This window comes from Clostridium sp. MD294 (assembly GCF_000364165.2).
Taxonomy (GTDB): Bacteria; Bacillota; Clostridia; order Lachnospirales; family Anaerotignaceae; genus Coprocola.
The window spans coordinates 2,652,886-2,767,808 of sequence record NZ_CP097810.1 but is presented as its reverse complement, the minus strand read 5'-3'; the positions used below and the strand labels follow the sequence as shown (position 1 = coordinate 2,767,808).

Below are 114,923 nucleotides of genomic sequence, written 5' to 3'. Positions count from 1 at the left end.
GTATCATCATCCCGTCCCCCACATAGATGCCACAGTGGGAGACTCCCGGCGTGTCATAGGTTCCTTTGAAGAAAACAAGGTCGCCGGGGCGGGGGGAGCTGGTTCTGGTGCAGATGTTGTAGAGCCCCTGGGCCCCCAGCCGCCCCACGTTCCAGCCGGAATGATTGACTACCCACGAGACAAAGCCGGAGCAGTCAAAGGACGTGGCCGGGGAGCTCCCGCCCCATACATAGGGGTAGCCCAAAAATTTCTCCGCCTCGGAGAGCATCACCGCGAATGTCTCATCGTCCAGATATTCCCCCGGCACTTCGTAGCCCTCTGGCGGGTTGGTGTATTTCCCCACATAGGACGAGCCGGGAAAGAGGTCGGGGCGGTTCCCCAGCGTTGCCATGTAGAGGGAATACCGGGAAACCTTGTCCTCCCCCATGATATAGATAGGAAGATGGGAAAGGTTGAAGTTATCCAGTGTCACAGTGCAGATATAATAATCGTAATACACCCGGTAGCTGTCGGTGTGGGTGTTGCCCTCCTCGTCCGTCCATGTATCCGTTTCGATGTAGTACCGTCGCTCCTTTACCACGTTCTCGGTCAGCGTGTACTGGCGGTCAAAGAGCATCTGCAACGTAGGCCAGACATCCGCCAGCGTCCACTCCCCCTCATGCCATGCGCTCAGAATGGAAACCAGCACATAGGGGTCGTGTTCGATAGCGTCTAAATCAAAATGGTACTCGTCATAGTCGTGGGTGCTTTCGTAGGTATCCAGATAATGCCGGAGCTCCGCTTCCAGTGAACAGTAGGCGGCCTCGGCCCCCAGCATATCCCCGTCCTCGGCGGGGTAGGTGGTGGCCCCCACAGCTCCTGCGGCGGCGTTCCCCAATGAGACAAGGGAGGACGCGCAGGACTGGAGGGAAAAGAGAAGCACCGCGCAGGCCAGCGCAAGCAGCACCCCCACGGGATGCCGTTTCACAAAGCCCACAGCCTGCTCCGCCAGCTTTTCCGTGGCGGCGGCGGTTTTCCCAGCGGCCTTTGCCCCCTGCTTTGCGGTCTGTTTCGCCGCCTGCCGCGCTTGTTTGGCGTACTGCTTTTTCAGCTTTTGCTTGTGCCAGTAGCGGGTGACAACATTCCTTGCAAGCTCCGGGTTCTCCTGGGCGGCCATGCGGAACTGGTAGTCCGCCCGGGCCTTGATGTACTGCGTCTCGGCCTTGTGGACGGCCCGGGCCGGGTGCTCCCGGATGCGCTTTTTTACGGTATGCACCGCCGCCCGGCCCACGGCCTCGCCCAGAAGCTCGGAGCGGTGGGCCCCTTCGGTTCCCACGTTTTCATGCTCCACCTCGTAAACCTTGCCATGCACAAAGCCGTGGACGTTCCACCCGGCGGCCCCCAGCACCCGGCGCACCGGGCCCCGGGGTTTGGGGGGCTTTTTCCCCTCCAGCTTTTTCCGGGCCCGGTTCAGCTTGTCCTCCCGCGTCTCCATGCGGAGCTTGGACTTGCTGATTTTCTCTTGTTCGCTTTCCATGCGGAATTTCGATTTTCTGGTTTTGGGGCCCTTGGGGGACTTTGGGACATTTTGTCCCGAAGTGCCTTTGTCCCCGGCGCTATTCGTTCCTCTGGTCATTGGCTATGTCCTCCGGGCGGGTGGTGAGCAGGTTGTAAATCTTCCCCTTGGGGAAACGGTCAACAAAGGGTATCGTCACATTCCCATAAAACAGCAGGCCCTCGCCGCTGTTGCTGTGGGTGATATAGGAAAGCTGGTGCTCGGAAATGCCGAGCTGTTTTGCGATGATGGCCCGGTCGCTCTGGGCCTGGGAGAGCAGGACGAGGAAGTCGGTGTTATCCAGTATGTTCTCAATCTCCCGGCTGGCCAAAAGGTCTTTCACGTTCTGGGTGAGGGCCGAGGGCACACAGCCCTTTTTGCGGAGCATCTTCCACACCGCCACGAAATAGCTGGCGGTCAGCGGGTCGCGCAGGAGGATGTGGAACTCGTCAAAGTAGCACCATGTCGCCGCCCCGTTCTGGTAGTTGGTATGCACCGCCGAGGTGACAAACTCGTTGGTGACGTGCATCGCAATCTTGCGGAGGTTCTCCCCCAGCCCTTTCAGCACGATGCACACCACGCGGGAGCTCAAGTCCACGTTGGTCGGGTGGTTGAACAGATTGAGGGAGCCCGTACAGTAGAGCTCAAGGGCCGTTGCCACGCGCTTTGCCTCCGGCTCCGGCTGTTTCAAGAGCTCCTCATACAAGTCTTGGAGCAGGGGCATTTTTGCGCCCTCCAGCCCCAGCGCAAGCTCCCGGTACACCAGCCGCACACAGCGGTCGATGACGGTTTTCTCTATGGGTTGCAGGCCGTCCTTGCCGCCCACCACCAGCTCACACAGCGAAAGAAGAAAATCCGCTTTCATGGAAAGGGGGCTGTCCTCGTCATTAAGCCCCATCTGAATATCCATCGGATTGATATGGTGGGGGCTGTCCGGGGCGATTTCGATGACCTGCCCGCCCAGCCGCCGCACCAGCGGGGAATATTCCCCCATCGGGTCAACGATAACGATGCGGTCTTGGGTCGCCAGAAAGACGTTTATCAATTCCCGCTTGGCGGCAAAGCTCTTGCCGGAGCCCGTGGAGCCCAGATACATCCCGTTAGCGGATTTCAGTTTTTTCCGGTCAGCCATGATGACGTTATGGGAAAGTGCGTTCATGCCGTAGTAGAGGGCCTGCCCGCCCATGCGGAGCTCCCTCGTCATAAAGGGAATGAAAATCGCGGTGGAGCTGGTGGTCATGCCCCGCTGTATCTGCACGTCATTGTAGCCGAGGGCCAGCGAGGACATAAAGCCCTGCTCCTGCTGCCAGTCCAGCCGCTTTAAGGCGCAGTTGTATTTCTGCGCGATGCCGGAGACGGTGAACACGTCATTCTCCAGCCGCTGGCGGGTGGGGGCGAGGTTGATGACGGTGAACGTCAAAAGGAACATCCGCTCATTCCTTGACTGCAAATCCCCCAAAAGCTCCGCCGCGTCCTTGCTGAACGTGATAAGGTCGGGGGGAAGAATATCCATGTCATACCCGGCGCGGACGGCCTTTTTCTGCTCCTCCACTTTCATCTTGTCGATGTCCGAGATTTTCCCCTTGATGGTCTTTATCGCCTTTAACTGGTCAACGGTCTGGATGTGCATGGTGACGGTGAGCTCCGCGTCCAGCTCCAGAACCTCCCGCAAAAGGCGGTCAGAGAGCTCGGACGCCAAAATCTGGAGATAGGACGCCGCGCCCCAGAAGCCGCCCACCTTAAAGAACCGGGAGCCCCTAAAGTCAAAGCCGCCGCTGGGGGTGATGAAGTCCTTTGTCCCCATGCCCGTTTTGGAAATATCGCCCCATGAAAAACGGAACGGCTCCCGCCGTCCGGGGTGCATCTGCCCATGTAAGAGGGCCAGCCGCTCCCGCCCGTCCAGCGGGGACGAGGGCACGCCCAGCCGGTGGAGGTTGCCCATCACGTCCGCCTCCACCCGGTCAAGCCGGGGCCGGGCGGCGGCAATCCCCCCGGCGGGCACGCCAAAGGTGATATATTTGGAGCGTTCAATCCCGTTGTTGCTCCGGGCAATCTGGCGTTTCAGCATCCCCACGAACTCGCCCCGGATGCTGTCAAAATCGTCCACCTGGGCGGGGATGTTCACATGGTAGCGGCTGGTGGAGTGGGAGCGGCGGTTGATAAAGGAGAGCTGGACGGGGAGCGCGCTGTCGAAGTAGTTGAGGAACGAGCTCCACCCGCTGAATATCGCGGACTGATCCTCGGTGGATGCCACGGAATAATTGATGTCCTCATATTCCACGGTCTTTGTGTAGAGCCCGCCGGGGAGCTGGCACACGCCGTCCGGGTGCATCGCCACATAGGGGATGGACTGCTGGGCGGACAACGCAGCCTTATTCTTTCGCCTGCTTGTTCGGTTTTCCATTCACTGCCTCCTTTCCCGCCTGCCCGGTAAAGGGCGCATAGATATTCCCGGTCTTGTAGGGCCTCACCCCGGGCCGCAGATACCGGGCCCGTATGATGTTCTTTACCACCTTTTCCAGCGGCAGGCCGTCCTTTTCATACATCGCCAGCAGGAACGCCGGGAGCATGATGCCCAGCATCAGAAACAGCGCCGCCGTGTTCCCAAAGGTATTCCGGGCCAGCAGGTAGGAGGGGACTCCCACAAGGGCCGCGCCGCCAAAGCACACAAGCTGGCGTTTCGTCAGATTGAAAGCAATCTTTGTCTTGATTTTGGATAAGTCGTTAGGTACATTCACATAGGGCATTTCAAGCCTCCTTTCTTTGGGACAAAATGTCCCGAAGTTTTGATATAATCACAATCCCTTTCCGCCAGCGGCCACAGCCGCCCGCGCCTGCATGATACGCTCCGTGGCCGGGCCGTAAAAGGCCGGGGCCGTCTCAAAGCAGATAAACTTCCGGCCCGTGTTCAGCGCGGCGATGGCCATTGTGCCGGAGCCCGCGCAGATGTCCGCCACCACCTCGCCGGGGCTGGTGTAGGTCTTTATCAGATACTCGCACAGCTCCACGGGTTTCTGGGTGGGGTGTACGGTATGGGCCACGGTCTGGAATGAAAGCAGGTTCCCCGGGAACCGCCGCCCGTCCTCCGAGCCGCTGCCGGAGCGGACAAATTTTCCATAGTTGGGGCTCTGGTCGCGGTGGGACGCGATTTTCTTATAGGGCTTGCCCTGCTCAAACTGCGGGTTATATAAGGGGAGTTTTTGGTAAAATACCAGAATGTTCTCCGTCTTTTTCAGCGGGGCGCGGCGGGCGTTGAGAAATCCCGTACAGCGGCTCTTATACCACACCCACTCATAGCGGAGCATGGAGAGGTTGGACGCGCCGAGGATTTTGTCATAGGGGCACTGCGCGAAGAACAGCACCGCCCCGGAGGGCTTGACGGCCCAGCGCACCGCCTCCCACAGCTCCGGGAGGGGCAGGGGCACGTCCCAATAGTTGCGGGTCGTGCCGTAGGGCGGGTCGGTCAGAAGCATATCAACTGAGTGCTCCGGCAGGGAGCGCAGGCCCGCGATACCGTCCATGAGGTAGAGCCCGGAGGGTTCCGGGTTAAGGTTTGGGACATTTTGTCCCAAAGCCGGGCTATCTGCCATCCCGTCCCTCCTTTCCCTTTGCCGGGGCAGAACGGGCGGCATTTTTCTGCGCGGCCTCCTTTCCCGCCTTGTCCATCTGCTCCCGGATGGGCGCGGGGCGCACCGCCTCGGCCCGGGCAATCAGCTTTTCAACCGCCGAATGGTACGCCTCCACCCCAGCCGCGTTCAGCCGCTCCTGGGTTCCCCGGTCATTGATACGCACCGTGGCCCGGTAGCCGGATCTGCTGGTGGGGTCGGGTTTTGAGGGCGCGCCTAAAAAGATGCCGTTCTGCCCGTTCACCACCTTGAAGTCGTCCACCACCACGCCGCCGAAATTGACGCTGGCAAAGCCTATCAGTTTGTTCTGGGGCTCAATGGGGCGCACCGTCACCTCGATGGGGATGGTGGCGGCGGCAAGGTTCTGCTCCACCCGCAGGGCCACGGCCTCGTCAATGGTGATGCCCTGGTGCTCGGCCAGCTCCGCGATGGGGGCCTCGAAAATCAGACGACGCATTTCCTCCTGGGCGGCCTCCGCCATTTCAGCGGTCTGCACCGCCGTCTGTGTGTTTGCCATAGATAAATCCTCCTTTCCGGGCCGGGGGATGACCGCCCCGCCCGTATAGTCGTAGCCTGCCGCGTGTATCGCGGACAGTGTTTCCGCTGATACCGCCCCATGCAGTTGCAGGTCGGTTTCAGCCATAAACGCCAGCATATCCCGCTGGTCAAATTCCTCCAGGAGCTTTCCGCCCCATGCCCGGCGCATCTCACCCTCCGGGCCCAGCTTGTACCGTCTCGGCATATCCGGCCTCCTTTCCCGGACTTTGGGACAAAATGTCCCGAAGTGCCGCTAAATCAGTGGGCCCCGAAGATGCTCCGGGCGATTGTCCCGGTCTTGAACAGCATGAAGCAGAGGAGCACCGTATAGCCCACGGTTCCCCATATCGCGCCGATGGGGTCGCCCCCGGTAGCGATGCCCTGCACCAGCACCGCATAGATGCCGACACAGACTAAAATCAGCATCCCTTGAAAGCCCACGGCAAAAAGGGATTTTAAGTAGTTCTGGCCCATGCCGCCCACCTCCCGGTTGGAGAGGGTGGCAACGGGGATGGGCGCAAGGCTGGTCAGCAGATATATTTCTATCATTCTTCCGTACACCAGCACGAAAATGATGATGCCCAGCGCCTGCATGGTAAGGCCGACAACGGAGGACTGGAGCCACAGCCCTAAAAGCGGGCCCAAATCCATCCCCTCCAGCGTGGTCTGGAGATTGTTTAACATATCCGGGGAAACCGCCGTGGAGCCCTGTATCAGCCCGGCAGAGCGGGAAATCACGCTCTGCGACACGTCAAAGACGGCCATCACGATATTGAATGTGTTGGAAAGTATCAGCACCGCGCACGCGGTCTTGAACATCCATTTGTAGAAGTTCGCCACGTCAACCTCGTGCATATTGTTTTTTTCAAGAAGCATCTGGATGAGCTCATAGGTAGCTACAAAGGTCAGCACCAGCCCGGCGATGGGTAAAATCACCGTCTCGGAAAGCTAGCGGATGAGGGAGAAAACCCCGGCGTTCCATGCCGCCGGGGTCGTCCCTACCTGCGCCGCAATCTCTCCGACTCTGGCATTGACGGTATCAAAGAGCCCCTCAAGGTTCCCCATGATGCCGCCGATCAGCAGCTCCCGCAGCCAGTCCTCAAGCCAGTCGGTGAGAAAGTCCATAAGCCGCCGCCCTTAAAACAGCCCCGACAGCAGGGGGATGAGGGTCGTGCCGATGACGATGATGCCGCCCCCGGCCATGAGCTGCTTCATGCCTTGACTTTTTGAGCCAGGATTGTCCGAGCCGTAGCCCTCCAGCAGATTGACAACGCCCCAAACGCCAAGGCCCGCGCTCAGCGCGATAACAAGGGTCTGCAAAGTGGTGATAGCGGATGCGAAAAATGCCATATAGTCCTCCATTTCTCCGGGATGTTCCCGGGTACAAGAAAAGCCGCCATATTCGGCGGCAGGTTGCTCCTTGGGACAAAATGTCCCAAAGCTATACAAAAGCGTCCGGGTCGTCCAAATCGTCATAGTTGAGGATGTCCTCGTCCTCGTCTATGGGCGTTTCGTCCGGCACGTCCGCCTCGTACACGGTGTACTGCTCGTTGGGATTGAGCTTTTTTATACGGCGGCAGATAAGCCGCTCCAGCGAAAAGGTGTTTTTCTTCTTGTCCGCCTCCGCCGTGTATCGGTAGTTGGGATGCTGTTTCAAATCATATTTCCGGGAATAGAACGGCGGCAGGCCACGCAGTTGCAGGATGCACCTGTCGCCGGGCATGGTGGCGAGCTCGGCGGGGGTCATAAGCTCCCGGCCCAGCCGTTGCGTGTTCTGGTTGTAGCTTTCCGACTGCCCACGGGAGCGGCCCTCGGTCTGTATGGAGATGGTGGCCTTGCCCAGCCAGTTCTCCGATATTTCCTTGATGGTGCTGGCCTCCCGGCCCCGAGGAACACCACGCTGTCCATGTTGCCTAAAATGGTTTCCGCGTTTTTATCATAGATGGCTTTACATTGGGCCAACTGCTGGTAGAACAGCGTCAGGCTCACCTCCCGGGAGCGGATGACCGCCACCAGCTTTTCGAGGTTGGGCACTTGCCCGGTGTTGGCGGCCTCGTCCCACAGCACCCGCACATGATGGGGCAGGCGGCCCCCGTGTACGTTGTCCGCCCTTTCACAAAGCAGGTTGAACATCTGCGAAAACGCCAGAGCTACAATAAAGTTGTAGGTGGTATCGGTATCGCTGATGATGAAGAACGCCGCCGTCCGTCTGTCCCCCAGCTTGTCAAGCTCCATCTCGTCATAGCTCATAATCTCCCTAAGCTGGGGGATGTCAAATGGAGCCAGCCGCGCACCGCATGAAATCAGTATGGAGCGGGCAGTCTTGCCGCTGGCCAGCTTGTACTTTTTGTACTGCTTGACCGCGAAACAGTCCGGCTTTCTCTTTTCCAGCCCGGCGAACATATAGTCCACCGCGTTCATAAAATCGTCATCGTCTTCCTTGACCTCCATGCCGGAAATCATGTCAACGAGGGTGTTCATGTTTTTATCCTCGTCCGGGCCCTCGAAGATGATATAGGCGATAAGGGCGCAGTATAGGAGCGTTTCTGATTTTGTCCAGAACGGGTCGCCCTCCTTGCCCTCGCCTTTGGTGTTAGCTATTAAGGTATTGACGAATTTCAAAATGTCGGTCTCGTTGCGGATATACGCTAACGGGTTGTAGTGCATGGAGCGGGAAAAATCAATGCTGTTAAAAACCTTGATTTTATATCCCTTTTTCTTTTGCAGGAAATACCCGGCCTGCTCCAGCACCCCGCCTTTTGGGTCTACCACCACATAGGAGGAATGGGCCTGCAGAAGCTGGGGCGTGAGCCAGAACCGGGTCTTGCCGGAGCCGGAGGAACCGACAACACAGCAATTCAAATTCCGGGCGTTGGCGGGGACGGCGGGCCGGGTGTTGGTGGTGAGAAATTCCGTCCCAGTCAGAATGATGTTGTTTTCAAACCTGGGGTCGGTGAACGGCTTGATGTCTTTTTCCGTTCCCCAGCGGGCCGAACCATACTCTTCATCCCGGCGATATTTTTGGGCTTTTTTGCTCTTCTGGTAGATAATCAGCCGGATCGCCACGGCCCCCACGATGCCCGCCAGCCAGTCAAAAGGATTGAGCCCCGGCGCGAAGTCGGCAAAGGCCGGGCCGAGGGCCGCCACCATCCCCACCAGCTTGTGGGCCAAATCCGCCCCCGCCGCCAGACGGTAGGCCGTCCCCACCTTTAGGCAGGCCCAGCCGATGAACAGATAGGGGAGGTTGGGCAAAAGGTACTTTTTCAGCTTATCTGTCCTCATGGGCGGCCTCCTTTACGCGGTCTTTCCTTTGGGGCGCGGGCTGGCGCAGTATCTCGGCGGCGGCCCGTCTGAGCTGTTCCCGGATGGGTATGCGGTTGTTCTTTGCCTTATCCAGCACCCTGCGGGAGTATTCCGAAAAACAAGCGGTGATTGCGTCCGCCTGCCCGCTCTTGAAGAACAGCAGATACTTGTCCGGCCCGGTCTTGTAAAAGGCATAGTCAACATTCCATTTCCGGGCCACCCGGTCAAATTCCTTTGGGGCCCCGGTGAGCTCGATGCTGTTTGTGGCCGCGCCGTGGGCCATGAGCTTTTTACGGACTGCCTGCCGTGAGGCGTCTGGTGGGCCCGGCGTTCCTTTTGTATCTTCCGGCCAGCCGCCCGGAGCGCATAGGCCAGCACCCGGGCCGTCAGCTTTCCCGTCCGTATGGATAACGCGATAGTGCGCCAGGAAACATCCTCGTCAATCAATCAAAACCGCCTCCTTTCATGGGGGATAGGCCCTCCGGCCTTTGGGACATTTTGTCTCGAAGTCACCGCTCCTCCCGGTTTGTTTCCGGGTGCTTGCGTTCAGCCGCCAGAGAGGAACGGTCAATCACTTCCTTGTAGGCGGCCATCTGTTCCCGGATGGAGAGCCGGGGGAGGGAAAAGACCTTGTGCTCCTTGGGAATATCCTCTATCCCGTGATAAACTTCTTTAATATCGCCCGTCTGGACGATATAGCCGCTGGGGGCAAGGTGGCCGTCCTCGTTGATGGATATGTCCCGCCCGTATGCCTCATAGTCAAAGTAGTCTTTCAGCTCGGCGGGGATCGGCAAGTCCTCCGCAAAATAACGGCCCAAATCCTCCTCGTTTTCAATCTCCGGGTAAAACTCAAAGCTGTCCAGATTTTCCGCAAGGTTGATGATGTCCGCCACGCTGGAGGTATGCGCCCCCATATGGAGCGCGGCCTCGAATTTTTCGATCTCACTTTGGGGGAGCTCCGAGAGCAGGCAGGCCAGATGGTTCAGCTCGTCCAGATTTTCATACTCGCCCAGATAGTCATAGAGCCCCAGCACATCGCCGTCAAAGCTGGTGATGAAAAATTCCTCGTAGCGTATGCCGTCCACGCCGATATTCTTTAACAGCGCCTCCACCGCCTGGGGGCTGGTGGGGAATTTCAGCGTTTCCCCCACCAGCTCGCCCTCGTTGTATTTCCCCAGATTGGTGATGTACGCCTCGAACAGCGCGGCCACGTCAGCGGCGGCCCTGGCCCTTGACGGTCAGGATGCCCTCAAGGGTGGTGGCGGTGATGCCCAGCCGCTGGGCCACGGCGATGTCGTTCTTCATGGACTCGGTGACGGTATGCCCGCACACTACCAGCACCCGGGAGCGGCGGAGCAGGTCGCGGCCAATGTCAATGCTGCTCTTGTGCTCCTCGGGAACCGCGTCATTGAGGAAAAGGGGCAGGAACAAGGCCGGACAGATAGGGGCAAAGCCCGCATCGTAGACCGCCCAGCAATACTGCGCGGCCAGCTCCGCATTTTCCGTATCGCCGCCATACCAAGCGGCGGTGATGTAAGCAAGGGGTCGTTTCATAGTCGTTTACCTCCGATATTTTAATAGTTGTCGTTCAGCCCTATCCCCCGCCCTTTCCCATTCATGGGAAAGGGGGCGGCTCTGGAGGATATATCCCCCGCCACCCCTCCCGGCGCGACGGGGGATATACCACCAGAGCCCCTCTCTAAAAGAACGCCATGCAAGGCGCGGGGGAGGGGCGCGGGAAAGAGAAAAGCCTCGGGACAAAATGTCTCAAGGCTTACTTTTCCCGGTCGGTCTTTTTCTCCGGCGCGGTGCGCTCCGGGGGCTGCTTCTCTTTCCACGCATCCAGCAGGGAAATGATCTGGTCTTTCATTTCCCGGGGCGTGGCGTCCTTGCCGAAATACTTGTTCAGCTCTGCGGCGGAAATAATCACTTTGTCTACCTCCTTTTTCTCACGGCTCAAAATGCCGTCAATGACATCGCCGTTCAGTTTCCCGTCCTTATCCAGCTTGCGGAGCTCCTGCGCCTGGGAGAGCGAGGGGGATGCCTGCTCGCCCTCAATGGAAACGGCGATAAACCTCTGGTTTTTGGGCTTGATGAACGAGATTTCCACGGCAGGGGTGAAAGACAGCTTTTTCTCGTTCACCATAGACTGGAGCTCCGGCACAAGCTCGGTCAGCCGGATATACCGCTGTACCTGCTTGTAATTCATGCCGTTTCGTTCCCCCACGATTTCCGTGGAGCGTTTCCCCACGTCCTTCGCGTCATCGCCCGCCAGCTTTGCCCCCTGGTGGCTGATGGCCTCCACCTGCATTTTCAGCGACTGCGCCTTTTCCATCGGCAAAATCTTTTCCCGGTGGCGCAGGTTGTCGTCCGTCATCGCAAGGACAGCCTCATCGTCCGTCATGTTGCGGACGATACACGGCATATTTGCGAACCCAGCCAGCTCACTGGCCCGCGATGATTTCATAGCCCCCGCCCTCGCGGGGACGCACCAGCGCGGGCTGGTGTACGCCGTTGTCCTTGACAGATGCTACAAGCCCTTTCATTTCCGCATCGTCCCGCACACCGAAAGGATGGTCTTTGAACGGGAACAGCTCCGAAAGTTTGAGATAGACGATCTCTTCCTTTTCAGCGCGGGTCGCGTCACGGGGCTGGGGCGGCGGCTCCGGCGCAGGCTGGGGAGCGGCGGGCCCCCGTCCCTCCCAGTTCGCTGGGCCCCGCCTTTTCTTCCTTGGGCTTGCGGCCCCGCCTGCCCTTGGGCTTATCCTCCGGGGCGGGCTCTTTTTCTTTGGCGGCCTTGCCCTTTTTATCGGGCCCCTTTTCCCCGGCGGCCTTATCCTCCGTGGTCGGGGTGGGCGGCTGTTCCGGTTCGGGCGGCTCGTTCTTTTCCACCTCCGCACGTTCCGCCGCCCGCCGCTCCGCCATCAGCTTTTCAATCTGGTCAGCGGATACACTCACCTCGCCGGGAGCACCAGCCGGGGCATCCTGGGCGGGCGCATCCACGGCGGCCTGCTCGGGAATGTTCTCCGGGGCCGGGGGCTCCGGCGCGGGTGTTTCCTGGGCAGGAGCATCCTCCGGGCCGGCATCGAACAAGCTGGGCTGGGGATTTTCCTCCGGGCTCACGTTTAATTTTTCGTCTGCCATTCGTTACCTCCTTTTTTAATTTCGTGAATGTTGCACAAATCTTGCACTAAAACTTTGTTGCTATTTTTTCGCCTCCCTCCCGGCTATCCACGCAAAAAAGCCGCCCGTTTTTTCATGCCGGACGGCTTTCTGCGTAATGTGATAGCTCAAATAATATTTTTTTGTGGTTGCTGGCTCCGAAAAGCCTTGATATTACAGTGTTCCTATTAAAACACAAGCATATGCTTGCTCCGTAACTTGTTTTTTCTTTTGCAGCTTATCCGTTCACTTCCATTCCGGGGATTGTACTGCTTTCCCGTCAAAGGGAGAGTGGTTCGGGGAACGGATAGGAAGGGAAAGGAATGGGTATTTTGTATATCTGTATTTCTTTTCTCTTTACTTAATAAATCAGTCTTTAGTATATCTTTATTTAATTGCATTGGATTTTCCGACGTCGGATTACCCAGTATCGGAAAATCCAATATCGGGTTGCCCGGTGTCGGGTTTTCCAATATCGGACAGGTTCGGTTGTGGTTCACTTGAAAAGCTGGCGTAGCTTCAGCACTCCTTTTGCTGTGGGTATGTTACGCAATAGAACGCCATTTTGCCGGAGGTATGTATAAATCCTTATCTCCAGCAGAAACACGCCCGCAAAGCCGCTTGTAGCAAGGCTCTTTTTACTTCTATTGCGTAACATGAGGGTATAAAAAGCGGCGTCCCCATTCTCCCTGCTATGGGATAGAGAAACGCCTTGTCTGTGCCATATTCAGATTCCATTTATTCTTTCAATGCTGTACTGATATTGGGGCTTGTAGGATTCCGGGCGGCATATCAAGGCTCTTTCCCTCAAAAGTAGTAAATTGGTAGTAAATTCAGCTTGAAATCCTGCTTGTATGCCCATAAATCAAGGCTTTTTTGAGATAATCAACCATTTTATTTTAAATAATTTTTATTTTTTTGTCAGAAATCTCTTGACAATTTATAATTTAAGTATTATTATATACATATACGTGTTATTGTATTAAAGTTTGGAGAGAATGTTATGAAAAAATGTATAGAAAGTGAAAACGAAAAATTGCACCATAGAATGAAAAGAATTATAGGACAGGTACAGGCAGTTGATAGAATGATTGAAGAAGATGTAGCTTGTGAAGATGTTTTGTCACAAATTAATGCAGCAAAATCTGCTTTGCATAAGGCAGGACAAGCTATTTTAGAAAGTCATTTGAAGTATTGTATTTCTAAAGGTATAGAAAATGGTGATGTAGAAGAAATAATGAAAAGTTTCTCAAAGGCTATGGAAAGATTTGCGAATATGAAATAAAAGAATAGCGTGATAACACTTTATTGATAGCAATTTGATAACATTATTTGGAATAGACTATAAATATAGAATAATAGAAAACAAATGAAGTCAAATAAAACCAGATACTCCATACAAAACTGTATAGAACTAAGTTTTAATTTGAGAGTGGGAGTAGTACCTAAAACTTCAGAAAGCCTTGAAATAGAAGGGTTTTTTGAACTGCTTTATCCTCTCTGATATTAAAATGATATTAAATTTTAGATAGACCTTTTCGTTGATTTGTATAAAGCGAAAGGGTCTATTTTTGTTTTAGGAATTTCTCCATTGTACAGATGGTGTAAATTTTCCACCACCATCACAAGTATAAGGAAAGTTTAACTTCCATTCAAAATATTCCTTTTTGGTAATTTGTCCATTTTTCAGCTCTGTTTTTCGAGTGAGCCATTCTGTTAAAAATTGGTTTACAAGGTTGTAATTGAGAAAAATACCTACTGGTGCAAGAGTAGTCCAATTATCAGAATTTTTGTATTCTACTTCTGTACTGAGTTCTGAGTTTTCGGTCATTTGAAATAGGTTGACTGTGTTAGGATTTAGTTCGTCCATCCAGAAAAAGGTCTGCATAATATCTTCAGCACTTCCAGAAACTTCCACATAGAAATTCAAGGAATTTACATGAAGTGCTTCGGCAATCTGGTTTAAAAGTTCTTTTTTAGGAGTTCGATAGTTTGTTTCATATTGAGCAATGCTGTTTTCAGTCAAACCAACTGCAAGACCTAATTCTTTTTGCGTCATACCCCTAAAAATACGAATTCGCTTTATTTTTTCACCAACAGTCATAGTATTTACCACCTTTTACAAATATTTTTGTATTTATTATAACTGATATTTTAGAAATAGTAAATATATAATAGGTATAGAAATTTTAACAAATAAGCGAATAGTAAAAGGTGATTGGTAAGTATGAATAAAAATTTATTTATAAAAGCAGAAGAAATAGCGAAGGAATTAGGAGTGTCAAAGCCATACGCGTATAAACTGATACGAAAGCTAAATGAAGAATTGAAAAATAGAGGTTTTATTACAATTTCTGGAAAGGTTATCAGACAATTTTTTGAAGAAAAAGTTTATGGGCTTAGGAAGGAGGAAAGTTATGTCGGCTTACAAAGATAAAAAGACTGGAAAATGGTTTGTGTTTTTCTATTATCGTGATTGGCAAGGTAAGAACAAAGGAAAAACAAAAAGAGGATTTCAAACCAAACGAGAAGCGTTGGAATGGGAAAGAGAATTTAAACAAAAACAAGAAACAAATCTTGATATGAGTTTTAAAAGTTTTGTTGAAATTTATAGCAAGGATATGAAAGCAAGAGTAAAGCTAAACACTTGTTTGACTAAGGAAAACATTATTCAAACAAAGTTAATTCCTGTTTTTGGTAGCAAAAAAATGAATGAAATCCGTCCTGCTGATGTAATTGCTTGGCAGAACAAAATGCTTGCTTACAAAGATGAAAAAGGCAATTCCTATTCAGAAACTTATTTGAAAACAGTATATAATCAGTTGAGTGCAATTTTTAATCATGCAGTAAGATATTATGAGTTGAAATCCAATCCTGCTGCAAAAGCTGGAAATATAGGCAAAGCTCAAACAAAAGAAATTGAGTTTTGGACAAAGGAGGAATATTTAAAATTTTCAGAAGCAATGATGGACAAACCACTTTCTTTTTACGCTTTTGAAATGCTTTACTGGTGTGGTATTCGTTTAGGAGAACTACTTGCCTTGACACCAGCCGATTTCGATTTTGAAAAAGGTGTAGTGACTATCAATAAATCTTATCAAAGGCTTCAATGTGAAGATGTTATCACTGAACCAAAGACTGCAAAAAGCAATCGTATAATACAAATGCCTGATTTTTTGGTTGAAGAAATGCAAGACTATTTAAAACTGCTTTATGGCTGTAAATCCACAGACAGAATTTTTCCAGTTACAAAAAGCTACCTCCATCATGAAATGGATAGAGGAGCAAAGACAGAAGGTGTAAAACATATTAAATTGCACAGTTTAAGACACAGTCATATTTCACATTTAATAGATTTAGGGTTTTCAGCAGTTGCAATTGCTGACAGAGTATGACATGAAAGCATTGACATCACTTATCAGTATGCCCACCTATTTCCTACCAAACAAATAGAAATGGCACAAAAATTAAATGTTGAAAGAGATGAGGAACTTGGAGAAAAATTTGGACAAGCAAGGTAGATGGCGAAATAAAACAGTTTCATTCAGAATGTAAAAGGAAGAAGTAACATTATTAAATAACCTAGTTGATTTATCAGGATTAACCAAGCAAGACTACATTATAAAACGACTTTTGTGTAAAGACGTTGTTGTAGTAGGCAACACAAAACTATACAAGGCTCTAAAAAAACACATAGAACAACTTTGTATAGAATTAAAAAATTTATCAACTATGCAAGAAATTAACGATGTATCACTGTCGACAATTCAATTTATTAATCAAATTTTAAAGGATATGAAGGAGGAAAAACAATGAATAAAGAAAAAAAGATTGTCCCTATTTCATCTGTTGGCACAGATAAAGGACAATCAATGTACACTAACAAAAGTATATCAGAAAGCCAGAAAAAAAGCAATTTACAAGCCACAGAAAATTTAAAAAATTTTGAACAGGGGGTGTTGGAAACGATTACAATGGAAGAATTGTATGACACAGTTTATCCACTAAAGGCTGCTGTTGTTGATAAATTAATTTATAATGGTACATACCTTTTTGTAGGTGCTCCAAAAATCGGAAAGTCGTTTTTGATGGCACAACTAGGCTATCATGTCAGTATGGGTTTACCTTTGTGGAATTATCAAGTCAGTCAAGGAAGTGTTTTATACTTAGCATTGGAGGACGATTACAGCAGAATACAAAAAAGATTGTCAAGAATGTTTGGTATGGAAAGTACGCCTAATTTTCATTTTGCAACAAAATCAAAAGCATTAAATGAAGGATTAGAAGAACAGCTTACTCATTTTATCAATGAGCATCCAGATACAAAGTTAATTATGATTGATACTTTGCAAAAAGTAAGAGAAATCAATGGTGAAAGATATAACTACTCCAATGACTACGATATTGTAATGAAATTGAAACAGTTTAGCGAGAAACACAACATTTGTATGCTTATTGTTCATCATACCAGAAAATTGCAATCAGAGGATTGTTTTGATATGATTTCTGGCACGAATGGTTTGCTGGGTGCCGCCGATGGAGCCTTTATACTTCAGAAGACGAAACGCATTGATAACAAGGGTATACTTGATATTGTTGGACGTGACCAATAAGACCAAAAAATTTATTTGGAGTTTGATAGAGAAAAATGCCTGTGGAAATTTATTAAAATGGAAACAGAGTTGTGTAAAGAACCACTTGACCCAATTGTAAAAATGGTTGGCGAAATGGTAATAAAAAATAAATCAGATTGGATTGGAACTGCTTCAGAATTAGCTGCACTGCTACCAAAGGAAATATCACCAAACGCTTTGACAAGACGTTTAAATGTTAATGCAGAGCGATTGCTTGAGGAGTTTAACATTTATTACGAAACAAACCGAAATAGGACAGGCAGACAAATCAAGTTGACATTGATAAAAAAATAAAAAGTGTGACGATATTTTGTTTGAATATCGTCACATAAAAAGAAAAATATCAAATAGCTAAAAACATTAAATTTACAAGGTTTTTAAGACATAAAAGTGGTAAAAAAATGATAAATGTGACGATGTGACGGTATTTTAGACAGCAGGGAAAATATAAAAAATATCGTCAATATCGTCACAGATACAAAAAATATAAAATAAGGCAGCAAGAAAACCTTGATTTTACAGCATTTTTTGAATGTGGAGTTTGAAAAAAAGTATGACGATATTTTTAAATTTAACAGATAAAATATCGTCACAAAATTAAAAAATAAAGGTGTAAAATATGAAGCAAGTACAAATTAGTGAGGATTTATTTTTATCACTAATAAAATACCATATTTTGGAATATTGCAGTGATGAGGAAAAAATTGTAAAAGGATTACAAGAAAAATTTGATAGAGTAGTCAATAGAAGTTTGTATACAAAATATAAAACAGCTCCATCAGAAAAGGAGAAAGAAAAAGCAAGACAAGAATATTTAAATAAAAAGGAAATACACTCCAGCTTTCGCTAGTAGGATTTTTCCATTGATTACTAATGACAGAAACGTGTCACGTTTCTGTTTTTTAGTTGACAAGGAGAATTGCTTTTTTAAGTGCAAAAAGCAGTAATTTGGAATAAGTGTATAGTTCGGAATATTGTATGTACAATGTTTTTAGGAATGAGTATGAGCGGAAGTATATAAAGTCAATAAAATAAAAACAGCCTTCAGAAGTGTTGTATCTACAACGCTCTGAAAACAAATATAAGGTATTCATATTATTTTATAAATTATAGGGTGTATATATAATGTATGTATATATATATTATATATAGAGGGTAGTATTGTTATTATCAATAATTTTCTTTCCTAATAGCAAAAAAAGTAGAAAGAATTTTTCTTTTCAGCTATTAAGAAAGATTTTTTTTGCAAAATTTACATAAAAGTAGCTTTATTTTTTGATAGCAATATTATTTTATAGTATAAAAAGGGAAAAAAGAAATTTTCTATTTTAAACTGCTAAAGGGAAATTTTTTGATTAAAGATTTTGTTTAAAATCATTTTATTTTTGATGGTAAAATTCATATATAGTACAATAAAAGTGATGTTCTAAAAAAGGAAAAGCCACGCCGAAGGCGTTTTGCAAATTTCAAAAAAATTTGCATTTGGGGTTTGGGGGTGCTGAATGTCCAGTGGACATTCGTTTAGCACCGACCGGAGCAAAGCGTAGACACGCCCCAACAAGCATGGAAAGGGATATCCCTTTCCACTGCTTGCACTCGATGCAGCTCTACCTTTGTATACAGTTTTTAGAATTACCAATTATTTTCTAAATTATTCGAAAGCTTAAAAAAATAGTCAAAAAAACTTTGATTATTTTATTAGCAATAGAGTTTTTGCTTATCGAAATAATTTCTGCTTGTATTCATTTATAAGCCTTACTATTCTATTTTTTTATAATTTTGAAATATATAAATTTAATATACTGATTGTTGATATATGAAATTAGTAGAGTAATATTTTTGAAAATTATCTATCTACATATAATATTAATAATACTTTTTGATGATTAATCTTTTTCTATTCATTGATTTAATCATATATTGATTTTATATTTTGCAAGAATTTATTAAAAGGATATAAGTTTTCTTTCTTTATTTTATATATAAATAATAAATTTTAAAAATACAATATAATATTTATATAAAAATGATAGTATAAAAATGTTAAAAAAGTAAAATATAGAAAATATGTCTATTTTTTATTGACAAAAGTATAGATTAGATATATATTATATACATCCTACATTGAACGTTATACATATGGTGAATAATACATACTATTTAGGAGGGGAATGCTATGAAGAAAAAAATATTATCGACATTAGTGGTTGTTAGTTTAGCTATCACAACATTAATGGGATGTGGAAACGATAATATTTCACAGAAGAACGCAGAGGGGTATCAAAAAATAGAATTGATTATGGCAGTGAATGGTACAGACATACAAATTGATACACTTGTTGCGAAAAAGTTTTCAGAACTTGTTGCAGAAGAATCAAATGGCAATATCGAAATTATTGTATTTCCAAATGACCAGCTTGCTGGAGGAAATGCTACAAAAGGAATTGAAATGATAGCAGATGGTTCTGTTGATTTAGCGGCATATGCGAGCAGTGTAATATCTGTATTAGACGAAAGGTTTTTAGTTGGAACAATTCCATGGAGTTACAACAATTATCAAGAAGCAAGAAAAGCGATTGATGAAAGCGGCGGAGAATATTATGCAAATCTATTAAAAGAATATGATATCACATTTTTAGGTTCTTTTCATAACGGTTTTAGACAACTTACAAATAGCAAACATGCTGTCAAAACTCCAGAAGATGTAAAAGGATTAAAAATAAGAGTACCAGGTGGAGAGGTATATATGGGAGTATTTAATACTTTTCGTGCAGACCCAGTTGCTATGAGTTGGAGTGAAGTATTTACAGCAATACAACAGGGAACAATAGATGGACAGGAAAACGGTGTCAGTATCACAGATACATCAAAAATGTATGAAGTACAGGATTATTTAACACTTTGGAACTATACATATGAAAATGATTTATTTGTAGCAAATTCAACAATATGGAATGAATATTTACAGCCAAAAACAAGAGAATTATTACAAGAAAAGGCAAAAGAGGCTTGTGAATGGGGCAGAGATTATTTAGAGGAACAAGAAGAAGTTATTATCAATAAATTTGAGCAAAACGGTATGGAAGTAACCAGACTAACGGAACAAGAATTACTTCCTTTTAAAGAAACGGTAACCGATTTAAGAAAAAATCTTATGGATAAATATGGCGAAGATGCTTGTGAAGCATTTCAAATTAAATAAATGAAAAAGGAGGAATAAAAATATGATAGCATTAGGTTGTGACCATGGCGGATATTATTTAATGCAAGAAGTAATTGCATATTTAGAAAAAGAAAATATTGTTTATCAAAATTTTGGTACAAATTCAGAAAGCTCTTGTGACTATGCAGTTTATGCTAAAAAAGTAGCTCATGCAGTAGCAAATGGAGAATGTGAAAAAGGAATATTGATATGTGGTACAGGTATTGGTATCTCTATTGCAGCAAATAAAGTCAAGGGTATTCGTGCAGCACTCTGTGGAGATTGTTTTTCTGCAAAGGCGACAAGAGAACATAATGATGCCAATATATTAGCAATGGGAGCAAGAGTTGTAGGCGTTGGGCTTGCATTAGAAATTGTAAAAGTATTTTTAAATACACCTTTTTCAAATGAAGAAAGACATATCAGAAGGATTTCACAGATAGAGGAAGAAAAGGGGTGAGAAAATGAATTTTAAAAAGTTTTTAAACAACATAGAGGAAATATTATGTGCTATTTGTTTGAGCGTTATGACAATTATAGCATTTATGAATGTTGTTTCTAGGTTTTTATTGTCTGCGTCTCTATCATTTACAGATGAAATTACAACATATTTGTTTGTACTATTAAGTCTTATGGGTTCTGCTGTAGCAGCAAAAAGAGGGGCACATTTGGGGTTAACTGTTTTGACAGATATTGTAAGCCCAAGTGTCAAAAAAATATTAAAAATCATAGGTTTTGTGTTTGCCATAATATTTAGCAGTTCTATATTTTATTACGGTATATTTATGGTACAAAGTCAAATGCAAAGAGGACAGGTAACAGCAAATATGCAATGGGCAGAGTGGATATTTGGTTCTTTTGTACCAATTGGAGCTTTCTTTCTTACGTTACGATTTATACAGGTTTTGATTGCTGAAATCAAAACAAAACCAGAAACGGAAAAGGAGGAAGTGTAAATGGTTGCATCGTTTTTATTTATTACATTTGCAGTATTACTTTTTATTGGAACACCTATTGCAGTCTGTCTTGGTATTTCTAGTATGGGAGCAATGATACTACAAGGAGCAGGTAGACCACTTGATATTGTACTTGGCACATTGCCGCAGCTTGTATCTGCTGCAACAAGTAAATTTGTTTTATTAGCAATTCCATTTTTTATACTTGGCGGAAATATTATGGAAAAGGCAGGTATTTCTCAAAAGTTAATAGCACTAGCACAGGCGTGTGTAGGGCATTTAAGAGGCGGCGTTGCTATGGTATGCGTTATTGTTGCTTGTTTCTTTGCAGCAATATCTGGTTCTGGACCAGCAACAGTTGCAGCATTAGGATTGATATTGATACCAGCTATGATTAAAGTAGGATATTCTCCTGCATTTTCAGCAGCGCTAATGGCAACAGCGGGAGCAATAGGTGTTGTCATTCCTCCATCCATTACATTAGTTGTATATGGTTCTATATCGGATACTTCTATCGGAACACTTTTTATAGCAAGTGTTTTGCCAGGACTTTTAATGGGGTTAGCGCTTGTAATTACAGCATTGATTGTTGGTAGAAAATCAGATCTTGAAGTATTACCAAAGGCAACACCTCAAGAAAGATGGAAGGCTTTAAAAGAAGCATTTTGGGGGCTTTTGATGCCGATCATCATATTGGGCGGTATTTATGGAGGTGTGTTTACACCTACAGAAGCCGCAGCAGTTTCAGCAGTATATGGGTTATTTGTTGGCGTATTTATATATAAAACAGTAAAATGGAAAGAATTTTATAAAATATTAGTAGATTCTGCATCTACTACCGCAACAGTTATGTTAATTACAGCAGCAGCAAGTATTTTTGCATACATATTAACAAGGTCGAGAATAGATGTTGCTATCAATGAGGCATTGATTAATATAACAGGCGGAAATAAAATCATATTCTTTATGATTGTAAATGTAATACTTTTAATTGCAGGTTGCTTCTTAGATTCTACATCAGCATTATATATATTTGTACCACTTTTTGTTCCAGTAGCAAATAGTTTAGGAATTGATTTGGTACATTTGGGTGTTGTTATGATAGTCAATCTTGCCATTGGATTGGTAACACCGCCAGTAGGCGTTAATTTATATGTTGCTTGTGGTATTGCAAAATGTAGCTTAAAAGAAATATCGGTTGCTGTACTTCCTTTGATTGCTGCATCGCTCATTGTACTTCTTTTAATTACGTATGTACCAGCAATATCATTACTATTTATATAATATTATTTTAATGAGGTGAATGAATATGAAAGAAATCAGTGTAAAAGAGTTAAAAAATATTGCAACAGATTTAAGAAAAAAAGCAGTTAGTATGATTTATGAAGCACAATCAGGACATCCAGGTGGTTCTTTATCCGCAGCAGATTTTGTAGCAGCTTGCTATTTTAGAGAAATGAACATTGACCCTAAAAATCCAAAATGGGAAGATAGAGATAGATTTGTACTTTCAAAAGGTCATGTTTGCCCAATACAATATGCAGCATTGGCAACATTGGGATATTTTCCATTGGATGTATTACATACATTAAGAAAAGAAGGTTCTATATTACAAGGACATCCAGATATGAAAAAATGTCCAGGTATTGACATTTCTACAGGTTCATTAGGACAAGGACTTGCTTGTGGTGTTGGTATGGCGTTATGTGCAAAATTAGATGAAAAAGATTATAGAGTGTTTGTTGTAGTAGGAGATGGAGAGGCACAAGAAGGCGAAATTTGGGAAGCGGCACAAACAGCAAACAAATATAAACTAGATAATTTGATTGTATTTGTAGACAATAACAATTTACAATTAGATGGTACTTGTGATGAAGTTATGCCCAATATTGATTTAGGAAAGAAATTTGAAGCATTTGGATTTGAGAATTACGAAATTGATGGACATGATATGCAACAAATTGTAGATACATTGGATAAAATCAAAGCATCTAAAAATGGAAAGCCAAAATGTATATTTGCTCATACGATAAAAGGAAAAGGTGTTTCTTATATGGAAAATGAATGTGGTTGGCATGGTGTTGCACCAAATGAACAGGAATACAAACAAGCAATGGAAGAATTAGATGCGCAAATGCTGTAATATAAAGGAGGATAAGAATATGAGTGAAGTAAAAAAAGCAACAAGAGAAGGTTTCGGAGAAGAAATTGTAACACTTGGTAAAAAAAATAAAGACATATTTGTAGTAGATATTGACATTGGAAAATCATGTAAAACAGGAGCATTTTTAAAAGAACTGCCAAAACAACATATCAATGTAGGAATTGCAGAGCAAAATGGTGCTGGCGTTGCGGCTGGTATGGCAACTTGTGGAAAAATTCCTTTTGTTGTAACATATGCTGTATTTGGTTCATTGAGAATATGCGAAATGATACGTCAAGAAATTTGTTACCCTAATTTGAACGTAAAAATTGCCTGCTCTCATGGTGGTGTAACTCCTGCAAATGATGGTGCAAGTCATCAAAGTATTGAAGATATGGGCGTTTTAAGAACAATTCCTAATATGACAGTAATTATGCCTGCTGATTATGTTGCAGCAAAAAAATTAACAAATGCAGCAGCAGAAATGTATGGTCCTTGCTATTTGAGATTTACAAGAGATGCTATACCAGTTATTTATGATGAAAATGCAGAGTTTGTCATTGGAAAAGCAAATGTATTAAAAGAGGGAAAAGACATTGCTATTATTGCAAATGGTGATACCGTTATTATTGCATTAAAAGCAGCAGCAGAACTTGCAAAACAAGGTATTGCTGCAAAAGTGGTAGATATGCACACCATTAAGCCCCTTGATGTTGATGTAGTAAACCAATGTATTGATGAAATTGGAAAAATCATTACCATAGAAGACCATAATATATTAAATGGTTTGGGTAGTGCAGTAAGCGAAGTGGTAGCAGAAAGAGGAAAAGGTATTGTGAAACGTATTGGTATACAAGACCAATTCGGACAGTCTGCACCTTATGAAAGATTACTTGAAATGAATGGTATTACAGTAGAAAACGTTGTGGAGATTACAAAAAAATTGACAAAATAACTTTTATAAAATAATATCCTATGTTTATCAAAGTATGTTATATATAGAATTTAAGGAGGAAATCAATTATGTTAGATTTTAAGGAACAAGTTATCATTGTAACAGGAAGCGGCTCACCAAAAGGCATTGGAAAAACAATCGCGAAAACATTTGCAAAACAAGGCGGAACAGTTGTTATTGCAGATATGAATACAGAAGGAATTGCAAATACAGTAAAAGAAATTGAGCAAGAAGGTGGTAAAGCATTTGGCATCGAATTAAATGTAACAGATAAAGAATCTGTTGATAATATGGTAAAAACCATTATGGATAAATTTGGTAGAATTGATGTACTTGTAAATAATGCAGGTATTTCACAAAAAGTAACTGTGGAAGATATGACATTAGAAGATATAAAAAGAATATTTAATGTAAATATGTTTGGTTTATTCCTTTGTACACAGGCTTGTATGAAACCAATGAGACAAGCAAAATATGGTAGAATTGTCAACCTTTCTTCTGTATCTGGAAAAAGAGGTGGAGGTGTATTTGGTGGAGCACATTATTCTGCATCAAAAGCAGCAGTATTAGCATTTTCAAAAAACCTTTCCAGAGAAATCTCTGCAGATGGTGTCACAATTAACAGTGTTTGTCCTGGTTTAATCAATACAGAAATATGGAAGTCACTTCCAAAAGAAGATACGCAAAAAGTAATTGATGGTATTCCTATGGGACGTCCTGGTGAAACACAAGAAGTTGCAAATGCCATTGTTTTCCTTGCTTCAAAAGAAGCATCTTACATAACAGGAGAAGAAATTGACATCAATGGCGGTTCTCATATGGACTAATGAAATAGCATAAAAAAAATTTACTGCGGATATTTTTTAAATACTTAAATAACCATAATATTACTTTATAAAATACCTTCAATGATATATCCGCAGTAATCTTTTTATGGAGGGATAGTATGAAAACAATCGCAATATTAACAAGTGGCGGTGATGCTCCTGGTATGAATTCCGCTATTCGTTCTGCTGTTAGAACTGCATTAAATTATGGTATGAATGTAATAGGAGTCAACAGAGGATATAATGGGCTTTTAAATGGCGATATTGTAGAACTGAATAGTAATTCTGTTACTGGTATTGTGCAAAGAGGCGGAACAATGCTTTATACTGCAAGATGTAAAGAATTTTTTCAACCAGAAGGAATACAAAAGGCAGTTCAAAAAGCAAAAGAGGTTGGCATTGATGGATTAATTGTGATAGGAGGAGATGGCTCTTTTCATGGTGCAATAAAACTTTGTCAACAAGGACTTCCAACAGTAGGCATACCAGCAACCATTGACAATGATATTGAATGTACAGATTATACTATAGGATTTGATACAGCGTGCAATATTGCAGTAGAGGCAATAGACAGATTAAGGGATACTGCAAGAAGTCATGAAAAATGCAGTATTATAGAAGTAATGGGAAGAAATGCAGGATTTTTAGCATTAAATGTAGGTCTTGCCGTAGGAGCAGCAGATGTACTTGTTCCAGAAAGAAATATAAAAAATGATGTTTGTTGTAATATTTTAGAAAGAAAAAAACAAGGAAAAACACATCATATTATTGTTGTTTCAGAAGGTTGTAATATTGATTTAAAACAAATGGCTGAAACAATAGAAAAGGAAACTTCTATTTCTTCAAGAATTACCATTTTAGGACATATACAAAGAGGTGGTTCTCCTACTATGCTTGACAGAGTTTATGCAGCAAAAATGGGAAATTATGCAGTAAGACTTCTTGAAAATGGAAAATATAACAGAGTGGTAGCAATACAAAGAGATGCTGTTGTGGACTTTGATATACAGCAAGCCCTTGATATGAAAAAAACAATAGACTGTAATGCTTTAGAAATCTGTAAGATGATTTCAAAATAAACAAACATTTTTGTTCAACTGATTTTTTTGTTGTGAATATAACAAAATAACAGTATAATATTTAGTATATTATGTTATATGAAAAAGGTAGGTTGGATAATAATGGTAAATAAATCGAAAGACATAGTGTTAAAACCTATTAATAAAGAATCAGTGGTACAACAAGTGATTGATAGACTGACAGAAGCAATGATTTCAGGAGCATTAAAACCTGGTGACAAAATACCGACAGAAATGGAAATGTCGGAAACATTTGGCGTAGGAAGAAATTCTATACGTGAAGCAATAAAAATACTTGTTTATCTTGGGGTGTTAGAAATAAAACGAGCTGATGGTACATTTGTTAGAAATGGATTTACGGATTCTATGATTGACCCAATGATATATGGCATTATATTGAATGCTGATGAATCCTATGTAGAATTAAAAGAGTTTAGAGAGCTGATGGAGCAGAGTATAGTTCGTTCTGCTATAAAAAAAAGTACAAAAAAGGATATTGAATTATTGCATGAAAAATATAAAGTTTTGGAATCTGTCATTATGGAAGAAAATACAGATATTGCTCATATTTTTCAAGCGGACAATGATTTTCATGATACCATATCTGCAATGATGCATAATTCTCTTATGATAAAAATAAATTCTGTTGTAAGAACACTTACATACAGCTTAAGATTAAAAACAGTTACATTTATGATAGAGAATGGCAGTAAACAGGAACTTTTAGATGCACATAAAGATATCTATGAAGTCATAAAAAATAAAGATTTTGATAGAATAGAATCCGTTATACATGCAAGTTATTTTTATGACAGAATATAAATATCATACCCTTATCTTTTTGATAAGATAGGGGTATTTGATTTTTCTCTTATCTTTTTTCTCGTTTTATTTCACACTTTTTATAAGCAATAAAGAAAGATAGGAGAGAAAAATTATGAGAAAATATATAGTAGCACCTTCTTTACTCGCTGCTGATTTTGCACATTTAGCACAAGAAATACAAAAAGTTGAAGGTGTTGGAATAAACTATTTGCATTTGGATATTATGGATGGCACTTTTGTACCAAGCTATTCTTTTGGATTTCCAGTTTTAGAGAGTATTCGTAAAATTAGCAATTCTTTTTTTGATGTGCATTTGATGATAGAAAATCCAGATAGATATTTGAATGATTTTGTGAAAGCAGGTGCAAACGGTATTACTGTTCATACAGAAACATGCAAACATTTAGACCGAACGATACAGAAAATTCATGCATTAGGGGTAAAAGCAGGTGTTGCTTTAAATCCAGCTACACCACTGTCGGTATTGGATTGGGTATTACATGAGGTAGATATGGTGTTACTTATGACTGTTAATCCTGGTTTTGGAGGACAAAAATTTATTCCGTGTATGCTTGAAAAAATTACAGAATTACACAATAGAATCATAAAAAATAATTTGAATATAGATATTCAGGTAGATGGAGGCATATCAGAAAAGAATATAGAACAGGTAATAAAAGCAGGTGCAAATATATTTGTGGCAGGCTCTGCAATTTTTGGACAAGATGTAGAGAAAAATGCAAATATATTTTTACAAAAAATAGGACAGTTAATTTAAAAATAGTATTGCTTCATAAACTAGTTTTGCTGTAATAAATATATGGCAACAATTTGGCAACAAAAAATCAGTAAGTCAGAATAAAATATGGAATTGATATAAAATATCGGCAAAAATAATACAGAAATGAAACATATGTATTTAAGTTCTGTTTGAGCTTGCCGAGTGGGAGTAGTACCTAAAACTTCAGGAAGCCTTGAAATAACAGCATTTCTGAAACTGCTTTATCCTCTCTGATATTACTTTGATATTAAAAACTTACATAGACCTTTTCGTTGATTTGTATAAAACGAAAGGGTCTATTTTTATTTTAGGAATTTCTCCATTGTATAGATGGTGTGAATTTTCCACCGCCATCACAAGTATTAAGGAAAATTTAACTTCCATTCAAAATATTCCTGTTTGGTAATTTGTCCATTTTTCAGCTCTGTTTTTCGAGTGAACCATTCTGCTAAAAATTGGTTGACTAAATTATAGTTGAGAAAAATGCCTACAGGTGCAGGAGTAGTCCAAGCGTCAGAATTTTTATATTCTACTTCTGTGCTGAGTTCTGGGTTTTCGGTCATTTGAAATAGGTTGACTGTATTGGGATTTAACTCGTCCATCCAGAAAAAGGTTTGCATAATGTCCTCTGCACTTCCAGAAACTTCTACATAGAAATTTAAGGAACTTACATGAAGTGCTTCGGAAATTTGGTTTAAAAGTTCTTTTTTAGGAGTTCGATAGTTTGTTTCATATTGAGCAATGCGGTTTTCAGTCAAACCAACTGCAAGACCTAATTCTTTTTGCGTCATACCCCTAAAAATACGAATTCGCTTTATTTTTTCACCAACAGTCATAGTATTTACCACCTTTTACAAATGTTTTTGTATTTATTATAACTGATATTTGTAAAATAGTAAATAAAAAATTAACAAATATGTGAAATAAATACTTGTATTAACAAAAAAGATAATGTATAATAGACATAGAAATTTTAACAAATAAGCGAATGGTAAAAGGTGGTTGGTAAGTATGAATAAAAATTTATTTATAAAAGCAGAAGAAATTGCGATAGAATTGGGTGTATCAAAGCCATACGCTTATAAACTCATACGAAAACTAAATGAAGAATTAAAAAACAGAGATTTTATTACAATTTCTGGAAAGGTTAATAGGCAATTTTTTGAAGAAAAAATTTATGGACTGAGAAAGGAGGAAAGTTATGTCAGCTTACAAAGATAAAAAAACTGGAAAATGGTTTGTATTTTTCTACTATCGTGATTGGCAAGGTAAAAACAAAGGAAAAACAAAAAGAGGATTTCAGACGAAACGAGAGGCACTGGAATAGGAAAGAGAATTCAAGCAAAAACAAGAAACAAACCTTGACATGAATTTTAAAAGTTTTATTGAAATCTACAGTAAAGACATGAAGGCAAAATTGAAATTAAACACATGGCTTACAAAAGAAAACATCATTCAAACAAAGTTAGTTCCTGCCTTTTGAAACAAAAAGATGAATGAAATCCGTCCTGCTGCAAAAGTTGGAAATATGGGAAAGGCTCAAACAAAAGAAATTGAATTTTGGACAAAAGAAGAATATTTGAAATTTTCAGAAGCAATTATAGATAAACCATTGTCGTTTTATGCTTTTGAAATACTTTACTGGTGTGGTATTCGTTTGGGAGAGCTACTTGCGTTGACACCAGCCGATTTCGATTTTGAAAAAGGCGTTGTAACGATTAACGAGTCTTATCAGTGAATTTAAGGAGAAGATGTTGTTACAGAACCGAAAACAACAAAAAACAATCGAACAATACAAATGCCTGATTTCTTGGTGGAAGAAATAAAAGACTATATAAAATTACTTTATGGCTGTCAATCTACAGATAGAGTTTTTCCTGTTACAAAAAGTTACCTCCATCATGAAATGGATAGAGGAGCAAAGACAGAAGGTGTAAAACATATTAAATTGCACAGTTTAAGACACAGTCATATTTCACATTTAATAAATTTAGGGTTTTCAGCAGTTGCGATTGCTGACAGAGTAGGACATGAAAGCATTGATATTACATACCAATATGCACATCTTTTTCCTACGAAACAAATAGAAATGGCACAAAAATTAAATGAAGAAAGGGGTGAGTGACTTGGAGAAAAATTTAGATAAACAAGGCAGATGGCGAAACAAAACGGTTTCATTCAGAATGTCAAAGGAAGAAGTAAGACTATTAGATAACCTAGTAGCTTTATCTGGTTTAACTAAACAAGACTATATTATCAAAAGATTACTTTGTAAAGATATTGTAGTAGTAGGCAATACAAGAGCATACAAGGCTCTAAAAAATCATATAGAGCAGATTTGTATAGAACTGCAAAAACTAACAAATGGAAATGAAATTGATGATGTGACAACATCAACAATTCAATTTATAAGTCAAATTTTAAAGCATATGAAGGAGGAAAACAAATAAGTAAAGAAAAAAAAGATTGTTCCTATTACATCTGGTAGCACAGACAAGGAACAATCAATAAATATTAAAAAAAGTATAACAGAAAAACAACAAAAAATCAATTTACAAGCCACAGAAAATTTAAAAAATTTAGAACAGGAGGTGTTGGAAACGATTACAATGGAAGAATTGTACGACACAGTTTATCCGCCAAAAGCAGCAGTTGTTGATAAACTGATTTACAACGGCACATATCTTTTTGCTGGTGTTCCTAAAATTGGAAAATCATTTTTAATGGCACAGTTAGGCTATCATGTCAGTATGGGTTTACCTTTGTGGAATTATCAAGTCAATCAAGGTTCTGCATTATATTTAGCATTAGAAGACGATTTCAGCAGAATACAAAAAAGATTGTCAAGAATGTTTGGTATGGAAAGCACACCTAATTTTCATTTTACAACAAAATCAAAAGCATTGAATGAGGAGTTAGAAGAACAGCTTACTAATTTTATGAAAGAGCATCCAAATACAAAATTGATTATGATTGACACTTTGCAGAAGGTAAGAGAAATCAATGGTGAAAGATATAATTACTCAAACGATTATGATATTGTAATGAAGTTGAAACAGTTTAGTGAAAAACATAACATTTGTATGATGATTGTTCATCATACCAGAAAATTGCAATCAGAGGATTGTTTTGATATGATTTCTGGTACGAATGGTCTGTTGGGTGCTGCCAATGGAGCTTTTATACTTCAGAAGACGAAACGCATTGATAACAAGGGAATTTTAGATATTGCTGGACGTGACCAACAAGACCAAAAAATTTATTTGGAATTTGACAGAGAAAAATGCTTGTAGAAGTTTATCAAAATGGAAACAGAATTGTGCAAATAACCGCTTGACCCAATCGTAAAAATAGTTGGAGAAATGGTAACAAAAAATAAATCTGATTGGAGCGGAACGGCTTCAGAATTGACCGCTTTATTGCCAAAAGAAATATCACCAAATGCACTAACAAGACGTTTAAATGTCAATGCAGAAAGGCTACTTGAAGAATTTGGTATTTTATATGAAACAAACCGAAACAGAACAGGAAGACAAATCAAGTTGAGATTGACGAAAAAATAAAAAATGTCAAATCGCTAAAAACATTGAATTTGCAAGGTTTTTAAGACATAAAAGTAGTAAAAAATGATAAGTGTGACAATGTGACGGTATTTTAAACAGCAGGGAAAATATAAAAAATATCGTCACAAATATCCTGAAAAAATAAATTCAAATGTATGAAAAGTATTGATTTTACTGGATTTTATGATAATTGATTTAAAAAATAAAAAGAAAACAGTGTGACGATATTTTAAAATTTAACAGACAAAATATCGTCACAAAATTAAAAAGTAAAGGTGTAAAATATGAAACAAGTACAAATTAGTGAGGATTTATTTCTATCGCTGATTAAATACCATATTTTGGAATGTTATAATGATGAGGAAAAAATTGTAAAAATGCTAAAGGAAAAATATGACAGCATAATCAATCGAAATTTGTATATAAAATATAAAACAGCTCCAACACAAAGAAGAAAAAGAAAAGGCTAGACAAGAGTATTTAGATAGAAAAGGAATATACTTCAGTTTTCGATGGTAGAGTCTTTCTTTGTTTACTGAAAACAAAAATGTGTTTTTAGTTGACAAGAAGGAATTGCTTCTTTAAATACAAAAAGCAATAATTTGAAATAGATGTATATAATTGACATTTAGAAACCTTGTACATACAACGTTTTTAGAAATAAGCATAAATAGAAGCATTAAAGTCAATAAAATAGAAATAGCCTTCAAAAATGTTCTAGCTACAACATTCTGAAAGAAAATACAGAGATTCAGATTATTTTATAAATAATAGGAGGTATATAGTGTGTAGTGTGTATATACTACAATAAAAATGATATTCTAAAAAAAGGAAAAACCACGCCGAAGGCGTTTTGCAAATTTTAAAAAAATTTGCATTTGGGGTTTGGGGGTGCTGAATGTCCAGTGGACATTCGTTTAGCACCGACCGGAGCGAAGCGTAGACACACCCCAACAAGCGTGGAATGCGATATCCCTTTCCACTGTTTGCAATTGTTGTAATCCTGAATTGTATACATATTTTCCAATCTCTAATTATTTCTAATATGCTTATTAGCTTGATAGAAACATCTATATTAATTTTTATAATTTTATGAAATAGAATTTAATTTTTTTTGATAAGGAATTTAATGATAAATATTTTTTTAAAATAAAAATTTTTCTGATATATGATTTAATATCAATAATATTAAAAATAATATTGACTTTTAATATTAGTTGAAATATAATTAGTATACTAATTATTATAATACTAACTAAAAAGGAGTTATTATGAATTTTACATTTCACTATTTACTTATGGCAAATCATTTAATGCTACAAAAACAGCTTTTTAACAATATAAAAGATTTAAAATTAACATTGGGGCAGCCAAAAGTATTAGATTATTTACGGGAAAATAATGGAGCTATGCAAAAGGATATTGCAAAAGGCTGTCACATAGAGCCTGCTTCTCTTTCTACTATTTTAAATGGTATGGAAAAAAACGGTTTTATTACAAGGAATACAGACAAACAAAGTAGAAGAAATATCAATATTTTTATGACAGAAAAAGGAAAAAAGATTTGTGAACAAATTAAACAAGAATTTATAGAAATTGAAAGCAAAGCATTGCTTCATTTTTCGAAAGAGGAAATAGAACAATTAACAGAATATATGATGAAAATTTATAATAATTTGGAGGAGCGATCATGAACAAAAAAGAAACAATAAAACGATATATTTTATTTATCATTAGTTTATTTTTTTCAGCATTCGGCGTTGCTGTTACAAAACATGGAGCATTAGGGGTATCTCCTATTTCATCTGTTGCAAATGTTTTCAGCATAAAATTTATTAATATTTCATTAGGTATGTGGCTGATATTATGGAATTGTATATTGATAATTGGGCAAATGATTATATTGAGAAAAGATTTTAAAATCATACAACTTCTGCAAATACCACTTTCATTTTTATTTGGATATTTTACAGATTTTGGTATATGGTGTGTATCTTCTATTACTGTAAACAGCTATGTGGTTCAAATACTATTTGTATTGACTGGTGTTATCATACTTGGTTTTGGTGTATCATTATCAGTAATAGCAAATGTCATTATGAATTCTGGAGAGGCATTTGTAAAAGCAATTTCAGACAAAAGCGGTAAAAATTTTGGCAATATTAAAATTGGTTTTGATGTATGTAATGTGATATTGTCTCTTATATTGTCTATGCTGTTTTTCAATGGTGCGATAATTGGCACAAGAGAAGGCACAATTATTACAGCAATATTTACAGGAATGGTTGTCAAATTTTTTATAAAAATATTAAATACTCCTTTTCAAAGAGTTCTATCTGTAAAAACAGCTTGTTGCTGAAATAAAAAAGAACAAGAAATAAAAAATATTTCTTGTTCTCAATCATATCATTTAATTTTCCATGCAAATTTTGCCGTTTGTTTCAATCACTTTTTTGTACCAGAAAAAAGAATCTTTACGCAGTCGTGCATTTGTTCCATTCCCAAAGTCATCACGGTCTACATAAACAAAGCCATATCTTTTTTTCATTTCTCCTGTTGTAAAAGATACTGGGTCAATACAGCCCCATACTGTATAACCTATCACATCAACACCATCTTCTTTAATCGCTTTTATCATTTTATTGATATGTTCTTTTAAATAATCTATTCTATAACTGTCATGTACTGTATTGTCTTCTAATTTGTCAATCGCTCCGAAACCATTTTCAACAATAAAAAGAGGTATTTGATATCTATCATACATATCATTGAGATAATAGCGTAAACCTTCTGGGTCTATTGTCCAGCCCCAGTCGCTTGTTTTTAAATAAGGATTTTCTACAGTATCTGTACCAGCAGCATTACCACTTCCTACACATTTCATATCTGTATTTGCACTCACTGTACTAGACAAATAATAGCTAAATCCTATATAATGCACTTTCCCCTTTTGTAATATTTCTAAATCTTGCTCTGTTATATCAAATTGATAGCCTTTTTGTTCCCATTCTTTTAATATATAGCTAGGATAGTAACCTCTTACATGCACATCTGTAAAAAATAATTGTTTTTGATTGCATTTTTGTGCTTTTAAAATATCCTTTGGATTGCAGGAATAAGCATAATAAGGCAATGCTGCTACCATACAACCTATTTTTAATGTGTTATCTAATTTCTGAGCAAAATCAACTACCATTGCAGAAGCAACAAACTGATAATGTGCTGCCTGATACATCACTTTTTCTCTATTTTCATTTTGCTGATAAAGTATTCCAGAATTTGTAAAGCCATATATCGGATTTTCAGTTAATAACTGATTATTGATTTCATTAAATGTTAGCCAATACTTTACTTTATTTTTATATCTTTTAATACAAGTCGTAGCAAACTGATAAAAGAAATCAATACATTTTCTATTTCTCCACCCACCATATTGTTTTACCAAATGATATGGCATTTCAAAATGAGATAATGTAATCACAGGCTGTATATTTTTAGAAAGCATATAATCAAACAAATTATCATAAAATTTTAATCCTTTTTCGTTAGGTGTGCTATCATCACCATTTGGAAAAATTCTTGTCCATGCAATACTTGTTCTTAAACATTTAAAACCCATTTCTGCAAATAAATCAATATCTTGTTTATAACTATGGTAAAAGTCAATACCATTATGATTTGGATAGTATTTTCCTTCTATTATGCCATCTGTAATTTCACGAGGTTTTGAAACAGAACCAGATGTCATCACATCAGCAATACTTAATCCTTTTCCATCTTCTAAATAAGCACCTTCTACTTGATGTGCCGCAATTGCTCCGCCCCATAAAAAATTTTTATTTAACATATATGTTCTCCTTCCCTTTTTTAATTAATATCCATTACTTTATCTCCTGCCTGTACAGCATCGTTTTCATTGACAACTACTTTTAAATCCACATCATCAAAATTTGTAACCAATACTGGTGTCACAACAGAATATCCATCTTTTTTGATATTTTCTATGTCAAACTCTAATAATGTATCTCCTTTTTTCACAGTAGCATCTTGTTCTGTTTTTAATGTAAAGTATTTTCCATTTAACATAACTGTATTTAATCCTACATGAATTAACATTTCTACACCATCTATAGAACGTAATCCTACAGCATGTTTAGAAGGAAATACTGCAACAACTTCCCCATCAAATGGAGCATAAACTTTTCCTTCATTTGGAAGTATGGCAAGCCCCTGTCCAGTTGCACCACTTGCAAATACTTCATCTTCTACATGTTCCAATGCAATGACTCTTCCATTTGCAGGTGCAAATATTTCAGAATGTTTTTTCTCTGTTGCTACAGTATTTACAACTTCTTTTACAGTTGCATTTATTGTTTCACTTTCCAATACAGCTTCAAAATCAGCTTTGTCATCATTTGTAATGCCCCAGAAATAGGTTAATACAATACCTGTTGCTAATGCTGCTGCAACACCTAACAAAAATGGTAAAAATGGACTATAAGTAAGCATTGCCATAGAAAAAACATTGTGAAAAACAAAAGCATCTAATGTTACACCAAAAAGACCATTAATTGCACCACCAACACCTCCAGCAATTGCTACAACTATCATCAATCTTTTATATCGCATAATAATACCATATAATATCGGTTCTGTAACACCTGCTAAAAATCCTGTTAAAAGTGTTGGTCCTGCAATTTCTTTGATTTTAGAATGTTTTTTACCTTTTAAATAAGCACCGATTGCAATGCCAATTTCAGCATAAACACAGCAGGCTGCTGCTCCTTCTACAACATCTCCACCAAATTCTGTAATATTTTGTAATGTGATTGGTGTAAATCCCCAATGAAGCCCCAGCATTGTTAAAAATGGATAAGTTGCCCCAAGTATTACACCTGCAACAATACCACTAAAATCAAACAATTTCATAACAACCAAAGATATTACATTACCTATTGTTGTGCCAAAAGGTCCAAATACAAGTACTGCTAGTGGTACCAACACAATAATACAAATCATAGATACTAAAAACATTTGTAATTCTTGTTTAATTACCTTTTTTAAGAATTTATCTAAATAAGCATAGATTAAAGAAATAATAAATATAGGAAATATCGTTGTTGCATAATCCACAGCGGTTAAAGGAATTCCGAAAAAGTTTGTTCCCTGCTGTCCTATCAGTGCTGTAAAAGATGGCTCTAACAATGCTGCACCAAGTGCTCCACCAACATAAGCATTTGCACCAAATTGTTTTGACAATGTAATACCTAAAAATATAGGCATAAAATAAAATACGGCATTGCCAGCAGCGGATAATACAGCATAGGTAGCACTTGCATCTGACATAATACCAAATTCAGCAAGTACAGTCAGCAGAGCTTTTACCATACCAGCACCAGCCATAATAGGAATTAAAGGCGAAAAAGCACCAGAAATAATTTTTAATATAGACATATTACTGCTTTTTTCAGTATCCTTTTTTAAATTTGCAATTTTTAAAATTTCCTCATAATAAGAGCTTACTTTTGGACCAATAACAACTTGAAATTGTCCTCCACTTACTACAACAGATAATACATAAGAAAGTTCTTCTAATGCTGCTTTGTCTGCTTTTTGATTGTCTTTTAATTCAAATCTTAAACGTGTTGCACAATGTACTAAACTATTTACATTACTGCTTCCACCAACCAATGTTAAAATTTCTTTCGCCTCTTTTTCAAACATAATATTTCCCCCTTTTTGCAAAATAAAAACCTAAGCAATATGAGGTAATCATACAGCTTAGGTTACGCCTTCATCATTCAGTAACGCCCTGCTATCAGAATATAAACAATTCAAATGTAATGATAAATATAATAACTCGTCATTTCCAATTTTCCAATGATATTTTTTTTCTAAAAATTCTTTTATTTTTTTAGCACATTTGTAGTCATTTGGATATTTTAAAGCAATTACATTGATAAGAGAAGAATCGTTGTTCGTTTTTTCATTATGTAACTGCCTCATTACAAAATAACGAATATGTGTGATAAATCTTGAAAAATTAAATGATGTTTCTACAAATTCTACTTTATAATGATACTTTGCAATATCAATTACATTTTGAATGATTTTGGAACTTAATATTGTTTCTTGCATATCTTTTCCTTCATAATGTGCATTGATAAAGTGTAGTGCAATAAAAGCAGCTTCTTGTTCTGGAATATCTAAACCTGTTTGCTTTCTTATTTTCTCTACAGCAGAGCAAGCATATTTAAATTCATTTGGATAAATCATTTTAATGTCCCATTCTAAAGGAGTAAGAAACAATATTTTTTCTCTTGCCCTTTTGAGCATAAAACTGATGTGGTCTGATAATGTTAATAATATAGAATTATTACAAATATATCCAAGTTGCTGCTCTCCGCATTGAATAATGTCACTTGCTAATTCAATATCTTCAATGTCAATTCTACCTAACAATTCTTGAAATGCTTTGACTGAAGTTTTATCTTCTAATATAAAACGATTTTCAATTTTGTTTTGGTCAATGGTGTCATGTTCTCTTTTTCCAAATCCAACTCCTTTCCCCATAATAATTTCCTCGTGGTTAGAGTCGTTTAAAACAAGGGCAACATTATTATTAAAAACTTTAACAACCTTCATACTCTCCTCCTGTTTCAATATAAAAAGGCGTAACCACGAAAAAGACACCTTTTTATGTCCTTACTGGTCACGCCTGAATTATCAGTAACGATCCTTATGTTAGCATTATAACAAGTGTTATGAATCTTGTCAATTCAGTTTTTTGAAAAATAGTGCATAAATATGAAAATGAAATTTTATAAATAATTGATATATTTTTGTATCCGTAAAATTATTTGTAAATGACATTGAAAAATATATGATATGAATTTTATATATTCTTAAAAATATCTAAATAATAAATGTTTATTATTTTTATCTATAAATAAAGAAACTTATATCTTACAATAAGTGCGAGATATAGGCTTCTTTATTTATTGATTTGCTTGTTTATAAGTGAATAAGAATTAAATAAGTTTACAAATAGAAAAAGCATGTTGTAAATCTAAAATAATATCTTCTGCTGCTTCTAATCCCACACTAAAACGGAAAAATCCCTGCTGATAAATTTTAGGATAATGAGGAAGTTTATCACTATATTTATCGTAATATACAATCAAACTTTCAATATCGCCTAATGAAACCGCATGAGTTATTAAATTTAATGAGTTCAAAAAAAGTTGATGTATTTTTTCATCTCCTTTAATATCAAAAGAAATCATACCAGAATACTGATAATTCATTGTTTCTTTTGCTCTGTCATGTTGTGGGTGAGATGAAAGTCCAGGATACCATACAAAACGAACCGCAGGGCTTTTTTCTAAAAATTCTGCAACTTTCATAGCTGTTTTACTGTGTTGTTCCATTCTTAATGGTAATGTTGTTAATCCACGTGAAATTAGCCATGCATTAAATGGACTTAATATACCTCCAAAGTTTACCATTGCAATTTCTTTTATTTTCTTTAAAAGTTTTTTAGAGCCTAACACACAGCCTCCTAAAGAATCGCCATGACCATTAATATACTTTGTCATACTATGAATTTCAAAATCGGCTCCTTGTTTCAGAGGATACATACAAATTGGACCTGCAAAAGTAGCATCTACTGAAAGCAAGGCATTTGCTTTATGAGCAATATCAGCAATTTTTTTAATGTCACTAATACCAGTAGTAGGATTTCCTGGTGTTTCAACATGAATTAATTTTGTATTTGGTTTGATTGCCGCTTTTACTGCTTCTGTGTCTGTTGTGTCAACAAAAGTAACATCAATATGATATTTTTGAGGAAGTATTTCACGGAATAATAAATTAGTTGCACTATAACAGACTTCTGAAACAATAATATGGTCATTACTATTTAGATAAGTTACAAAAACAGAAGCTAAAGCTGCTACTCCGCTTGCAAAAACAGCACAATCTTCTGCACGTGTCAAAGCACAAAGTTTATCTTGTAAAGTCATCTGGTTGATATTGCGATTGCGTGCATAGATATTGCTATCAATTCCACTCCAATCTATGGGTGTTCCATCTGTTGGAATACGATAATTAGAAGTCATATAAATTGGTACATTAATTGCACCGAATGTATCATCTTTTCTGGAACCTCCATGAATTGCAACTGTATTTATGCTCATTTCTTTTTTCATTTTTATTCCTCCTAAAAATTAAATTTTTTAAATCTAAAGTAAGTATAATACAATACTGTCCATTTGTAAAACAAATGATTTTTATTAAAATAATCAAAAAAATCGATTGTAAAAATAAAATGGATTTTATATAATGGATAAAAGGAGGATTAAAATGGAAATAAATTACTTGAATACTTTTTTACAAGTAGCAGCTACAAAAAATTTTACAAAAACTGCACAAATTTTAGGTTATTCTCAATCCAGTATTAGTTTTCAAATACAACAATTAGAAAATACAGTAGGAGCAAAATTATTTGATAGAATAGGTAAAAAAGTAGCATTAACACAGTATGGAGAAGAATTGATACCTTATGCACAACAAATTGTTTCAGCAGCTTCTCAAATAGAACATTTTACGCGTTCTGAAAATGATATGAAGGGAACAATACGATTTGGTATGGTAGAATCTTTATTTGAAATATTTTTTGAAGAAATATTTTTTCATTATCATAAACGATTTCCAAATGTAAAATTAGAATTGACTGTTGATGCAACTGCTACACTACAAGAAGAACTGAAAAAAAATCAAATGGATGTTGCTTTTTTGATTGATGAAGTATTGCCACAAACAGAATGGATATGTTGGCATAGCAGTCAAGTGCAAATTTTGGTGATTGCAAATGTTAATAATCCATTATGCAACTGTAAGGAATTAGTATTAAAAGATTTGTCTTTACAGGAATTTATTTTAATGGAAGATACAGCACCCTATATAAAATATTTTCAAAATGAAATGGCAAAGCAAAATATAGAAATCAATTCTTTTATCAAAATGCAAAATGCTGGAATGGCAAGACGATTAGTAGAACAGGGTAACTTTTTAGCGGTCTTACCAGAATATACTGTAAAAGTATCAACTCATCAAAAAACAATAAAAATACTTCCTGTTTCAGATTTTATACAAAGCCAGTTTATACAAATTATACTTCATAAAAATAAAGTAATTACCCCTCAAATAAAAGGTCTTTTAGAAGAAATAAAAAAAGTATTAACAACCTAATTTTTCGCTGTTATTGTATTTTAGATAAGTGTCAGTTATAATAAAAACAATATTTTTTGATAGGGGGATTTCAGTGGAAATAAGAACACTTCGATATTTTCTTACTGTTGCTAGAGAAGAAGGAATTAATCGTGCAGCAGAAATTTTACATATTACACAGCCCACATTGAGCAGACAATTATTGCAATTAGAAAAAGAAATTGGTGTTAAATTATTTTATAGAGGTGCTAGAAAAATCACTTTAACAAATGAAGGAATATTACTCCGAAGGAGAGCAGAAGAAATTTTAGATTTAGTTGACCGCACAGAAAAAGAATTAATTGAGCAAGAGGAATTTATAGAAGGTAGAATTATCATTGGCTGCGGAGAATTAGCAGCTATGCAAATATTGTCCGAAGTGGTTGCATCTTTTCACCAAAAATATCCTTTTGTGGTTTATGATATTTTTACAGCAAATGCTGATTTAGTAAAAGAACAAATGGAAAAAGGACTAATTGATATTGGTGTATTATTAGAGCCTATTGATATTGAAAAATTTGATTTTATTCGTTTATCAAAAAAAGAACGATGGATAGTTTTAATGTGTCCTGATGATATACTAGCAAAAAAAGAAATAGTAAGTGCAAAGGATTTAGAAAATTTACCTATTATTCTTCCAAGAAGAACAAACCTACAAAATGAATTATCAAATTGGTTTGGTGATTTCTTTCAAAATATACAAGTTTTATTTACGAGCAATTTTAGTACAAATGCTGCAATTATGGTACAAAAGGGATTGGCATATGCTATTGTTATTGAGGGTTCTGTACCTTTTTGGGATAAGCAAAAAATGACTTATAGACCATTATATCCAGAATTAACAGCAAATAGTGTATTGGCATGGAAAAAACATCAGCCATTCAATTTAGCAACAAATAAATTAATAGAACATATAAAATGCTTTTCAGGCATAAGTATGATATAAAAACTAAGTATTTGATATAATATAATAGAAATATTATAATATAGATATAGAAAAAAGTATCCTATCTTTTTATTCTATATCTATTTTTTTATGAAAAACAAGTGATAAAAAGGAAAGTGAGGCGTATAGCAATGAAAAAAATAGTTTCTTTATTACTTTCTACAGCTATTCTGTTTTCTCCTTCTGCTTGTAGTGAAGGAAAAGCAGAACAAAATGATTTTATAAAAAATACCCAAATAGAAAGTACATTACAAAAAAGTGATAATGAAGAATTAAATCATGTTGCAGTAACAGATAAAAAGAATTTAATTGTTTATTTTTCTCGTATGGGAAACACAGAATATCCACAAGAAATAGATGCTTCTACTTCTGCAAGCATTGTAATTGATAAAGATACTTTTGGTACAACAGAATATGTAGCTCGTATAATACAGGAAAGTGTCGGCGGTGATATTCATATGATACAAACACAAAGTACTTATTCCTATGATTTTAACGAACTAAGAAATATCAATCATAAGGAAATGGATACAAATTTTTTACCTCCTATTGTAGAAAGTGATTTAAACATAGAACAATACGATACAATATTTATTGGTTATCCTGTTTGGGCATCGGATGTGCCACAAGCAGTATTATCTTTTTTAAACGAATATGATTTGACAGGAAAAACGGTTGTTCCATTTTGCACACATGATGGATATGGTGCTGGCAGAAGTTATGATACAATAAAAGAAGTTAGTCACGCAACAATTTTTAAAGATGGTATTGCCATTCAATCAGAAGATATTCTTTCATCTAAAAATAGTGTTATAGAATGGCTTACAGATATTAATATGATAGAACAAAAAAATAAACAAACTGCTATTACTATAAAAGTTGGTGACAATATTTTAAATGGTGTGATATATGATACTGCACTTGCACAAGAAATTAAAAATAAATTTCCTCTCACAATTTCTATGGTTGGTTATGGTAATAGAGAATATTATGGTAGCGTAGATTTTTATCCCGAAAATGTAGAAGGTGGTCAAAAAACATTTGAAAATGGTGACATTACTTACTGTGAAGCACACCACAATATGGCTATATTTTATTCTCAAACAGATAACCCTATACTTTCTGTAGATGTAATACCAATTGGTAAAGTGACATCTGATTTATCTATTTTTGAAAATATAGGAAATAAAGAAGAAATTACGTTTTCATTAGCAGAATAATGATATAGGAGGAAATATAGAGTGAGAAAATTTACAGTTATTTTATTTACTATCTTAATGCTTGTATCTCTTGCAGCTTGTACTAAAAATACAGCTATACCAGAAAGTGATACTGTCACAAAAACAAGCGAACAAAGTACAGCAATAAACAATACTGAAGAAAATAAAAGTATTGATACTAAAAAAACAGAAGATTTAAAAATTCTTGTTGCTTATTTTTCTGCTACTCATACAACAGAAGGCATTGCAGAATATATTGCGGAAGAACTTTCCTCAGACATTTATGAAATAGTACCAAAAGAACAATATACAGAAGAAGACTTGAATTATAGTAATAGCAATAGCCGTTCTACTGTTGAAATGAATGACGCACAAGCACGTCCTGTTATAACTGGCTCTGTAGAAAATATGGAACAGTATGATGTTGTGTTTCTAGGTTATCCGATATGGTGGGGAGAAGCTCCACGAATTATTAGTACATTTGTGGAAAGTTATGATTTTTCAAGTAAAACAATTATACCTTTTTGTACTTCTGGTAGTAGTGGTATAGGCTCTAGTGCAACAAATTTACAAGCTTTAACAAATAATGCTAACTGGCTTTCTGGACAACGTTTTAGCGGAGAAAGTTCAAAAGATACTATAGCATATTGGATTGAAGAATTAAATATTAATTAAAATGATAAAAAGCAATATAAATATAGGAGATGTTTTATAATAATGAAAAAAGCACTATCATTTATAGTATCTGTTATTACAATGTTAAGTTTTAGTTTAACAGCTTGTACTGCAACAAATACAAAAACAGAAGTCAAAACAAACACAAGTACTGCAAAACAAATAAATGATAATTTTATATTAATAAATGATGGAACATTTCAAATGGGAAGCCCCACAAATGAGTCTGAAAGAGAGTCAGATGAAATACAGCACAAAGTTATGGTAAATAGTTTTTATATGTCAAAAACAGAATTGTCACAAAAAGAATATAAAGATGTCATGGAAAATAATCCAAGTGAAAGCAAAGGAGATACTCTGTCTGTTGAAAATGTGACATGGTATGATGCGATATAATATTGTAATATATTAAGTGAAAAGGAAGGATTAACACTATGTTATACTGTTTCTGGTAATACAGTGACATGGGATAAAAGTGCAAATTGTTATAATGCCTATGGCTATAACAATAATGCAAGTGGAAGCTGGATAAATGGTTATTTAGAACATACTGTTGATGTTAATAACTATGTAGCAAATGCTTATGGACTTTATAATATGCACGGAAATGTTGCAGAATGGGTATGGGATTGGTATAGCAATTATAATACAAGTGTTTCATCAAATCCTACTGGTGTTGCTTCTGGTAATTATAAAGTTGTGAAAGGAGGAGGCTGGAATGATTTTCCAAAACATATCCGCTCTGCATATCGTAGTGCCTTTCCTGCAAATGTTCCTTTGTATAATATAGGTATTCGTTTAGTTCGAAATGTAGAAAATGTTTCTGGAACTGTTGTAAGCATAGATAATACAATATCAAGTGTTTCTCCTGCAAAAACTTTGATTGTGTATTTCTCTCAAACAGGTAATACAGATGGATTTGCAAAAATAATACAAAAAGTAGCAGGAGCGGATATTTTCCGTATTGAAAGAGTTATACCCTATTCTGCTACTCATAATTCACAAGGACTATATGCAGAAGCATTGACAGAACAAAGACAAAACACAATTCCAGAATTAAAATTATATGTTGAAGATGTAGGCTTAAATATCAATGAATATGATACTATTTTGCTAGGTTATTGTAATTGGTGGGCATCTATACCAGCACCTGTTAGGACTTTTTTGACACATTAGTGGTAGGCGTTTTGGGCAAACAATCAGTGCTGTTGCAAAATTTGCTACAAATAGTAATATAAAGCAAAGTTTAGATGTTACTTATTCTTCTTATAATAAAGAAAAAATAGTAAAATGGTTACAAGAAAATAAAGTGAAAACTGTAAATAATTAAATATCATTATGTTACTATAAAGTATACTGATAGTATTTTATTTAATATTAGTATACTTTATATTTTTAATAGCAAATATGATAAAATTAACAATAATTTAATTTGAATAGCAGTGAATTATTATTCAAAAATTTGAATAATAAAACTAAGCACTGATATTATTTTGATATTAAAAAATTTTTAAAGCAGAAATATATGGACAAATAAAGTGAATTTTGATATAATATAAATAATAAATACTATATGAAACACTACAAATCTAAAAAGGTCTGTTGAGTGGGAATGATAAGTTAATGAGAAGAAAGCTAGTGTTTAAGCGGATTGCAAGCAATTTTGTTTAGTGATTGGCAACGAAATGGCAACATTTTCTGAAATTACCCACAGAATAATTATTTCAAATTCATAAAACCTTACTGATTTTCAAAAAGAATTGGAAGTCAGTAAGGTTTTTTTATTTTCTTACTCATTACTTTTATTATCCAATTCTGTTGTAAAAATATTATTGATTGTCTGCGATGGAACTTTTGCCCAACGTTGGGAGGTGTCAAATTTAGGGTAGTTGTATCTCCATTGGTCATACTGCTCGAAACTTTATGACAGTCGATGAAGTGGCAAAAGAATTGAAAGTATCAAAATCTTATGCTTATAAAATTGTAAAGCAACTGAATGAGGAACTAAGCAAACTTGGTTATTTGACATTTTCGGGCAGGGTAAACGCAAACTATTTTTATAAAAAAGTTTGTTACATAGAACAGTAGTCAAATGTAAAAACAAAAGGAGTTGACAATATGGCTGTATACAAAGATGGTAACAAGTGGAGAGTGCTTTATCACTATACTAACTGGAAAGGAGAGAAAAAGCAGACATAAAAACGAGGTTTTGCAACGAAAAAAGAGGCTCAAGCGTGAAAAAGAGAAATTATGCTGAAACAACAAACAAAGTTAGATATGACTTTTGCAAGTTTTTTTGAAATTTACGAGCAAGATAAGAAAAAACGACTCAAAGAAAATACTTGGGAATCTAAAAGTCATATCATTCGTACAAAAATATTACCTTATTTTGGTGATAGAAAAATTGCAGAGATTGAAGCGAAAGACGTGATAGCCTGGCAAAACAAATTGATGGCAGAAGAAAAATATTCTCCAACTTATTTAAAAACGATACATAGTCAGTTAAGTGCGATATTCAATCATGCTGTACGCTTTTATCACTTACCATACAATCCAGCACAGAGGGCAGGAACGATAGGGAGTGAAGAACACAAAGAAATGTTGTTTTGGACAAAAGAGGAATATGTTAAATTTTCTGACGCAATTATGGATAAACCACTTTCATTTTATGCTTTTGAATTGCTTTATTGGTGCGGTATTCGAGTGGGAAAACTGCTTGCATTAACACCAGCAGATTTTGATTTTGAAAAAAAGACATTGACAATTAATAAGTCTTATCAGTGATTAAAAGGCAGAGATTTGGTAACCAGTCCAAAAACTGTAAAAAGTAATCGAACAATTAAAATGCCTCGGTTTCTTTGTGATGAGGTACAAGAATACATTAGTATGCTATATGAAGTAAAAGACAATGAAAGACTGTTTCCGGTTACAAAGTCGTATTTACATCATGAAATGGATAGAGGAGCGAAAGCAGCAGGTGTAAAACGTATCAGAATACATGATATTCGTCAACAAAAAATCAATAGCAAGGCAAAAATTTTATTGTCTTTTTTGCAAAAAATCTTCTATTTTCCATTTGACCTTTATCTGATTTTCTTTAAAAATATAGATTTTATCAATAAAGAAGTCTACTAGCTCTTTATTTAAAAGGAGTGGTGTATCTTTGATTATGCCTTTTACTTGATTTTGCAAAGTATTTTTATTTTTAGAATGTTTTAATTGAAAATCTATTTCTTCCAGTTTATTTTGTATAGGTTCCAGTTCTTTTGTAAGTTCTAAATTTAATTTAGTAAACTGTTCTTCTGTCAACTTTCCTTTTACATATTGCTCATAAAGTATTTCCTTTTTCTTGTGATAGAGCTGTATTTGATTTTGTAGTTCTAATTTTTGGTTTGTTTGTATATCAATATTATTTATTTGCTTTGTATCTTTTATAATTTCAATTTGTTTTAAAATCATTTGAAACACAATTTCTTCTATTTCTTTTTCTGCTATTGTTAAACGATAACAGGGAAAAGAAGTATCTACTTCAGAGTGCCTACATAAAAAATATAGGATTTTTGTTAACTTGTTTATTCATAGCATGATGACAGTAACCACAAAAAATTTTTCCTTTAAAAATGTGTTTTCTTTCTTTTTTATTTTCTATTTTGAAATGAAGTAATTTCTCTTGTACTTGTTCAAAAGTTTCTTTCTCAATAATTGCTTCATGATGATTGGGAATTTTTATCCAATCTTTTTCTTCTCTTTTGATACTTTTTTCACCACATTCTTTTATCACGGATTTTCTCATAATATACATTCCAATATATTGTTTGTCAGAAAATATTCTATGAACTGTTGTAATGTTCCAAATACAAGGATGATATAAATTTGATGTTTTATATTTTCTTTTATATCCTTTATATTTTTCTGGTGCAATTATTTTTTTATTGTACAATTCTTTTACGATTTGTGTACAGTTATAAGCTTGTAATGCAAGTTGAAATATTAATCTAACTGTATTTGCTGCTGGTTCATCAATTTTTAATGTATTATTTTCTTTTTTGTAACCATAACAGCAATTTTTTTGAATATATTCTCCTTTCTCCATTTTAGAATACTTTGCACTTTTTGATTTTTGTGATAAATCTCTGCTGTAATATTCATTTTTTAAAAATTGTATGGTAACTGGTATGCCTCCAGTATTGTTTTTGGTTTTGTCACTATCATAATTTTCAGTAACAGAAATAAATCTAATATGATATAGTGGAAAAACTTGCTCTAAAAAATATCCTGTTTGAATGAGATTTCTACCAAATCTTGAGAAATCTTTTACGATAATACAATTTATTTGATATGCTCTAACAAGTTCCAAAAGTTCTTGCATTGCAGGTCTTTCAAAATTTGTACCACTATAACCATTATCTACAAATTCCAATACTTTTATATTTTGTATTTCCATATTTTCTGCATATTTTGTCAGTAATAGTCTTTGATTTTCAATGCTATTACTCTCTACTCTTTTATCATTTACAGAAAGGCGAATGTAAAGGGCAATTGTATAATCACTCAATGTCATTCACCTCTATTTCATTTAATAATTCATCAAAATAAAATATGACATCTACAGCACCATTTGGAGAAACTTCCACTCTTTTAATGAATTTATCTGCAAACAGTTTTGTGATTTCTGAAATTTGTTCTGATTGAAAGACTTCTTTTAATTTCAAAATATGTTCTATTTTTTGGTTGTTATATTGATGTATTTCTTCTAAACAAGTGATTTCAGATAATAAATTTTCTATTTCATTCTGGTAATTCTCTCTTAATTCTTTGTATTCTGATTGTGTAATCACTTTATGGATAAGGCTTTCATATAAAGTTTGTAAATACAATCTTTTTTCATTCCTCTGTATTTCTAATGCAGATTGCTGTTGTTTCCACAATGCTATATTTTTTTGCATAGATTGTATTTGCTGTTGTAAAAAATGTTTCTTTTCTAAAAATAAATTTCTTTTTTCGTAAAATAGAGAAAGTATATCTTGAAACAGTTTTTGCTCATTGATACGAACTCCTTCACAATTTCCTTTTTTAATACGCCAGTTTGTAAGGCAGAAAAAATAATATTTTTCACCCTCTTTTTTTCTTATTACTCTATGACGATTCAAATTTTTTCCACAACATTTACAAAATATTTTCCCTTTTAAAATATTTTCTGTATAAGGTACTTTATTTTGAGATTTACTTTTTTTGGCTATTTCAGCACGATATTGTTGTACTTTTTCAAATGTTTCTTTTGATATAATCGCTTCATGGGTATTTTTTACAACAATCCAATCTTTTTTATCTGTTTTTATTTTTTTGTGTTGAATGGTAATAGATTTTCCTTGTACCATATTGCCTGTATAAATTTCACTTCTTACAATTTTAGCAATTGTAAATGTATTCCAATAACCTTGTCCAATTAACTTTTTACTTGAAATTAACCCTTTCTCTTTGCCATAAAAACCAGGTGTTAAAATATTTGCTTCATTTAATAAAACAGCTATTTTATCATAAGAAATTCCTTCCAATACCCACTGAAAAATTTGTTTTACAACATTTGCTGCTTCTTCATCAACAATTAGTTTGTGACAATCATTAGGAGATTTTTATAACCATAAGGTGCTTTATCTCCTATAAATTTGCCTGCTCTCATATCTCTTACAGTTTGTTCTCTTATTTTTTTACTAGTATCTAGTGCGTAAGACTCATTTATCATATTCAACACAGGAAGCAATATATTGCTACTGTCTTCTTTTTCCGTATCAAAATTTTCATTTAAAGCAATAAAACGTACTTTATAAGCTGGAAAATAACTTTGTATGTAATAACCAGTATCAATGTAATTTCTTCCCAAACGGGAAAGGTCTTTTACAATAACACATTGTATTTTGCCTATTTCTATGTCATGCAGCATTTCTTGAAACGCTGGTCTTTCAAAAGATGAGGTTAGATAACGTAACTTGCAAGAAACCCGATAAAATCAAGGTTTAGGAACAGCAGACAAAAAGGTAATGTACGCTTAAAACTGAAAATTGAATAAAAACCCATGCAGGACAACCATTCCTGCAAAATCAGACGTTCAGAAATGAGCGTCTTTTTTTATCCCAATTACAGACGAAAGGGGCTGATAACATGGCAGTATTCCGAGTGGAAAAAAACAGGGACTACACCGTTATGTCAAACCACCACCTGCGCAATACTGACCTTTCCCTAAAATCAAAGGGACTGCTTTCACAAATGCTATCCCTGCCCGAAGAATGGGACTACACCTTAAAGGAGCTTTCCAAAATCAACCGGGAGGGCATAGACGCTATCCGGGAAGCAATACGGGAACTGGAACGGGCAGGATATGTGACCCGTACCAGAGTACGGAACGAAAAAGGACAGTTGGGGGCGGCTGATTATGTGATACATGAATTTCCAGTGCTGCCAAAGCCTATATTGGAAAATCCAACATTGGAAAACCCTATGCAGGAAAATCCAACGCAATTAAATAAAGAACTATCAAGTAAAGAATTATCAAATACGGATTTATTAAATAACCATTCCATTCCTATCCTTTCCACCCTTTCCAGACAGGAAGCGGCACAGCCGCAGGAACGGAAAGGAAACGGGTACACCAACATGGACGCAGTACGGGCTTATGAGGAAGTCATAAAGGACAATATCGAATACGCCTATCTGGTACAGGACAAGAACATTGACCGGGGTATGCTTGACGAGATTGTTTCCCTCATGCTTGAAACCGTCTGCACCCGCCGCAAGGTAATACGCATTGCCGGGGACGATTACCCCGCCGAGCTTGTGAAGTCTAAGTTTATGAAGCTGAACAGCAGCCATATCCAATTTGTGATTAACTGTATGCACCAGAACACCACCAAGATACGTAACATCAAGAAGTATCTGCTTGCGGTTCTTTTCAACGCACCAAACACCATTGACAGCTATTACACCGCCCTTGTCGCTCACGATATGGCAAGCGGCGTATTCTTATCACAGGACAGGGAGGACGACACCTTATGAAACAGGGAGCTTTGATTTTTGACAAAGAAAGCGGACGTTATAATATCCGCTTTGGGCTGAATGATTACTACGGCGGCTTGCATTGCGGCGAATGTTTTGACGTATTCGCAGGCGGCAAATGGAAGCCGACACGCATTGAAATGAGTACCGGGCAGGAATGGTATCTTATCGGTTTCAAGACGGACGTACTGGACGGCTTGCGTGTGCATAACAGATAACCGGGGCAGTTATTATGCGGCTTGCCGTCTACCTAAAAGGCAAAAACGCCAAGAAGTACCGCAAAGGCGTTGAGTACGGTTCTGCAAGGTGGGGCAACGCAAAAGATATTGAACCCTACATTGACCCGGACTTTTACAACAACGTCCTGCTGACGCAGACGGAACGGCTTACCATGAACAGCCGCTCCAAAAGCCCCAAGTATGCGAGGAATAAAAACGTGCTTGTGATAGGCGGTTCGGGCAGCGGCAAGACCCGCTTTTTTGTCAAGCCTAACTCAATGCAAATGCACAGTTCGTACTGCGTGACAGACTCCAAAGGTACAATATTATTAGAGTGTGGGAAGCTCTTAGACAAGGGCGGCTATAAGATAAAAGTGCTGAACACTATCAATTTCAAGAAGTCCATGCACTACAACCCTTTTGCCTGCCTGCACAGCGAGAAAGATATATTAAAACTTGTCAACACAATCATGGTAAACACCAAAGGCGAGGGCGAAAAGTCGTCCGAGGACTTCTGGACGAAAGCGGAAAAGCTCTATTACACCGCACTAATCGGCTACATCTACTACGAAGTCCCGGAGGAAGAAAAGAATTTTACGACCCTGCTTGACATGATAAACGCAAGCGAAGCAAGGGAGGACGACGAGGACTTTAAGAACCCCGTGGATTTGATGTTTGACCGATTGGAAGAAAAAGACCTAGAACACTTTGCCGTGAAGCAGTACCGCAAATATAAATTAGCTGCGGGCAAAACGGCGAAGTCGATTTTAATTAGCTGCGGCGCAAGGCTTTCTCCCTTTGACATTAAGGAGCTGCGGGAGCTTATGGAAACGGACGATTTGGAGCTTGACACGTTGAGGGACAGGAAAACCGCCCTCTTTGTCATTATCTCCGACACGGACGACACATTCAATTTCATTGTCGCCATGATGTATACGCAGCTTTTCAACCTCTTGTGCGACAAGGCAGATGATGTGTACGGCGGCAGGCTTCCCGTACACGTCCGCTGCCTGTTTGATGAAGTGGCGAATATCGGGCAGATACCCAAACTGGAAAAACTGATTGCCACCATACGAAGCCGGGAAATATCCGCCTGCCTTATCTTGCAGGCGCAGAGCCAGTTAAAAGCCATTTACAAGGACAACGCCGACACGATTGTAGGGAATTGCGACACGACTCTTTTCTTAGGCGGCAAGGAGAAAACCACGCTCAAAGAAATGTCGGAGCTTTTAGGGAAAGAAACCATAGATTTATACAACACTTCCGAGAACAGAGGAAAGGAAAAGACCTACGGGCTGAATTATCAGAAATTAGGCAAGGAGCTTATGACACAAGACGAGCTTTCCGTCATGGACGGCGGCAAATGTATCTTGCAGGTAAGGGGCGCACGCCCCTTTTTCAGTGACAAGTTCGACATTACCAAGCACCCAAGATATAAATTCCTTTCCGATTTTGACAAGAAAAATGTATTTGACATTGAGAAGTATCTAAAACGCCGCCCGGCAGCTATCAAGCCGGAAGAACCCTTTGACCTCTACGAGATTGACGGGGCAGATTTGCAGGAGGACACAGACCATGAAAAAACGTAACGCTGAAACAAAAGAAAAGCAGCTTGAAAGATTTCTGATGAATGTTGCGGAAACCGCAGAAAACGCATTGCGGGAATACTGGCAGGAACGGGACGCAGAAAACCGTATGTATGCAACGGAGTATGTCACACGCCGGGGGCTTATCCCGCAGCAGTAACAATATTGAAACCGACAGGACAGGGGAAGCTACACTTCCTCTACGCAGCCTTGCGGCAGCTACCCCTTTGTGTACTTGCCGGAAGCGGACACCCTGTAAGCAGGCTGCCCGCTTCCGGCAAGTCTAAGAAAAAGCACCGCCCGCAACGGAAAGGAGGGGAAAAGCCTATCAGAAACGTAAACACCGGGTACATGGTTCGTGCGCCCACCAGAGGGCGCACCACCCTTTACAACTGAATACCGCCACGCCGCAGCACCTACGCAGCGTGGGGACAGCCGCCAAAACAGGGCGGCTTTTTTCATACCCAAAAACCATTTTCCAAGCCGCAGGAAGCGGCAGAAAGCGAGGGCTATATGGCATTTTTTAATTCCGCAGTAGGCGTTTTGCAGACACTTGTTATCGCATTGGGCGCAGGTCTGGGCGTATGGGGCGTTATCAATCTCTTAGAGGGCTACGGAAATGATAATCCGGGGGCGAAAAGTCAAGGCATGAAACAGCTTATGGCGGGCGGCGGCGTTGCCCTTATCGGCACGACCTTAATCCCGCTGCTTTCCGGGCTGTTCGGATAATCCGGGAGGCCGCCGCTTATGGAGAGCATATTTGAAGCCATTAACGAATGGCTAAAGGAGCTTTTAATCGGGGCGATTAACGGAAACCTGTCAAATATGTTCGGGGACGTGAACGAGAAAGTCGGCACGATAGCGGCGCAGGCAGGGCAGACCCCGCAGGGGTGGAATGGCGGCGTGTTTTCCATGATACAGAACCTTTCACAGACCGTCATTCTCCCCATTGCGGGGCTTGTCATTACTTATGTGCTATGCGTGGAACTAATCAGCATGGTTACGGACAAGAACAGCCTGCATGACATTGACACTTTCATGTTCTTTAAGTATGTATTCAAAGCGTGGGTAGCCGTCTACCTTGTTACCCACGTTTTTGACATTACTATGGCGGTCTTTGACGTGGGGCAGCATTTAGTCAACAGTGCGGCGGGCGTGATAAGCTCCGACACCGCTATTGACGTGGAAAGCACCCTTGCCGCAATGACCGCCACAATGGAAACAATGGAAGTCCCCGAACTGCTTTTGCTTGTAATGGAAACCGCCCTTGTTAGTATGTGCATGAAGATTATGTCCGTGCTGATTACGGTTATCCTCTACGGAAGAATGATAGAGATATATCTGACCTGCTCCGTTGCCCCTATCCCCTTTGCCACCATGACTAACAGGGAATGGGGAAGCATTGGGAACAACTACCTAAAAGGCTTGTTCGCATTGGGCGTACAGGGCTTTTTCATCATGGTATGCGTTGGTATCTACGCCGTGCTTGTAAATGAAATGGTAATCGCCGCAAACCTGCACAGTGCCATTTTCAGCATAGCCGCCTACACCGTGATACTCTGCTTCTCCCTCTTTAAGACGGGAAGCCTTGCAAAGAGCATTTTCCACGCACATTAGATTTCAGACAACGCCCCATGCGGGCAGAAAGGAGGACAACAAATGGCGTATGTCACAGTACCCAAAGACCTTACGAAAGTAAAGACCAAAGTTGCGCTGAACCTTACCAAGCGGCAGCTTGTGTGTTTCAGCATGGCGGCAGCCGTGGGCGTTCCCCTGTTCTTTCTCTTGAAAGGCAGCGTCCCGCAGACAGCAGCGACCTTTCTCATGGTTCTTGCCATGCTCCCGTTTTTCCTGTTCGCCATATACGAAAAGCACGGACAGCCCCTTGAAAAAGTGTTAGGCAACATCATAAAAGTGTTTTTCCTCACGCCAAAGGAACGACCCTACCAGACGGAAAACTATTACGCCGTCTTAGCGAAGCAACGGAAATTGGAAAAGGAGGTAACAGCCATTGCAAAAAAAAGCTATCAAAGACAGACCGCAAAACCAGCAGGCAAAAGAGAAAATCTGGCTCACACGGGCAGAAAAAAAGCAGATAGCCGCCCTCATGCGACAGGCAAAGGGGGACGGGAAAAAGCGCACCGCACAGCAGACAATCCCCTACTTGCAGATGTACCCGGACGGGATATGCCGGGTAAAGGACAATCTTTTCTCAAAGAGCGTTGAGTTTTCCGACATCAACTATCAGCTTGCACAGCCGGACGACAAGACAGCCACCTTTGAAGCCCTTTGCGACTTCTACAACTCCCTTGACAGCTCCGTAGGCTTGCAGCTTACCTTTGTGAACCGCATAGCCAGGCAGGGGAACTTCTCAAAGAGTATCGCCATACCGCCGCAGCAGGACGGCTTTGATGATGTGCAGGAGGAATACGCCGCCATGCTCAAAGAACAGCTTGCAAAGGGCAACAACGGGCTTGTGAAGCACAAATACCTCACATTCACACTGGAAGCCGACAGCCTTAAAAATGCAAAGTCCCGGCTTTCCCGACTGGAAACGGATATATTAAACCACCTCAAAATCTTAGGGGCGGCGAACCGACCCCTTGACGGGAAAGAACGGCTTGAAGTGCTGCACGGCATTTTCCACCCGGACGGGGACAGGAAATTTTTATTCAACTGGAAATGGCTTGTACCGTCCGGGCTTTCCACGAAAGATTTCATTGCGCCGCCCTCATTCGCTTTCAAGAACGGGCGGCTTTTCAGCATGGGCTACAAGACCGGGGCGGTATCGTTCTTACAGATACTTGCACCGGAACTCAATGACCGCCTGCTTGCCGACCTTTTGAACGTAGACGGGCATTTATTGGTAAACCTGCATATCCGCAGTATCGACCAGAGCGAAGCCATAAAGACCATAAAACGCAAGATAACAGACCTTGATGCAATGAAGATAGCCGAGCAGAAAAAGGCGGTATGCAGCGGGTGTGACATGGATATAATACCGTCCGACCTTGCCACCTACGGCGGGGACGCAAAAGACCTGCTGCGGGACTTGCAGAGCCGCAACGAGCGAATGTTTCTCCTTACGCTGCTTGTGGTAAACCTTGCAGACAACAAACAGCAGCTTGACAACCAGATATTCCAGACGGCAGGCGTGGCGCAGAAAGCCAACTGTTCCCTTGTGCGCCTTGACTATCAGCAGGAAGCCGGGCTTATGTCGTCCCTGCCTTTGGGACTGAACGAAATCCCCATACAGCGGGGGCTTACCACGTCAAGCACGGCTATCTTCGTGCCGTTTACCACGCAGGAGCTTTTCCAGAACGGGGAAGCCCTCTACTACGGCTTGAACGCACTTTCCAACAACATGATACTTGCAGACCGCAAGAAACTGAAAAACCCCAACGGGCTTATCTTAGGGACACCGGGAAGCGGCAAGAGCTTTTCCGCAAAGCGGGAAATCACAAACGTATTCCTTGTTGCGGACAAAAAGGACTGTATCTTGATATGCGACCCCGAAGCCGAGTACGCACCCCTTGTCAACCGTTTAGGCGGGCAGGTAGTGAAAATCTCCCCCACAAGCAAAGACTTTGTGAACCCTATGGACTTGAACCTCAATTATTCCGAGGACGAAAGCCCCCTGTCACTGAAAAGCGATTTTATCCTTTCCCTTTGTGAGCTTGTCGTTGGCGGCAAAAGCGGCTTAGAGCCTGTCGAAAAGACCATGATTGACCGAGCCGTGCGTGAGGTGTACCAGGCGTACCTTGCAGACCCCAACCGTCCAAAATGCCGATTTTAGAGGACTTGTATAACGCACTAAAGGCGCAGCCGAAAGCGGAAGCCGCACGGGTAGCCGCAGCCCTTGAATTATATGTGCATGGAAGCCTTAACGTGTTCAACCACCGCACCAACATAGACATACATAACCGTCTTGTCTGCTTTGACATTAAGGAATTGGGAAAGCAGCTCAAAAAGTTAGGTATGCTCATCATACAAGACCAAGTTTGGGGGCGAGTGACCGAGAACCGGGAACGCCACGCTAACACATGGTACTATTCAGACGAATTTCATTTGCTGTTAAAGGAGGAACAGACGGCGGCTTATTCCGTGGAGATTTGGAAGCGTTTCAGAAAATGGGGCGGCATACCCACGGGCATAACGCAGAATGTAAAAGACCTTTTAGCGTCACGGGAAATTGAAAATATTTTTGAAAACAGCGACTTCATCTATATGCTGAACCAAGCGGGCGGCGACAGACAGATTTTAGCGAAGCAGTTAGGCATTTCCAATAAGCAGCTTTCCTATGTGACCCACTCCGAAGCCGGGCAGGGGCTTATCTTCTACGGCAACGTGATACTCCCCTTTGTAGACCGCTTCCCGGCAGATACCGAGCTTTACCGTATCATGACGACCCGCCCGGAGGAACTTGCACAGCCATAACCCGCAGAAATACGGGGACAGAAAGGAGGAATGAAGCATAAAACCATTGACACATTTAAGCCTGTTTACAGGGATAGGCGGCATTGACCTTGCCGCCGAAGCCGCAGGCTTTACAACCGTCTGCCAGTGCGAATGGGCAGACTACCCCGCCGTCGTGCTTGAAAAGCACTGGCCGGACGTGCCACGTTTCAAAGACATTCAATCACTGACAAAGGAGGCTTTCTATGAAAAAACAGGGCAGAAAGAACTCACGCTCCTATCCGGGGGCTTCCCCTGCCAGCCCTTTTCCTCAATCGGCCCAAGAAAAGGGTTTGCAGACACCCGCTACCTCTGGCCGGAAATGTGCCGCGTCATTAACGAACTGCGGCCCCGTTTCGTGCTTGGCGAAAATGTTGCTAACTTCATCAATATGGGTGTAATGGGGTAGAAAGAATGGCAAAAAAAAGAGTGTGGAAAAAATATTAAAAAAGCGGGAGATGTAGGAATAGCAAGGGATTGCGAGAAAAAAGAAAAATTGATTGCCATTCTTTATGAACGGGGGAAAAAGGGAAAACAGGGGCAAAAGGGAGGAGTTAAAAAAATGAGAAGGATTTTTTAACTTTTTTTTTAACTTTTTTAAAAGCTAGTAAAATCAAGGTTTAACAGTTTTTCAAAAGGGAAAAAAACAAAAAAAGAGCTGGAAGAAGAAGGAAAATATTGACGAACTAATATTGACGAACTAGGCATTTTGTTCGCCAATCAGAAAAGCTAGTAAAATCAAGGGTTTGAGAGAGGAGAAAGAGGAAAAGCAAAAAAATGGTTCAAAAAGAATGGCAAAGTGTAAAAAAGCAAATGAATGAAAAATAGTTCAGTGTAATATAAAAATTTAAGAAATAAAGAATAGGTATAAATGATACGTGTTAGACAAAACAAAAAATTTTGAAAAATCTGGTACTAAAAAAACATAAAAAACAGGGTAAAAAATAAAACAAAAAAATGCAAAACACGGTTTAAAAAAACATATAATCATATTTCTATATAAAGTGTAGTAGAAAAGAGAAGCACAAGATTGATGCAGAAAAAAGCAGGAGAGAAACAATATGAAAAAGGAAAAAAGAAAAGATTACTTAGAAAATCATAAAAAGGATAGTGATTTTGTATGGGTGAGAAAGTATTTTAAATTACCCAATGGTGTGCTCCTTGAGGTAAGATACCCACATTACTTTTACAAAGAAGAAGATAGTAAGACAGATGTAATTAAAAAATTTAATATGGTTATTGATAGAGAGATTAGGTGTGCATCAACAAGCAGGAAAAATAAAAATTTAAAAAATGGTAGCAAAAAAAGAATGATAATGACTATATAAAGATAAGAGCAAAAGAAAAAAGGGAAAGTGTTAATCAATCCCTTCTTCATCAGAATATTCTAAACATTCTTTTATAAGTTTTTTTAGTTTATTCCATGCAGTTTTAGGTAATGTTTTTTGTTCGGGAAGTCGAATTTTTTCCATTTCAGTTAAAAAAATTTGTTCGTATTGTTCTAAAGTTTGAGGATAATTTTCAACAGCTTCTGCTACCCAATCTGATACAGCAGGAGCAATAAAGGTATCTTGTTTAAATGCTGGGCAAGAAGTTGAGCTATGTACGTTATTAGGACCAGAAAAATCTAAGTAATAAAGTTCAAAGCATTTTACAAGCATTCCATAAGGAGAAAATTTATGCTGTGCATAGCCTGTTTCTAACAGATGATATTTTGCATTACGATATAAACCAAAATCTCTACGTTTTAGATGAAATTCTGCTTCTGCTGTATATTCGTCCCAATCAAAAGAAAGACGTTCTTGCTGTAATGGTTTCCATTCCTCTTCAGACAACAACATATATTCTTCAGAATGAAAATTTTGTTTTACATAAAACCGTTTTTTGCAATGAGGACAAACACGGCTGCGAGTAGACAGTTTTTCTATCATATTTTGACAGTAAGGACATTGTTTTGACTGAAAACGAGCAGAAAAACGAGTGTACTCTTTTTCTAATATACCATATTCTTCATGGTTGGCATAATACATTTCTTCAAAAGGAGAAGGTGTTTGATTTTCGCTATCTGGAAAAACAGTGAACATTGTTATTTCTGTATTGAATTTTGATTGATTTTTTTTAGCTATTTTTTCAGCATTTTTTGCATTAAAATTGTCAATTAGTTCATTTTGTTTATTCATTTTTTTTACAAATTTTTTTAGTTCCTTTTTTTGTTTTTGAAATTGTTTTTCTTTAAATACCTTTTTTTGTTCTTCATTCCATTCTTCTATTTTATTAAAAAATGCTGTGGTTTTTTCAAAAAAACTCATAAAAAAGCTCCTTTCTATTTAGAAATATGTCATATGTTGTAAAAAAGTATAGCAGAAATAAATATAAAATGTCTATATAAAAAAGAAAAATAATAAATATAAAGCAGAAAAGTGACAAAAAAGGCAAAAAATTAGATAAAGAAAATAGACATAGAAATATATCTATGCAAAAAGGAAGATAAAAAGATTGGGAAGCTAGTAAGTATTTTTATAACTTATAATAGAAATTAAAAATTTACAAGGAAAGTTAAAAAAATTATGAGAAGGGTTCAACATAGAATGGGGGAAAATATATGAATTATAAAAAAATGATTATAGAGGCAATAGAAAAAGTGAAAGATGAGAGAATTTTAAAAAAGATATATTACTTTGTTACAAAAATATTGGACTAGGATTTCCTAGTCCTTTTTAGACTCCAGCATAAAATTACACATTTTTTCTAATACTTCCCAATCTGGTTCTTCTAATTTAGAGAGAGCAGAAATCAGCCTTTTTTTGAAAGTATCATCATCTTTTTTAAGTAATGTACCTATAAAAGAGGCAATTTCTTCATCTCTTGTTTTAATTAAAAACATTTCCCCTTCACCAGTACGAAGCCATTGTTCATTTACATCAAATTCTCGAATAATAGCAAGCGTCATTTGTTCTGTAACATTTCTATTTCCACTTTCTATTTTAGAAATAGCAGCTCCTGTTATTCCTAGTTTTTTTCCAAATTCTTCTTGACTTAATAATACAGATTTTCTGATAGCTTTTAGCCTTGTATTTAAACAATTACACATATATAAAGTCCTCCTTTTTATAATAAAAGTTTAACATTAAAATTTGTCATAGTCAAGAAAAAATACTTGACAAACTTAACTTTGTCATATAAAATAATGTCAAAGTTAAGAAATGAGGTGTGATTGATATGACAGAAAAAGAAAAAAGATTATTTTTGTTTTTATTAAAGCATTTCCTTTGTTAAGTGATTTACAGCAAGAAAAATTATTAGCATTTGCAGAAGGTATGGCTTTTATGGCTGAAAGAAACAAAGAAAAAGAAATAAAAAAGATAATTGAAAATCAATAATTATAAGTAATATATGTCCAAACGGTGTAACAAAAAATAAAAAAGTGAAAGGAAGATAAAAAATGAATGTATTGCAAGTAATTGAACAAAGAGAAATTTTAGGAAAACAATTGACAATGTATGGAGATTTTGAAGACCCCTTGTTTTTAGCAAAGGAAGTTGCAGAATGGATAGAAAATAAGCAACCTACACAAATGGTTGAATTGGTAGATGAAGATGAAAAGCTGAAGTGTATAATAAACACCTCAGGTCAAAACAGAGAAATGTGGTTTTTAACAGAAGATGGACTATATGAGGTGTTGATGCAGAGCAGGAAGCCTATTGCAAAGCAATTCAAAAAAGAAGTAAAAACATTATTAAAAAATATTAGAAAAAGAATGTTTTCACCAAATTACATAAGTGGGACAAGCCCATATAGCATAGAGGACATTGTAAGAGAAACGATATGTCAAGTAGTTCCCATTATTATAAAGGAGTTAGAGGATAGGACAGAAAGAGAAAAACAAGCAGAAAAAGAAATGGAAAAACTAGAGATAAAAGCAAAACGAAAAATTGAAAGGCTTATTTGTGCTGGAAATCACAGTTATTCTAGCATAGCAAGAATATTAACAATGGACGGAATTGAAATCTCTCCTGCAACGGTATGCTTTTATGCGGAAAGTATGGGGATTATGGATTGAGAAGGAAAAGGCAGAAGAAAAAACTTTCTGCCTTTTATACTAATTTTTTTTTGATAAAGAATTAATCATTTTTTTGATTAATTCTTTATCATCATCGCTTAGTAAACTATATTCTTTTACAAGCTGTTTTATTTCATTATCAACATTTAATTCATTAATTATATTTTCAGGCATTGGCTTAGCGCTAACTAGAGAGTTATCAGATAATACTTGATTACTAACTAAAGTATCTAATGAAATTCTAAAAGCATCTGCAATAGCGATAGCATTTTTTATAGTAGGACTTTTTTTACCCTTAACATATTCAGACATTAAAGATGTTTGAATTCCAGTCAATCTACATAAATCAGCTTGTTTTAAATTTTGTTTATCTAATAGTATTTTAAGATTTTCACTAAAGTTCAATATAATCACCTCATAATAGCATTAACTTTATTGAGTAATTTTTTCTGATAAAGAATTAATCATCTTTTTGACTAATTCTCTATCATTATCGCTTAGTAAACTGTATTGTTTTGCAAGTTGTCTTACTTCATCATCAATGTTTAATCCAGCAGTTACATCTTCAAACATTGGTTCAGTACCGTTTATGAGCCAATCTGAATTTATATTATATTCACGACATATATCGCGAATAGTACGTTCAGTAATATTTCTGGTTCCTTTTTCCATATTAGTGATTGCGCCACCAGACATATTGATAGTAGCTCCAAAAGCACGAGTAGTTAAATTAAGCTGTGTTCTTAAATATTTTAATCGCTCATGAATGTTCATTATTTACACCTCCGTGAAATCATTATAGCATATTTTGATTTCAAAGTAAACAAAAAAACAAAAAAGTATTGACAAAAATTTCAAAGAATGTTATTATGTTTTCAATGAAAACAAAGGAAGGAGATTTTTAAATGAATGAAAAAAAAGTAACAGATGTAAAAGATACTGCTTTAAAATTAAATGAAATTCGTTTACATTATCCAGAAGATTATTTTTATTTAAAAGGGTGGATACATTGCCTTTTACAAAAAGGAAAGGAGGAAAGAATGATATGCAACAAGTAATGTTATTTGAAAACCAAGAATTTGGACAGCTTAGAATGATTTTTATTGAAGGAAAACAGTATTTTATGGCAAATGATGTAGCTAAGGCATTAGGTTATTCTGAACCTAAAAATGCAGTTGCAAGACATTGTAAGGGGGCACTGAAACAGTCCTACCTTACAAATGGCGGAAAACAAGAGGTTAATTTTATACCAGAAGGTGATGTTTACAGGCTAATTATTCGTTCTAAACTACCAAAAGCAGAGGAATTTGAAAAATGGGTATTTGATGAGATATTACCTTCTATCAGACAGACAGGCAATTACATAAGTGGGACAAGCCCATACAGCATAGAGGACATTGTGAGGGAAACAATCTGTCAAGTAGTACCAATTATTATAAAAGAGTTAAAGGACAGAACAGAAAGAGAAAAACAGGCAGAAAAAGAGATTGAAAAATTAGAGATAAAAGTAAGAAGAAAAATTGAAAGGCTTATTTGTGCTGGAAATCACAGTTATTCTAGCATAGCAAGAATATTGACAATGGACGGAATTGAAATCTCTCCTGCAACAGTGTGCTTTTATGCGGAAAGTATGGGGATTGCTGATTAAAAGTGGAAAAGGAAAATATAAAAATATCTGATGCTGCACTATTTGAAACAGAAGAACATTATTTCAATATATATAGCAAAGTAGTAACAGATGAAAGAACAACGATAAAAAATAAAATAAAAGAAATAGAAAAATCGCTAGAAGAATGTGCAAAATGGGTGTTATTTTTGACAGTATCTGTAATTGCTATATTAATGATTGAATTATTGTAACAATATCAAATTGATGTAGTAAAGAGAAATGGAGCAGTAAAAAATGAAAAAATGTTATTTTTATGAGGACGAACTAATACAAGAAATACAAAAAATTGTAGAAAAAAACAACAGAAACAGCAAAGAACGTAACCTGATTGTAATTGTAGAAAATCAAAACAAAAATGGGACGGTTCTTATCAATAAACATATTAGCAGAGATGCTGCAATGTCTTTGTTAACATCAGCGATTTGCAATATTTTATATCATGAAAAAGCAGATTTTGTTACGCTTGAAATGATTGCAGAACATTGTAAAAAAAATATTCTTTATGTTTTGAAAGAAATAGAAAGAATAAAAGAAAATAAATAAAGTGGTATGAAAAGGCGGCTGTTGGAGAAAGGAGCTCCGTTCAGCCGCTCATAAAATATCTGAATTGGATAGAGTATACCACAAAAAATATATTTTTGCAAACAAATTTTTAAAAATGATTTTTTTATAATATATATGAAAAATCGTACTAAAAGGTGGTAGTTGGTATGAGTGTAAAAGAAACTTATTTAACAGTAAAACAACTGGCAGAAATAAAAGGCTGCACAGAAAGATATATACAATCTTGTGTTAACAAAGGAAAAATCATTGCAGAAGTAACGATTGGGCAAGTTGGTGGAAATGCTGGAACACATTACAGTATACCCCTTTCCAAGCTAGACGAAAAAGTACAACTCAAATACAAAAGATATTTGAAAAAGCTACAGAAGGAAGCAGAAAAGCAAGTTCAAGAGCAAGAAATAGAAGAACAACAAAGAAAGATAACAGCAGATTTGACAGAAAGAGAAAAAGAAAAGGCGATGTTTTGGCGGAAGTTACTGAAAAGTTGGCAAAGCTACAGAGGAAAAGAAGCAGACAAAGAAAAGGCTGACAATGAATTTATAAAAGTAATGAATGTGCAAAATGAAGGTATGAATTTGAGCAGAAGAACGCTTTACAGAAAGTGGAACAGTTTTGTAATGGAAGGAGAGGCAGCACTTGCTGATGGACGTGGCAAGCATAGCAATCACAACAGAAAAATGACAAAAGAGATATTTGACGTGTTTGAATATTATTATCTAAACGAGAACAAGCCCAGCATAAAGCAATGTATGAGAGAAACAGAACTTTATTTTGAGGGGAAAGAAATGGAAATGCCTTGTTATACCACGTTTAAAAGAAGTGTTCAAAAAATACCAAAAGCTATCAAAATGTATTTTAGAGAAAGAGAAAAGGTATTCATAGACAAATGTGCACCATATATCAAAAGAATGTATGAAGATTTGGAAAGTAATGATATTTGGGTAGCAGACAACCATACATTTGATGTTATGGTGGAAAAAGAAGGAAAACCAGTAAGGGTATATTTAACGGCTTTTATGGACGTAAGAAGCCGAAAAATGACAGGCTGGTGCGTGACAGATGCACCAAGTTCTGATGCAACAATATATGCGTTAAAAAAAGGCTGTGAAAAGTTCGGTGTACCAAAAAGTATATACACTGACAACGGACGTGAATTTTTATTCCATGATTTAGGTGGAAATGGTTTCAGAAAAAAAAGAAAAAACGGAGAAGAATTAAAACTTCCCTCTATACTGGACGATTTAGGAATAGAATTTCGCACTGCATTACCTAGAAATGCAAGGGGAAAAGGCATAGAAAGAGCATTTTGCACGGTAAAAGAACATTTTAGCAAGCTATTTGAAAGCTACACAGGTGGTACGATATTAGAAAGACCTGACAGGTTGAAAGAGATGGTAAAAACAAGGAAGGGACTACCTAATATAGAGGAATTTATACAGTATGTAGATATTTACATAGAAGGTTGGTACAACAAACAGCCTCATGAAGGTACAGGAATGAAAGGAAAATGTCCTGATGAAGTGTTTGCAGAAAATATGATAACAAAAAGAGTATTGCCAAAAGAAAAATCAGATTTGATGTTTATGAGATATGCAAAAAGTAATACAGGTATGTTAAAAGTAGGAAAAAATGGTATTACATTAACATTTTATGGTAAGCAACTGCAATACTGGAATGAAGAATTATGGAAGGAACATTTCGGACAAAATGTATATGTAAGATACAATCCAGAAGATTTAAACAATGTAAGAATATATGATGAACAAAAAAGATTTTTGTGTATTGCAGCATTGAAAGAAGAATTGAGTTATACGGCAAGCAAACAAGAAGTGAAAAAACAGCAACAGCAAAATAAAAATGCAATAAAAGAAGTGGCAAATTATAAAGCCAAAAAAGAAATGGAACAAAAAGACGCACTTACAATGCTACTAGAAAAGGCATTAAAAGAAGAAAGCCAAAACAAACCAGTGATACCAAAAATCGCGCAGCCAGTGTTTTACAGTGAAAATCAAATAAAAAATACTGGTGATACAACAGAAGTAGTTGCACTACCAAATGTAGCAGGAGGAGAAGGCATAGACTGGACCAAGGGAATAGAAAGACTAAAAAAAGTAAAAGAATTGGAAAATAATTTATTTTAAAAAGTCTTTAAAATGCTTTTAAAAGGCGTTTAAAAAGGTTTTAATCGTTAAAAAAATAAAAAGTTAGGAGGCTGTAAAAATGATAGAACAAGAACAAGCAATACAAAAGCTATTAACATATAAAGAAACAACAGGAAAAACACAATCAGAAATTGCGAAAGAATTGGATATTTCAGACCCACAGCTTAGCCAGTTTTTAAAGGGAGTATATAAATCTCCTCATATTATTATACCTAAAATAGAGCAGTTTTTTGAACTGAAGGCACAAAAGGAAATCGCACCCAAAGCACCAGAATATAAAGGAACAAGTATTAGCAACAAAGTGTATAAACTCATAGAATACTGCCATATACAAGGCAAAATTGCAGTTGCGTATGGTGATGCAGGAGTAGGAAAAACAATGGCAATAAAGCAATATGCTAAAAAACACCCTGAAGGAGCAATTGTAATTACAGTGTCCCCTTGTTTTGCAAGTATTACAGGGGTAAATGAATTGATAGCAGAACAATTAAGAATAAGAGAAAAAATAGCAAGGAAAATATACAGTGAAGCCGTAGCAAAATTAAAAAGAAGTAACAAAGTACTTATTATAGATGAAGCACAACATTTAACTGTACGAGTAATAAATCATTTAAGATGTATGAGTGATGAAAGTGGTATAGGCATTGCATTTATAGGAAATGATGAAATTTATTTAAAAATGAGAGGAAGCGGACAAGCTTCTTATGCACAGCTTTACAGCAGAATAGCATACAAAGAACACATTACAACAAACAGCATTACAAAAGAAGATATTGCATTACTTTTTGAAGAGAATGAATTAGAAGAAAATGTCATTGAATTATTACTCGCTATTAGCAGAACAAATTACGGTGTTAGAGGAGCAGTAAATGTATTTGTGAATACAGCAGCAGTATTTGGACAAATAAACAGTAAAAATATTGCAGAGATAGCAATAGAAATGAATATTAGACCATAAGGAAGTGTTAAAAATGATAACAATAAAAATGAAAGACGAATATTGCAGCGTAACAGTAGAAGGAAGTGCTACAGAAGCATTAGAAGAATTATCGGAAATTACAAAAATAATGCTACAGAAAACATTGATGGAATTAAATATCAGACCGCAATATTATGCAGGTTGTGTTAGATATTTTATAGATGCGTTAGAAAGAGAGTTTTTGTAAAAATAAGGAGTGAAGGGCGTGAGAAAAAGAGTAAACTGCAATGAAAATTGTTTCGAGTGCATTTATGATGATTGTATTATGGATATTTTGCCAAGTGAAAGAGAAAAGCAAAGAGAAAGACAAAAACTTTATTATCAAAGGCATAGAGAAGAAAAAAAGCTTATTATAGAGCATATTATCAAAAACAAAAAGGAGTAATCAAAAATGCAGAATGAAATATTTATCGCTTTTATGGTAGGTTGGGCAGCAGCAATAGTATTTAGTATGGTAGGAGGTATAATATTGTGGCTTTATATAGAATGGGAAAAAACAAAGATAAAAAAGTTAGAGTTAGAAAAAATTGTGTGTATTACAAAATGCAAATTAAAAGAATTAGAAAATGAAAATCATAAGGAAATAGAAAAACTAAAGGAAATCAATGAAAAATTATGACAGAAAAACAAAGAAAGTTATTATTTGTATTGGCAAAACAAAGAGGTATGGATAATGAATTATTACATAGTTATGTAGAAACACAAACAGGAAAACAAAGTATTACAGAAGTAACAACACAAGAAGCAAAAACATTGATAGATGGATTGCAGGAAAAGAAACAAACAGTAAAAGGATATATTACGGAAAAACAATTAAAATATGTAAAAGGGCTTTGTCAATGTTTAAGTTGGGAAGAAAAAGCACTTAGGCAATTTATAGAAAAGCAGTATGGTATTTCTAATGTAAATTGGCTGACAAGCAAACAAGCAGCAAAACTGATTGAAGGATTAAAAAATATATGGGAAAAAGATAAAAGAGGGTAGTAAAAAACCCTCTTTTATTGTTTGTGTTTTATTCTGTTTGTTCTGATGCAGAGGCAAGAAGTTCTATTCTTGTTTTCATGAGTTGTTTTAATTCTTCTATATCTTCTAACGTTGCTTGATTTTTAATAAAACTTCTTGAAGTGGAACGGTTACGCAAATATTTTGCTTTTTCTCTATTTTTTTCTTGCCATTTTTTGTTAGCTTCTGTTTGTGGGTTTATTTGTTTTGTTTCTGTTTGCAAATAAATCAACTCCTATTTATGAAATATGATAAGGTAAAGACCTACAACAACTACAATTAATTTGGCAATTTCAAAAGCAAGTTCTAAAAGTGCAATGATTAAAGATTTTGTAGAATTTTTCATTGTATTTAAGAGTGGTTTTATGATATAATATATTAGTAGATGGGAGGGTTTCCCCTCCCGTGGGTATTAGAATATGCTGTCTATAACCATTTTAATAACGGCTATGAGAGTGCTTAATTCTAACATGAGCTCAATAAGTGCTGCTATCACTTTTTTGAGCTCTTTTATTTTTTCTACTAATTTCTCCACCCTTTTTCCCTCCTTTCTTTTTGTATTTTTTTACTTCATTCCCCCTTTCTGAACACTATTATACTATCAATAGTATAGTTTGTCAATAGAAAAATGAAAATTTTTTTAAAAACTGTAAAAAAATTTATTTTTCGTATTCTGATTGGATTTTATAATAATATGATATAATAGTATAAAAGACAAAAAAGGGAGGTATTCTATGAAACAAAAATACAAAGAATATGCAGAACTAATAGGAATGGAGAATTTAACAATGTTATCTCATGTATTTGGAGGGAGTAATATTTATATTCCAAAAGAGAAAGAATTACAAAAAAGAGAAAAATATAAAAAGATATTAGAAGAATTTACAGGAGAGAATACAAAAGAATTAGCAGAAAAATATTGTATTTCTGAAAGAACAATATACAGAATGATAAAAAAGTACAAAGAAAAAAAGTTTTGACAGTTTTTGAAGGACTTGTCACAAAAAATATGTTATAGTAAAAATAGAGAAAAACGAAGGGAAGGAGGAGGCTGTAATATCGACAGAAAAAAATAGAAGTCATGGAAAAGTGGATAAACTGCCAGAAGTGATAAGAAAAGAAGTGGAAAACAGGCTTCTTGAGGGGCACACTTATGAAGAAATTGCAAAATATTTAAAAGAAATGGGACACAACATATCCAAAACAAGCATACACAGATATGGAAAACCTTTTTTGCAAAAATTTGAAAGTGTGAGATTAGCAAAGGAATATGCACAGTTATTGGCAGAAGATAATGCAGAAAGACCTACTACAGAACTACACGAAGCCAACAATGCACTTATCAGTCAAATGATTATGCAAGTATTGATAAATGAAAATATAAAACAAAAGGAAAAAATAGAAGCCGCACGCTCTATTGCAACATTACAAAGGGCACAAGTACAGAATGAAAGATTAAAGCTTCATGCAAGAAAAGAAGCAGGAGCAGTACATACAGCATTAAAAAAATTAAAACAACAAGTATATGAGGAAATAGGAAAAAACCACCCAGAAGTAGCAAAAGAGATTATCAAAATAGCAGACGATATAGAAAAAGAAACAGAAAAATAATTATTTATAGAAAGACTTTCAATGTCTTATGTCAGTAACATTACTACGTCCAAAATAATCCGACAAAAAATGGACAAAAAAGAAAAAGGTATCATATTCATCAAATATATTCACTAATGAGGAAGTGATAAAATGTGGCAGGAGCGAGCGAAGGCTCTTTTTTTTATGGAGAAAAAAAGTATTAGAGAAATTAGCATAATGCTATTAAAAAGTGAGAAAAGCATATATCGTTATTTAAAAAAATTGCCTGAGTACAAGCAAGAAAAAGAAAAAAGAAAAAAAGAAAACAGACAAAAGCGAAAGGCATATCAAAAGCAATGGGACAGACAAAACAGAGTAGAAGGATACACAAATATCAATGGAGAAAGTCTAAAAAGAGAACATGATTTAGCAGCAATTATATTAAGCAGGGAGAAATATGCATGAGCTTTTTAGAAGAATTTAGGAGCATTTCTACAGGGGAAAAAACACAAAGAGAAGCAGAAATTGAAAAAGGCAAAAACAGTTTCAGGCAATATTGCAATATGATAAACAGTGATTTTTTTAAAAAGGAAAGAAGCTATCAAGATATTGTTTGTGATACATTACAAAAAATGTATGAAAGAAAAATGATAAATGAGAAAACAAAAAAGCCTTATGACATACTGATATTAAATTTACCTCCCGGTTTTGGAAAAAGTTATACAGCGAGTTTATTTGCAACATGGGTATTAGGTAAAAATCATAAAAACCAAGTCATTACCGTAAGTTATGGGCAGGATTTGGCAATATCGTTTTCTAAAACAGTAAGAAATACTATACAATTAGAGGAATATCATGACTTTGTGCCTACCAGTTTTTTCCCTGAATTAAAAATAAAAGAAGGCGATGGTGCAGCGGATAAATGGGCATTAAAAAATGCTTATATGAGTTATTTAGGTACTTCATTTACTGGAAAGCTAACAGGTATGAGAGGAAATCTGATTATTATAGATGACCCTATTAAAAATGCAGAAGAAGCGATAAACGAAAAAGTAAAACAAGGGCATTTTGATTTTTATAAAAACACACTCACTTCCAGAATGCTGCCAAACAGTTTACAGATTATCATACAAACTAGATGGGCTACAGATGATTTAGCTGGAAAGATAATGACAGAATATACAGAAAGATGTTATGTATTGCAGTTAGCAGCATTGGATAAAAATGATAAAAGTATTTGCGAAAGTTTATATCCTACAGAAGATTTAATTCGAAAAAGAGAAACACTTGATGAACATATTTGGTTAGCGAATTATATGCAGCAACCTATTGATATAAAAGGGGTATTGTATGGAAAATTTAAAACTTATGATGTAATAGATAGTGATTTGTTTGAAAGACAGATTGCTTATATTGATACAGCAGATGAAGGAAAAGATTACTTGTGTGCTGTAATAGGCGGTGTGATAGGAAGATATGGTTATATTACAGGAATTTATTATACAGACAAGCCTATGGAGATAACAGAACCAGAAACAGCAAGACTTTTATCATTATTACAAACAAGAGATTGTTTGATAGAAAGTAACAACGGAGGTAGAGGATTTGCTAGAAATGTAGAAAGAGAACTGAAAAAATTAAAATGCAGAAAATGTAATGTAACATGGTTTCATCAAAGCAAAAATAAAAATACCAGAATACTTGTTAATGCAACAAATGTAATGGAACAAATAATATTTCCAGAAGGCTGGGAGAAAAAATACAAAGAATTTTACAAAGCAATAAGCAATTATCAAAGAAAAGGCAAAAATGCACATGATGATGCTGCTGATGCACTGACAGGATTTGTAGAAATGATAAATGGAGATGTCAAAGGTAGAATGAAACCAATAGCAAGCCCTATCAGAGCATTCAAGTTATTTTAAATGAATTCTAAGGAGAAATGATAAATATGGAAATTGCAAAAGGATATGAAAAAAATGCTATCATGGGACAAATGATATACCCTTGTGAGATATATCAAACACCAACAGAAACAGAAGAAAATACAGAAAAAGAAAAAGAAGAACTGCAAACAGAACAAAAGTCAGATAATGAGGAAGAAGAATGAAAAATTTTATAGAGGGATTTCGAGAATACAGTAAGGACAATCAAGAGCCTTATTTTTTTACAGAAAAAGAAATACAAAACAATGTTGAGGTTGCTTTAAAATTATATTCTAAAAAAAAGCCAATATTACGAGAAGGCAATATTACTATTTTAGAAGGACAAAAAATATATGCCTTGCCTGAAGATTATCAAACATGGTACAAAGGATTAGAAAAGTATGCTATCGTAGGAAATTGTATTGTTTTAAAAAATAGTTTTTGTGGAAAAATTTCCTTTTTGTATTATGCAGACAGAACCATTACAGAAATACCAGAAAAGGAACTATATTTATTTTACAATTATTGTCTGGGAGAAATGATGTATAAAAAAGTGATAAATATAACAGAAGATAATATAGCAGAAGGAATTGTAAAAGAAATGAAATTAGGACGTGGATTAGATTTGACATTTGAAGAAAATAAAAATGCAAAAGAGATATTACTGGATTATGTACAAAACAAAAGACTAGAATTTTTAAATGCTATCAAAGCAAAAGCAACAGGGAGTTGGTGCTAATGCAGGTAGATTTAGCAAAAGTAGTATTAAAAAAGTTGCAAACAGTTCAAAAAATGAATTGTGAAACAGAAATGACATTGCTACAGAAAACAGGAAATGTAGAACAGCTTGGCATTTGTGACATAGGAGAAAATGACAATATAGTAGAAAGCACTATAAAAGTGATACCTATGACATTGGCTTCTGAAAAGGGGGCAACTGGAAAAATTGCAAACAATATGGAGTTAGGCAACAACGAAGAAAGCTATATTGAATTTGCAGAAATAGAAGAACAAAGCAGAATACATACAGGTGACAGAGTAATATACCAAAAAGAAGAATACATTGTATTTGAAATATTGCCTATCGTTATGGGTGAAACGTTACTTTGCAGACAATATAAAGCGAAGAAGGCGATGTAATGAGTGATTTTGAAAAACTGATAAAAACGATTACAAGTATAGAGGAAGTCATACAGCAAGGTGCTCAAAATGGTTTAAAACAAGCGGGAGCCAGAGTAATGGGAACTGCAAAGGAAAAGTTAGGCACCTATCAGCCTAGTGTAGGAGAATATCCTGCATGGCAAACATTAAAGCCACAGACTGTAAAAAGAAAATATACAACAAAAAAAGGAAATTTAAAAAAGTCTGGAAAAGAATATTTCAAAAAATACGGAAGTTTTGAGCCAAGCGGTACAGCAGATGACAGCCCTTTAGTAAATACAGGACATTTAAGAGCAGCAATTACAACAGATGAAAGCCAAATAGCACAAGGAAATATTTATATTGGCGTAGCAAAAGGAAAAGCAAATAAAAAAGGGGAAAAAGCAAGTGCTATTGCGACATATGGTGCAGCACAAGAATACGGTTCGGCAAAAAGAAATATACCACCAAGACCGTATTTAAGACCTTCTGTAGTAGAAAATAAGGAAGAAATTGCGGAAGATATTAAAAATGGTATTGCAGAAAATATAGCAAATTTTGGTCAAGGAGGATTTTAATGGAGAAAATAAGGGACCCTCTTGTATTGGTGTATGAAACACTAAAACAAGCAATCAAAACAGTACATGGACAAGATTTTTTAGTATTTGATGATTTCCCTACCGCAGACAGCTACAGAAAACAAAATAAAAATGCAGCGAATATTTCTTTTGTATCAGCAAGTTCTGAAAAGGGATTGATGAGGGAGTTTATACCACATAAAGTAGTAAAAAACGATAACAACAATCAATTTACAGTGGCAACAGAAACATTAAGAATAGAATATGTCATACAGATTAGTTTTTTTGCAAATAAAAAAGGCATTGCACAAATGTTATCTACAAAGTTTATCAATTACTTGGAGAGAGAAAATACATTAAAATTAGAAGGGGACAAATGGCTGGAAAATATGGATATATTTTTAATGTACCCTCCTGCACCGCCAGAAGGTGATACAGATTTATGGCAGGTTAATCAAACATGGCAATGCAGTGCAAAATTATTGACAGAAGAAGTTGTTGACACAGTGAAACAAATGCATTTTACAGGAAAAATTAAAAATAGTTAAAATTTAGTTTATTAAAAAAGTTGTTTTATTAGAAATTTAATAAAAGTTATAAGTATTTGGGGAAACTTTTTTCACTTGTGAAAAGTTTCCCCAAGCCCTTTCAAAAACACGCTTGGAAGCGGAAAAAGCTTAAAACCTTGAGGCTTTGCCTCAAACTCCACAAGCTTTTTGAAAAAAGCTTGAACAAAAACTTTGTTTTGTTATCTACAAACAGAATTTTAAAAAAGCATTTAAAAGATATTTAAAAATATTTTAAAAGTATTTTAAAGGAGGTTTACAATATGCCAATATTAAGAGGATTTACAGGGGACATCAGGACAATGCCACCTGATATCTATGTCAATGAAATGCCAGTACCGCAACAAGAAAATTTTACTATGCCTGATTTTGTACTGGGATTTGTAGGAGAATTTGACAGAGGGCCAGTCAATGAATACATTTATTGCAGTGAAACACCTACAAAAAGAATGACAGAAATATTGCGTCCCGTATTGGGAGAAAGAAGCGATACTGGTTGTAAAGGCAATCAGCTTTTGACTCATTTACATATGGCAAGAGCAAAAAAAGCGGTGTTTGTTAGAATATTAGGCAAAGGCTATGCTACAGCAAGTTTAACACTGACAGACAGCCAACAAACACCTACACCAACATTAAAAATTAGTGCAAAATATCCAGGAGAATATGCCAATGTATTTACAGCAGAAACGATTGCAGAAAATGAGGAAACATTTACATTAAAATTGTATTCTGATTTAGATGGATATGAAACATATAAAGGTTTGACAATGGACGAACAAAGTGAAAATTATGCCATAAAGGTAGTAAACAAAAAAAGTTATCACTTTGTGTTAGAAGATTTAAAAAGTACAGCAGAAACATTGGAGGAAAAGAAACCTTCTGTAATAGAGCAAACACAACTTTTAGGAGGTTCTAACGGTATAAAAGTAGAAGAACCAGATTATATTGGTACATTTGATACAGGTACTGGAAAAAGAACAGGATTAAAATTATTAGAACTTGCTGGAAAACAAATTACAGATAGTAGTTATATTGGCTTTAGCAGTGCAGCGGCAGATAAAGCATTATGTGCTTTTGCAGAAAAGTATAACAGCATTGCTTATTGTGGTACAAATGAATTGAAATTTGGACAAACAGGAGAAGAAACCATAGCATATAGAAAAACATATGATACTGATTTTTGCCAAATGGTAGAGGGAAATTATAAAGCAAATACAGGTGCAAGTATAAGCGGAGCGTGTTTGTCTGCGATAGTACACGTAATAGGAAATGTAGAAGACAGTGGAATTGCAACAGAATGTACTTGGATAAGTGGGAGCGAGCAAGAATATGATTTTGACCAACTTTCTTTATTATATCAAAATCAAATAGGCTGTTTTACATTAAAGCCTTCTGAAACAGGGGCAGGTAATTTAGGCTGGAGAATGGGAAATGATTATACACTTGCAATAAAAGATGTTTCTGGGGAAATCATAACAGACAATGAAAACAGAAAAGTAAATAAAAGGAGATTAAATAATTGGATAGAAAATTCTTTGTTTTTTGTAGCAGCAAAGTGGCAGGGAAAAGCAATGACAACAAAAATGAAAAGAGATGCAGAAGTTAGAATTAGGACATTTTTTGACCAGTTAAAACAACCGCTTAATCCTTTAGACAGTGCAAAAATAGAGGACTATAGTATAACATTTGATGAAAGTGCAAACAACATTGATGTGTTTGTACAGAATATCAATGTCAAACACTTTAATACTGCAGAATGGGTACTTTTGAATTTTGCTGGTGGGACAAATGCAGAAATAGAATAAGATTTATCCGCTTTCTTGAAAGAAAGTTTGACAAAGAACTTTAAAGCAAAAACTAGCGTTTTTGCAAAGAAAAATAACAAAACATATAAAATTGAGTAAGAGTTTCCGTTAAAAAGTTTAGGGTCAAGCCCTTTTCAAAGGGCTTGCAGGGGTTTGGGGGCGGAGCCTCCAAAAGGGGAGGTGAGTATAACGAAAATAAAAAACAAAATGTTAGAAAACTTTTTAGCAAAATTTAAAAAGAAAGACAACAAGCAAAGTATCAGTTTTGTAGAAGTACCTACACAATATGAAACGGAATTATTTCGCATTGCACAAGACAGATACCACATTATAAAAGAAGTGAACGAATTGTGTGGGGAAAATGGAGATATACGCTTTCAAAGAGCAAATGCTTTAATAGCAGAAGATGCTACAAAAGGCGGTTTTAGTATTATTGTAAATGCTTCTGAAAAAGATAAAAAGAGAAAACAGAAGCAATTAAAACAAACAACAGAAGTTTCTACAGAAAGCGAAAAGGTGCAAAAAATAGTAGATAATTTTTTAGAAAGAACGAGATTACATATACTTTGTACAGAACACGCAAGAGCATTGTTGAGAGAGGGAGATTTATTTTTAAATGTGATAGTAGACAAAAAAAGCGGTTTGATTACAGAAATCAAAAGAGCACCTGCATTAACAATGAAAAGAAATGTGGACGAATATGGCGATTTTATAGATAACAAAAAAGCATTTTCTCAAATAGATACTTCACAAATATACCAAATGGCTGGAGAAAGTGCACCAGAAGCAAGCAGAAAAGATTTTGCACTTTATCAAGTAAACCATATTCGATGGTTATGTGATGAAACTAAAATTTATGGTACAAGTCAATATGCAGTAGCAAGAAAGTGTTATAAAATGCTTTCAAAAATGGAAGAAGCATTAGCCTACAGAAGAATATATCGTTCTGTTAGTAAGCGTTCCCATAAGCTAGAAACAACAGATATTGCAGAAATAGAAGACTACAAAAGGGCAAATGCTATGGTAGATGAAAATGGTATTCCTACACAAAATGCACATATGCTAACAGACTATATTGGTAATGTAGAGGTAAGTGCATTACATGATGAAGCAAATCTTGACGAAATAAAAGATGTAGAAATGATAGAAAATATGTTATGGATAAATTTATTAGTACCAAAGGCAATTATTACAGGGGGACAAGGTATTAACAGAGATGTATTAAAAGTGCAGTATCCTCACTATTTGCAGACATTAGAAAATATTACTGACAGGCTGGAATATGGAGATAACAGCATTTATTCTGGATATAGAGCAATAATAGATTTACAGCTTTTATTACAAGGAATTAACCCAGAAAATATTTACTATGACATTGTGTGGAGCAGAAAAACGGAAGAAAGTACCGCAGAAAGAGTAGAAAGCATACAAAATGCACTAGCAAAAGGCGGAGGAAAACAGCTTATTAGTCATGAAAAAGCGATACAGCTTGTGGCAGATGATTTTGATATAGAAGACCCTAGTGTAATGTATCAAAAAATATTAGAAGAAAATGGATTACAGCAAAACAAAATAGAAAAAGAAAAGCAGCAAAAACAAGAACTTCTACCAGAAAAAGAAAAGCAACAGCAAAAAGAAATAAAAAAAAAGAATATTATTTCTGAACAAGAAGCACTTACAGATGAACACGAAAAAGATTTTGAAGAAATAGAAAGACTTTCTCATGAATTTACGAAAAAGTGGGAGTCTTTTTTTAATGGAATTTGGGAAGAAATCAAAGAGAGTACAGAGGAAAATATAGAAAATAACATCAAAAAGGCGTGGAAGAAACAAAACAAGGATTTTTATATCCACTATATCAAAAAGGCTTATGATATAGGGGAAAAAAGAGCACAAAATGTAGTAGAGCAAGTTTTTACTGATGAGGAAAATAATGTAAATATTCGTATTGGTATTGAAAGAGAAGATATTCAAAAAGAATTATTAAACAATGCCCTTTTGAGAGTATCTAAAATGGAACAAACAACAATAGAGGAAATACGAAAAATATTGGCGAAAGGATATGAGCAAGGAGAAAGCTGGAAAGAGCAAAAAAAGAAAATAGAAAATAAAATTAAAAATCCTGTGAGGGCAGAAATGATAGCCATTACAGAATTAGGGTTTGCTTATAATACAAGTACAAAAAATACTTACAGAGGAGCAGGAGCGAATAAAGTGATGTGGCACGCTTCACTGGATTTAAAGACTTGTGATGGCTGCCGTGCCTTGCATGGAAAAGTGTTTGATGTTGACAAAGCACCAGATAATCCCCTGCATCCACGTTGCAGATGTACATGGCTGCCAGTATTTTCAGAAAGAAAAGTTGGAAATTTTGACAATTCTAGTAATATACAGTATAATAATAATGAAAAACAAAATACCTTTAAAGGGAAAAAACGAGAGCAAAACAATGAAGTTTATAATATTCGTATCCATAAAAATGTAAGTGAAAAAGAAATTGAGAAAGAAATTGAAATAGTCAAAGAAACATTTGCTGAAATGCCTGAAAAAGTGCAAAGGGCATTGAAAAGTACAATTGTTGAAATAGGACAAGAAGGAACGAGCCAATATGACTATAATAATGATGTAATGTATATTGCAAAAGGTGCAAATAAAAAACAAGTAAGACATGAAACGGGTCATATGGTGGATAATAAATTGATGAGCCAAGAAAGAGTGGAACAATTAAAAAGAGAAATTTTAGGAGAAATTGTAAGTGATGATATTTATATTGATGAAACAACCTATATTGATAATTTAGGTAGACCAGTAAAGGTTTGTTTTTTAAAAAATGAGGCACTCCTTACAGAATATCAAGGCAGAATTTATAAATGTGATGACCCTATAAAAGCGTTTGGCTGGGATAGTGGAGAGTTTAAATATGAAAGGTTGTGGGATTTTATTTCAGAACCTTATGAATTATATATGAGGGATAAAAAAGAATTGCAAAGAAAATGTCCTAAATTATACGACTACATAAAGGAAGTGGTAGAATGACACAAGAAGAAAAAAAGAAACAAAAAGAAAAATTTTTAGCAATACAAACTTATGAAGAATATTATAAAAGGATGGACGAATTTAACGGAATTGATGTAAAGGATAAAGAAATAAGAGATCATTATTACAAAAAATTAGAGCCTACTGCTCCTAAAAGGGAATATTATATAGGAGAAGCTTATACAATTTTTCCAGATGGTTCCAGAATGATAGGCGGACCTGGTATGATAGCTGTAAAAGAAAAAGGATATAAAAGTGTTGAGGATTACGAAAAAAGAAGTCACGAGGAATGGCTAAAAAAACAAGAACAGAATAAAAAATAATATTTTGACCTGAACAAGTCGTTAAACGGTTCTTTTTTTGTACAAAAATTTAAAAGTGTTTTAAAAGGCATTTAAAAGCGTTTTAAGACGCTTTTTTCATTAGACATAAAAAGTATCAGTGAAAAAAAGTTAAACGAATAGAAAAAAAGTTAAACGGGTTTTAAACGTGGTCTGAATATAAAGGAGTAACAAAAATGGAAAAAGAAGCTGATTTTTATATAGAAAAGGCGGAGGCAATATTAGACGCACAGGGGCAAAAAAGTGGTTGGTACAAACAGATAGTAGCAAGAGTAGATTTTTTAAATGGGAATGACAGATTATATCCCAAACAAGTTTATCAGGACGCACTGGAAAAACTGAAAGAAAAAGGATTTCCCTATGCAGGAGAACACCCTCACCCTAAACCTTACAGAGGAACAGACGGCAATATTTATTTTAGCACATCTATTCCTCACAGTGCTGTGAAATTTAGAGATGCTTATATTGATGAACAAAATAATGTATGGGCAGAATATACCCCTCTTGATACAGAAATGGGAAGGCAAGTCAAAACATTTTTGGACAATGGTTTGCCTATAGGATTTTCAAATAGAATGAGAGGAAGCTCCAAAAAAGAAAAAAGAAATGGAAAAACAGTGCAGATAGCAAAAAAATTAAAATTGTATACTTGGGACGTGGTACTAAATCCAGCAGAAAAAAGTGCTTTACAGTTGCCCATTGTATTAGATGATATAGAGGAGGAAAATATGAATTTTTTTGATATGAGTTTGAAAGAACTTGAAAAATGGAAAGAACAAAATAAAAGTGCAGAAGAAAGCGAAATAATGCTTTGTGATAGTGTGATAGCACTCAAAAAGCAAACAGAAGAAGCAAAAAAACAAATGCAGGCAATTACAGATGAAATAGAAGCAAAAAAACAAAAAGAAAAAGCACAGCAATATCTTTTTGATGAAATAGAAAAATGGAATTATGCTAAAAATGTAAAAGATGCTGTATTGAAAAAAGGAGAACATATTGATAGCAAAGAAAGTGTTACTGATTTTTTGAAAAGAGAAAAAGCATTTATAGATGAATTAGAAATTGGCAAAAAATTGAAGGAATTAGGCATAACAAAAGAAGAAGGCAAAACAAAAGCGATAGTAACACAAGGAAAAGAATATTCCATATTAGATGGCATTATGGAAGAAATGGACAAAGAGTTGCAGAAAAAAGACAATAGTTTTTGTATTGATAAAGAATTGAGAAAAGCAAACAATGCCATTGTAGATAGTGTATTGAAAAATATGGAAAGAAAAAAAGACAAAGATGTGAAGTCATTTTTAGATGCACTGAAAAAAGAAAGAAGTGTATTTTTAGATGAAACAACACCTGCAATAGCAGATACAGGAGCATTTGCACAGTCAGCAAATATTTCACTTGCCATATTAAAACAAGCATGGCAGGATATACAATTTTTACAATTATGTATGGTAGAAGGATTTAGCGGAAGTACATACAAAATGCCTGTAGAATTTCAAAGCCACGATTTATACAGTGAAGAGGATTTTGCTGTAGGAGAATTAGACAGTATCCCAACGGAAAACGTACAGACATTTTTATTAGAATTTGGTGCACAGTGGCTAAAAAAAGGCTTTGTTGTAACAAAAGAAGCACAAAAGGAACTATTAAGCGGCCCTATGAGATATGACGTGATAGCAGCAAATGCAGCAAGTATTGCCAACAGATTTCAAAGGATCATTGATAGAATGATTTCTACAGAAATGCTTGCTAGAGCAGATGAATATGGAGCAAAAGAAGTAAAAGAAGAAACGGTTGCAGTAAGTGAAGTAGAAGAATTGACAGAAGGGGAAAATATAACTGAAGGCAGTAATGCAAAATGGAAAGTAAATTTGTTGTGCGGAAATACTTCTCCCCTTAGTGCATTGTGTGTTGCTCCTATTGTAAGACCTAGAAAAACAGTATGGTTAGACCAATATGGAAGAAAACAAGAGGATTTTATTAATCCGATTATCGTAAAAAATAGCAGCGGAAAAGTATTGACAGAAGGTATTTTCATACGCTCTAAAGGATTAATTGCAGATAAGAATGGAAAAGAAGCAGATTATGCAGTAGATTTTGAAAATGCTTGTATTTATTTTAAAAAAGACGCAATGAGTAAAACAGCACTGCCAAAAGTAAGCTACAGTTATGCAACAAATATTGTATATTTCAATTTAGCAGTACCAAAAACATTAGAAAACTATACAGCCAGATATTACAACAGTTTATTAGAAATGATAGATACACAAAAGGCTTATATGGGAAGTGCTCCCAGATATGTTACACCAGATTTTTGCATAGGCAGTTTAAACGCTATGACAATGCTCAAACAGGCGGAATTGTTTTATCAGAAATGTTCCCCTAACGGTACCAGTCTAGGAGGAGAAGGCTATTTTGCCAAAAGAAATGGTATTGATTTGGTAGAGCATAATATACCGTGGGCAGCAGGAGACAGCAGAATACTGTTAGGCAAAAAAAATGCAGTAAGGGTAGGTATGGGTAGCCCTTATGATTTGGAAGGCCCTTATCCTCATATGGCGGCAGATGGTAAGGGCTACAGCAGCGCAAAAGAGTATATTGCAACACAACAAATCGCAATCAATACCCCTTTAGTTATTGATGAAAAACACGTGCAATATCATCCGCCTTTTAGAACCATAAAATTTTATAATAAGCAACATTGAGAAAATGGGGGATTTATCTATGGCTGAAGATGGATTATTAGGAAAAAAACTACAAATCGTTATAACAGACGCAAATGGTACAGTTTTAGAAAAAATGCCTGAAATGCTCAAATGGAGCGTTGAAGAAATTACAGAAGAAGACAAAAAATATCCTCTAAATGAAGAAGATGAATACAGAACAGTGCATCAACAAGGATTTAAAGGAAGTATTGAAGGACAGGAAATTAACGAAGCATATGACAAAATTGTAGATATGAAAATTGAACATCAAAGGAAAACAGGGGGTACATTAAAATTTATTATATTTACTACTAAAATATACAAAGATGGTACCATACAAAAATATAAATATCCGAGTGTTACATTTGATGGATATAGTCAGACGGCAGACGGCAACAACAAACCTATGACAAATAAAATAAATTGGCAAAGTATCAACAGAGAAAGAATATAGTAAGACCTTAAGGGCGTTGCCCCTAAAACCCTACTTCTTTCTTTCAAGAAAGAAGCAAAGAACTTTTAAGCAAAAACTAGCGTTTTTGCAAAACAAAAAAGAAAATTTTTGGCTAAAAACTACTTAAAATAAAAATTTTGATGTATTAAAAAAAGGAGAAGAAGAAATATGAGTATTGAAAAAAATGTAGTTGTGGAAAATGAAGTAGTAGAAACAGAAATCAAAAATCCAAATGAAATTGTATTATCTACAGGGAAAAAAGTAATAAAAAGAGAAAGACGAGGACAACATCATATTGTGGAAAGTAGGTTACTTTCTGCCTGCTCTATCAAAGGAGATGGAACAGGTGTAACGGTAGGAGATTTGATATTAGCAAGTGATATTAAAGTAGCAGTAGCAATAGGAGAAATTGATGGTACAAAACAAAAAATACCTGCTTCTTTGTCAGAGGTATATGAACTTGCAGGAGAATTTACATATGAAGAATGGGAAGAATTGAAAATAGAATTGCAAAAGGACAAAAAAGAAATGGAGGAAAAAGCAAAAAACTTGCAAGCCAGCATTGGTTCAGACAGCGAATTAATGTAGCCTATTGTTCTGGTGCAGGAATTAGTTATACGGAAACGCTTGCTATGATGGACGAGGAAGTATTAGCAGCTATTTTGGTTATCAATGAAATAGAAGAAAAACAAAAAGAACAGACACAATAAAGAAGTAAACCAAATGGTTTACTTCTTTACAAAGTCAATAGATAAATCATATTCCATAGCATTTAATATTTTTTTAGCATCTTCAAAACTAAAATTTTTTTTACCAAGAAGTTTTGTAAATGCTTGAGGCACCATATCTAATGATGCCGCTAATTCTTTTTGAGAAAGATTATTGTCAAGCAATAATTTTTTGATTTCTACAATAAGTTGTGTATTGTCTTGATATATAAATGACATTGTTATCACCTCTTTCGATAAGAGTATAACATAAAAAAAGTGATTTATCAACTATAAAATATGATAAAAAATATAAAATATTAAAAAAAACATAAAAAAAGATAAAAAATTACTTGACATATTATGTAAACTATATTATAATAGAAACATAGAAAGGAGGTGCAAGCAATGAAAAATATAAAAGAAGGGAGGGAAAAAAAGATATGGATTTAGAAAAAATTTGTGCTATCATATGTGCAGTATTCGCAGTACTAAGCTACATAGATAGCGACAAAAAATAATCATATAAGGCTAAGAGGGTAAAACCTCTTAGCATCTAAATCCATTATAACATAATATGAACAAAAAGCAAATATATATTTTTTCATTGACAGCAACAGCATTTGTACTTTATATGTTGTACAAAATGACAACAGCATTTGTATTTTTAGTTTTGCTGGTGTTAGTGACAATAATAGAAACATTTGTATTTTTTAAAAAAACAATATATAAAACAAAAACTTAGAATAAAAAATGAATATTGAAAAAAGCGTCTATATGGCGCTTTTTTTAGTAGAAAAAATAAAGAAAGGAGGGAGCAAATTTGAGTACATTTATGGATTTTGCCATAGGATTATCATTGGTAAATGGTATTAGTGGACAAATCAATCAGATTGTAGGAGATTTTAAACGCTTAGATGGCGTAACAGATGAAGTGATGAAACAGCTTTCTGAGTTTAAAAATATCAGTATTGTAGGTGGTTTATTGGCTGGTGCAGGAGTAAAAGGATTGCAAGCAACGGCGGATATATTGGGAGATTGTATTAGTGAAGCAGAAAAATTACAGAGCACCTCTTTAAATTTAGAAATAAAAACATTTGGTACAGATTTATTAGACCAGACAAAATTGCCTCAAATAAAAGCAGAAATGGAAGCATTAGACGGCAAAGCAATGGATATTTCGTTAAACACTGTATTTAATGCACAAGAAATTGAACAAAGTATGATAAGTATGGTAAAAGGTGGAATGTCTAAAGAAATGGTAGAGGGATATGGAGCAGAAGCAAATGCGAATTTTGCACAAATAAATGGTGTGAAAGCCACTTCTACAGCAGATGCCACTGTAAAATTTGCAGCAGGATTTCAATTAGAAGAAGGTCAAATAAAAGATAGTTTGGATTTGATAACAAAATATGCAGATGCTTCTATTTCTGACGCTTTGGCAATACAACAAAATATAGGAAATACAGCAGGAAGTGCTATGAGTGTATGGAAAAATAGAGATAATATGGACATTGCAGAGGAAACCATACAGCTTGTTGCTGCAACAAAATATACCGCTGGAGATGAAGCAAGTGCAGCAACTTATGTTAGAAATTTCCTTGACCAAGCAGCAAAAACATCATTTACAGACCCTCAAATAGAAATGATGGAAAAAGCAGGCTGGTTATTAGAAGGAGATAGAAGTATATTTATTGATTATAATACAGGAATGTTAAAAAGTGCAGCAGAAATAGAGAAAATATTAGAAGATACTGCAGAAAGTATGCAGGCTGTAGATTTTAATAACTTAGTAGATACTTTTTTTGGAGATAGAGGAAAGAAAACAGCACAAGCATTGGCACAAAAAGGCGGTGCAACAGATTTAGCGGTGTTGAAGGCAGGAGCAGGCAAACAATTAGGGATTGATGAACAGGTAGCAATGCAAATGGAAACCGCAGCAGCACAAGCAGGAATATTTCAAGAAGCAGTTAGTACATTAAAAGCAACAATAGGAAAACCGTTTTTAGAGCCTTTTGCAAAAACATTGCAAAATGTTGTTAATCCAGCATTAAAAACTGCTACTGACTTTTTTAAAACACACCCAGAAGTTGCAAAATATATGGCAATGATAGTGGCAGGTGGTTCTGCATTTTTGATTTTGGCAGGAAGTATTATGATGGTGATAGGATTGGTGGGAAGTTTTAAATTGATATGGGCAAAGGCTGGAGCACAGATAATAGCACATTTTGTGCCGATATTGTCCACATTAGGAGTAGTAACCGCAGTCATTGTAGTCATAGCAGGGCTTGCATTTGTAGTATATAAAAATTGGAATACATTAAAACCAAAATTTGCAAGTATTTTAAATCATATAGTACAAATATTTGGTGCTATGAAAGGAATATTTATTCGCTTTGCTCAAATTGTGTCTCCTGTTATAACAACAGTATTTCAACTTTTTGAAAAAGGGATATTGATGATATTAAATACTGTATTGCCAGCAATAGATGGTGCATTGATGATATTAGCAGGAATATTAAATATGAATGTAGCAGGAGCGTTTCAAAATGCTTGGAATAACTGTAACACACTTGGAAAAATATTACTTGCAGTTCTTTTGCCTACAATAGCGATATTAACAGGAAAATTTGCCATTATGACAGCGACAATGCTAGTAAATGCGACACAAACACTTGTAGTTTCTGCTGCTATGACAATTTATAAAGGAGTAATTATTGCAGTTTCTATTGCCACAAAAATATGGAGTGTTGCACAAGGAATATTAAATGCCATAATGACAGCAAATCCTATAGGAATTGTTATTGTAGCGATTGGGGCATTAATAGCAGTAGTAGCGGTAATAATAACACATTTTAAAGAGTTTACAGAATGGGTGCAAAAAGGCTGGGACAAATTAAAAAACTTTTTGGGATTTAAAAGAGAACACAAAGACGAATTAGAAGCACCTATTCAAGTGGGAGTAGAGCAAACAGAACAAATAAACAAAGTGACAAATATTAGTACTATAGCAGATACTTCAGCAATGAATGATATTACAAAATATGGTGCTGATACGGGTGGCATAATCAATCCTGAAATTACTGTCAGTCCTAGTTACCAAATAGATTACAGCAATACAGAAGAAATAGAACAAATACTGAAAAATACAGGTATAGAAGGTATAGAACTCAATCCAGAAATGCTTATCAATCCTAACTATGAAACGGATTTAAGTGGTATGGAAAATGTAAAAGAGCAATTAAAGGGAATAGAAGGGACATTTGATTTTCAAAATGTGAATTGTGCTATGCCAGATATGACGGGAAATTTGGAAGAAATGACAAATGTAATGCAGATAGGTGGAACAGATGCAGGAAATGCTTTTGCAGATGCACTGCAAGGTACAAGCGAAACGATAGCAGCAGCAGTACAAAGCATTAATAATATTATTCAAAATACACTTATCAAAAAAGAAGATATGTTTTTATGGGGCGGTAATTTAATGCAAAGCTTTATCAATGGTATGAATAGCCAAAAAGGTGCATTGATGATGGCAGCTTCTTCACTTGCAACAGTCATTGGAGATTATTTGAAAGTGCAATCTCCTAGCAGAAAGGGAGAATTAAAAACAAACCATTTGTGGGGAGGAAATTTGATACAAAGTTTTGCAGATGGTATGAAAGACAAAAAGGGAATATTGAAAGATACCACAGCGTTTATTGCCGCACAAACAGGTGCGTTAAATGGTATTGAAATAGAAAATTGGAGAAAAAAAGACGAGAAATTTTTTATTAAAAATAGAGCAGAAAAAACAGAAGAAAACCAAAAAGAACAAAGACCAATTTATATTGTGATACAGGGAGCAGAAAAAAGAGAAAATGAAATCGCAAAAGAAGTAGCAAGGGAATTGGACAAAAGAGGATATGGTAAAAAGAAAAGAGAAAAAAGCCCATCGCTTACGATGAGCCCTTACGGATTTATGGGAGGATATTAAAACCTTTTTGTGGACGCTGTCCACACCTGCAAACTTTTTTGAAAAAAAAGTTTGACAAAAAACTTTACTGGAAAAACTAGCGTTTTTCCTTATAAAATCAATGTTTTTTGATAAGTTGAGAAAGAAGGAAATATTATGCAGATAATGTTAGGTAATATGGTGCTTCGGACAACAGAAAAACCAGACAGTGTACAGCACGGTGGTGGGCAAATGCTTGCAATCAATACTTTTCCAGGTGGAAATGTCAGTATACAAAATTTTGGTTCTACTTATAGAGAAATTAGTTGGGAAGGTTGGTTCGAAGGTACTGACGCACTGGAAAGAATGGTTCAAATAGGAAATATGAGACAAAAGGGAGAACCGATTGATTTTGTAACAGAGGCATACACACAAAAAGTTGTGATACAGGAATTTCAGCCAGAACACAGAACCAATTTTTTTATCCCCTTTAGTATTACACTGCAAAGAGTGGTACAGATAACAAAGCAAGTGCCTAAAGAAGCAGTAGACAAAACAGCAGAAGATATAAAAACAGAACAACAAAAAGAAAAACAAAATACAGAAAGTAAAAACTATACTGTAAAAGCAGGAGATACCCTTTCTAAAATAGCAAAAAATCAATATGGCAATGCAAATGAATGGGATAAAATTTATCAAGCAAATAAAGAAAAATTGACAAGTCCACATAAAATACAGATAGGACAGGAGTTGATATTACCTTGAGTGAGGAATGTAAAAAATATGAATTACTCCCCTCTCCTATTACAGTAAATGGCTGTACTGCTTATAAAATAAAGGCATTGCAAAGTTTTGGAAATGTGGTAAAGGGACAAACAGGCGGAGCAGTAAGCAGTGAAGCAAATTTGTCACATTTGGGCTGTTGTTGGATATATGATAGTGCTGCAGCAGTAGGAAATGCAAAGGTATACGGCAATGCAAAAATATATGATAATGCAGTAATAGCAGAAAATGCAGAAATTTATGATTGTGCCAAAATAGGAGGAAATAGCGTAGTAAAGGGAAATGCTCAAGTGTATGATTGTGCTAGAGTATTAGAAAATGCAGTGATAGATGGTAATAGTAAAATACGTGGATTGATGAGAGTTTACGGAGATAGTAAAGTGAACGAAGAAAACTGGGAATAAAAAAGTAGGGGCAATAATGCCCCTGAAATTTATAATTGAGTATTTAAAAAATCAATTCTTTGTTGTATGAGTTGCTGCAATTCTTTTAAATCTTCTGATGTAGCATGATTTTTTATAAAACTTCTTGCAACAGAACGACTATGCAAATATTTTGCTTTTTCTTTATTTTTTTGCTGCCACCTTTTGTTTGCTTCTGTTTGTGGATTTATTTGTTTTGTTTCTGTTTGCATTACACTCAACTCCTTTTATGATTAACTATTTAGATAATATAAGGTATAAACCATAAAGAACAACAATTAATTTAGCAACTTCAAAAGCAAGTTCTAAAAGTGCAATGATAAGATTTTTTATACTTTTTGTCATTGTATTTAGGGTAGATATATGGTATAGTATGTTAGTAGGTGGGAGAGTTTTCTCTCCCTTGAATACTAGAATATACTTTCTATAACCATTTTTATAACGGCTATGAGAGTACTAACTTCTAACATGAGCTCAATAAGTGCTGATACCACTTTTCTGAGCTCTTTTATTTTGCCTACTAATTTATCCACCCTTTTCTCCTCCTTTCTTTGTTATTATTTTTGCTGTTTGTTTGACCTCCTTTCTGATATTATTATACTATGAATAGTATATATTGTCAATATAAAAATGTAAAAATTTATAAAAAAATGAAAAATATAGTAAAAATTTAGTGAGGATTAGGTGGAGATGTAAAAATGTTTCAAGGAATAAACAGGGGTAATTTTAGAGCTTTTGGAAAGCCTATTGTTAATATTACTGTGAATGATAAAAAAATGAAAGACTGGATTTCATTTCAAGTAAATTGGAATGGTATGGGTGAGATTGACGATTTTGAAGTAGAGTTTCAATGGGACATTAGTGACAAACCAAGACACGAATTTTTTTATAGTGGTTCAAAACAATCTTCTGTAGTGGTAAAAGGAAAAGTAGTTGTAAAAATAGAAGCTGGATTTGAAGGAGAAGAAATTGTTCCACTCATAGAGGGGGAAATGGACTATCCAGAATGGGACTTTTCAGACGGAGAAAGTGTCAAAATAGTAGGTAGAAGTTATGCAGCAAAGCCTTATGATTTTGTAGAAACGGTAAAGTATCAAAATATGACAGCAACAGAAGCGTTTCAAAAAATATGCCAAAAACATGGATTGACACCTATTGCACCCGTTGCGACAAAGGATATGATAGGAGAATATGTCAATGATGACCATACAAGTGTTGCAGAAGAAATGAGTCACTGGGATTATGTGCTATATTTGGCAGAACAAGAAGGATTTATTAGTAGAATAAAAGGAAAAGAGTGGTATCTTTGTCCTTTAAATGAATTAGAGGAGTATCAAAAAGAACCTTTAGCTTTTTCTTATGGGCATAACATTAGAAATTTAAAAATGAAAAAAGCACCCAATGAAGCAAGAAATTTTGTAGTAGAGGTAGTTTCATGGCAATCTGGACAGAAAAAGAAAAAAGGCAATAAAATAGTAGAAAAAGCAGTGATAGGAAATGCAGAGGCAGACAATGTTTATACCATTAGAAGAAATGTTCCTAATATTACAAGAGCACAAGCACAAAAACACTTAAAAAATATATGCAGTGAATTGACAAAACAACAGTTTAGTGGAAGTTTTGAAACAGATTTTTTTCAGGAATTGACACAAGACAGAAGAATTGTGTTGTATGGTGTAGGTATGGAATTAAGTCAGATTTATCATGTAGAAAGTGTAACAATTAGTGGGGATAAAGAGAGCGGTATAGAATGTAGTATTAAATTTACCAATGACATTAGTAAATAACAATAAGGAAGTGCAGGCAATGAACAAAACAGATTATACAGAAACAGTAAAATTGATACAAAAAATGGCTGGAATGAGTGCTTTTGTATATGCTACAGTAACTGCTTTTCAAAGAGATAACAGAACCATAAAAGCAGAAATACAACCAAGTGGTATTGAAACAGGCTGGTGCAGATGTTTGCAGGGAGCGTTTGCTGATAAAGTAGGACTTGAGGTATTGTTGGGGAGAATTGCTGACGGAAAAACACAGAGATATGTTGTTTTAGGAATATTGGAATAACTTACTTTCTTGAAAGAAAGTAAGCAAAGAACTTTTGTGCAAAACTTCGTTTTGCTGTAAGCAAATTGAAAGAAGGGATAATATTGCAGGATATATTGGTAGTAAATGGGGAAGTGATTTGGACAGGTGACGATATTTTTGTTGCAGAAGGTGAAGACGCCATTGATCAACAGGCTTATTTGAGGGCTACTTGTGATTTAGGAGAAAGTATATTTTATGATGGTTATGGTTCTAGACTTTTTGAGTATTTGGGAAAACCAGATACACAAACAAATAAGGCATTGATAGAAGCAGAATGTAGAGAAGTGTTGAGAAAAACAGAAGGAATTTCAAATGTAGAAAGTGTTGCTTTTGAGTGGGTGAAAATAGAAGGAGAAAAAAAGCCTAGTTTAAGAGCAAAATATTGTTATGAAAATACAGATAATAAAGTAGAAACTGTTTTTAAATTTGCTGTATAGGGGGAATAGTATGTTTCCAACAAAAGACGAATTAACAGAAATATTAGTCAAAAATATTATGGGAGAAGGAAAAACATTTTCTGATTTGCAAGAAAGCTGGTTTACAAAACATTTGATAATTGCATTGAGAGAAACTATGTGGGTACTGCTATTGCTGATAAAAACAGTGTATGAAAATTTAACAGTGATTAGAGCAACTGGACAAAACTTAGATGATAAAGGTTATGATTTTGGAGTAGACAGAAAAGGAGCAGTAAAAGCAATACATAGTGTTACATTACATAAAGCAACTCCTGCAACAGTGGATACTTTTGTACCAGATGGATTTTTATTGACAACAACAGCAATAGGCAATAAACCGCCTATCAAATTTGAAGTAATTGCAGGACAACAAAAATATATTAAAACAGGAGAAAAAACAGTTTCAGATGTTTTGGTAGAGTGTAGCGAATATGGAGAAATGGGAAATGTGGCAGATAATGCAATTAATTTAATTGCACAAGCTGGATTTGATAGTGTAAGTAATTCTCATGTGTATTTAAAAGGGGTGGAAGTAGAAAAAGATGACAGCTACAGACAAAGAATATTAGAAAGAAAAAGAAGACCAGCAAGGGCAGGTGTTCCAGCAGATTGGGAAAGATGGGCATTGGAAGTAAAAGGCGTCACAAAAGCAAAGTGTTTTAGATGTGCAAGAGGGGCAGGAACAGCAGATGTTGTAATATGGGGAAGTAATGGAGAAGTACCAGAACAAGGGTTGATTACAGAATGTCAAAATTATTTGGAAAAAAACTATGTACCCGCTGATTTGTATAATGGGGGAATATTGGTAGTAGCACCAGAATTGATTACTGTTAATATTCAGATACAAAAAGCAGTGTTAAAAAAAGGTTATACGATAGAAATGGCAAAAGAAATATTACAAAAGGCATTTTTAGAATATTTTAAAAGTGAAAAAACGATTGAAATGGTTTCTGTAGTAGATTGCATTGTGTGCATCAGAACAGCTTATGATGAAAAGGATACAGAAAAAACAGCTATTATAGAGGATTTTGTGTTAAATAGTCCTTGCGAAAATATTGTATTAAATGCAAAACAATCCCCAGTAATAGGAAATTTGGAAGTGATAGAATATGAATGATTTTTTGGAATTTTTATATGCTCATATACCACATAGATGGCTGAATAAAAAAGCAAAGGGTACAAAAAAGCTGTTTGAGGGATTAGCAAAAAATGTGAACTATATTTATGACTTTGTAACAATGATTGATAGAAATAATCATACAACAAAAGCAGAAGAAATATTGACAGATTTGGAAAATGAATATGGTATTACGGTAAATCCTTCTTATGATTTGGAATTTAGAAGAGAAAGAATACTAGCTAAAATTCGTATGCAGGACAGCCCTATTACAGAAAGACAACTTGTTTCTATATTGGAAATGATGGGATTTTATGATATAGAAATAGTGCCAGATATCGGAAAATTTCAAATTGATATTTCTATAAAAGTTCCAGAAGAATATCGCTACAAAGTATATGAAATAAGACAAATTTTGGAAGAAAGTATTAGAGCACATATAGGAATTTATTGGAAAACAATTTCAGAATTATTTTTTGAAAATAATTATTGTTATATAGGTGGTGCAGTATTTAGACCGATAGCAGAAACCACACTAGCAGAAATAGAATACAACTATCAATTTAAAACAACAGTATATATAGGTGGCACATTTCAGAATATATTGGAAACGACATTGCCAGATTGGAATTTAAAACAAGTGCAGTAATGAATGTGGTGGCAGATTGGTGTGATATAGAACAAACAACATTGTCTGAAATGTAATTGAGGTAATTTTTTTCATACTTCGTATGAAAAACCGTTCGTATTTTGACATTACAGTTGCTCCTGTGTTACTTCGTCAACACTTGGTCGCAACTTTCATAAACGTCAAATATACTCACTAATTAAGAAAGGAGTGTTAAATATTGTCAAGGGGATTTATAATCACACAAGCAGGTAAAAAATTACTTGCAGAGTTGGTAATAACAGGAGAATTAAATATTACGAGGGTAATGGTGGGAAAGGGAGAATTGCAACAAGGATTTTGGCTGAAAGAATTTGGTGTGTTTGCCAAAGACGGAGAAAATGAAATATTGTTGTATTATGCTTCATTAGGAGAATATCCGCAATATATAGAAGCCTATGAAAATGGAAAAGTGAATATCAAAAAATATCCTGTAAGTATTTTGGTGACAGATGACATAAAAGTAAATATCGCATATGCTGCATTGGCATTTGTAACAGAACAAAGAATGAAAGAGTTTGTAGAAATAGAGGCTTTGCCTTATTTGGAAAGTGTTTTAGCAGAAAGTGAAAGTAGCATACTTTCAGAATTAGATAAAAAAGCGGATAAACAAACAGTACAACAAGCACTTGATACAAAGGCAGACGCTGAAATAATGCAGATAGCATTAGACCAAAAAGCCAATGCTCAAGAGGTGCAGATAGCGTTGGACAAAAAAGCAGACAAAGAAACCGTTACAGAGGAATTAACAAAAAAGGCAAATGCCGAAACAGTAGAACAAGCACTAAATCAAAAAGCAGACATTGAAACAATGCAGCAGGCATTAGACCAAAAAGCCAATGAAATGGAAATGCTTCAAAAGCTATCAGAAAAAGCGGACAAAGAAACTGTAATACAACAATTAGCAGTTAAGGCAGACAAAGAAGATGTAAAAACAGAACTAGATAAAAAAGTAGATAAGGAAGAAATAGAAGAACTATTACAGCAGCAAATAGATGGTGCTAATATTGCTTTGGAATTAGATAAAAAGGCAGATAAAGAAACTGTTGCGGAAGAACTAGCTAAAAAAGCTGACGCTGAAACCATGCAGGAGGAATTGAATAAAAAAGCCGACATGGAAACAATGCAGGTAGAATTAGACCAAAAAGCAGATAATGAAACCATGCAAGTAGAATTAGCAAAAAAAGCAGATAATGAAACCATGCAGGTAGCATTAGACCAAAAGGCAGATAATGAAACCATGCAAGAAGAATTGAACAAAAAAGCCGACACTGAAACCATTACAACAGAATTAGCAAAAAAGGCAAATGTGTCACATAGTCATAATTATGCAGGTAGCTCTTCTGCTGGTGGAGTAGCTAATTCAGCTACTAAATTAAATACTGCTAGAACAATAGACGGTGTACCATTTGATGGTAGTGCAAATATTGTGCATTTTGGAGTGTGTGAAACAGCAGCAGATGTTGCTGCAAAGGTAGTTACTGTTCCTAGTTTTTCCTATGTTGATGGTGCTCGCATTATGGTGTTGTTTACAAAAGGAACAACTTTAAAACAGAGTACAACTTTGAATGTAAATAACTTAGGTGCAAAAAATATTATTGGAGCATATAATAGGTGGCCATCAAATATTATTTTTGAACAGGGAAATATAGTTGAATTGGTATATTATAAAGGACTTTTTATCATTGTTACAGCAAATGCTATTAGTTTGGCAAATGCTAGAAGTATTAGAGTGAATTTAGCTAGTACAAGCAGTACAAATTTTGATGGCAGTGCAAATATAACACCAGGAGTTACTGGTACATTGCCTATTGCAAATGGTGGTACAGGTGCAACGACAGCAGAGAATGCGAGAACGAATTTGGGGGCTTTTTCTAGTTCAGGTGGTACGATAAGTGGTAATGTAATAATAAATGGTACAGTTGCAGAAGGTAATAGTAATACAGCTGCAACTGGTGACTACTCCCATGCGGAAGGTTATGCTACAAAGGCAAATGGAAATTATTCTCATACAGAAGGAGTTCATTCAACGGCAACTGGTTATAGTTCTCATGCAGAAGGTGGAAACACACTAGCAAGTGGTTCTCAATCTCATGCTGAAGGCTATAATACAATAGCAAATGGTACTTACTCTCATGTAGAAGGAAGTAGTTGCTATACTGATGGACGATATGGCGATCATGCTAGTGGTAGTGCTAGTGTTGCAGCTTCTAATGATACTGTATTGTTTGTTTTAAGTGCAACAGAAACTACAATTATATTGGATAATACAATGATATATGATGCTAATAATACATTAAGTAATATTTTAAAAAGATTTGCAGCAAATCAAGAAATATTGTTGTTGAACAGTTATTATGCAAATGGCAGTTTTATAAAAAAGAAAATAGTAAGTGTTGATATGACAAATTATAAAATAGTCATTGATTCGGCAGTGCCAACTTCTAATTTTGAGTGTAGTTTAATTATTAATCCAAGTGCAAAAAGTACTTCTCGTTATTATCCTTGTTATGCTGAAGGTACAAAATGTGTTAGCATTGGTAGTCATAGTTCTCATGCAGAAGGATATGAAACAAAAGCAACGGGTTCTTCTTCCCATACAGAAGGGTATAGAACTATAGCTAATAATTATTCCCACGCTGAAGGTTACCAAACAAAAGCTGAAGGCTATTATGCTCATGCAGAAGGATACTATACAACAGCTGTTGATTACTCTCATGCAGCTAATTATCATACAAAAGCAAGTGCACTTTATCAAACAGCAATAGGAAAATATAACAAAGAAAGCAAAGTAGAAACAGATAAGTTTATCATAGGAAATGGTACAAGCGATACCGCAAGAAGCAACTGTTTGAGAGTAACAAATACAAGTGGTGTATATTCCAACAGTACATTCAAATCCAGCGGTGCAGACTATGCAGAAATGTTTGAATGGCTAGATGGAAACACGGATAAAAAAGAAAGAACAGGATTATTTGTAACGCTAGAGAAAGATAAAATACGTGTAGCTACACCAGAAGATGATTACATATTAGGTATTGTTTCAGCTTGTCCATCTGTTTGTGGAGATGTACATGATGATACTTGGGCAAATATGCACTTAACAACTGTATTTGGAGAACCTGTATTAGAAGAAGTAGAAATTCCAGAAAGAACAGAAGAATTTATGACAAGAAATGAAGAGGGAGAAGAAGTAAAAGAAGTTATAGTAATAGAACAAGCACATACTGAAATAAGGCAAAAACTTAATACAGAATATGATAACACAAAAGAATATATACCACGTTCAGAGCGTACAGAATGGGACGCTGTAGGAATATTGGGCAAATTGGTTGCAATAGACGACGGCAGTTGTGAAGAAAATGGCTGGTGTAAAGTGGGAGAAGGCGGTATTGCTACCATATCAGAACAGAAAACACGTTTTAGAGTAATGAAAAGATTAGACCAAAACCACATTAAACTATTGATATTGTAAAGAGGTGATAATATGGAAAAGGAAGAATTAGAACAAAATCAAGGCATACAGCCGGGATTTATGATAACAGTAAAGGGCAGGAGATTGCTTGCGAAACTGGTAGCGGGAGAGCAGTTGGAGATTACGAGGGTAATGGTAGGGAGTGGAAATTTAGGAGAAGAAAGTCCTGCTTATTTTGATGACTTGATACAGCCAGTGGCACAAGCGACTTCTACAGAACCTGTTGCAGAAGATGGTGTTGTTTCATTTGTAGTAGAATATAGAAGTGACTTAAATGGGGGATTGCAAGAAGGATTTTGGATAAGTGAGTTTGGTGTGTTTGCCAGAGATGGAGAGGAAGAAATATTATTATATTATGCAACATTGGGAGATTTTCCACAGCATGTAATGGCTTATAAACAAAATGGTGCAATAGATGTCAGAAGGTATCCTGTAAGTATTGCAATATCTGATGAAGTAGAAGTAGTAATTGCTTATCCAACACTTTCTTTTATGACAGCAGAAGAAGTAAGAAGATTTTTGACTATCAATTTATTGCCAGAGTTTTTATTAGACATGGAAGATTTGATTAAAAAACACAATGAAGATGAAAATGCCCACCCTAAGTTAAAAACATTGTTAGATGCAGATTTAAAGGCAAGAATAGAAAGGCTTGAAAATGCACTGTTTTATGATATTAAAGAAAATCCATTTCTGGTAACATTTGAAACGTTGAATGGTATTACATTGACAAAAGGTGTGTGGAATAAAAATAAAAAACGTCTGGAGTGTTAAAAAAACAGGAGTAAAAACTCCTGTTTATTTTGTTTGTATTTTTGTCAAAAGAGCTTCTTGTAGTACTTGAGAAAAATTGATATTCATTGCTAATGCTCTTTCATTTAGCCAAGCAGGAATAGTCAATGTTTTTTTCACTGCTTTTGTATCTTTATATTGATTTATGTCACAAGTCACAAGTGTAGCAAAACTATCTGAACTATGTGATATAGAAGAAATATCAGATGGTTGTGCTAAAGTTAAATTTTGCTCTAACAATGTCAATAAATAGGCAGCTAATGCCTCTTGAGCATATTCCATAGTTTCATTTAAAGTATCACCATATGTTTGGCAACCTTCAAGGTCTGGAAATTCTACCCAATAGGAATTATTTTCTTTATGAAAAATAGCAGGATAAATAAATAACATAATGTACCTCCTTATATATATAAATGGGAGAGGGCTTATTTTAGCCCTGTCTCCTTTAATATTTTTTCCAGCAAGCCTATAGGAACATCTTTGTTGTGTACTGCAACGATTTGTATTTTGTCACCTTTTTGCATAACATGATGGCTTCCTCTTACTCGCTTTACTACCCAACCGTTTTTTTTGAGTAGTTTTAATAAATCTTTGTCCCTCATACCTCACCTCCAAGAGTATGTATTGATTATTACAAGTATATTATAACACGTGTTACACGTGCTGTCAATAAAATATTTAAAAGAAAATAAAATGCTAAAAAATTTAGAAAGAAGGTATAAATATGGCAAGTATAGGAACACCAACTGTAACAGGAGAAAGTAGTTATAGTGTTAGTTGTAGTGGTTTAGAGGATGGAAAAAATTATAGATTATATGGATTAAAAGCAGGACAAACTGTTTCAAATGGTTATTCTTCTTTTTCTGCAAATGCAACTGCAAGTGGTTCTGCTAAATTTAGTTGCTGGGTAAGTGAAGGAGATACTGTAGCTGTTATATCTAAATTAGTGCTTACAGATATGAATAAAAAGGTTTTAGCAGAAAGAAGCGTCAGTATGAGTTATACACCAGCTGTAACAGCACCTTCTACACCATCATCTATCAGCTATAGTACTTCTATCAATTCCTATAACTCTACCCGCATATCTTGGGGGAGTGTATCAGGAGCAACAAGTTATGTGTTAGAAAGAGCAATAAATGGTGGTTCATTTAGTCAAGTATATTCTGGGGCATCTACCAGTTATACGGATTATGGTTTGAACTCTAGCACAACAAGAGTTCAGTATAGAGTAAAAGCGGTAAATAGTGGAGGTAGTAGCAGTTATAAAACAGGTTCTAGTGCAACAGTATATTATAGTAAGCCAAATGTCGCACCAACAGTACCATCAAGTATTACTGTACCTGCTACTGTTTATGGAGGTAGAGCATTTACAGTAAGTTGGGGAAAATCTACAGATAGTGATGGGAATTTATCAGGGTATAAATTAGAAAAGTCAATCAATGGCGGAAGTACTTGGACACAAATATATCAAGGAAGTAGCACAAGTACATCTATAACACTTGCATTTGGAGAAGCCACACAAGTTATGTTTAGAGTAAGAGCCTATGATAGCAGTGGTGCTCACAGTGGATACAAAGCAAGCGGTACAAGCACTGTAGTAAATAATAAAGCTCCTACTGCACCGCAAAGTATTACCGTTCCACTGAATATTTATGGGGGAAAAACGGCAGTAGTGACTTGGACAGCAGCCACAGACAGCGATGGGAATTTATCAGGGTACATATTAGAACGTTCTGTAAATAGTGGTACTTACACACAAATTTACAAAGGTGCGAATAAAAGTTATAGTGATAGCATTACAAAAGGCTGGAATACAGTACAATATAGGGTTTGTGCTTATGATAGCTATAATGAAAAAGGTGCTTACAAAACAGCACAAGTTAGAAATATTATAAACAATGAACTGCCAGTGATTACCACAAACAGTACAAACTTAGGATTAAAAACAGGTGCTTTTTCTTTTAATTACACTGTTTCAGACCAAGAAAGCAACAAATTAACTGTAGTAGAAAAAATAAATGGTGTACAGAAAAAGAGTTTTACAGCAACTTCTGGTGCAACATATACATTTCAGATAACACAACAAGAGTTTATTTGTATATTAAATGGTACAAATACACTTTCTATTACAGCAACAGATACAGATGGTGGTGTTACAACAAAAAATGTTACATTTCAAAAACAGGAAAATGAAATTGCTTTTACATTAAAAACACCTTTTGAAACAGATGCTGCTGCAAGCGTAGGTATTATGAATGTGGTTAGGCAGATACCAGAAGGAGCAGATTTTGTAATAGAGGCTTGCAATAATGCCTATGATACTAGCCCTACATGGGAAGATGTAACACGATTTGTAAAAGAAGGCAGAAATTTTATATTGTTAAATGAACAAAAAACCGCTTCAAAGTGGGGATTTAGTTTTAAAGTGACAGTGAGAAGAAATACGGCAACAGGTGAAATTTATATCAGTTCTGTAGGAGGGAATTTTAAATGATAGAGTGGAGAAAAGATAGCATATTAGAAGCAAAAGAAAGGGACAGAAAAAAGAAAGAAACGGAGAATGTAGTAGAAACACTTTTACAACTAGAACAACAAGCACAACAAGAAAGACAAATGTTAGCACAACAAATGGCAGATTTGGAATTAGCTATGTTAGAAGGAGGAAATACAAATGTTTGAGATATTAAAACAAAGATATAAAAAGAATTTTGTGAGAAAAGACCAGTTACAGAAATATGTAATATTGGGGAAAATTACACAAGAACAGTATTTTGATATTACAGGGGAAAAACAAAAATCAGAACAAACTGAAGAAGAATTTTAAAAGAGTTTTAAAAAGCATTAAAACGTTTTTTAACTCTTTTTTTGTTGAGATTTTTTGATACTTAGATTTTTTTAGTATAAAGGGAGAAGGGGGGAATAGTATGGAATGGGAAATCGTAACAGTAATGATTGCATTATTAGGGCTGATTGCTACAGTCACAAAGCCTATTATGAATTTGACAAACACCATTACAAAATTAAATGATACTTGTGAGCATTTGGAGTCAAAAATGGAGAAATTCGAAAATCACAATCATGATAGCCATGTAAGACTGTGGAACCATAATAATGAGCAAGACGAACAGTTAGCAGACCACGAGAATAGAATAAGTATATTAGAAGAAAGGAAGGTATAGCATGAGAATTAACTGGAAAGTAAGACTAAAAAATCCTTATTTTTGGTTTGGATTGGTGGCTATAGTGCTGGCAGCGGTTGGTGCAAAACCAGAAATGTTTACAAGCTGGGAGATATTGATAACACAAGTGAAAAACCTTTTAAGTAATCCTTTTGCACTAGGTTGTGTAGTTGTGGCAGTTGTAGGCTATGTCAATGACCCTACTACAGAAGGCATTACAGATAGTAAACAGGCATTGACTTATCAGAAGCCTAAAAAGGATTAAATATCATCAAAATATGAGGTATTACAAATGATTTAATATACAAAAAGGGGATTATATGAGTAAAGAACAAAAGAAAATAACATTTATTGACTTATTTTGTGGCATTGGTGGTTTTCGCTTAGGCATGGAAAAAGCAGGACATATTTGTTTGGGACATTGTGAGATAGATAAATTTGCTAAAAAAAGTTATACAGCAATGCACAATATAAAAGAAGGAGAATGGTATGCAGAAGATATTACAAAAGTCAGAGCAGAAGAAATGCCAAAAGTCGACTGTTGGTGCTTTGGATTTCCCTGCCAAAATATCAGTGTTGCAGGAGCAAAAGAAGGACTGCAAGGAGAACAATCTGTATTGTTCTTTGAAGTTATCAGACTTCTTAAACAAACAGAAAAAGAAAATAGACCTGAATGGTTGTTCATTGAAAATGTTAGAAATTTGTTGTCAATCGAAAAAGGATTTGATTTTGCAAGGATACTCATTGCATTGGACAAAGTTGGGTATGATGCAGAATGGCAAGTGCTTGACAGTGCCAATTTTGGAGTACCACAACATAGAGAAAGGCTCTATATTATCGGACATATTAGAGGAAAATTTAATATAAAAATATTTCCTATCCCTCCAAAAACGCAATCAGAAAGCATAAAACAAATAGGTTATAGAATATTTGATAAAAGCGGTATTAGTCCAACTGTTATGACACACGGCGGTGGAAAATATAACATAAAAGTGCTGAATGAAAAAGAGAAAACAGTTAGACGCTTAACACCAAAAGAATGTTTTAGATTGCAAGGTTTTCCAGATAGTTATTTTGAAAAAGCAAAAGCGGTAAATTCAAATTTTCAACTTTATAAACAAGCTGAAAATAGTGTAACTGTAAATGTGATATATGAAATTGCAAAAAAGCTAAAAAAGGAGTGAGTGTATGAAAATAAAACAAATTTTAGCACATCAAAGCAACTACAATAAAGGTAGAAAACAGCCTATACAGTACATCGTAGTACATTATACGGCGAATAATGGTGATAAGGCAGAAGGCAATGGCAATTATTTTGCTCAACCAAATAGAAATGCTTCTGCACATTATTTTGTAGATGAAAATGAAGTTGTACAAAGTGTAAAAGATACTGATACAGCTTGGCATTGTGGGGCGAAAAGTTATAAACACCTAAAATGCAGAAATGACAATAGCATAGGTGTTGAAATGTGTAGCGAAAAAGACCAAAACGAACAATACTACATAAACCAAGAAACACAAAATACAACGATTAAACTAATAAAGGTGCTTATGGAAAAGTATAACATACCTATAGAAAATGTAATTAGGCACTATGATGTCACTGGAAAAATTTGTCCAGAACCTTTTGTTAGAAATCAAGTGCAATGGCTGAATTTTAAACAAAGGCTAATGGGAAATGATGGGAAGAAGGAAAAAGAGATGATTTACAATACAATAGAGGAAGTTCCAAAATGGGCAAAGCCTACAATAGAAAAATTAGTTAAAAAAAAGGCTTTAGTAGGTAATGAAAAAGGAGAATTAATGCTAACATATACAATGTTAAGAATATATGTTTCTCATGACAGTTTGGGATTATATGACAGATGAGGAGGTAAACCCCTTCTTTTTTTATGTTAGGAGGTTGTTTTTTTATGGATAGTTTTATACCTTGGATGGGTGGTAAAAAATTACTTCGAAAAAAAATTACAGAAATATTTCCCCAAAATATAGACAGATATGTTGAAGTGTTCGGCGGTGCTGGATGGGTGTTGTTTTATAAAGAAAAATATGCAGAACAAGAGATATACAATGATGTTAATGGAGAGTTAGTCAATTTGTTTAAATGCGTAAAGTATCATTTTAATGCCATTATAGAGCAATTACAATTTATATTAAATGCAAGAGAAATGTTTGATGCTTTTGAGCAAAATAAAAATAGAACAGATTTGACAGATATTCAAAGAGCAGCAATATTTTATTATATGATTAGAACATCTTATGGTGCAAGTTTAAAACAATATGGTGCAAATTACAGAAGTCCTTATTTGCTTTTGCAGAATATAGAAGCAATTTCGAAAAGATTAGCAAGGGTAGTAATAGAAAATAAGGATTTTAAATACATATTGCAAAGATATGATAAACAAGGAACATTGTTTTATTGTGACCCACCTTATTACAAAACAGAAAAAGTATATGATATGAGTAGTTGCAGTTTTGGAAAGGAGCAGCATATACTATTAAGGGATATGCTTAAAAACATAAAAGGTAAATTTGTACTTAGCTATAATGATGATGATTTTATAAGAAATTTGTATCAAGATTTTGACATACAAGAGGTAGAAAGAAGTAGTAATTTATCTCTTAATGATGGTAAAAAAGGAATGTATAAAGAATTGATTATAAAAAATTTTTAAATATTTCTGATTAAAAAGTATAGTTATAAGAATATAAAAAATCATTTTTAACTACTCTTTAACTGCCTTTTAACTAGCGTTAAATTAGTGTTTCATTAATTTTTTAAAATTAAAAACTTTTAAAATAAAAACGAGTGAAAAATATTTTATTTTTTGCTCGTTTTTTGCTTTATAAAATTGCCATTCTTTCTGCACCTTTTTGCCATTTTTTTCGCCCCTTTACACAAAGGGCTACTACTCACAGACTGAAAAACGCATAGCCATAAATGAGGGCATGAGCGAGTTGCAGAACCTTAAAACGCTGATACATGAGATTGTACACGCCAAGCTGCATGACATAGACCTTAACGCCCCCGCAGAGGAAAAGGCAGACCGACCAGACCGCCGCACCCGTGAGGTACAGGCGGAAAGCATTGCCTACGCCGTGTGCCAACACTACGGGCTTGACACTTCCGATTATTCCTTTGCCTATGTCGCAAAATGGAGCAGCGGGCGGGAACTTGCCGAGCTGAAAGCGTCCCTTAAAACTATCCGTGACACCGCCGCCGGGCTGATTGCGGACATAGATAAAAACTTTGCGGAGCAGACAAAAAATAAGGAGCAGACATAGGCACAGGAAGCACAGGCAGAAGAACCTACGCCGGAAGAAAAACAGCCGGAGCAGGACACACAGCAGGAAGAAAAAACAGAACCCACGGCAGAGCCGCCGCAGGAGGAAAAAGCAGGCGCAGACGAACCCGCAGCCGACACCCCGAAAGAGGAAAAGGCAGCCCCGAAAGAACCCTCTAAAACCGAAGCACAGACGGAGCAGCCGGAAGATACTTTCCCCACCCCCGACCCTAACGCAGAGCCGGTTGTAACAATCCTTTGGAGCGAACACAGCCGCTTCCATGACGGCGAAACCATGAGCCTTTCCGAAGCAAACGCCCTTATCGGAAGCCTTGACGAAGCCACCGTTTCCGAGGACGGGTACTATAAGACCAAGTTCCGCATTGACTTTGTAATGGACGGGCAGCCCGACAATTATATCGGGCGGCAGGACTTAGGGGACGGGGACGGCACTCTCATAGAGCATATCGAGGGCTATCATGCCTATTATGAGAATAATGCGAATTGGGACAATTACGTTTTACAAGGCGGCGGCACGGAAGCACTGGAAGCGGACAAGGCACAGCGGGAAATGCTCTTACATGAGTTTGTCCCCTATCTGAAACTGCACAATAACCTCTCCAAAATGGAGCAGGCTGCAACAAAGGCACTGGAAGAAAACAGCGGCATGACCGCCACCGAAACCGCCTACCACACCACCATGAAAGACTATGTTTCCAAATGCTGGGCAATGGTAAACAGCGGGGATTACAGCCTGCCGCCCGTCCCGCAGCTTAAAGACTTTGACACGGAGCTTGCCGCCTATAAGGAACACGTCAAGGAAGAAATCGCACAGGAAGCCGCCGCCGCAGGAATGACCGTGGAGGAATACGCCGAGGGCGGCTACGAAGCACCACAGGCTGAAAACACCTTTACCATTTACCAGTTAAAAGATGATGTACCCTTAGATTTTCATTTCCTACCACTGGAAGAAATACAGGGAAAAGGGCTTGCGGTAGACCCCGCCAACTATGAAAAAACCTACACCGCACCACTCACGCCGGGGACGACCTTAGAGGGGATTTTTGAGAAATTCAACATTGACCGCCCGGAGGACTTCAAAGGACATTCCCTCTCTGTTTCTGACGTGGTAGTGCTTCATCAGAACGGCAAAGACACCGCCCACTATACGGACAGTATCGGTTTTGCGGATATATCACAAAATTTTCTGTTAGAGAACCCCTTAAAAACAGCCGAACTTTCCACGGAACAAAACGCAAACATGATTGATGGTATCATCAACAACACCCCCGCCGCTGACGGACTGGAAGCAGCCGCCGGGGAGCAGATTTCTCTTGAACAGTACGCCAAAACGCTAAAGCAGGACGAAGCCCAAAAGAACGCCGGGCAGGAACAGGACACCACATCATTAACAGAATTACAGCAAAAGGCGGCAGAGATAGCAAAAGGATATGAAAAGCTGTCTATGCAGGAAAGGATTGACATTATCGCACAGTCACTCGGCTGCACGTCCGGCAAAATTGAAACGTCCCCCTGTACGGGAAAATGGAGAGGGACAAGCGATATTTTTATCCGACTTGACAATGGAACGTCCCTGCCTATCGGCAACCGCAGGACACCGCAAGCCAAAACCATAAAGATACAGAATGAATTTATCAATAGTGCATTGGCACGGTATAACCCGGAGATTATCAAGGCAACAAAGGAAGCCGCCATTGACGCACTTAGGCAGCGGGAAATAAAGGATAATGAGATTGCCGCACAGAAAGGCTTGAAGCCCTACACCCTGCTAAATGTAGAGTTTAATGAAAGTACAGACGAAGAAAGCAGCAGGCATATGGGCTGGTATTATGTGACGTTAGTTGTTGGCAGCGAAATCCACCCCCATATGGAAACCGGACTACATCATGCCATACTGGACGGGAAAGTAAGCGGAACACTCACAAGGGAAAATTATTTTGTGGCGAGGGCATTGAAAGAAAGTGACGTTGACTATGTTTTCAATAACGTAGGCTTTTCCTCAACCTCTAGCCTGTATTCGCTACCTGTCCGTGATGAAGTGCGGGAACGTGCGGAAAAGACCCTTGCGAAGCGCAGCGAAACACAGCAGGCAGCCCCGGCGAAAACCATTTATTACACAATCAATGAGGGGGCTGCCCGCCGTGCCAATGACGCAAACAGCTTTTACGACTACAAGCCCGGCAGCGCAACCGCAGAATACAGGCAAATGGTAGATAAAGCCGTGGAGATTGGGGAACACCAGAAAAAGCGGGTAGACCCTATGTACCATGAAAAGATTGACAGCCTTGTTGACACCTACGCCCGGAAACTTGCCGAGAACATGAACAGCAGTTTTTCCATTGAAGCCCGTGTACCCTCTATCCTCATTGCGGGCGGCTCTAATTTCCCGGTACGCAAAAAGGAAAAGCAGAACGCCGCCCGTGACAGGAACATGGAGGACTGGAACGAGATACAGGGATTGCTTGACAAGATACGCAGCACAGGCATGGGTGGTATCAGCGCAGACGACCCGCAGGCAATACAGAAACTGGAAGCCAAACTGGAAAAGCTGCAATCAGCGCAGGACACCATGAAAGCGGTAAACGCCTACTACCGCAAGCACAAGACCCTTGACGGCTGCCCTGCCCTCTCCGCTGAACGTATCGAGAAAATGAAAGCGGAAATATCCTCACAGTGGCACATACAGGATAAGCCCTACCCCTCATGGGCTTTATCCAACAACAACGCAGAAATATGCCGGATAAAAGGGCGAATTGCGGAGCTGACAAAAAAGCAGGAAACCACCTACGCCGGGTGGGAATTTGACGGCGGCACGGTGGAAATGAACCGGGAAGATAACCGCCTGCAAATCTTCTTTGAGGAAAAGCCGGACGAAAAGACCCGTGAAACCTTAAAGGAAAACGGCTTCCGTTGGTCGCCCAAAGCCGGGGCATGGCAAAGGCAGCTCAACGACAACGCCATCTATGCCGCTGACCGTTTATCCTGCATAAAACCTTTGGAGATACAGAAAGAAGCCCGCACAGCCGCCAAGACCGAGAAAAAGCCCTCTATCCGGGCGCAGCTTGCACAGGACAAGGAAGCGTTGAAAGCAGCCCCGAAAAAGGCAGCGGAGAAAAGCAAAAAACAGGGCTTAGTAAAGGAGCTGAACCATGCAGAAATTTGAAAACGTGGATATATTGAAATCCCTCAAAGCAGTCATGCAGACCCACACGGAACACTTTCAGTCTGATTTTGACATAGACGTAAAGATTTTGAAGCAGGCGGCGAAAAGCCCGAACCCGGAGGACAAAAAATATTTATGGATATGCCGCCCTGCCGGAACATGGTGTTTGCGGGAGCGTGACACGTTCATCAAGGACACACGGGAGCATAACACGTTCTGTTTCTATGCCGAGCAGACACGGGACAAAATACTTGCCTATGCCGTAGAGCTGACCGGGATTGAAAAAGGCAGGGTAACAGGCAGCCTTTACGAACTGGACTACCAGAAGCACTATAAACACGTCAAGGACGCTTCCGTACCTGCCGGAGATACCAAGCTGATTTACGAGAACGGGGAACGGACGCAGGAAGCCGGGAAGCGCATTACCGGGGACGCTGACCCCAACTTAGGGAAATTCCTAACCTTTGAGGAACAGCCCAAAGACCCCGCCGCCCTGCAAAGCGTTCTCCGGGACGAAAAGGATAGCCGGGAACGCTCCGCTTGTGGTAACATTAAGGAACATATCGAAAAACTGTCCGGCAAGGGCAGGGGGAAAAAGCCGTCTTTGCGAAAGCAGCTTACACAGGACAGAGAAACCGTAAAAGCCGCCCCGAAAAAGCAGGCGGCAAAGACCACAAACAAAGGATTGGAGGTATAAGCGTATGGGACAATTCAACTTTGAGGAAACAAACCTTATCTGCTGTTACAGGAAGAAAAAAAGGGCTGATACGGTGGCGGCAATAACCGCCGCCCTGCCCTACATGGAAACGGAGATACAGGAGCTTGCAGAACGCACAGCGGAAAAGCTGAAGAAGCTGACCGAGGAAGAATTTGCCGGGCTTGTGTTTCTGCCTGCTGAAGATATGGAGTAATGAAATGCCGGGGAATGGCAGTCTACGGACTGCTGTTTCCCGGTATATTTTTGCTTTACAAGTTATTACTTTTAATATTCAGTGATTTTCCCAACATCTAAAATATTGCAAAAATCAAGAGCAAGCTATTGACTTTTGTTTTAAAGAGTTGTATACTAACTAGCGGAAAGGAGGAAAAAGTAATGGAGAATGGAGTGGAAAATAATTATTCATGTGGTATTCTTCTAAAACAAATACATGATATTCAAGAAAAAAATATAAATAATGCTTTGCGTGATTTGGATTTGACTTTTACACAAGTTACAATCTTACGGACTTTATTACATTCAACCGACAAACAGCTATCTCTAAAAGAGTTAGAAAAAATGCTTCATGTAGCACAATCCACGACTGCACGAATTACCGCAAAAATGGAAAACAAAGGATTGATAGAAAGTTTCGGTGATGTATCTGATAAGCGCATTAAGTATATCCATTTAACACAGTACGGTGAACAATATTGTATAAACGCCAAACAAAAATTTGAGGAAGAAAACGCCCATATATTATCGGCTTTAACCGAAACAGAAAAATTGGTTTTTCTTAGCCTACTTCAAAAGATTATAAATAGTTTGTCATAATGCTCGTTCCAGAGGCGGGCATTTTATTACAGCATAATCATAGCAAGCTATCAATGCTATGCTCTTAAAATTAAGGAGGTAACTTATGAAAGAACAAAAAACATTAGACTCATTTAATTCCATGTCTGTATCACAGGCAGTCATAAGAAACGCTATCCCTGCTATGGCAGCAATGCTTATGACACTGATTTACAATTTGGCAGACACTTTTTTTATCGGACAGACACATGACGCTTACCAAGTCGCTGCTGTATCACTTGCAAGCCCAGTCTTTTTAATATTTATGTCTGTCGGCATGATTTTTGGTATAGGTGGAACATCTGTTATTTCAAGGGCTATGGGAAAAGGGTGGAAAGATTACGCAAAAAGAATATCCTCATTCTGCTTTTGGTCATGTATTGTCATAGGTATTATACTGTCCTGCCTGTCTTTGTTATTTATGGATAATATTCTTGTATTAGTTGGAGCAAGTGCGGACACATGGAATTTGGCAAAAGATTATCTGACGATTGTTTCATGCGGCGGTGTATTTGTGCTTATTTCAAATTGCTTTTCAAGCATTTTACGAGCAGAGGGGCAGGCTACAAAAGCCATGTTCGGTCAGATTTTAGGAAACCTTTTGAATGTTATTTTTGACCCGATTATGATTTTGGGATTTGGTTGGGATATAAAGGGAGCTGCTATTGCTACTTTGATTGGCAATTTCGCCGCTGCCATGTATTATATATTTTATTTTCTCAAAGGAAAATCACAGCTTAGTATTCACATAAAAGATTTTTCTTATAAAGAAAAAATATGTAGCAGCGTTCTTTCTATTGGTATTCCCGCTTCGCTCGCTTCCCTTTTAATGAGTGTTTCTCATATCATTTTAAACGGAATTATGGTGGGGTATGGAGATATGGCAGTTGCAGGCGGCGGTGTCGCAATGAAAGTCACAATGCTTTCGGGAATGCTTACTATTGGCATAGGGCAAGGTGTTCAGCCATTATTAGGTTATTGTGTCGGTGCTAAAAAATGGGAACGCTATAATAAAATATTGAAATTTTCACTTATCTTTGCCTTTATAGTTAGTCTTGTAATGACCGCTTTGTGTTATCTGTTTACAAATCAGATTGTAAGTGCTTTCTTAACAGACGCAAACGCATTTGATTATGCAGTAAGTTTCTCAAGGATTTTACTTACGACCAGTATATTTTTTGGTATTTTTTATGTTATCACTAATGCAATACAGGCAATGGGAGCTGTAATCCCTTCCCTAATTATCAATCTAAGCCGACAAGGAATTATTTATATACTGGCTTTGTATATTTTGAATATTTTTTCAAACGCAAACATACTTATGTTCGCACAACCTGTTGCTGATATTCTTTCAATAGCACTTGCCGTTATATTATATATATTTACATCAAAAAAAATAATGAGAGAACAGAAATAACACTGTATTCAATTAAAGACAATGGAGGAAAAGCAAATGATTATAACAATTAGCAGAGAATTTGGCAGCGGTGGACGTGAATTAGGAAAACGGCTTTCAGACGCTTTGGGTATTCCTTGCTATGACAAAGAGATTATAGCTTTGATAGCAAAGGAAAACGGTTTTGATGAAAATTATGTGGCTCATATATCGGAAAAGAAAATTCAAGCAGCATATCCTTTTACGATTGGACACCAATTTACAACGGCAATGAACCATGTAACGGAACAGGCGATCAAGATTGCGGCTGAACAGCACAAAATAATTGAGCAATTCGCAGCACAGGGAAGTTGTATTATTGTTGGAAGATGTGCAGATGTGATTTTAGAAGCATATTCTCCATTCAATATCTTTGTATATGCAAGTAAAGAAGCCAAACTTCTACGTTGCGAAGAATACTCACCTGCTGACGAAAGATTAACCAATGCTGAACTTGAATTAAAAATGCGTGAGGTAGATAAAAACAGAGCAGCATACAGAAAATTTTTGACTGATACAAAATGGGGTGAAAAAGAAAACTATCACTTATGTATCAACACAACAGGAATGGAAATAAAACAAATTGTCCCACATATCGTAGCATATATTGGCGAATGGTTCAAAAAGGAATGAACCAACAAATAACCAAGCAAGCATAAAAAACAGAAAACTTTAGGAGATGTCTGCATGGGGAGATTACTATTGCTGACACTTAATGAACAAGAAGAAAAAGTAATAGACAAAATTATATCAGCAATCACTGATTATATACAGCTTGAACCCATACAAGCTACACCTGTTTCTGTTCTATCTTTTCCGGGACTGGAAATAAGGCAGAACCAACGCCGGGTACTTCAAAATGGGGAAGAAATAAACCTTACCCGCCTTGAATACAGCACCCTTGTATTCCTTGCTTCCAATCCTGGCATTGTCCTTACACAGACACAGATTTTTGAAGCCGTCTGGCATATGGATAGTGATAGCTGCCATTCAAGCGTTGTCAACGTGATTTGCAACCTGCGGAAAAAGATAGAGCTGGATAGCAAAAACCCGACCTACATAAAAACCGTGTTAGGTGTCGGCTATAAATTCAACGGATAAACGCCGGGGAATGATGATTGAAAGACTGTCATTCCCCGGTGTCCTTTTCTGCCCTTGTGGACGCTTAGAAGCCCTTTTCAGGGCGTTAATGGTATTTCCCTGCCTACGCTCCATAACGCCCCGGAAACGCCATTAAAACGCCTTACACGCCCGCCCTAACTGTCCGCATTACCTCTCTGTCTGTTTCTCCCGTTCCGGCTGCTTCGCCTGCCGCAAAATACTGTCTACGTTCTGCTTGATTGTGTCGTACTGCTTTACTTTCTTTTTCAGTTTCCTGTACTCTTGATATAACTTGTCTTTTTTCTCCGCAAGCTCCTTGTACTCCGTATGCAGCTTCTTGAAATCGGGCAGCTTCCCGCTGTTCTTCGCCGCCTGCAACGTCCTAGCGGCGGCTTCGTGAATGATAATGCTGCTCTCATTGCCCCGCAGGAACTTTTCTTTGTCCTTTGCCTTTTTGTACTGCATATAGACCGCCTTTGTCTGTTGGTATACGAATATGTTTTTCATCAAAAGGGATATGTCGGACAATCTCTTTTCCAAGCCTTTCAGCGTGGCGGCGGTATTTTCACTTTCCGTATGCACTTCATCAAGAACCGCCTGCAACTGCTCATACTCTGAAATGTCATGCTTCGTGAGGAAATTCAAAGTCTTTTCCGCCTGCTTCAAGTTGTGTATCTTCGCCCACTGTTCGTAGCCTTTGCTTTCCGCTGCCTTGATACTGTTCTGAATGTCTATGAGCATGGAAACGCCCGCTTTTTCTTGCCTTAACGCTTTCGGCTTCGCCCGGTATGTCCCGGCAATCCTCTTCGTTATGGCTTCCACGGTGTAGGCTTCCCCAAGCGTCTTAGAGCGTGTGAAGCGTTCCTGCCCCGGCGCACGGAACGAAACGAACTTCCCCCGCTTTATCTCATAGCTCGCCGCTTCCATGAGCCGCAGGAAATCATCAAAATCTTTCGCTTTTGGTATGGTAATGTCTATCAACGCTTTCAGCTTTGCTTTCCAACTTGTCCCTTTCCGTTCAGCGTCCCATTCCGCATACTTCTTTCCCTTGTCCTGCCCCGGCGTGACGACGGACAGCCCGTGTTCCTTACACAGCCTGTCGCTCTCATTCCGTATCTGGTAATAGCTTTTCTTGTTGGAAATATACTTGCGGTGTGCCGTAAAATCCACCGCACAAAATATGATGTGGTTATGGATATGCCCATTGTCTATGTAGGTAGTCAACACATATTCATATCTGCCGCCAAGAACCTTGTCCGCAAGCTCCTTTCCTATGCGGTGGGCTTCCTCATAGCCCACTTCCCCCGGCACAAAGGACTGTATTAAATGGTGTCCGAGGTTGTCTCCCTTGTCCCGTGCCTTTGACAGCGTAAAGCCAAATTCAATATCTGCCGTCTGATACGAGCAGCCATAGGAGGAAATCAAAATCTGATTGTCCGTCTTGTCGGGATTGCAGATATAATCTATCGCCTTATTCAGCGTAGTTTTGATAGGGTGTATCTTTGTAACTGCCATATCTTTTCCAATGCCCCCTTTATTTCCTCTAAGTCCTCTTTGTAGGCGTTCCCGGTGGAGTTGACCCGCCTTGCTATCTGGTTAACGTTTACGCCGACTTTCTGTATTTCTGCCGTCTGCTCCTTGACCGCCGTATAGTCCAACTGGATAATATAGCCGTCAATCGCCATTTTCCGCAGGTACGCCCCCAAGTTGTCCGTTTGCAGCAGCTTCATTTTTTCCTCAATCAATGTGCGCTCCTGTTCCGTCACATAAAATTTTAACTGGATAGCCCGCTTTCTCTCTGTCATAGCCCCGCTTCCTTTCCGTTTTTTCAGAGGGTAAAACCCTCTGCAATCAAGAGGGTTTGGGACACTTCCCAACAAGCAAAATCCCCACAATTCCCGCAGGGCGGCAAGTGGGAATTTTACGGGATTGGGTACTCAATCCCTATGCTTGCTATTCTTCCCCCTATAACTTACTACGCATGGAAAACCCAAACAGGCAACCTTAAAGAAAAGTTTTTGAAAAAATAAAAAGAAAAGAGGGGAAGCCGATTTTTTTATGGCTTTCCCTCTTAGCTGACCCATAAGCGAGGACGGGCGGCGGGGGCAAGGGCAGGCGTTCTTCTGCCCGTGCATTTTACCCTTGCGGCTGCCGCCTATTCCTGCTATCCGTTGTCGTCTGATAACTTCCCCGCAGCGGCTTTTTTCTCTTTTCCCTTATGCAGAAAATTGTCTTACTTTGCAGAAACTCTTAATGCAACCGTGATACAAAACTGATAGAAACGTGATATTTAGCCTGTAACATTTTTTACTGGAAAGGGACAATCCACAGAAAGAATTTTCCCGCCCATAATCACAAACGCCACGGCGGGAGAAACCGCAACCTACCCAAGAAAAGAGAACCCAATGCACACCCGACTGAAAACAGACCGCAGCCGGGCATTTTTATGTCTTTTGAAAATTTTTTCAAAATTTTTTCAAAAACATTGCCTGTTTTGCCTTTCCGTGCGTAGTAAGTAATAGAGGGGTAAAATTTCCCGGCTCTGGCAAGGGCAAGAGGGAGGTGGAAGCATGAAGCCCCATTCAGGCTTCATTTCCTTACTGTCAACCAGAACCATGTATGACGAGCAGGGAAAGCCCGTTGTCTACATTGACGAGGAACTGCGCCGCCGACTGGAAACCAAGCTGATAGCAAAAATCCCGACCTTTAAGGTGGCATAACGACAGATACCCTTTCCCACTGGAAGCAGGAAAGCACGGGCGGGCTGACCGCCCGCCGCTTCTTGCCATTCCGCAAAAGTACATCTTCATGGTGTGCCTTTGCGGGCTGACAAGCCGCAAGAACCTTGACAAAGAAAGCGCACGGCGCAGCATAGGGCAAACGGACACGTTCAATGTGCGGCGAGCCTGCGGGCTGATACGCCAAGACCCCCGGCAAGGGGCGAGCGATACAGTATCAGCGAACCGCAGCGGCAATGTAGAAACTGCCGCCGCCATGACCCGCACATTGGCATAATGATACACCCATATGACACGGCTACTCATAGGAATGAGAGGGGTTAAAGTCCCGTGGAGCTGCCAAGTCGTCCGTTCCGCCCATTTTACACACCGATACAGTGAGGGAAACAGTAATAGGACAATCCTGTTTCCCCATAGAATAAAATAATGGACAATGCAAGGAGTGAATTTATGGGAAAAACCATACACACTACTACCGAGCATAAAATCGGTGCTGTTACATATTTTGTAGTTTCCGCACAAAGCGAAAAAGCAACGGAAACTTTAGATAAAAAAGTTGAGAAGCTGATTAAGAAAGATATACAGGAAACCGCCGTAAAACGGCATTTCTGCTGATAATACATATTGGCTTTGACGGCGGAACGTGGTATAATATCCGTAAGTACATTATACCTTTTGTCTGACTGTCGGAAAGGAGCAGACCATGTTACAGCCAGACAAAATTACCGCCCTCTATTGCAGGCTTAGCCAAGAGGACTTACAGGCCGGGGAGTCCGGCAGCATACAGAACCAGAAAATGATTTTGCAGAAGTACGCAGAAGAACATCATTTCCTTAACACAAGATTTTTCATTGATGACGGCGTATCGGGCGTGAGCTTTGAACGTGAGGGCTTACAGGCAATGCTGCATGAGGTAGAAGCCGGACACGTCGGGACAGTCATAACAAAAGACCTTTCCCGTCTGGGGCGCAACTACTTAAAAACCGGGGAGCTGATAGAAATTATTTTCCCAGAATATGAGGTAAGGTATATCGCCATCAATGACGGTGTTGACACCGCAAGGGACGACAACGAATTTACACCGTTAAGGAACTGGTTCAATGAATTTTACGCAAGGGACACAAGCAAGAAAATCCGTGCAGTCAAACAGGCAAAGGCACAGAAAGGGGAACATGTCAACGGGGAATGTCCGTATGGCTATCTGATAGACCTGGACGACAAAAACCATCTGATACCCGACCCCGAAACCGCCCATGTTGTGAAACAGATTTTTGTCCTTTACGTCAAAGGCGGGCGTCTATGTGACATTCAGAAATGGCTTGCCGACAATAAGGTGCTGACAGTTGGCGCGTTACGTTTCCAGCGTACCGTGCAGACACGGTATCACAACGCTTCGCTGATACCTTATTCGTGGCCGGACAAGACAATTTATGATATGCTTGCAAGGAAAGAATATTTAGGGCATACCATTACAGGGAAATCCTACAAGGTATCTTACAAGTCAAAAAAGACAAAGAAGAACCCGGAAGAAAAGCGTTACTTTTTCCCAAACACGTATGAAGCGCTGATTGATGAAGAAACTTTTGAACTTGCACAGAAAAGGCTTGCCACAAGACACCGCCCCACAAAATCAGAGGAAATAGACCTCTTTTCCGGGCTTCTGTTCTGCGGCGACTGCGGGTACAAGATGTATCTGCAACAGGGCGTAAGCATACCCGAACGCAAACACGCTTACACCTGCGGCAACTACCGCAACCGCCCAAGAAAAATGACACAATGCTCTACACACTATATCCGCAAATCTGTTATCACGGAGCTTGTGCTTGCGGATATGCAGAGGGTGCTTTCCTTTGTGAAACACCATGAGAAAGAGTTTATCAAGACCGCCACGGAGTTAGGCAGCCAAGAAGCCCTAAAGACAGCGGCGTAGGAACAGAAAGAACTTTCCACGGCACAGGCAAGGCTAAAGGAAATAGACACTGTTTTCCGCAAACTGTATGAAGATAACGCTTTAGGAAAACTTTCTGATGAACAGTTTGTTTTTATGACTTCCAGCTATGAGGAAGAAAAAAAGACGCTGAAAGAAAAAATTGCCGTTTTAGACAGGCAGATACAGGCAGCCAAAGAGCATAACTCTGATGTAAAGAAATTCGTCCAGTTGGTAAAGAGGTACACACAGATAAAGGAACTGACCTATGAGAATGTGCATGAATTTATTGACCGTATTCTGATTTATGAACTAGACAGGGAAACCAACACCCGCAAGATTGAGATATTTTATAACTTTGTTGGTAAAGTAGAGAACACGCAAGAACCTATCAAAAACACATCTTATTTCCGTCAAATCGGTACAGACGTAGACAGTATCGTAGTCTAAGATAAAGCAAGGGCTAGATGTTGATACCGTACATCAAAATGGTATCGTTATCTAACCCTAGCAAATAAAACACCTGTATAACCATCATCCACTTTTTCAGAAACAATTTCAATATCTGAATGTTTTTTTACAAAATCTCTAATTAACATTTTTTGATTGGAAATGCTGTTACTTTCATTATCTTTTTCATTGGTGTAAGAAAGTCTTGTATAACTGATTGCTTTATATTTTGACATAAAAAAATCACTCCTTAAAAATTTACAGACTTCTCCCGTAAATTCAAGAGTGATACCATTTACCTTTATTCTATTTATACCTTTTTCCAATGTTAGTATATCACACTTTTTACAAGAAGTCTACTACAAAATGGATTACAATAATATTCCCTTTAAACAATCCTCCAATGACAAACCATTCTCTGAAAATTTGGATAGTACAACGTATTTCCCACATTTAAAACAATAAGGATTTTTGATTTGTCTAACATAATCTTTTATTCTTTCTTCTTTTGGTAAATCTGTATTGATG

Annotated in this window: 124 protein-coding genes and 12 pseudogenes (2 of these 136 only partly in view); 98 read left to right on the top strand and 38 right to left on the bottom strand. The window is 37.1% G+C overall.

The genetic code is table 11. The features are described from left to right. From C820_RS13770 to C820_RS14620, 14 genes and pseudogenes are all read right to left on the bottom strand, one after another. Positions 1-1,615: the 5' portion of a C40 family peptidase gene (locus tag C820_RS13770; RefSeq protein WP_004036696.1), read on the bottom strand. The gene continues 83 nt to the left of window position 1, outside the view; the window shows 1,615 of its 1,698 coding nt (coding positions 1-1,615); its start codon is at positions 1,613-1,615; the stop codon falls past the left edge of the window. Then, positions 1,596-3,938, bottom strand: a complete 2,343-nt coding sequence (locus C820_RS13765) for a VirB4-like conjugal transfer ATPase, CD1110 family (RefSeq protein WP_004036698.1) — start codon at positions 3,936-3,938, stop codon at positions 1,596-1,598. The genes C820_RS13770 and C820_RS13765 overlap by 20 nt, the downstream gene beginning before the upstream one ends. Continuing rightward, positions 3,907-4,281 (bottom strand): PrgI family protein, encoded by a 375-nt coding sequence (locus C820_RS13760; protein WP_004036705.1) that lies wholly within the window; start codon positions 4,279-4,281, stop codon positions 3,907-3,909. The genes C820_RS13765 and C820_RS13760 overlap by 32 nt, the downstream gene beginning before the upstream one ends. A 48-nt stretch (positions 4,282-4,329) precedes the next feature. Then, complete coding sequence (locus C820_RS13755) at positions 4,330-5,124, bottom strand: DNA-methyltransferase (protein WP_083863834.1); 795 nt, start codon at positions 5,122-5,124, stop codon at positions 4,330-4,332. Further along, on the bottom strand, positions 5,114-5,902 hold the full coding sequence (locus C820_RS13750) for a septation protein SpoVG family protein (protein WP_004036712.1): 789 nt from the start codon (positions 5,900-5,902) through the stop codon (positions 5,114-5,116). The genes C820_RS13755 and C820_RS13750 overlap by 11 nt, the downstream gene beginning before the upstream one ends. 53 nt (positions 5,903-5,955) lie before the next feature. After that, positions 5,956-6,822 (bottom strand): annotated as a pseudogene (locus C820_RS13745) (VirB6/TrbL-like conjugal transfer protein, CD1112 family). Positions 6,823-6,834: 12 nt separating this feature from the next. After that, positions 6,835-7,047 (bottom strand): Maff2 family mobile element protein, encoded by a 213-nt coding sequence (locus C820_RS13740; protein ID WP_035296281.1) that lies wholly within the window; start codon positions 7,045-7,047, stop codon positions 6,835-6,837. 91 nt (positions 7,048-7,138) lie between these two features. Further along, positions 7,139-8,979: pseudogene (locus tag C820_RS13735) on the bottom strand (VirD4-like conjugal transfer protein, CD1115 family). Beyond that, the gene (locus tag C820_RS13730) at positions 8,966-9,283 is read right to left on the bottom strand and encodes a PcfB family protein (protein WP_083863836.1); all 318 of its coding nucleotides are present in this window, start codon (positions 9,281-9,283) and stop codon (positions 8,966-8,968) included. Before C820_RS13730 ends, C820_RS13735 begins: the two are co-directional and overlap by 14 nt. Before the next feature lie 226 nt (positions 9,284-9,509). Further along, positions 9,510-10,211: an antirestriction protein ArdA gene (locus C820_RS13725; RefSeq protein ID WP_083863838.1), complete on the bottom strand. Its 702-nt coding sequence runs from the start codon at positions 10,209-10,211 to the stop codon at positions 9,510-9,512. A 1-nt stretch (position 10,212) separates the two neighbouring features. Next, entirely contained in the window at positions 10,213-10,554 is a 342-nt protein-coding gene (locus C820_RS13720; protein ID WP_083863839.1) for a DUF7768 domain-containing protein, read from the bottom strand. A gap of 220 nt (positions 10,555-10,774) precedes the next feature. Next, positions 10,775-11,467: a ParB/RepB/Spo0J family partition protein gene (locus C820_RS14630; RefSeq protein ID WP_004036724.1), complete on the bottom strand. Its 693-nt coding sequence runs from the start codon at positions 11,465-11,467 to the stop codon at positions 10,775-10,777. Beyond that, a complete protein-coding gene (locus C820_RS14625; protein WP_502799887.1) occupies positions 11,445-11,594 on the bottom strand; it encodes a ParB N-terminal domain-containing protein in 150 nt (49 codons plus the stop codon). The genes C820_RS14630 and C820_RS14625 overlap by 23 nt, the downstream gene beginning before the upstream one ends. A 49-nt stretch (positions 11,595-11,643) precedes the next feature. Continuing rightward, entirely contained in the window at positions 11,644-12,144 is a 501-nt protein-coding gene (locus C820_RS14620) for a hypothetical protein (RefSeq protein WP_004036726.1), read from the bottom strand. Between the two features lie 1,021 nt (positions 12,145-13,165). Here C820_RS14620 and C820_RS13710 point away from each other — a divergent pair. Beyond that, positions 13,166-13,447: a metal-sensing transcriptional repressor gene (locus C820_RS13710; RefSeq protein ID WP_004036728.1), complete on the top strand. Its 282-nt coding sequence runs from the start codon at positions 13,166-13,168 to the stop codon at positions 13,445-13,447. Positions 13,448-13,738: 291 nt separating this feature from the next. Here the strand turns inward: C820_RS13710 and C820_RS13705 are convergent, their stop codons facing one another. Beyond that, entirely contained in the window at positions 13,739-14,266 is a 528-nt protein-coding gene (locus tag C820_RS13705) for a helix-turn-helix domain-containing protein (protein ID WP_251855598.1), read from the bottom strand. A 123-nt stretch (positions 14,267-14,389) separates the two neighbouring features. Here C820_RS13705 and C820_RS13700 point away from each other — a divergent pair, with 123 nt between their 5' ends. The 15 genes and pseudogenes from C820_RS13700 to rpe all read left to right on the top strand — a co-directional run bounded on the left by C820_RS13700 (position 14,390) and on the right by rpe (position 27,561). Beyond that, positions 14,390-14,599 carry an HTH domain-containing protein gene (locus C820_RS13700; protein ID WP_004036732.1) on the top strand — a complete coding sequence of 70 codons (210 nt, stop codon included), beginning with the start codon at positions 14,390-14,392 and terminating at the stop codon, positions 14,597-14,599. Continuing rightward, positions 14,580-15,683: pseudogene (locus C820_RS13695) on the top strand (site-specific integrase). The gene C820_RS13700 and the pseudogene C820_RS13695 overlap by 20 nt, the downstream one beginning before the upstream one ends. A 291-nt stretch (positions 15,684-15,974) precedes the next feature. Next, a complete protein-coding gene (locus C820_RS13685; RefSeq protein ID WP_004036734.1) occupies positions 15,975-16,775 on the top strand; it encodes an AAA family ATPase in 801 nt (266 codons plus the stop codon). A 57-nt stretch (positions 16,776-16,832) separates the two neighbouring features. Beyond that, positions 16,833-17,090 (top strand): hypothetical protein, encoded by a 258-nt coding sequence (locus tag C820_RS14685; protein WP_004036735.1) that lies wholly within the window; start codon positions 16,833-16,835, stop codon positions 17,088-17,090. A 325-nt stretch (positions 17,091-17,415) separates the two neighbouring features. Then, on the top strand, positions 17,416-17,646 hold the full coding sequence (locus C820_RS13680) for a hypothetical protein (protein ID WP_004036736.1): 231 nt from the start codon (positions 17,416-17,418) through the stop codon (positions 17,644-17,646). Between the two features lie 1,326 nt (positions 17,647-18,972). After that, the gene (locus C820_RS13675; protein WP_004036737.1) at positions 18,973-19,998 is read left to right on the top strand and encodes a DctP family TRAP transporter solute-binding subunit; all 1,026 of its coding nucleotides are present in this window, start codon (positions 18,973-18,975) and stop codon (positions 19,996-19,998) included. Between the two features lie 22 nt (positions 19,999-20,020). Next, positions 20,021-20,458: a ribose 5-phosphate isomerase B gene (rpiB, locus tag C820_RS13670; RefSeq protein WP_004036738.1), complete on the top strand. Its 438-nt coding sequence runs from the start codon at positions 20,021-20,023 to the stop codon at positions 20,456-20,458. A gap of 4 nt (positions 20,459-20,462) precedes the next feature. After that, on the top strand, positions 20,463-20,954 hold the full coding sequence (locus tag C820_RS13665; RefSeq protein WP_004036739.1) for a TRAP transporter small permease: 492 nt from the start codon (positions 20,463-20,465) through the stop codon (positions 20,952-20,954). Then, positions 20,955-22,238, top strand: coding sequence for a TRAP transporter large permease (locus C820_RS13660; RefSeq protein WP_004036743.1), 1,284 nt, complete (start codon positions 20,955-20,957; stop codon positions 22,236-22,238). It abuts the gene before it with no gap. 25 nt (positions 22,239-22,263) lie between these two features. Then, on the top strand, positions 22,264-23,097 hold the full coding sequence (locus C820_RS13655; RefSeq protein WP_004036744.1) for a transketolase: 834 nt from the start codon (positions 22,264-22,266) through the stop codon (positions 23,095-23,097). A 19-nt stretch (positions 23,098-23,116) separates the two neighbouring features. Continuing rightward, positions 23,117-24,052: a transketolase family protein gene (locus C820_RS13650; protein ID WP_004036745.1), complete on the top strand. Its 936-nt coding sequence runs from the start codon at positions 23,117-23,119 to the stop codon at positions 24,050-24,052. A 68-nt stretch (positions 24,053-24,120) separates the two neighbouring features. After that, positions 24,121-24,879: an SDR family NAD(P)-dependent oxidoreductase gene (locus tag C820_RS13645; protein WP_004036747.1), complete on the top strand. Its 759-nt coding sequence runs from the start codon at positions 24,121-24,123 to the stop codon at positions 24,877-24,879. Between the two features lie 119 nt (positions 24,880-24,998). Then, positions 24,999-25,958, top strand: a complete 960-nt coding sequence (pfkA, locus tag C820_RS13640; protein WP_004036749.1) for a 6-phosphofructokinase — start codon at positions 24,999-25,001, stop codon at positions 25,956-25,958. Positions 25,959-26,060: 102 nt separating this feature from the next. Beyond that, positions 26,061-26,780: a FadR/GntR family transcriptional regulator gene (locus C820_RS13635; protein WP_004036750.1), complete on the top strand. Its 720-nt coding sequence runs from the start codon at positions 26,061-26,063 to the stop codon at positions 26,778-26,780. 115 nt (positions 26,781-26,895) lie between these two features. Then, the gene (rpe, locus tag C820_RS13630; RefSeq protein WP_004036751.1) at positions 26,896-27,561 is read left to right on the top strand and encodes a ribulose-phosphate 3-epimerase; all 666 of its coding nucleotides are present in this window, start codon (positions 26,896-26,898) and stop codon (positions 27,559-27,561) included. Between the two features lie 365 nt (positions 27,562-27,926). Here the strand turns inward: rpe and C820_RS13625 are convergent, their stop codons facing one another. Then, positions 27,927-28,400, bottom strand: coding sequence for a helix-turn-helix domain-containing protein (locus tag C820_RS13625; RefSeq protein WP_162213071.1), 474 nt, complete (start codon positions 28,398-28,400; stop codon positions 27,927-27,929). A gap of 175 nt (positions 28,401-28,575) precedes the next feature. Here C820_RS13625 and C820_RS13620 point away from each other — a divergent pair, with 175 nt between their 5' ends. From C820_RS13620 to C820_RS13585, 8 genes and pseudogenes are all read left to right on the top strand, one after another. After that, a complete protein-coding gene (locus tag C820_RS13620; protein WP_004036753.1) occupies positions 28,576-28,785 on the top strand; it encodes a hypothetical protein in 210 nt (69 codons plus the stop codon). Further along, positions 28,766-29,689, top strand: a pseudogene (locus tag C820_RS13615) (site-specific integrase). Before C820_RS13620 ends, C820_RS13615 begins: the two are co-directional and overlap by 20 nt. Before the next feature lies 1 nt (position 29,690). Continuing rightward, complete coding sequence (locus C820_RS13610) at positions 29,691-30,014, top strand: plasmid mobilization protein (protein WP_004036757.1); 324 nt, start codon at positions 29,691-29,693, stop codon at positions 30,012-30,014. Positions 30,015-30,158: 144 nt separating this feature from the next. Next, the gene (locus C820_RS13605; protein WP_243151827.1) at positions 30,159-30,857 is read left to right on the top strand and encodes an AAA family ATPase; all 699 of its coding nucleotides are present in this window, start codon (positions 30,159-30,161) and stop codon (positions 30,855-30,857) included. A gap of 69 nt (positions 30,858-30,926) precedes the next feature. Continuing rightward, on the top strand, positions 30,927-31,127 hold the full coding sequence (locus tag C820_RS13600; RefSeq protein WP_083863844.1) for a hypothetical protein: 201 nt from the start codon (positions 30,927-30,929) through the stop codon (positions 31,125-31,127). A 284-nt stretch (positions 31,128-31,411) separates the two neighbouring features. Continuing rightward, positions 31,412-31,646 (top strand): annotated as a pseudogene (locus C820_RS13595) (hypothetical protein). 752 nt (positions 31,647-32,398) lie between these two features. After that, entirely contained in the window at positions 32,399-32,821 is a 423-nt protein-coding gene (locus C820_RS13590; RefSeq protein ID WP_004036774.1) for a MarR family winged helix-turn-helix transcriptional regulator, read from the top strand. Further along, positions 32,818-33,486 (top strand): YczE/YyaS/YitT family protein, encoded by a 669-nt coding sequence (locus tag C820_RS13585; RefSeq protein WP_004036781.1) that lies wholly within the window; start codon positions 32,818-32,820, stop codon positions 33,484-33,486. Before C820_RS13590 ends, C820_RS13585 begins: the two co-directional genes overlap by 4 nt. Positions 33,487-33,537: 51 nt before the next feature. Here C820_RS13585 and C820_RS13580 read toward each other — a convergent pair whose 3' ends face one another. The 4 genes from C820_RS13580 to C820_RS13565 all read right to left on the bottom strand — a co-directional run bounded on the left by C820_RS13580 (position 33,538) and on the right by C820_RS13565 (position 39,337). After that, positions 33,538-34,974, bottom strand: a complete 1,437-nt coding sequence (locus C820_RS13580) for a 6-phospho-beta-glucosidase (protein WP_004036783.1) — start codon at positions 34,972-34,974, stop codon at positions 33,538-33,540. A 20-nt stretch (positions 34,975-34,994) separates the two neighbouring features. Then, the gene (locus C820_RS13575) at positions 34,995-36,851 is read right to left on the bottom strand and encodes a glucose PTS transporter subunit IIA (protein WP_004036785.1); all 1,857 of its coding nucleotides are present in this window, start codon (positions 36,849-36,851) and stop codon (positions 34,995-34,997) included. Between the two features lie 57 nt (positions 36,852-36,908). Next, complete coding sequence (locus C820_RS13570; protein ID WP_004036787.1) at positions 36,909-37,772, bottom strand: PRD domain-containing protein; 864 nt, start codon at positions 37,770-37,772, stop codon at positions 36,909-36,911. A 386-nt stretch (positions 37,773-38,158) separates the two neighbouring features. Continuing rightward, the gene (locus C820_RS13565; RefSeq protein WP_004036789.1) at positions 38,159-39,337 is read right to left on the bottom strand and encodes a trans-sulfuration enzyme family protein; all 1,179 of its coding nucleotides are present in this window, start codon (positions 39,335-39,337) and stop codon (positions 38,159-38,161) included. Positions 39,338-39,491: 154 nt separating this feature from the next. Between C820_RS13565 and C820_RS13560 the strand changes: the two genes are divergently transcribed. From C820_RS13560 to C820_RS13520, 7 genes and pseudogenes are all read left to right on the top strand, one after another. Beyond that, on the top strand, positions 39,492-40,379 hold the full coding sequence (locus C820_RS13560) for a LysR family transcriptional regulator (RefSeq protein WP_004036790.1): 888 nt from the start codon (positions 39,492-39,494) through the stop codon (positions 40,377-40,379). Positions 40,380-40,452: 73 nt separating this feature from the next. Next, positions 40,453-41,343 (top strand): LysR family transcriptional regulator, encoded by an 891-nt coding sequence (locus C820_RS13555; RefSeq protein WP_004036792.1) that lies wholly within the window; start codon positions 40,453-40,455, stop codon positions 41,341-41,343. Between the two features lie 131 nt (positions 41,344-41,474). After that, complete coding sequence (locus C820_RS13550; protein WP_004036794.1) at positions 41,475-42,563, top strand: flavodoxin; 1,089 nt, start codon at positions 41,475-41,477, stop codon at positions 42,561-42,563. Between the two features lie 21 nt (positions 42,564-42,584). Further along, positions 42,585-43,238: a flavodoxin gene (locus tag C820_RS13545; protein WP_004036796.1), complete on the top strand. Its 654-nt coding sequence runs from the start codon at positions 42,585-42,587 to the stop codon at positions 43,236-43,238. Positions 43,239-43,280: 42 nt separating this feature from the next. After that, positions 43,281-43,634 carry a formylglycine-generating enzyme family protein gene (locus C820_RS13540; RefSeq protein WP_004036798.1) on the top strand — a complete coding sequence of 118 codons (354 nt, stop codon included), beginning with the start codon at positions 43,281-43,283 and terminating at the stop codon, positions 43,632-43,634. 63 nt (positions 43,635-43,697) lie between these two features. Then, the gene (locus C820_RS13535) at positions 43,698-44,414 is read left to right on the top strand and encodes a flavodoxin (protein WP_004036800.1); all 717 of its coding nucleotides are present in this window, start codon (positions 43,698-43,700) and stop codon (positions 44,412-44,414) included. 942 nt (positions 44,415-45,356) lie between these two features. Continuing rightward, a pseudogene (locus tag C820_RS13520) lies at positions 45,357-46,373 on the top strand (tyrosine-type recombinase/integrase). Here C820_RS13520 and C820_RS13515 read toward each other — a convergent pair. The 4 genes from C820_RS13515 to C820_RS13500 all read right to left on the bottom strand — a co-directional run bounded on the left by C820_RS13515 (position 46,278) and on the right by C820_RS13500 (position 49,179). Beyond that, positions 46,278-46,706, bottom strand: a complete 429-nt coding sequence (locus C820_RS13515) for a hypothetical protein (RefSeq protein WP_242824487.1) — start codon at positions 46,704-46,706, stop codon at positions 46,278-46,280. The pseudogene C820_RS13520 and the gene C820_RS13515 overlap by 96 nt on opposite strands. A gap of 70 nt (positions 46,707-46,776) precedes the next feature. Continuing rightward, positions 46,777-47,793 (bottom strand): recombinase family protein, encoded by a 1,017-nt coding sequence (locus C820_RS13510; protein WP_004036810.1) that lies wholly within the window; start codon positions 47,791-47,793, stop codon positions 46,777-46,779. Next, positions 47,786-48,793: a recombinase family protein gene (locus C820_RS13505; RefSeq protein WP_004036814.1), complete on the bottom strand. Its 1,008-nt coding sequence runs from the start codon at positions 48,791-48,793 to the stop codon at positions 47,786-47,788. Before C820_RS13505 ends, C820_RS13510 begins: the two co-directional genes overlap by 8 nt. Positions 48,794-48,843: 50 nt before the next feature. Next, the gene (locus tag C820_RS13500) at positions 48,844-49,179 is read right to left on the bottom strand and encodes a recombinase family protein (protein WP_004036815.1); all 336 of its coding nucleotides are present in this window, start codon (positions 49,177-49,179) and stop codon (positions 48,844-48,846) included. Between the two features lie 149 nt (positions 49,180-49,328). Between C820_RS13500 and C820_RS13495 the strand changes: the two genes are divergently transcribed. The 10 genes and pseudogenes from C820_RS13495 to C820_RS13450 all read left to right on the top strand — a co-directional run bounded on the left by C820_RS13495 (position 49,329) and on the right by C820_RS13450 (position 57,875). Continuing rightward, on the top strand, positions 49,329-50,288 hold the full coding sequence (locus tag C820_RS13495; RefSeq protein WP_502799886.1) for a DUF6017 domain-containing protein: 960 nt from the start codon (positions 49,329-49,331) through the stop codon (positions 50,286-50,288). Beyond that, positions 50,285-50,506 carry a DUF5348 domain-containing protein gene (locus C820_RS13490; protein WP_004036822.1) on the top strand — a complete coding sequence of 74 codons (222 nt, stop codon included), beginning with the start codon at positions 50,285-50,287 and terminating at the stop codon, positions 50,504-50,506. The genes C820_RS13495 and C820_RS13490 overlap by 4 nt, the downstream gene beginning before the upstream one ends. A gap of 14 nt (positions 50,507-50,520) precedes the next feature. Next, positions 50,521-52,095: pseudogene (locus tag C820_RS13485) on the top strand (VirD4-like conjugal transfer protein, CD1115 family); the annotation flags it as partial. Continuing rightward, on the top strand, positions 52,082-52,252 hold the full coding sequence (locus C820_RS13480; protein WP_004036824.1) for a hypothetical protein: 171 nt from the start codon (positions 52,082-52,084) through the stop codon (positions 52,250-52,252). The pseudogene C820_RS13485 and the gene C820_RS13480, both read left to right, overlap by 14 nt. A gap of 353 nt (positions 52,253-52,605) precedes the next feature. Continuing rightward, entirely contained in the window at positions 52,606-52,821 is a 216-nt protein-coding gene (locus C820_RS13475) for a Maff2 family mobile element protein (RefSeq protein ID WP_004036826.1), read from the top strand. An 18-nt stretch (positions 52,822-52,839) separates the two neighbouring features. Continuing rightward, complete coding sequence (locus tag C820_RS13470; protein ID WP_004036827.1) at positions 52,840-53,709, top strand: VirB6/TrbL-like conjugal transfer protein, CD1112 family; 870 nt, start codon at positions 52,840-52,842, stop codon at positions 53,707-53,709. Positions 53,710-53,751: 42 nt separating this feature from the next. Next, a pseudogene (locus tag C820_RS13465) lies at positions 53,752-54,198 on the top strand (PrgI family protein); the annotation flags it as partial. 1 nt (position 54,199) lies between these two features. Then, positions 54,200-56,529: pseudogene (locus C820_RS13460) on the top strand (VirB4-like conjugal transfer ATPase, CD1110 family). Between the two features lie 37 nt (positions 56,530-56,566). Next, positions 56,567-56,947, top strand: a pseudogene (locus C820_RS13455) (DNA cytosine methyltransferase); the annotation flags it as partial. A gap of 661 nt (positions 56,948-57,608) precedes the next feature. Continuing rightward, entirely contained in the window at positions 57,609-57,875 is a 267-nt protein-coding gene (locus C820_RS13450) for a hypothetical protein (protein WP_004036835.1), read from the top strand. Between the two features lie 30 nt (positions 57,876-57,905). Here C820_RS13450 and C820_RS13445 read toward each other — a convergent pair whose 3' ends face one another. Both C820_RS13445 and C820_RS13440 read right to left on the bottom strand, forming a co-directional pair. Continuing rightward, the gene (locus C820_RS13445) at positions 57,906-58,856 is read right to left on the bottom strand and encodes a hypothetical protein (protein ID WP_004036839.1); all 951 of its coding nucleotides are present in this window, start codon (positions 58,854-58,856) and stop codon (positions 57,906-57,908) included. 398 nt (positions 58,857-59,254) lie between these two features. Continuing rightward, a complete protein-coding gene (locus tag C820_RS13440) occupies positions 59,255-59,638 on the bottom strand; it encodes a helix-turn-helix domain-containing protein (protein WP_004036841.1) in 384 nt (127 codons plus the stop codon). A 351-nt stretch (positions 59,639-59,989) separates the two neighbouring features. Between C820_RS13440 and C820_RS13435 the strand changes: the two genes are divergently transcribed. Further along, entirely contained in the window at positions 59,990-60,607 is a 618-nt protein-coding gene (locus tag C820_RS13435; protein ID WP_004036842.1) for a BRO-N domain-containing protein, read from the top strand. A 39-nt stretch (positions 60,608-60,646) separates the two neighbouring features. On the opposite strand, the gene C820_RS13430 is transcribed toward C820_RS13435, so the two are convergent. Next, on the bottom strand, positions 60,647-61,021 hold the full coding sequence (locus C820_RS13430) for a helix-turn-helix domain-containing protein (RefSeq protein WP_242824488.1): 375 nt from the start codon (positions 61,019-61,021) through the stop codon (positions 60,647-60,649). Positions 61,022-61,039: 18 nt separating this feature from the next. Next, complete coding sequence (locus tag C820_RS13425) at positions 61,040-61,381, bottom strand: helix-turn-helix domain-containing protein (protein WP_004036847.1); 342 nt, start codon at positions 61,379-61,381, stop codon at positions 61,040-61,042. A 131-nt stretch (positions 61,382-61,512) separates the two neighbouring features. Here C820_RS13425 and C820_RS13420 point away from each other — a divergent pair, with 131 nt between their 5' ends. The 10 genes from C820_RS13420 to C820_RS13375 all read left to right on the top strand — a co-directional run bounded on the left by C820_RS13420 (position 61,513) and on the right by C820_RS13375 (position 66,965). Next, on the top strand, positions 61,513-61,665 hold the full coding sequence (locus tag C820_RS13420) for a hypothetical protein (protein ID WP_004036848.1): 153 nt from the start codon (positions 61,513-61,515) through the stop codon (positions 61,663-61,665). Beyond that, complete coding sequence (locus tag C820_RS13415) at positions 61,653-62,255, top strand: BRO-N domain-containing protein (RefSeq protein WP_004036849.1); 603 nt, start codon at positions 61,653-61,655, stop codon at positions 62,253-62,255. The genes C820_RS13420 and C820_RS13415 overlap by 13 nt, the downstream gene beginning before the upstream one ends. A 2-nt stretch (positions 62,256-62,257) precedes the next feature. After that, entirely contained in the window at positions 62,258-62,467 is a 210-nt protein-coding gene (locus C820_RS13410; protein ID WP_004036852.1) for a hypothetical protein, read from the top strand. A gap of 43 nt (positions 62,468-62,510) precedes the next feature. After that, a complete protein-coding gene (locus C820_RS13405) occupies positions 62,511-62,819 on the top strand; it encodes a hypothetical protein (protein WP_004036854.1) in 309 nt (102 codons plus the stop codon). A gap of 167 nt (positions 62,820-62,986) precedes the next feature. Then, a complete protein-coding gene (locus C820_RS13400; protein WP_004036856.1) occupies positions 62,987-64,981 on the top strand; it encodes a Mu transposase C-terminal domain-containing protein in 1,995 nt (664 codons plus the stop codon). A gap of 79 nt (positions 64,982-65,060) precedes the next feature. Beyond that, positions 65,061-65,960 (top strand): AAA family ATPase, encoded by a 900-nt coding sequence (locus C820_RS13395; RefSeq protein ID WP_004036857.1) that lies wholly within the window; start codon positions 65,061-65,063, stop codon positions 65,958-65,960. A 13-nt stretch (positions 65,961-65,973) separates the two neighbouring features. After that, positions 65,974-66,168: a hypothetical protein gene (locus tag C820_RS13390; protein ID WP_004036858.1), complete on the top strand. Its 195-nt coding sequence runs from the start codon at positions 65,974-65,976 to the stop codon at positions 66,166-66,168. Between the two features lie 18 nt (positions 66,169-66,186). Beyond that, entirely contained in the window at positions 66,187-66,366 is a 180-nt protein-coding gene (locus C820_RS13385; RefSeq protein WP_004036859.1) for a hypothetical protein, read from the top strand. 6 nt (positions 66,367-66,372) lie between these two features. Then, entirely contained in the window at positions 66,373-66,600 is a 228-nt protein-coding gene (locus C820_RS13380) for a hypothetical protein (RefSeq protein ID WP_004036860.1), read from the top strand. Continuing rightward, the gene (locus tag C820_RS13375) at positions 66,597-66,965 is read left to right on the top strand and encodes a phage protein GemA/Gp16 family protein (RefSeq protein WP_004036865.1); all 369 of its coding nucleotides are present in this window, start codon (positions 66,597-66,599) and stop codon (positions 66,963-66,965) included. Before C820_RS13380 ends, C820_RS13375 begins: the two co-directional genes overlap by 4 nt. Before the next feature lie 28 nt (positions 66,966-66,993). Here C820_RS13375 and C820_RS13370 read toward each other — a convergent pair whose 3' ends face one another. Next, positions 66,994-67,206, bottom strand: a complete 213-nt coding sequence (locus C820_RS13370) for a hypothetical protein (RefSeq protein WP_004036867.1) — start codon at positions 67,204-67,206, stop codon at positions 66,994-66,996. A gap of 189 nt (positions 67,207-67,395) precedes the next feature. Next, positions 67,396-67,518: a hypothetical protein gene (locus C820_RS14500; protein ID WP_004036868.1), complete on the bottom strand. Its 123-nt coding sequence runs from the start codon at positions 67,516-67,518 to the stop codon at positions 67,396-67,398. Between the two features lie 199 nt (positions 67,519-67,717). On the opposite strand from C820_RS14500, the gene C820_RS13365 reads away from it, so the two are divergent. From C820_RS13365 to C820_RS13290, 16 genes are all read left to right on the top strand, one after another. Continuing rightward, positions 67,718-67,963 carry a Mor transcription activator family protein gene (locus C820_RS13365; protein ID WP_004036869.1) on the top strand — a complete coding sequence of 82 codons (246 nt, stop codon included), beginning with the start codon at positions 67,718-67,720 and terminating at the stop codon, positions 67,961-67,963. Positions 67,964-68,072: 109 nt separating this feature from the next. Beyond that, positions 68,073-68,594, top strand: a complete 522-nt coding sequence (locus C820_RS13360) for a phage protein Gp27 family protein (protein WP_004036870.1) — start codon at positions 68,073-68,075, stop codon at positions 68,592-68,594. A gap of 132 nt (positions 68,595-68,726) precedes the next feature. Continuing rightward, a complete protein-coding gene (locus C820_RS13355) occupies positions 68,727-69,020 on the top strand; it encodes a hypothetical protein (protein ID WP_004036871.1) in 294 nt (97 codons plus the stop codon). Continuing rightward, the gene (terL, locus tag C820_RS13350; RefSeq protein ID WP_004036872.1) at positions 69,017-70,480 is read left to right on the top strand and encodes a phage terminase large subunit; all 1,464 of its coding nucleotides are present in this window, start codon (positions 69,017-69,019) and stop codon (positions 70,478-70,480) included. Before C820_RS13355 ends, terL begins: the two co-directional genes overlap by 4 nt. 26 nt (positions 70,481-70,506) lie before the next feature. After that, positions 70,507-70,665, top strand: a complete 159-nt coding sequence (locus C820_RS13345; RefSeq protein WP_004036873.1) for a hypothetical protein — start codon at positions 70,507-70,509, stop codon at positions 70,663-70,665. Next, positions 70,662-71,219, top strand: a complete 558-nt coding sequence (locus tag C820_RS13340; protein WP_004036874.1) for a hypothetical protein — start codon at positions 70,662-70,664, stop codon at positions 71,217-71,219. Before C820_RS13345 ends, C820_RS13340 begins: the two co-directional genes overlap by 4 nt. After that, on the top strand, positions 71,219-71,620 hold the full coding sequence (locus C820_RS13335; RefSeq protein ID WP_004036877.1) for a hypothetical protein: 402 nt from the start codon (positions 71,219-71,221) through the stop codon (positions 71,618-71,620). The genes C820_RS13340 and C820_RS13335 overlap by 1 nt, the downstream gene beginning before the upstream one ends. Continuing rightward, on the top strand, positions 71,620-72,198 hold the full coding sequence (locus C820_RS13330; protein ID WP_004036885.1) for a phage virion morphogenesis protein: 579 nt from the start codon (positions 71,620-71,622) through the stop codon (positions 72,196-72,198). The genes C820_RS13335 and C820_RS13330 overlap by 1 nt, the downstream gene beginning before the upstream one ends. Further along, positions 72,198-72,746 (top strand): hypothetical protein, encoded by a 549-nt coding sequence (locus tag C820_RS13325; RefSeq protein ID WP_004036890.1) that lies wholly within the window; start codon positions 72,198-72,200, stop codon positions 72,744-72,746. The genes C820_RS13330 and C820_RS13325 overlap by 1 nt, the downstream gene beginning before the upstream one ends. A 281-nt stretch (positions 72,747-73,027) precedes the next feature. Next, positions 73,028-74,569 carry a hypothetical protein gene (locus C820_RS13320; RefSeq protein ID WP_004036892.1) on the top strand — a complete coding sequence of 514 codons (1,542 nt, stop codon included), beginning with the start codon at positions 73,028-73,030 and terminating at the stop codon, positions 74,567-74,569. Between the two features lie 180 nt (positions 74,570-74,749). Beyond that, the gene (locus C820_RS13315) at positions 74,750-77,605 is read left to right on the top strand and encodes a phage head morphogenesis protein (protein WP_156801425.1); all 2,856 of its coding nucleotides are present in this window, start codon (positions 74,750-74,752) and stop codon (positions 77,603-77,605) included. Next, positions 77,602-77,928, top strand: coding sequence for a hypothetical protein (locus C820_RS13310; protein WP_004036894.1), 327 nt, complete (start codon positions 77,602-77,604; stop codon positions 77,926-77,928). The genes C820_RS13315 and C820_RS13310 overlap by 4 nt, the downstream gene beginning before the upstream one ends. A gap of 194 nt (positions 77,929-78,122) precedes the next feature. After that, positions 78,123-80,651: a hypothetical protein gene (locus tag C820_RS13305; RefSeq protein WP_004036895.1), complete on the top strand. Its 2,529-nt coding sequence runs from the start codon at positions 78,123-78,125 to the stop codon at positions 80,649-80,651. A gap of 19 nt (positions 80,652-80,670) precedes the next feature. Continuing rightward, a complete protein-coding gene (locus tag C820_RS13300; RefSeq protein ID WP_004036896.1) occupies positions 80,671-81,105 on the top strand; it encodes a hypothetical protein in 435 nt (144 codons plus the stop codon). A 168-nt stretch (positions 81,106-81,273) separates the two neighbouring features. Then, positions 81,274-81,693: a hypothetical protein gene (locus C820_RS13295; protein WP_004036897.1), complete on the top strand. Its 420-nt coding sequence runs from the start codon at positions 81,274-81,276 to the stop codon at positions 81,691-81,693. Then, positions 81,591-81,815, top strand: a complete 225-nt coding sequence (locus tag C820_RS13290) for a hypothetical protein (protein WP_251855597.1) — start codon at positions 81,591-81,593, stop codon at positions 81,813-81,815. The genes C820_RS13295 and C820_RS13290 overlap by 103 nt, the downstream gene beginning before the upstream one ends. An 18-nt stretch (positions 81,816-81,833) precedes the next feature. Here the strand turns inward: C820_RS13290 and C820_RS13285 are convergent, their stop codons facing one another. Beyond that, a complete protein-coding gene (locus C820_RS13285) occupies positions 81,834-82,052 on the bottom strand; it encodes a helix-turn-helix domain-containing protein (RefSeq protein WP_004036898.1) in 219 nt (72 codons plus the stop codon). A gap of 583 nt (positions 82,053-82,635) precedes the next feature. On the opposite strand from C820_RS13285, the gene C820_RS13280 reads away from it, so the two are divergent. The 3 genes from C820_RS13280 (at position 82,636) to C820_RS13270 (ending at position 86,933) form a co-directional block, all read left to right on the top strand. Continuing rightward, the gene (locus C820_RS13280; RefSeq protein ID WP_004036899.1) at positions 82,636-85,788 is read left to right on the top strand and encodes a phage tail tape measure protein; all 3,153 of its coding nucleotides are present in this window, start codon (positions 82,636-82,638) and stop codon (positions 85,786-85,788) included. Between the two features lie 135 nt (positions 85,789-85,923). Further along, positions 85,924-86,511, top strand: coding sequence for a LysM peptidoglycan-binding domain-containing protein (locus C820_RS13275; RefSeq protein WP_004036900.1), 588 nt, complete (start codon positions 85,924-85,926; stop codon positions 86,509-86,511). Beyond that, positions 86,508-86,933, top strand: a complete 426-nt coding sequence (locus C820_RS13270) for a hypothetical protein (RefSeq protein WP_004036902.1) — start codon at positions 86,508-86,510, stop codon at positions 86,931-86,933. Before C820_RS13275 ends, C820_RS13270 begins: the two co-directional genes overlap by 4 nt. Before the next feature lie 29 nt (positions 86,934-86,962). On the opposite strand, the gene C820_RS13265 is transcribed toward C820_RS13270, so the two are convergent. Beyond that, the gene (locus C820_RS13265) at positions 86,963-87,163 is read right to left on the bottom strand and encodes a hypothetical protein (protein ID WP_004036903.1); all 201 of its coding nucleotides are present in this window, start codon (positions 87,161-87,163) and stop codon (positions 86,963-86,965) included. A 486-nt stretch (positions 87,164-87,649) separates the two neighbouring features. On the opposite strand from C820_RS13265, the gene C820_RS13260 reads away from it, so the two are divergent. The 7 genes from C820_RS13260 (at position 87,650) to C820_RS13230 (ending at position 95,530) form a co-directional block, all read left to right on the top strand. Beyond that, on the top strand, positions 87,650-88,738 hold the full coding sequence (locus tag C820_RS13260; protein WP_004036905.1) for a hypothetical protein: 1,089 nt from the start codon (positions 87,650-87,652) through the stop codon (positions 88,736-88,738). 19 nt (positions 88,739-88,757) lie between these two features. Beyond that, positions 88,758-89,018, top strand: a complete 261-nt coding sequence (locus C820_RS13255) for a hypothetical protein (RefSeq protein WP_004036908.1) — start codon at positions 88,758-88,760, stop codon at positions 89,016-89,018. A gap of 83 nt (positions 89,019-89,101) precedes the next feature. Continuing rightward, a complete protein-coding gene (locus tag C820_RS13250; RefSeq protein WP_004036909.1) occupies positions 89,102-89,476 on the top strand; it encodes a contractile injection system sheath initiator in 375 nt (124 codons plus the stop codon). A 10-nt stretch (positions 89,477-89,486) separates the two neighbouring features. Continuing rightward, positions 89,487-90,614, top strand: a complete 1,128-nt coding sequence (locus tag C820_RS13245; protein WP_004036910.1) for a baseplate J/gp47 family protein — start codon at positions 89,487-89,489, stop codon at positions 90,612-90,614. Further along, on the top strand, positions 90,607-91,263 hold the full coding sequence (locus C820_RS13240; RefSeq protein ID WP_004036911.1) for a putative phage tail protein: 657 nt from the start codon (positions 90,607-90,609) through the stop codon (positions 91,261-91,263). Before C820_RS13245 ends, C820_RS13240 begins: the two co-directional genes overlap by 8 nt. A 199-nt stretch (positions 91,264-91,462) precedes the next feature. After that, positions 91,463-94,756, top strand: coding sequence for a peptidase G2 autoproteolytic cleavage domain-containing protein (locus tag C820_RS13235; RefSeq protein ID WP_162213073.1), 3,294 nt, complete (start codon positions 91,463-91,465; stop codon positions 94,754-94,756). Between the two features lie 12 nt (positions 94,757-94,768). Next, positions 94,769-95,530, top strand: coding sequence for a phage tail protein (locus C820_RS13230; RefSeq protein WP_251855596.1), 762 nt, complete (start codon positions 94,769-94,771; stop codon positions 95,528-95,530). A gap of 24 nt (positions 95,531-95,554) precedes the next feature. Here C820_RS13230 and C820_RS13225 read toward each other — a convergent pair whose 3' ends face one another. Next, positions 95,555-95,938, bottom strand: a complete 384-nt coding sequence (locus tag C820_RS13225) for a type II toxin-antitoxin system HicB family antitoxin (protein ID WP_004036914.1) — start codon at positions 95,936-95,938, stop codon at positions 95,555-95,557. A 35-nt stretch (positions 95,939-95,973) separates the two neighbouring features. After that, the gene (locus tag C820_RS13220) at positions 95,974-96,150 is read right to left on the bottom strand and encodes a type II toxin-antitoxin system HicA family toxin (protein WP_004036915.1); all 177 of its coding nucleotides are present in this window, start codon (positions 96,148-96,150) and stop codon (positions 95,974-95,976) included. A 122-nt stretch (positions 96,151-96,272) separates the two neighbouring features. Here C820_RS13220 and C820_RS13215 point away from each other — a divergent pair, with 122 nt between their 5' ends. From C820_RS13215 to C820_RS13145, 17 genes and pseudogenes are all read left to right on the top strand, one after another. Then, the gene (locus tag C820_RS13215; protein ID WP_004036916.1) at positions 96,273-98,042 is read left to right on the top strand and encodes a fibronectin type III domain-containing protein; all 1,770 of its coding nucleotides are present in this window, start codon (positions 96,273-96,275) and stop codon (positions 98,040-98,042) included. After that, positions 98,039-98,227 (top strand): hypothetical protein, encoded by a 189-nt coding sequence (locus C820_RS13210; RefSeq protein ID WP_004034588.1) that lies wholly within the window; start codon positions 98,039-98,041, stop codon positions 98,225-98,227. Before C820_RS13215 ends, C820_RS13210 begins: the two co-directional genes overlap by 4 nt. Further along, the gene (locus tag C820_RS13205; RefSeq protein WP_004034587.1) at positions 98,220-98,372 is read left to right on the top strand and encodes an XkdX family protein; all 153 of its coding nucleotides are present in this window, start codon (positions 98,220-98,222) and stop codon (positions 98,370-98,372) included. The genes C820_RS13210 and C820_RS13205 overlap by 8 nt, the downstream gene beginning before the upstream one ends. Before the next feature lie 100 nt (positions 98,373-98,472). Continuing rightward, positions 98,473-98,727 carry a hypothetical protein gene (locus C820_RS13200; RefSeq protein WP_004034586.1) on the top strand — a complete coding sequence of 85 codons (255 nt, stop codon included), beginning with the start codon at positions 98,473-98,475 and terminating at the stop codon, positions 98,725-98,727. A gap of 1 nt (position 98,728) precedes the next feature. Further along, the gene (locus C820_RS13195) at positions 98,729-98,992 is read left to right on the top strand and encodes a phage holin (protein ID WP_004036917.1); all 264 of its coding nucleotides are present in this window, start codon (positions 98,729-98,731) and stop codon (positions 98,990-98,992) included. Positions 98,993-99,047: 55 nt separating this feature from the next. Further along, positions 99,048-99,911 (top strand): DNA cytosine methyltransferase, encoded by an 864-nt coding sequence (locus C820_RS13190; RefSeq protein ID WP_004036918.1) that lies wholly within the window; start codon positions 99,048-99,050, stop codon positions 99,909-99,911. Positions 99,912-99,915: 4 nt separating this feature from the next. Next, positions 99,916-100,596, top strand: coding sequence for a peptidoglycan recognition protein family protein (locus tag C820_RS13185; protein ID WP_004036919.1), 681 nt, complete (start codon positions 99,916-99,918; stop codon positions 100,594-100,596). Positions 100,597-100,640: 44 nt separating this feature from the next. Beyond that, positions 100,641-101,402, top strand: coding sequence for a DNA adenine methylase (locus tag C820_RS13180; RefSeq protein ID WP_004036920.1), 762 nt, complete (start codon positions 100,641-100,643; stop codon positions 101,400-101,402). A gap of 199 nt (positions 101,403-101,601) precedes the next feature. After that, positions 101,602-102,012 carry an ImmA/IrrE family metallo-endopeptidase gene (locus tag C820_RS14615; protein WP_502799856.1) on the top strand — a complete coding sequence of 137 codons (411 nt, stop codon included), beginning with the start codon at positions 101,602-101,604 and terminating at the stop codon, positions 102,010-102,012. A 240-nt stretch (positions 102,013-102,252) separates the two neighbouring features. Further along, a pseudogene (locus tag C820_RS14680) lies at positions 102,253-102,498 on the top strand (LPD25 domain-containing protein); the annotation flags it as partial. 84 nt (positions 102,499-102,582) lie between these two features. After that, complete coding sequence (locus C820_RS13175; RefSeq protein WP_502799885.1) at positions 102,583-105,195, top strand: YodL domain-containing protein; 2,613 nt, start codon at positions 102,583-102,585, stop codon at positions 105,193-105,195. Further along, positions 105,182-105,892 carry a hypothetical protein gene (locus tag C820_RS13170; protein WP_004036924.1) on the top strand — a complete coding sequence of 237 codons (711 nt, stop codon included), beginning with the start codon at positions 105,182-105,184 and terminating at the stop codon, positions 105,890-105,892. Before C820_RS13175 ends, C820_RS13170 begins: the two co-directional genes overlap by 14 nt. Positions 105,893-105,896: 4 nt before the next feature. Further along, the gene (locus C820_RS13165; RefSeq protein WP_035296316.1) at positions 105,897-106,106 is read left to right on the top strand and encodes a transposon-transfer assisting family protein; all 210 of its coding nucleotides are present in this window, start codon (positions 105,897-105,899) and stop codon (positions 106,104-106,106) included. 182 nt (positions 106,107-106,288) lie between these two features. Then, positions 106,289-106,726, top strand: a complete 438-nt coding sequence (locus tag C820_RS13160; RefSeq protein ID WP_004036925.1) for a MarR family winged helix-turn-helix transcriptional regulator — start codon at positions 106,289-106,291, stop codon at positions 106,724-106,726. Positions 106,727-106,811: 85 nt separating this feature from the next. Next, positions 106,812-108,161 (top strand): MATE family efflux transporter, encoded by a 1,350-nt coding sequence (locus C820_RS13155; protein WP_004036926.1) that lies wholly within the window; start codon positions 106,812-106,814, stop codon positions 108,159-108,161. 36 nt (positions 108,162-108,197) lie between these two features. After that, the gene (locus tag C820_RS13150) at positions 108,198-108,812 is read left to right on the top strand and encodes a cytidylate kinase-like family protein (protein WP_004036928.1); all 615 of its coding nucleotides are present in this window, start codon (positions 108,198-108,200) and stop codon (positions 108,810-108,812) included. Between the two features lie 54 nt (positions 108,813-108,866). Continuing rightward, positions 108,867-109,280 carry a winged helix-turn-helix domain-containing protein gene (locus C820_RS13145; protein ID WP_004036929.1) on the top strand — a complete coding sequence of 138 codons (414 nt, stop codon included), beginning with the start codon at positions 108,867-108,869 and terminating at the stop codon, positions 109,278-109,280. Positions 109,281-109,448: 168 nt separating this feature from the next. On the opposite strand, the gene C820_RS13140 is transcribed toward C820_RS13145, so the two are convergent. Together C820_RS13140 and C820_RS13135 are read right to left on the bottom strand one after the other, a co-directional pair. Further along, positions 109,449-110,795, bottom strand: coding sequence for a relaxase/mobilization nuclease domain-containing protein (locus tag C820_RS13140; protein WP_004036930.1), 1,347 nt, complete (start codon positions 110,793-110,795; stop codon positions 109,449-109,451). Continuing rightward, positions 110,756-111,085 carry a plasmid mobilization protein gene (locus C820_RS13135; protein ID WP_016283857.1) on the bottom strand — a complete coding sequence of 110 codons (330 nt, stop codon included), beginning with the start codon at positions 111,083-111,085 and terminating at the stop codon, positions 110,756-110,758. The genes C820_RS13140 and C820_RS13135 overlap by 40 nt, the downstream gene beginning before the upstream one ends. A 765-nt stretch (positions 111,086-111,850) precedes the next feature. Here C820_RS13135 and C820_RS13130 point away from each other — a divergent pair. From C820_RS13130 to C820_RS13120, 3 genes and pseudogenes are all read left to right on the top strand, one after another. Next, on the top strand, positions 111,851-112,000 hold the full coding sequence (locus C820_RS13130; protein WP_083863862.1) for a helix-turn-helix domain-containing protein: 150 nt from the start codon (positions 111,851-111,853) through the stop codon (positions 111,998-112,000). 468 nt (positions 112,001-112,468) lie between these two features. After that, complete coding sequence (locus C820_RS13125; protein ID WP_004036931.1) at positions 112,469-112,633, top strand: TnpW family protein; 165 nt, start codon at positions 112,469-112,471, stop codon at positions 112,631-112,633. 88 nt (positions 112,634-112,721) lie between these two features. Continuing rightward, positions 112,722-114,395: pseudogene (locus C820_RS13120) on the top strand (recombinase family protein). 47 nt (positions 114,396-114,442) lie between these two features. Here C820_RS13120 and C820_RS13115 read toward each other — a convergent pair. Both C820_RS13115 and C820_RS13110 read right to left on the bottom strand, forming a co-directional pair. Continuing rightward, on the bottom strand, positions 114,443-114,631 hold the full coding sequence (locus C820_RS13115; RefSeq protein WP_004036934.1) for a recombinase family protein: 189 nt from the start codon (positions 114,629-114,631) through the stop codon (positions 114,443-114,445). A 135-nt stretch (positions 114,632-114,766) separates the two neighbouring features. Next, positions 114,767-114,923 carry the 3' portion of a DUF6870 family protein gene (locus C820_RS13110; RefSeq protein WP_004036935.1) on the bottom strand. It continues 59 nt past the right edge of the window, so only the last 157 of its 216 coding nucleotides appear in the window; the start codon falls outside the window, past its right edge — the gene reads right to left on this strand; its stop codon occupies positions 114,767-114,769.

What these genes read in the sequence shown, in the direction of transcription:
- C820_RS13765 (WP_004036698.1), bottom strand. Translation starts at nt 3,938, where the DNA reads ATGGAAAACCGAACAAGCAGGCGAAAGAATAAGGCTGCGTTGTCCGCC.
- C820_RS13760 (WP_004036705.1), bottom strand. Translation starts at nt 4,281, where the DNA reads ATGCCCTATGTGAATGTACCTAACGACTTATCCAAAATCAAGACAAAG.
- C820_RS13755 (WP_083863834.1), bottom strand. Translation starts at nt 5,124, where the DNA reads ATGGCAGATAGCCCGGCTTTGGGACAAAATGTCCCAAACCTTAACCCG.
- C820_RS13750 (WP_004036712.1), bottom strand. Translation starts at nt 5,902, where the DNA reads ATGCCGAGACGGTACAAGCTGGGCCCGGAGGGTGAGATGCGCCGGGCA.
- C820_RS13740 (WP_035296281.1), bottom strand. Translation starts at nt 7,047, where the DNA reads ATGGCATTTTTCGCATCCGCTATCACCACTTTGCAGACCCTTGTTATC.
- C820_RS13730 (WP_083863836.1), bottom strand. Translation starts at nt 9,283, where the DNA reads ATGGCCCACGGCGCGGCCACAAACAGCATCGAGCTCACCGGGGCCCCA.
- C820_RS13720 (WP_083863839.1), bottom strand. Translation starts at nt 10,554, where the DNA reads ATGAAACGACCCCTTGCTTACATCACCGCCGCTTGGTATGGCGGCGAT.
- C820_RS14630 (WP_004036724.1), bottom strand. Translation starts at nt 11,467, where the DNA reads ATGAAATCATCGCGGGCCAGTGAGCTGGCTGGGTTCGCAAATATGCCG.
- C820_RS14620 (WP_004036726.1), bottom strand. Translation starts at nt 12,144, where the DNA reads ATGGCAGACGAAAAATTAAACGTGAGCCCGGAGGAAAATCCCCAGCCC.
- C820_RS13710 (WP_004036728.1), top strand. Translation starts at nt 13,166, where the DNA reads ATGAAAAAATGTATAGAAAGTGAAAACGAAAAATTGCACCATAGAATG.
- C820_RS13705 (WP_251855598.1), bottom strand. Translation starts at nt 14,266, where the DNA reads ATGACTGTTGGTGAAAAAATAAAGCGAATTCGTATTTTTAGGGGTATG.
- C820_RS13700 (WP_004036732.1), top strand. Translation starts at nt 14,390, where the DNA reads ATGAATAAAAATTTATTTATAAAAGCAGAAGAAATAGCGAAGGAATTA.
- C820_RS13685 (WP_004036734.1), top strand. Translation starts at nt 15,975, where the DNA reads ATGAATAAAGAAAAAAAGATTGTCCCTATTTCATCTGTTGGCACAGAT.
- C820_RS14685 (WP_004036735.1), top strand. Translation starts at nt 16,833, where the DNA reads ATGGAAACAGAGTTGTGTAAAGAACCACTTGACCCAATTGTAAAAATG.
- C820_RS13680 (WP_004036736.1), top strand. Translation starts at nt 17,416, where the DNA reads ATGAAGCAAGTACAAATTAGTGAGGATTTATTTTTATCACTAATAAAA.
- C820_RS13675 (WP_004036737.1), top strand. Translation starts at nt 18,973, where the DNA reads ATGAAGAAAAAAATATTATCGACATTAGTGGTTGTTAGTTTAGCTATC.
- rpiB (WP_004036738.1), top strand. Translation starts at nt 20,021, where the DNA reads ATGATAGCATTAGGTTGTGACCATGGCGGATATTATTTAATGCAAGAA.
- C820_RS13665 (WP_004036739.1), top strand. Translation starts at nt 20,463, where the DNA reads ATGAATTTTAAAAAGTTTTTAAACAACATAGAGGAAATATTATGTGCT.
- C820_RS13660 (WP_004036743.1), top strand. Translation starts at nt 20,955, where the DNA reads ATGGTTGCATCGTTTTTATTTATTACATTTGCAGTATTACTTTTTATT.
- C820_RS13655 (WP_004036744.1), top strand. Translation starts at nt 22,264, where the DNA reads ATGAAAGAAATCAGTGTAAAAGAGTTAAAAAATATTGCAACAGATTTA.
- C820_RS13650 (WP_004036745.1), top strand. Translation starts at nt 23,117, where the DNA reads ATGAGTGAAGTAAAAAAAGCAACAAGAGAAGGTTTCGGAGAAGAAATT.
- C820_RS13645 (WP_004036747.1), top strand. Translation starts at nt 24,121, where the DNA reads ATGTTAGATTTTAAGGAACAAGTTATCATTGTAACAGGAAGCGGCTCA.
- pfkA (WP_004036749.1), top strand. Translation starts at nt 24,999, where the DNA reads ATGAAAACAATCGCAATATTAACAAGTGGCGGTGATGCTCCTGGTATG.
- C820_RS13635 (WP_004036750.1), top strand. Translation starts at nt 26,061, where the DNA reads ATGGTAAATAAATCGAAAGACATAGTGTTAAAACCTATTAATAAAGAA.
- rpe (WP_004036751.1), top strand. Translation starts at nt 26,896, where the DNA reads ATGAGAAAATATATAGTAGCACCTTCTTTACTCGCTGCTGATTTTGCA.
- C820_RS13625 (WP_162213071.1), bottom strand. Translation starts at nt 28,400, where the DNA reads ATGACTGTTGGTGAAAAAATAAAGCGAATTCGTATTTTTAGGGGTATG.
- C820_RS13620 (WP_004036753.1), top strand. Translation starts at nt 28,576, where the DNA reads ATGAATAAAAATTTATTTATAAAAGCAGAAGAAATTGCGATAGAATTG.
- C820_RS13600 (WP_083863844.1), top strand. Translation starts at nt 30,927, where the DNA reads ATGGTAACAAAAAATAAATCTGATTGGAGCGGAACGGCTTCAGAATTG.
- C820_RS13590 (WP_004036774.1), top strand. Translation starts at nt 32,399, where the DNA reads ATGAATTTTACATTTCACTATTTACTTATGGCAAATCATTTAATGCTA.
- C820_RS13585 (WP_004036781.1), top strand. Translation starts at nt 32,818, where the DNA reads ATGAACAAAAAAGAAACAATAAAACGATATATTTTATTTATCATTAGT.
- C820_RS13580 (WP_004036783.1), bottom strand. Translation starts at nt 34,974, where the DNA reads ATGTTAAATAAAAATTTTTTATGGGGCGGAGCAATTGCGGCACATCAA.
- C820_RS13575 (WP_004036785.1), bottom strand. Translation starts at nt 36,851, where the DNA reads ATGTTTGAAAAAGAGGCGAAAGAAATTTTAACATTGGTTGGTGGAAGC.
- C820_RS13570 (WP_004036787.1), bottom strand. Translation starts at nt 37,772, where the DNA reads ATGAAGGTTGTTAAAGTTTTTAATAATAATGTTGCCCTTGTTTTAAAC.
- C820_RS13565 (WP_004036789.1), bottom strand. Translation starts at nt 39,337, where the DNA reads ATGAAAAAAGAAATGAGCATAAATACAGTTGCAATTCATGGAGGTTCC.
- C820_RS13560 (WP_004036790.1), top strand. Translation starts at nt 39,492, where the DNA reads ATGGAAATAAATTACTTGAATACTTTTTTACAAGTAGCAGCTACAAAA.
- C820_RS13550 (WP_004036794.1), top strand. Translation starts at nt 41,475, where the DNA reads ATGAAAAAAATAGTTTCTTTATTACTTTCTACAGCTATTCTGTTTTCT.
- C820_RS13540 (WP_004036798.1), top strand. Translation starts at nt 43,281, where the DNA reads ATGAAAAAAGCACTATCATTTATAGTATCTGTTATTACAATGTTAAGT.
- C820_RS13500 (WP_004036815.1), bottom strand. Translation starts at nt 49,179, where the DNA reads ATGCTGCATGACATAGAAATAGGCAAAATACAATGTGTTATTGTAAAA.
- C820_RS13490 (WP_004036822.1), top strand. Translation starts at nt 50,285, where the DNA reads ATGAAACAGGGAGCTTTGATTTTTGACAAAGAAAGCGGACGTTATAAT.
- C820_RS13480 (WP_004036824.1), top strand. Translation starts at nt 52,082, where the DNA reads ATGAAAAAACGTAACGCTGAAACAAAAGAAAAGCAGCTTGAAAGATTT.
- C820_RS13475 (WP_004036826.1), top strand. Translation starts at nt 52,606, where the DNA reads ATGGCATTTTTTAATTCCGCAGTAGGCGTTTTGCAGACACTTGTTATC.
- C820_RS13470 (WP_004036827.1), top strand. Translation starts at nt 52,840, where the DNA reads ATGGAGAGCATATTTGAAGCCATTAACGAATGGCTAAAGGAGCTTTTA.
- C820_RS13450 (WP_004036835.1), top strand. Translation starts at nt 57,609, where the DNA reads ATGAAAAAGGAAAAAAGAAAAGATTACTTAGAAAATCATAAAAAGGAT.
- C820_RS13445 (WP_004036839.1), bottom strand. Translation starts at nt 58,856, where the DNA reads ATGAGTTTTTTTGAAAAAACCACAGCATTTTTTAATAAAATAGAAGAA.
- C820_RS13440 (WP_004036841.1), bottom strand. Translation starts at nt 59,638, where the DNA reads ATGTGTAATTGTTTAAATACAAGGCTAAAAGCTATCAGAAAATCTGTA.
- C820_RS13435 (WP_004036842.1), top strand. Translation starts at nt 59,990, where the DNA reads ATGAATGTATTGCAAGTAATTGAACAAAGAGAAATTTTAGGAAAACAA.
- C820_RS13425 (WP_004036847.1), bottom strand. Translation starts at nt 61,381, where the DNA reads ATGAACATTCATGAGCGATTAAAATATTTAAGAACACAGCTTAATTTA.
- C820_RS13420 (WP_004036848.1), top strand. Translation starts at nt 61,513, where the DNA reads ATGAATGAAAAAAAAGTAACAGATGTAAAAGATACTGCTTTAAAATTA.
- C820_RS13415 (WP_004036849.1), top strand. Translation starts at nt 61,653, where the DNA reads ATGCAACAAGTAATGTTATTTGAAAACCAAGAATTTGGACAGCTTAGA.
- C820_RS13405 (WP_004036854.1), top strand. Translation starts at nt 62,511, where the DNA reads ATGAAAAAATGTTATTTTTATGAGGACGAACTAATACAAGAAATACAA.
- C820_RS13400 (WP_004036856.1), top strand. Translation starts at nt 62,987, where the DNA reads ATGAGTGTAAAAGAAACTTATTTAACAGTAAAACAACTGGCAGAAATA.
- C820_RS13395 (WP_004036857.1), top strand. Translation starts at nt 65,061, where the DNA reads ATGATAGAACAAGAACAAGCAATACAAAAGCTATTAACATATAAAGAA.
- C820_RS13390 (WP_004036858.1), top strand. Translation starts at nt 65,974, where the DNA reads ATGATAACAATAAAAATGAAAGACGAATATTGCAGCGTAACAGTAGAA.
- C820_RS13380 (WP_004036860.1), top strand. Translation starts at nt 66,373, where the DNA reads ATGCAGAATGAAATATTTATCGCTTTTATGGTAGGTTGGGCAGCAGCA.
- C820_RS13375 (WP_004036865.1), top strand. Translation starts at nt 66,597, where the DNA reads ATGACAGAAAAACAAAGAAAGTTATTATTTGTATTGGCAAAACAAAGA.
- C820_RS13365 (WP_004036869.1), top strand. Translation starts at nt 67,718, where the DNA reads ATGAAACAAAAATACAAAGAATATGCAGAACTAATAGGAATGGAGAAT.
- C820_RS13355 (WP_004036871.1), top strand. Translation starts at nt 68,727, where the DNA reads ATGTGGCAGGAGCGAGCGAAGGCTCTTTTTTTTATGGAGAAAAAAAGT.
- terL (WP_004036872.1), top strand. Translation starts at nt 69,017, where the DNA reads ATGAGCTTTTTAGAAGAATTTAGGAGCATTTCTACAGGGGAAAAAACA.
- C820_RS13345 (WP_004036873.1), top strand. Translation starts at nt 70,507, where the DNA reads ATGGAAATTGCAAAAGGATATGAAAAAAATGCTATCATGGGACAAATG.
- C820_RS13340 (WP_004036874.1), top strand. Translation starts at nt 70,662, where the DNA reads ATGAAAAATTTTATAGAGGGATTTCGAGAATACAGTAAGGACAATCAA.
- C820_RS13335 (WP_004036877.1), top strand. Translation starts at nt 71,219, where the DNA reads ATGCAGGTAGATTTAGCAAAAGTAGTATTAAAAAAGTTGCAAACAGTT.
- C820_RS13330 (WP_004036885.1), top strand. Translation starts at nt 71,620, where the DNA reads ATGAGTGATTTTGAAAAACTGATAAAAACGATTACAAGTATAGAGGAA.
- C820_RS13325 (WP_004036890.1), top strand. Translation starts at nt 72,198, where the DNA reads ATGGAGAAAATAAGGGACCCTCTTGTATTGGTGTATGAAACACTAAAA.
- C820_RS13320 (WP_004036892.1), top strand. Translation starts at nt 73,028, where the DNA reads ATGCCAATATTAAGAGGATTTACAGGGGACATCAGGACAATGCCACCT.
- C820_RS13310 (WP_004036894.1), top strand. Translation starts at nt 77,602, where the DNA reads ATGACACAAGAAGAAAAAAAGAAACAAAAAGAAAAATTTTTAGCAATA.
- C820_RS13305 (WP_004036895.1), top strand. Translation starts at nt 78,123, where the DNA reads ATGGAAAAAGAAGCTGATTTTTATATAGAAAAGGCGGAGGCAATATTA.
- C820_RS13300 (WP_004036896.1), top strand. Translation starts at nt 80,671, where the DNA reads ATGGCTGAAGATGGATTATTAGGAAAAAAACTACAAATCGTTATAACA.
- C820_RS13295 (WP_004036897.1), top strand. Translation starts at nt 81,274, where the DNA reads ATGAGTATTGAAAAAAATGTAGTTGTGGAAAATGAAGTAGTAGAAACA.
- C820_RS13290 (WP_251855597.1), top strand. Translation starts at nt 81,591, where the DNA reads ATGGGAAGAATTGAAAATAGAATTGCAAAAGGACAAAAAAGAAATGGA.
- C820_RS13285 (WP_004036898.1), bottom strand. Translation starts at nt 82,052, where the DNA reads ATGTCATTTATATATCAAGACAATACACAACTTATTGTAGAAATCAAA.
- C820_RS13275 (WP_004036900.1), top strand. Translation starts at nt 85,924, where the DNA reads ATGCAGATAATGTTAGGTAATATGGTGCTTCGGACAACAGAAAAACCA.
- C820_RS13265 (WP_004036903.1), bottom strand. Translation starts at nt 87,163, where the DNA reads ATGCAAACAGAAACAAAACAAATAAATCCACAAACAGAAGCAAACAAA.
- C820_RS13260 (WP_004036905.1), top strand. Translation starts at nt 87,650, where the DNA reads ATGTTTCAAGGAATAAACAGGGGTAATTTTAGAGCTTTTGGAAAGCCT.
- C820_RS13255 (WP_004036908.1), top strand. Translation starts at nt 88,758, where the DNA reads ATGAACAAAACAGATTATACAGAAACAGTAAAATTGATACAAAAAATG.
- C820_RS13245 (WP_004036910.1), top strand. Translation starts at nt 89,487, where the DNA reads ATGTTTCCAACAAAAGACGAATTAACAGAAATATTAGTCAAAAATATT.
- C820_RS13240 (WP_004036911.1), top strand. Translation starts at nt 90,607, where the DNA reads ATGAATGATTTTTTGGAATTTTTATATGCTCATATACCACATAGATGG.
- C820_RS13230 (WP_251855596.1), top strand. Translation starts at nt 94,769, where the DNA reads ATGGAAAAGGAAGAATTAGAACAAAATCAAGGCATACAGCCGGGATTT.
- C820_RS13225 (WP_004036914.1), bottom strand. Translation starts at nt 95,938, where the DNA reads ATGTTATTTATTTATCCTGCTATTTTTCATAAAGAAAATAATTCCTAT.
- C820_RS13220 (WP_004036915.1), bottom strand. Translation starts at nt 96,150, where the DNA reads ATGAGGGACAAAGATTTATTAAAACTACTCAAAAAAAACGGTTGGGTA.
- C820_RS13215 (WP_004036916.1), top strand. Translation starts at nt 96,273, where the DNA reads ATGGCAAGTATAGGAACACCAACTGTAACAGGAGAAAGTAGTTATAGT.
- C820_RS13210 (WP_004034588.1), top strand. Translation starts at nt 98,039, where the DNA reads ATGATAGAGTGGAGAAAAGATAGCATATTAGAAGCAAAAGAAAGGGAC.
- C820_RS13205 (WP_004034587.1), top strand. Translation starts at nt 98,220, where the DNA reads ATGTTTGAGATATTAAAACAAAGATATAAAAAGAATTTTGTGAGAAAA.
- C820_RS13200 (WP_004034586.1), top strand. Translation starts at nt 98,473, where the DNA reads ATGGAATGGGAAATCGTAACAGTAATGATTGCATTATTAGGGCTGATT.
- C820_RS13195 (WP_004036917.1), top strand. Translation starts at nt 98,729, where the DNA reads ATGAGAATTAACTGGAAAGTAAGACTAAAAAATCCTTATTTTTGGTTT.
- C820_RS13190 (WP_004036918.1), top strand. Translation starts at nt 99,048, where the DNA reads ATGAGTAAAGAACAAAAGAAAATAACATTTATTGACTTATTTTGTGGC.
- C820_RS13185 (WP_004036919.1), top strand. Translation starts at nt 99,916, where the DNA reads ATGAAAATAAAACAAATTTTAGCACATCAAAGCAACTACAATAAAGGT.
- C820_RS13180 (WP_004036920.1), top strand. Translation starts at nt 100,641, where the DNA reads ATGGATAGTTTTATACCTTGGATGGGTGGTAAAAAATTACTTCGAAAA.
- C820_RS13175 (WP_502799885.1), top strand. Translation starts at nt 102,583, where the DNA reads ATGCTCTTACATGAGTTTGTCCCCTATCTGAAACTGCACAATAACCTC.
- C820_RS13170 (WP_004036924.1), top strand. Translation starts at nt 105,182, where the DNA reads ATGCAGAAATTTGAAAACGTGGATATATTGAAATCCCTCAAAGCAGTC.
- C820_RS13165 (WP_035296316.1), top strand. Translation starts at nt 105,897, where the DNA reads ATGGGACAATTCAACTTTGAGGAAACAAACCTTATCTGCTGTTACAGG.
- C820_RS13160 (WP_004036925.1), top strand. Translation starts at nt 106,289, where the DNA reads ATGGAGAATGGAGTGGAAAATAATTATTCATGTGGTATTCTTCTAAAA.
- C820_RS13155 (WP_004036926.1), top strand. Translation starts at nt 106,812, where the DNA reads ATGAAAGAACAAAAAACATTAGACTCATTTAATTCCATGTCTGTATCA.
- C820_RS13150 (WP_004036928.1), top strand. Translation starts at nt 108,198, where the DNA reads ATGATTATAACAATTAGCAGAGAATTTGGCAGCGGTGGACGTGAATTA.
- C820_RS13145 (WP_004036929.1), top strand. Translation starts at nt 108,867, where the DNA reads ATGGGGAGATTACTATTGCTGACACTTAATGAACAAGAAGAAAAAGTA.
- C820_RS13140 (WP_004036930.1), bottom strand. Translation starts at nt 110,795, where the DNA reads ATGGCAGTTACAAAGATACACCCTATCAAAACTACGCTGAATAAGGCG.
- C820_RS13135 (WP_016283857.1), bottom strand. Translation starts at nt 111,085, where the DNA reads ATGACAGAGAGAAAGCGGGCTATCCAGTTAAAATTTTATGTGACGGAA.
- C820_RS13130 (WP_083863862.1), top strand. Translation starts at nt 111,851, where the DNA reads ATGAAGCCCCATTCAGGCTTCATTTCCTTACTGTCAACCAGAACCATG.
- C820_RS13125 (WP_004036931.1), top strand. Translation starts at nt 112,469, where the DNA reads ATGGGAAAAACCATACACACTACTACCGAGCATAAAATCGGTGCTGTT.
- C820_RS13115 (WP_004036934.1), bottom strand. Translation starts at nt 114,631, where the DNA reads ATGTCAAAATATAAAGCAATCAGTTATACAAGACTTTCTTACACCAAT.